117 protein-coding genes and 1 tRNA gene (2 of these 118 cut by a window edge) are annotated in these 110,255 nt (G+C 70.7%); 44 read left to right on the top strand and 74 right to left on the bottom strand.

What is annotated here, in order from left to right:
- The 3 genes from DEJ01_RS05050 to DEJ01_RS05040 all read right to left on the bottom strand — a co-directional run.
- On the bottom strand, positions 1–99 hold the beginning of the coding sequence (locus DEJ01_RS05050; RefSeq protein ID WP_258375647.1) for an SPFH domain-containing protein. Its footprint begins 909 nt before the window's first position; 99 of the gene's 1,008 nt are visible here — the first part of the coding sequence; its start codon is at positions 97–99; its stop codon lies off the left edge, out of view.
- Positions 100–277: 178 nt separating this feature from the next.
- Positions 278–877, bottom strand: coding sequence for a hypothetical protein (locus DEJ01_RS05045; RefSeq protein WP_146247556.1), 600 nt, complete (start codon positions 875–877; stop codon positions 278–280).
- Complete coding sequence (locus tag DEJ01_RS05040; RefSeq protein ID WP_111046555.1) at positions 874–1,740, bottom strand: SMP-30/gluconolactonase/LRE family protein; 867 nt, start codon at positions 1,738–1,740, stop codon at positions 874–876. Before DEJ01_RS05040 ends, DEJ01_RS05045 begins: the two co-directional genes overlap by 4 nt.
- 70 nt (positions 1,741–1,810) lie before the next feature.
- Here DEJ01_RS05040 and DEJ01_RS05035 point away from each other — a divergent pair, with 70 nt between their 5' ends.
- The 3 genes from DEJ01_RS05035 (at position 1,811) to DEJ01_RS05025 (ending at position 3,612) form a co-directional block, all read left to right on the top strand.
- On the top strand, positions 1,811–2,203 hold the full coding sequence (locus DEJ01_RS05035; protein WP_111092365.1) for a VOC family protein: 393 nt from the start codon (positions 1,811–1,813) through the stop codon (positions 2,201–2,203).
- A 63-nt stretch (positions 2,204–2,266) separates the two neighbouring features.
- On the top strand, positions 2,267–3,316 hold the full coding sequence (locus tag DEJ01_RS05030) for an LLM class flavin-dependent oxidoreductase (protein WP_111092364.1): 1,050 nt from the start codon (positions 2,267–2,269) through the stop codon (positions 3,314–3,316).
- Between the two features lie 95 nt (positions 3,317–3,411).
- The gene (locus tag DEJ01_RS05025; protein ID WP_111092363.1) at positions 3,412–3,612 is read left to right on the top strand and encodes a hypothetical protein; all 201 of its coding nucleotides are present in this window, start codon (positions 3,412–3,414) and stop codon (positions 3,610–3,612) included.
- A gap of 406 nt (positions 3,613–4,018) precedes the next feature.
- On the opposite strand, the gene DEJ01_RS05015 is transcribed toward DEJ01_RS05025, so the two are convergent.
- On the bottom strand, positions 4,019–5,233 hold the full coding sequence (locus DEJ01_RS05015; RefSeq protein WP_111092362.1) for a glycosyl transferase: 1,215 nt from the start codon (positions 5,231–5,233) through the stop codon (positions 4,019–4,021).
- Complete coding sequence (locus tag DEJ01_RS05010; protein ID WP_111092410.1) at positions 5,230–6,042, bottom strand: mannosyl-3-phosphoglycerate phosphatase; 813 nt, start codon at positions 6,040–6,042, stop codon at positions 5,230–5,232. The genes DEJ01_RS05015 and DEJ01_RS05010 overlap by 4 nt, the downstream gene beginning before the upstream one ends.
- Positions 6,043–6,360: 318 nt before the next feature.
- Between DEJ01_RS05010 and DEJ01_RS05005 the strand changes: the two genes are divergently transcribed.
- Both DEJ01_RS05005 and DEJ01_RS05000 read left to right on the top strand, forming a co-directional pair.
- The gene (locus DEJ01_RS05005; protein WP_083389453.1) at positions 6,361–6,900 is read left to right on the top strand and encodes an RNA polymerase sigma factor; all 540 of its coding nucleotides are present in this window, start codon (positions 6,361–6,363) and stop codon (positions 6,898–6,900) included.
- A 25-nt stretch (positions 6,901–6,925) separates the two neighbouring features.
- Positions 6,926–7,705 carry a hypothetical protein gene (locus tag DEJ01_RS05000; RefSeq protein WP_111092361.1) on the top strand — a complete coding sequence of 260 codons (780 nt, stop codon included), beginning with the start codon at positions 6,926–6,928 and terminating at the stop codon, positions 7,703–7,705.
- 61 nt (positions 7,706–7,766) lie between these two features.
- Here DEJ01_RS05000 and DEJ01_RS04995 read toward each other — a convergent pair whose 3' ends face one another.
- A complete protein-coding gene (locus DEJ01_RS04995) occupies positions 7,767–8,837 on the bottom strand; it encodes a magnesium and cobalt transport protein CorA (RefSeq protein ID WP_111046560.1) in 1,071 nt (356 codons plus the stop codon).
- Between the two features lie 239 nt (positions 8,838–9,076).
- Positions 9,077–9,640 carry a hypothetical protein gene (locus DEJ01_RS04990; RefSeq protein WP_111092360.1) on the bottom strand — a complete coding sequence of 188 codons (564 nt, stop codon included), beginning with the start codon at positions 9,638–9,640 and terminating at the stop codon, positions 9,077–9,079.
- A 99-nt stretch (positions 9,641–9,739) separates the two neighbouring features.
- Between DEJ01_RS04990 and DEJ01_RS04985 the strand changes: the two genes are divergently transcribed.
- Entirely contained in the window at positions 9,740–10,435 is a 696-nt protein-coding gene (locus DEJ01_RS04985) for a YafY family protein (protein WP_111092409.1), read from the top strand.
- A 112-nt stretch (positions 10,436–10,547) separates the two neighbouring features.
- Positions 10,548–10,925, top strand: coding sequence for a VOC family protein (locus tag DEJ01_RS04980; protein ID WP_111092359.1), 378 nt, complete (start codon positions 10,548–10,550; stop codon positions 10,923–10,925).
- A 10-nt stretch (positions 10,926–10,935) separates the two neighbouring features.
- Here DEJ01_RS04980 and DEJ01_RS04975 read toward each other — a convergent pair whose 3' ends face one another.
- Entirely contained in the window at positions 10,936–11,331 is a 396-nt protein-coding gene (locus DEJ01_RS04975) for a MerR family transcriptional regulator (RefSeq protein WP_111054308.1), read from the bottom strand.
- A gap of 56 nt (positions 11,332–11,387) precedes the next feature.
- On the opposite strand from DEJ01_RS04975, the gene DEJ01_RS04970 reads away from it, so the two are divergent.
- Positions 11,388–12,098 (top strand): SDR family oxidoreductase, encoded by a 711-nt coding sequence (locus DEJ01_RS04970; RefSeq protein WP_111092358.1) that lies wholly within the window; start codon positions 11,388–11,390, stop codon positions 12,096–12,098.
- 9 nt (positions 12,099–12,107) lie between these two features.
- Here DEJ01_RS04970 and DEJ01_RS04965 read toward each other — a convergent pair whose 3' ends face one another.
- Positions 12,108–12,761, bottom strand: coding sequence for an FMN-dependent NADH-azoreductase (locus tag DEJ01_RS04965; protein ID WP_111092357.1), 654 nt, complete (start codon positions 12,759–12,761; stop codon positions 12,108–12,110).
- 124 nt (positions 12,762–12,885) lie between these two features.
- Here DEJ01_RS04965 and DEJ01_RS04960 point away from each other — a divergent pair, with 124 nt between their 5' ends.
- The gene (locus DEJ01_RS04960; RefSeq protein ID WP_309146904.1) at positions 12,886–13,320 is read left to right on the top strand and encodes a helix-turn-helix domain-containing protein; all 435 of its coding nucleotides are present in this window, start codon (positions 12,886–12,888) and stop codon (positions 13,318–13,320) included.
- Positions 13,321–13,550: 230 nt separating this feature from the next.
- On the opposite strand, the gene DEJ01_RS04955 is transcribed toward DEJ01_RS04960, so the two are convergent.
- Positions 13,551–14,033: a MarR family winged helix-turn-helix transcriptional regulator gene (locus tag DEJ01_RS04955; RefSeq protein ID WP_111023238.1), complete on the bottom strand. Its 483-nt coding sequence runs from the start codon at positions 14,031–14,033 to the stop codon at positions 13,551–13,553.
- A gap of 55 nt (positions 14,034–14,088) precedes the next feature.
- On the opposite strand from DEJ01_RS04955, the gene DEJ01_RS04950 reads away from it, so the two are divergent.
- The 5 genes from DEJ01_RS04950 to DEJ01_RS04930 all read left to right on the top strand — a co-directional run bounded on the left by DEJ01_RS04950 (position 14,089) and on the right by DEJ01_RS04930 (position 19,276).
- Positions 14,089–15,279 carry an FAD-dependent monooxygenase gene (locus tag DEJ01_RS04950; protein ID WP_111092356.1) on the top strand — a complete coding sequence of 397 codons (1,191 nt, stop codon included), beginning with the start codon at positions 14,089–14,091 and terminating at the stop codon, positions 15,277–15,279.
- A gap of 55 nt (positions 15,280–15,334) precedes the next feature.
- Positions 15,335–15,673, top strand: coding sequence for an ASCH domain-containing protein (locus DEJ01_RS04945; protein ID WP_111046568.1), 339 nt, complete (start codon positions 15,335–15,337; stop codon positions 15,671–15,673).
- Between the two features lie 85 nt (positions 15,674–15,758).
- On the top strand, positions 15,759–16,322 hold the full coding sequence (locus DEJ01_RS04940) for a redoxin domain-containing protein (protein WP_258375643.1): 564 nt from the start codon (positions 15,759–15,761) through the stop codon (positions 16,320–16,322).
- Between the two features lie 452 nt (positions 16,323–16,774).
- Positions 16,775–17,971, top strand: coding sequence for an MFS transporter (locus tag DEJ01_RS04935; RefSeq protein ID WP_181438360.1), 1,197 nt, complete (start codon positions 16,775–16,777; stop codon positions 17,969–17,971).
- 57 nt (positions 17,972–18,028) lie between these two features.
- On the top strand, positions 18,029–19,276 hold the full coding sequence (locus tag DEJ01_RS04930) for an MFS transporter (RefSeq protein ID WP_111092353.1): 1,248 nt from the start codon (positions 18,029–18,031) through the stop codon (positions 19,274–19,276).
- A 32-nt stretch (positions 19,277–19,308) separates the two neighbouring features.
- Here the strand turns inward: DEJ01_RS04930 and DEJ01_RS04925 are convergent, their stop codons facing one another.
- Together DEJ01_RS04925 and DEJ01_RS04920 are read right to left on the bottom strand one after the other, a co-directional pair.
- Positions 19,309–19,536 carry a hypothetical protein gene (locus DEJ01_RS04925; protein WP_146247555.1) on the bottom strand — a complete coding sequence of 76 codons (228 nt, stop codon included), beginning with the start codon at positions 19,534–19,536 and terminating at the stop codon, positions 19,309–19,311.
- A gap of 421 nt (positions 19,537–19,957) precedes the next feature.
- Positions 19,958–20,380: an ester cyclase gene (locus tag DEJ01_RS04920; protein WP_110864774.1), complete on the bottom strand. Its 423-nt coding sequence runs from the start codon at positions 20,378–20,380 to the stop codon at positions 19,958–19,960.
- 44 nt (positions 20,381–20,424) lie between these two features.
- Here DEJ01_RS04920 and DEJ01_RS04915 point away from each other — a divergent pair, with 44 nt between their 5' ends.
- From DEJ01_RS04915 to DEJ01_RS04890, 6 genes are all read left to right on the top strand, one after another.
- The gene (locus DEJ01_RS04915; protein WP_111046573.1) at positions 20,425–20,919 is read left to right on the top strand and encodes a MarR family transcriptional regulator; all 495 of its coding nucleotides are present in this window, start codon (positions 20,425–20,427) and stop codon (positions 20,917–20,919) included.
- On the top strand, positions 20,916–21,899 hold the full coding sequence (locus DEJ01_RS04910) for a zinc-binding alcohol dehydrogenase family protein (RefSeq protein ID WP_111092352.1): 984 nt from the start codon (positions 20,916–20,918) through the stop codon (positions 21,897–21,899). Before DEJ01_RS04915 ends, DEJ01_RS04910 begins: the two co-directional genes overlap by 4 nt.
- 89 nt (positions 21,900–21,988) lie before the next feature.
- Positions 21,989–22,174 (top strand): hypothetical protein, encoded by a 186-nt coding sequence (locus tag DEJ01_RS04905; protein ID WP_071244971.1) that lies wholly within the window; start codon positions 21,989–21,991, stop codon positions 22,172–22,174.
- Positions 22,175–22,406: 232 nt separating this feature from the next.
- Positions 22,407–24,224 (top strand): histidine-type phosphatase, encoded by a 1,818-nt coding sequence (locus DEJ01_RS04900; protein ID WP_111092351.1) that lies wholly within the window; start codon positions 22,407–22,409, stop codon positions 24,222–24,224.
- 364 nt (positions 24,225–24,588) lie between these two features.
- Complete coding sequence (locus DEJ01_RS04895) at positions 24,589–25,086, top strand: hypothetical protein (protein ID WP_258375642.1); 498 nt, start codon at positions 24,589–24,591, stop codon at positions 25,084–25,086.
- A gap of 67 nt (positions 25,087–25,153) precedes the next feature.
- Positions 25,154–25,810, top strand: coding sequence for an ABC transporter ATP-binding protein (locus DEJ01_RS04890; RefSeq protein WP_181438359.1), 657 nt, complete (start codon positions 25,154–25,156; stop codon positions 25,808–25,810).
- Between the two features lie 70 nt (positions 25,811–25,880).
- Here DEJ01_RS04890 and DEJ01_RS04885 read toward each other — a convergent pair whose 3' ends face one another.
- Positions 25,881–26,234 (bottom strand): hypothetical protein, encoded by a 354-nt coding sequence (locus DEJ01_RS04885; RefSeq protein ID WP_111092349.1) that lies wholly within the window; start codon positions 26,232–26,234, stop codon positions 25,881–25,883.
- A 6-nt stretch (positions 26,235–26,240) separates the two neighbouring features.
- On the opposite strand from DEJ01_RS04885, the gene DEJ01_RS04880 reads away from it, so the two are divergent.
- Both DEJ01_RS04880 and DEJ01_RS04875 read left to right on the top strand, forming a co-directional pair.
- The gene (locus tag DEJ01_RS04880) at positions 26,241–26,546 is read left to right on the top strand and encodes a hypothetical protein (RefSeq protein ID WP_111092348.1); all 306 of its coding nucleotides are present in this window, start codon (positions 26,241–26,243) and stop codon (positions 26,544–26,546) included.
- A gap of 39 nt (positions 26,547–26,585) precedes the next feature.
- On the top strand, positions 26,586–27,161 hold the full coding sequence (locus DEJ01_RS04875; protein ID WP_258375641.1) for a GNAT family N-acetyltransferase: 576 nt from the start codon (positions 26,586–26,588) through the stop codon (positions 27,159–27,161).
- A gap of 21 nt (positions 27,162–27,182) precedes the next feature.
- Here DEJ01_RS04875 and DEJ01_RS04870 read toward each other — a convergent pair whose 3' ends face one another.
- Complete coding sequence (locus DEJ01_RS04870) at positions 27,183–27,848, bottom strand: alpha/beta hydrolase (protein ID WP_181438358.1); 666 nt, start codon at positions 27,846–27,848, stop codon at positions 27,183–27,185.
- Between the two features lie 242 nt (positions 27,849–28,090).
- Between DEJ01_RS04870 and DEJ01_RS04865 the strand changes: the two genes are divergently transcribed.
- On the top strand, positions 28,091–28,567 hold the full coding sequence (locus DEJ01_RS04865; protein ID WP_111092346.1) for a GNAT family N-acetyltransferase: 477 nt from the start codon (positions 28,091–28,093) through the stop codon (positions 28,565–28,567).
- Between the two features lie 386 nt (positions 28,568–28,953).
- Here DEJ01_RS04865 and DEJ01_RS04855 read toward each other — a convergent pair whose 3' ends face one another.
- From DEJ01_RS04855 to DEJ01_RS04825, 8 genes are all read right to left on the bottom strand, one after another.
- Positions 28,954–29,133, bottom strand: a complete 180-nt coding sequence (locus DEJ01_RS04855; protein ID WP_111092345.1) for a hypothetical protein — start codon at positions 29,131–29,133, stop codon at positions 28,954–28,956.
- A gap of 155 nt (positions 29,134–29,288) precedes the next feature.
- Complete coding sequence (locus DEJ01_RS04850) at positions 29,289–29,828, bottom strand: hypothetical protein (RefSeq protein ID WP_111092344.1); 540 nt, start codon at positions 29,826–29,828, stop codon at positions 29,289–29,291.
- A 48-nt stretch (positions 29,829–29,876) separates the two neighbouring features.
- Positions 29,877–30,452: a hypothetical protein gene (locus DEJ01_RS04845; protein WP_146247553.1), complete on the bottom strand. Its 576-nt coding sequence runs from the start codon at positions 30,450–30,452 to the stop codon at positions 29,877–29,879.
- Positions 30,453–31,123: 671 nt separating this feature from the next.
- Positions 31,124–31,726 (bottom strand): hypothetical protein, encoded by a 603-nt coding sequence (locus DEJ01_RS04840; protein WP_111092342.1) that lies wholly within the window; start codon positions 31,724–31,726, stop codon positions 31,124–31,126.
- A gap of 164 nt (positions 31,727–31,890) precedes the next feature.
- Positions 31,891–32,826 carry a hypothetical protein gene (locus tag DEJ01_RS17885; RefSeq protein WP_146247552.1) on the bottom strand — a complete coding sequence of 312 codons (936 nt, stop codon included), beginning with the start codon at positions 32,824–32,826 and terminating at the stop codon, positions 31,891–31,893.
- 373 nt (positions 32,827–33,199) lie between these two features.
- Positions 33,200–33,273 (bottom strand) — tRNA-Pro (locus tag DEJ01_RS04835).
- Between the two features lie 83 nt (positions 33,274–33,356).
- On the bottom strand, positions 33,357–33,959 hold the full coding sequence (locus DEJ01_RS04830) for a hypothetical protein (RefSeq protein WP_146247551.1): 603 nt from the start codon (positions 33,957–33,959) through the stop codon (positions 33,357–33,359).
- Entirely contained in the window at positions 33,956–34,786 is an 831-nt protein-coding gene (locus DEJ01_RS04825) for an endonuclease/exonuclease/phosphatase family protein (protein ID WP_111092340.1), read from the bottom strand. The genes DEJ01_RS04830 and DEJ01_RS04825 overlap by 4 nt, the downstream gene beginning before the upstream one ends.
- Positions 34,787–34,856: 70 nt before the next feature.
- On the opposite strand from DEJ01_RS04825, the gene DEJ01_RS04820 reads away from it, so the two are divergent.
- The gene (locus tag DEJ01_RS04820) at positions 34,857–36,332 is read left to right on the top strand and encodes a hypothetical protein (protein WP_111092339.1); all 1,476 of its coding nucleotides are present in this window, start codon (positions 34,857–34,859) and stop codon (positions 36,330–36,332) included.
- Positions 36,333–36,397: 65 nt separating this feature from the next.
- Positions 36,398–38,527 (top strand): ATP-dependent DNA helicase RecQ, encoded by a 2,130-nt coding sequence (locus DEJ01_RS04815; protein ID WP_181438357.1) that lies wholly within the window; start codon positions 36,398–36,400, stop codon positions 38,525–38,527.
- A gap of 83 nt (positions 38,528–38,610) precedes the next feature.
- Here DEJ01_RS04815 and DEJ01_RS04810 read toward each other — a convergent pair whose 3' ends face one another.
- The 15 genes from DEJ01_RS04810 to DEJ01_RS04740 form a co-directional block, all read right to left on the bottom strand.
- A complete protein-coding gene (locus DEJ01_RS04810) occupies positions 38,611–39,132 on the bottom strand; it encodes a hypothetical protein (RefSeq protein WP_111092338.1) in 522 nt (173 codons plus the stop codon).
- Positions 39,133–39,288: 156 nt separating this feature from the next.
- Positions 39,289–39,915, bottom strand: a complete 627-nt coding sequence (locus tag DEJ01_RS04805; RefSeq protein WP_146247550.1) for a hypothetical protein — start codon at positions 39,913–39,915, stop codon at positions 39,289–39,291.
- 114 nt (positions 39,916–40,029) lie between these two features.
- Positions 40,030–41,550: a ribosome biogenesis GTPase Der gene (gene der, locus DEJ01_RS04800; protein WP_071405612.1), complete on the bottom strand. Its 1,521-nt coding sequence runs from the start codon at positions 41,548–41,550 to the stop codon at positions 40,030–40,032.
- Between the two features lie 109 nt (positions 41,551–41,659).
- Positions 41,660–42,355 (bottom strand): (d)CMP kinase, encoded by a 696-nt coding sequence (gene cmk / locus DEJ01_RS04795; RefSeq protein ID WP_111092406.1) that lies wholly within the window; start codon positions 42,353–42,355, stop codon positions 41,660–41,662.
- A gap of 215 nt (positions 42,356–42,570) precedes the next feature.
- On the bottom strand, positions 42,571–43,683 hold the full coding sequence (locus DEJ01_RS04790; protein WP_111092336.1) for a prephenate dehydrogenase: 1,113 nt from the start codon (positions 43,681–43,683) through the stop codon (positions 42,571–42,573).
- Positions 43,684–43,741: 58 nt separating this feature from the next.
- On the bottom strand, positions 43,742–44,530 hold the full coding sequence (locus DEJ01_RS18370) for a pseudouridine synthase (protein ID WP_228501111.1): 789 nt from the start codon (positions 44,528–44,530) through the stop codon (positions 43,742–43,744).
- Positions 44,531–45,761: 1,231 nt separating this feature from the next.
- Positions 45,762–46,451: an SMC-Scp complex subunit ScpB gene (scpB, locus tag DEJ01_RS04780; protein WP_258375640.1), complete on the bottom strand. Its 690-nt coding sequence runs from the start codon at positions 46,449–46,451 to the stop codon at positions 45,762–45,764.
- Positions 46,441–47,244, bottom strand: coding sequence for a ScpA family protein (locus tag DEJ01_RS04775; RefSeq protein WP_171907825.1), 804 nt, complete (start codon positions 47,242–47,244; stop codon positions 46,441–46,443). Before DEJ01_RS04775 ends, scpB begins: the two co-directional genes overlap by 11 nt.
- A complete protein-coding gene (locus tag DEJ01_RS04770) occupies positions 47,228–48,103 on the bottom strand; it encodes a ParA family protein (protein ID WP_017885900.1) in 876 nt (291 codons plus the stop codon). The genes DEJ01_RS04775 and DEJ01_RS04770 overlap by 17 nt, the downstream gene beginning before the upstream one ends.
- 70 nt (positions 48,104–48,173) lie before the next feature.
- Complete coding sequence (locus DEJ01_RS04765; RefSeq protein ID WP_111092334.1) at positions 48,174–48,989, bottom strand: SseB family protein; 816 nt, start codon at positions 48,987–48,989, stop codon at positions 48,174–48,176.
- A 4-nt stretch (positions 48,990–48,993) separates the two neighbouring features.
- Positions 48,994–49,740 (bottom strand): bifunctional 1-(5-phosphoribosyl)-5-((5-phosphoribosylamino)methylideneamino)imidazole-4-carboxamide isomerase/phosphoribosylanthranilate isomerase PriA, encoded by a 747-nt coding sequence (gene priA, locus DEJ01_RS04760; RefSeq protein WP_017885902.1) that lies wholly within the window; start codon positions 49,738–49,740, stop codon positions 48,994–48,996.
- Positions 49,741–49,837: 97 nt separating this feature from the next.
- Positions 49,838–50,476 (bottom strand): imidazole glycerol phosphate synthase subunit HisH, encoded by a 639-nt coding sequence (hisH, locus tag DEJ01_RS04755; RefSeq protein WP_111092333.1) that lies wholly within the window; start codon positions 50,474–50,476, stop codon positions 49,838–49,840.
- Positions 50,473–51,075: an imidazoleglycerol-phosphate dehydratase HisB gene (gene hisB / locus DEJ01_RS04750; protein WP_027464776.1), complete on the bottom strand. Its 603-nt coding sequence runs from the start codon at positions 51,073–51,075 to the stop codon at positions 50,473–50,475. The genes hisH and hisB overlap by 4 nt, the downstream gene beginning before the upstream one ends.
- Positions 51,072–52,178 carry a histidinol-phosphate transaminase gene (locus DEJ01_RS04745; RefSeq protein WP_111092332.1) on the bottom strand — a complete coding sequence of 369 codons (1,107 nt, stop codon included), beginning with the start codon at positions 52,176–52,178 and terminating at the stop codon, positions 51,072–51,074. Before DEJ01_RS04745 ends, hisB begins: the two co-directional genes overlap by 4 nt.
- A 64-nt stretch (positions 52,179–52,242) precedes the next feature.
- On the bottom strand, positions 52,243–52,620 hold the full coding sequence (locus tag DEJ01_RS04740; protein WP_111092331.1) for a LysM peptidoglycan-binding domain-containing protein: 378 nt from the start codon (positions 52,618–52,620) through the stop codon (positions 52,243–52,245).
- A 236-nt stretch (positions 52,621–52,856) separates the two neighbouring features.
- Here DEJ01_RS04740 and lexA point away from each other — a divergent pair, with 236 nt between their 5' ends.
- Positions 52,857–53,501: a transcriptional repressor LexA gene (gene lexA, locus DEJ01_RS04735; RefSeq protein ID WP_027464773.1), complete on the top strand. Its 645-nt coding sequence runs from the start codon at positions 52,857–52,859 to the stop codon at positions 53,499–53,501.
- Between the two features lie 198 nt (positions 53,502–53,699).
- On the opposite strand, the gene hflX is transcribed toward lexA, so the two are convergent.
- A complete protein-coding gene (hflX, locus tag DEJ01_RS04730) occupies positions 53,700–55,241 on the bottom strand; it encodes a GTPase HflX (RefSeq protein WP_071244993.1) in 1,542 nt (513 codons plus the stop codon).
- A 61-nt stretch (positions 55,242–55,302) separates the two neighbouring features.
- Here hflX and DEJ01_RS04725 point away from each other — a divergent pair, with 61 nt between their 5' ends.
- Positions 55,303–55,914, top strand: a complete 612-nt coding sequence (locus tag DEJ01_RS04725) for a class I SAM-dependent methyltransferase (RefSeq protein WP_111092330.1) — start codon at positions 55,303–55,305, stop codon at positions 55,912–55,914.
- Positions 55,915–56,042: 128 nt separating this feature from the next.
- Here the strand turns inward: DEJ01_RS04725 and dapF are convergent, their stop codons facing one another.
- The 14 genes from dapF to DEJ01_RS04655 all read right to left on the bottom strand — a co-directional run bounded on the left by dapF (position 56,043) and on the right by DEJ01_RS04655 (position 70,829).
- Positions 56,043–56,933, bottom strand: coding sequence for a diaminopimelate epimerase (dapF, locus tag DEJ01_RS04720; RefSeq protein ID WP_027464770.1), 891 nt, complete (start codon positions 56,931–56,933; stop codon positions 56,043–56,045).
- Positions 56,930–57,913 carry a tRNA (adenosine(37)-N6)-dimethylallyltransferase MiaA gene (gene miaA / locus DEJ01_RS04715; RefSeq protein ID WP_375342376.1) on the bottom strand — a complete coding sequence of 328 codons (984 nt, stop codon included), beginning with the start codon at positions 57,911–57,913 and terminating at the stop codon, positions 56,930–56,932. Before miaA ends, dapF begins: the two co-directional genes overlap by 4 nt.
- Complete coding sequence (miaB, locus tag DEJ01_RS04710; protein WP_111092329.1) at positions 57,900–59,396, bottom strand: tRNA (N6-isopentenyl adenosine(37)-C2)-methylthiotransferase MiaB; 1,497 nt, start codon at positions 59,394–59,396, stop codon at positions 57,900–57,902. Before miaB ends, miaA begins: the two co-directional genes overlap by 14 nt.
- A 26-nt stretch (positions 59,397–59,422) precedes the next feature.
- Positions 59,423–60,337, bottom strand: coding sequence for a regulatory protein RecX (locus tag DEJ01_RS04705; RefSeq protein ID WP_111092328.1), 915 nt, complete (start codon positions 60,335–60,337; stop codon positions 59,423–59,425).
- The gene (recA, locus tag DEJ01_RS04700; protein ID WP_027464767.1) at positions 60,334–61,395 is read right to left on the bottom strand and encodes a recombinase RecA; all 1,062 of its coding nucleotides are present in this window, start codon (positions 61,393–61,395) and stop codon (positions 60,334–60,336) included. Before recA ends, DEJ01_RS04705 begins: the two co-directional genes overlap by 4 nt.
- 272 nt (positions 61,396–61,667) lie before the next feature.
- A complete protein-coding gene (locus DEJ01_RS04695; protein WP_071405602.1) occupies positions 61,668–61,892 on the bottom strand; it encodes a DUF3046 domain-containing protein in 225 nt (74 codons plus the stop codon).
- Between the two features lie 86 nt (positions 61,893–61,978).
- Positions 61,979–62,287 (bottom strand): helix-turn-helix domain-containing protein, encoded by a 309-nt coding sequence (locus DEJ01_RS04690; protein ID WP_027464765.1) that lies wholly within the window; start codon positions 62,285–62,287, stop codon positions 61,979–61,981.
- A gap of 154 nt (positions 62,288–62,441) precedes the next feature.
- Positions 62,442–62,969 carry a CinA family protein gene (locus DEJ01_RS04685; RefSeq protein ID WP_110864739.1) on the bottom strand — a complete coding sequence of 176 codons (528 nt, stop codon included), beginning with the start codon at positions 62,967–62,969 and terminating at the stop codon, positions 62,442–62,444.
- Positions 62,966–63,610, bottom strand: a complete 645-nt coding sequence (gene pgsA / locus DEJ01_RS04680; RefSeq protein ID WP_164941245.1) for a CDP-diacylglycerol--glycerol-3-phosphate 3-phosphatidyltransferase — start codon at positions 63,608–63,610, stop codon at positions 62,966–62,968. Before pgsA ends, DEJ01_RS04685 begins: the two co-directional genes overlap by 4 nt.
- A 5-nt stretch (positions 63,611–63,615) precedes the next feature.
- The gene (locus DEJ01_RS04675; RefSeq protein ID WP_111092327.1) at positions 63,616–66,546 is read right to left on the bottom strand and encodes a DNA translocase FtsK; all 2,931 of its coding nucleotides are present in this window, start codon (positions 66,544–66,546) and stop codon (positions 63,616–63,618) included.
- Between the two features lie 123 nt (positions 66,547–66,669).
- Positions 66,670–68,346 (bottom strand): ribonuclease J, encoded by a 1,677-nt coding sequence (locus DEJ01_RS04670; protein WP_027464761.1) that lies wholly within the window; start codon positions 68,344–68,346, stop codon positions 66,670–66,672.
- Between the two features lie 49 nt (positions 68,347–68,395).
- Positions 68,396–69,373, bottom strand: coding sequence for a 4-hydroxy-tetrahydrodipicolinate synthase (dapA, locus tag DEJ01_RS04665; RefSeq protein ID WP_017885921.1), 978 nt, complete (start codon positions 69,371–69,373; stop codon positions 68,396–68,398).
- A gap of 125 nt (positions 69,374–69,498) precedes the next feature.
- Positions 69,499–69,999 carry a dihydrofolate reductase gene (locus DEJ01_RS04660; protein WP_111092326.1) on the bottom strand — a complete coding sequence of 167 codons (501 nt, stop codon included), beginning with the start codon at positions 69,997–69,999 and terminating at the stop codon, positions 69,499–69,501.
- Positions 69,999–70,829 carry a thymidylate synthase gene (locus DEJ01_RS04655; protein ID WP_111033183.1) on the bottom strand — a complete coding sequence of 277 codons (831 nt, stop codon included), beginning with the start codon at positions 70,827–70,829 and terminating at the stop codon, positions 69,999–70,001. The genes DEJ01_RS04660 and DEJ01_RS04655 overlap by 1 nt, the downstream gene beginning before the upstream one ends.
- A 38-nt stretch (positions 70,830–70,867) precedes the next feature.
- Between DEJ01_RS04655 and DEJ01_RS04650 the strand changes: the two genes are divergently transcribed.
- On the top strand, positions 70,868–71,782 hold the full coding sequence (locus DEJ01_RS04650) for a TIGR01777 family oxidoreductase (RefSeq protein WP_111092325.1): 915 nt from the start codon (positions 70,868–70,870) through the stop codon (positions 71,780–71,782).
- A 25-nt stretch (positions 71,783–71,807) separates the two neighbouring features.
- Here DEJ01_RS04650 and DEJ01_RS04645 read toward each other — a convergent pair whose 3' ends face one another.
- Both DEJ01_RS04645 and DEJ01_RS04640 read right to left on the bottom strand, forming a co-directional pair.
- Positions 71,808–72,272, bottom strand: coding sequence for a tetratricopeptide repeat protein (locus tag DEJ01_RS04645; RefSeq protein ID WP_111092324.1), 465 nt, complete (start codon positions 72,270–72,272; stop codon positions 71,808–71,810).
- 14 nt (positions 72,273–72,286) lie between these two features.
- On the bottom strand, positions 72,287–73,033 hold the full coding sequence (locus DEJ01_RS04640; RefSeq protein ID WP_228513608.1) for a 4-hydroxy-tetrahydrodipicolinate reductase: 747 nt from the start codon (positions 73,031–73,033) through the stop codon (positions 72,287–72,289).
- A 23-nt stretch (positions 73,034–73,056) separates the two neighbouring features.
- On the opposite strand from DEJ01_RS04640, the gene DEJ01_RS04635 reads away from it, so the two are divergent.
- Positions 73,057–73,548: a GNAT family N-acetyltransferase gene (locus tag DEJ01_RS04635; protein WP_111092323.1), complete on the top strand. Its 492-nt coding sequence runs from the start codon at positions 73,057–73,059 to the stop codon at positions 73,546–73,548.
- Positions 73,549–73,597: 49 nt separating this feature from the next.
- On the opposite strand, the gene DEJ01_RS04630 is transcribed toward DEJ01_RS04635, so the two are convergent.
- Both DEJ01_RS04630 and DEJ01_RS04625 read right to left on the bottom strand, forming a co-directional pair.
- Positions 73,598–74,200, bottom strand: coding sequence for a histidine phosphatase family protein (locus tag DEJ01_RS04630; protein WP_027464756.1), 603 nt, complete (start codon positions 74,198–74,200; stop codon positions 73,598–73,600).
- Positions 74,201–74,208: 8 nt separating this feature from the next.
- The gene (locus tag DEJ01_RS04625; RefSeq protein ID WP_071405593.1) at positions 74,209–75,543 is read right to left on the bottom strand and encodes a pitrilysin family protein; all 1,335 of its coding nucleotides are present in this window, start codon (positions 75,541–75,543) and stop codon (positions 74,209–74,211) included.
- A 251-nt stretch (positions 75,544–75,794) separates the two neighbouring features.
- On the opposite strand from DEJ01_RS04625, the gene DEJ01_RS04620 reads away from it, so the two are divergent.
- Both DEJ01_RS04620 and DEJ01_RS04615 read left to right on the top strand, forming a co-directional pair.
- Complete coding sequence (locus DEJ01_RS04620) at positions 75,795–76,442, top strand: TetR/AcrR family transcriptional regulator (protein WP_111092322.1); 648 nt, start codon at positions 75,795–75,797, stop codon at positions 76,440–76,442.
- Between the two features lie 260 nt (positions 76,443–76,702).
- Positions 76,703–77,230, top strand: coding sequence for a YbhB/YbcL family Raf kinase inhibitor-like protein (locus tag DEJ01_RS04615; protein WP_111033188.1), 528 nt, complete (start codon positions 76,703–76,705; stop codon positions 77,228–77,230).
- A 187-nt stretch (positions 77,231–77,417) separates the two neighbouring features.
- Here the strand turns inward: DEJ01_RS04615 and DEJ01_RS04610 are convergent, their stop codons facing one another.
- Positions 77,418–79,697 (bottom strand): polyribonucleotide nucleotidyltransferase, encoded by a 2,280-nt coding sequence (locus DEJ01_RS04610; protein ID WP_110864729.1) that lies wholly within the window; start codon positions 79,695–79,697, stop codon positions 77,418–77,420.
- Positions 79,698–79,978: 281 nt separating this feature from the next.
- Between DEJ01_RS04610 and DEJ01_RS04605 the strand changes: the two genes are divergently transcribed.
- A complete protein-coding gene (locus DEJ01_RS04605) occupies positions 79,979–81,196 on the top strand; it encodes a hypothetical protein (RefSeq protein ID WP_111092321.1) in 1,218 nt (405 codons plus the stop codon).
- Positions 81,197–81,230: 34 nt separating this feature from the next.
- On the opposite strand, the gene DEJ01_RS18065 is transcribed toward DEJ01_RS04605, so the two are convergent.
- From DEJ01_RS18065 to DEJ01_RS04565, 8 genes are all read right to left on the bottom strand, one after another.
- Positions 81,231–81,575 carry a ferredoxin gene (locus DEJ01_RS18065; RefSeq protein WP_309147057.1) on the bottom strand — a complete coding sequence of 115 codons (345 nt, stop codon included), beginning with the start codon at positions 81,573–81,575 and terminating at the stop codon, positions 81,231–81,233.
- Positions 81,572–82,849 carry an NADH-ubiquinone oxidoreductase-F iron-sulfur binding region domain-containing protein gene (locus tag DEJ01_RS04595; RefSeq protein ID WP_111092319.1) on the bottom strand — a complete coding sequence of 426 codons (1,278 nt, stop codon included), beginning with the start codon at positions 82,847–82,849 and terminating at the stop codon, positions 81,572–81,574. The genes DEJ01_RS18065 and DEJ01_RS04595 overlap by 4 nt, the downstream gene beginning before the upstream one ends.
- A complete protein-coding gene (locus DEJ01_RS04590; protein WP_071405587.1) occupies positions 82,846–83,403 on the bottom strand; it encodes a ferric reductase-like transmembrane domain-containing protein in 558 nt (185 codons plus the stop codon). The genes DEJ01_RS04595 and DEJ01_RS04590 overlap by 4 nt, the downstream gene beginning before the upstream one ends.
- On the bottom strand, positions 83,403–84,365 hold the full coding sequence (locus tag DEJ01_RS04585; RefSeq protein ID WP_111092318.1) for an FAD:protein FMN transferase: 963 nt from the start codon (positions 84,363–84,365) through the stop codon (positions 83,403–83,405). The genes DEJ01_RS04590 and DEJ01_RS04585 overlap by 1 nt, the downstream gene beginning before the upstream one ends.
- On the bottom strand, positions 84,362–84,715 hold the full coding sequence (locus tag DEJ01_RS04580) for a hypothetical protein (RefSeq protein WP_146247549.1): 354 nt from the start codon (positions 84,713–84,715) through the stop codon (positions 84,362–84,364). Before DEJ01_RS04580 ends, DEJ01_RS04585 begins: the two co-directional genes overlap by 4 nt.
- Positions 84,716–84,849: 134 nt before the next feature.
- A complete protein-coding gene (locus DEJ01_RS04575; protein ID WP_111092316.1) occupies positions 84,850–85,467 on the bottom strand; it encodes a CE1759 family FMN reductase in 618 nt (205 codons plus the stop codon).
- A gap of 335 nt (positions 85,468–85,802) precedes the next feature.
- Positions 85,803–86,072: a 30S ribosomal protein S15 gene (gene rpsO / locus DEJ01_RS04570; protein WP_017885935.1), complete on the bottom strand. Its 270-nt coding sequence runs from the start codon at positions 86,070–86,072 to the stop codon at positions 85,803–85,805.
- A 100-nt stretch (positions 86,073–86,172) separates the two neighbouring features.
- Positions 86,173–86,622, bottom strand: coding sequence for a VanZ family protein (locus DEJ01_RS04565; RefSeq protein WP_084741173.1), 450 nt, complete (start codon positions 86,620–86,622; stop codon positions 86,173–86,175).
- A 182-nt stretch (positions 86,623–86,804) separates the two neighbouring features.
- Here DEJ01_RS04565 and DEJ01_RS04560 point away from each other — a divergent pair, with 182 nt between their 5' ends.
- Genes DEJ01_RS04560 through DEJ01_RS04550 form a run of 3 tightly spaced genes read left to right on the top strand, consistent with a single transcriptional unit; the run spans position 86,805 to position 89,288 of the window.
- Positions 86,805–87,881 carry a glycoside hydrolase family 6 protein gene (locus tag DEJ01_RS04560; RefSeq protein WP_146245002.1) on the top strand — a complete coding sequence of 359 codons (1,077 nt, stop codon included), beginning with the start codon at positions 86,805–86,807 and terminating at the stop codon, positions 87,879–87,881.
- A gap of 58 nt (positions 87,882–87,939) precedes the next feature.
- Positions 87,940–88,989, top strand: coding sequence for a M4 family metallopeptidase (locus DEJ01_RS04555; RefSeq protein ID WP_111092315.1), 1,050 nt, complete (start codon positions 87,940–87,942; stop codon positions 88,987–88,989).
- Between the two features lie 29 nt (positions 88,990–89,018).
- Complete coding sequence (locus DEJ01_RS04550) at positions 89,019–89,288, top strand: protealysin inhibitor emfourin (protein ID WP_071405582.1); 270 nt, start codon at positions 89,019–89,021, stop codon at positions 89,286–89,288.
- Positions 89,289–89,438: 150 nt separating this feature from the next.
- Here DEJ01_RS04550 and DEJ01_RS04545 read toward each other — a convergent pair whose 3' ends face one another.
- From DEJ01_RS04545 to DEJ01_RS04535, 3 genes are all read right to left on the bottom strand, one after another.
- The gene (locus DEJ01_RS04545; RefSeq protein WP_258375639.1) at positions 89,439–91,682 is read right to left on the bottom strand and encodes an ATP-binding domain-containing protein; all 2,244 of its coding nucleotides are present in this window, start codon (positions 91,680–91,682) and stop codon (positions 89,439–89,441) included.
- A gap of 78 nt (positions 91,683–91,760) precedes the next feature.
- A complete protein-coding gene (locus tag DEJ01_RS04540; protein WP_027464743.1) occupies positions 91,761–92,597 on the bottom strand; it encodes an aldo/keto reductase in 837 nt (278 codons plus the stop codon).
- Entirely contained in the window at positions 92,597–92,968 is a 372-nt protein-coding gene (locus DEJ01_RS04535; RefSeq protein ID WP_173035534.1) for an FKBP-type peptidyl-prolyl cis-trans isomerase, read from the bottom strand. Before DEJ01_RS04535 ends, DEJ01_RS04540 begins: the two co-directional genes overlap by 1 nt.
- A 69-nt stretch (positions 92,969–93,037) precedes the next feature.
- Here DEJ01_RS04535 and DEJ01_RS04530 point away from each other — a divergent pair, with 69 nt between their 5' ends.
- Positions 93,038–94,357 carry an MFS transporter gene (locus DEJ01_RS04530; protein ID WP_084741172.1) on the top strand — a complete coding sequence of 440 codons (1,320 nt, stop codon included), beginning with the start codon at positions 93,038–93,040 and terminating at the stop codon, positions 94,355–94,357.
- 181 nt (positions 94,358–94,538) lie between these two features.
- Complete coding sequence (locus DEJ01_RS04525) at positions 94,539–95,624, top strand: YihY/virulence factor BrkB family protein (protein ID WP_111092313.1); 1,086 nt, start codon at positions 94,539–94,541, stop codon at positions 95,622–95,624.
- 23 nt (positions 95,625–95,647) lie between these two features.
- Here the strand turns inward: DEJ01_RS04525 and DEJ01_RS04520 are convergent, their stop codons facing one another.
- The 3 genes from DEJ01_RS04520 to DEJ01_RS04510 all read right to left on the bottom strand — a co-directional run bounded on the left by DEJ01_RS04520 (position 95,648) and on the right by DEJ01_RS04510 (position 99,149).
- Positions 95,648–97,108 carry an aspartate ammonia-lyase gene (locus tag DEJ01_RS04520; RefSeq protein ID WP_258375292.1) on the bottom strand — a complete coding sequence of 487 codons (1,461 nt, stop codon included), beginning with the start codon at positions 97,106–97,108 and terminating at the stop codon, positions 95,648–95,650.
- Between the two features lie 488 nt (positions 97,109–97,596).
- The gene (locus tag DEJ01_RS04515; protein ID WP_027464739.1) at positions 97,597–97,893 is read right to left on the bottom strand and encodes a hypothetical protein; all 297 of its coding nucleotides are present in this window, start codon (positions 97,891–97,893) and stop codon (positions 97,597–97,599) included.
- Positions 97,893–99,149 (bottom strand): inorganic phosphate transporter, encoded by a 1,257-nt coding sequence (locus tag DEJ01_RS04510; protein ID WP_035807670.1) that lies wholly within the window; start codon positions 99,147–99,149, stop codon positions 97,893–97,895. Before DEJ01_RS04510 ends, DEJ01_RS04515 begins: the two co-directional genes overlap by 1 nt.
- A gap of 115 nt (positions 99,150–99,264) precedes the next feature.
- Here DEJ01_RS04510 and DEJ01_RS04505 point away from each other — a divergent pair, with 115 nt between their 5' ends.
- The 3 genes from DEJ01_RS04505 to DEJ01_RS04495 are packed head-to-tail and all read left to right on the top strand — an operon-like array spanning position 99,265 to position 102,788.
- Positions 99,265–100,953 carry a sodium:proton antiporter gene (locus DEJ01_RS04505; RefSeq protein ID WP_111092311.1) on the top strand — a complete coding sequence of 563 codons (1,689 nt, stop codon included), beginning with the start codon at positions 99,265–99,267 and terminating at the stop codon, positions 100,951–100,953.
- Between the two features lie 52 nt (positions 100,954–101,005).
- Positions 101,006–102,484, top strand: a complete 1,479-nt coding sequence (locus DEJ01_RS04500; RefSeq protein WP_111038860.1) for an ABC transporter permease — start codon at positions 101,006–101,008, stop codon at positions 102,482–102,484.
- A 16-nt stretch (positions 102,485–102,500) separates the two neighbouring features.
- Positions 102,501–102,788: a hypothetical protein gene (locus DEJ01_RS04495; protein WP_027464737.1), complete on the top strand. Its 288-nt coding sequence runs from the start codon at positions 102,501–102,503 to the stop codon at positions 102,786–102,788.
- A 17-nt stretch (positions 102,789–102,805) separates the two neighbouring features.
- On the opposite strand, the gene DEJ01_RS04490 is transcribed toward DEJ01_RS04495, so the two are convergent.
- Positions 102,806–103,330, bottom strand: a complete 525-nt coding sequence (locus tag DEJ01_RS04490) for an 8-oxo-dGTP diphosphatase (RefSeq protein WP_181438355.1) — start codon at positions 103,328–103,330, stop codon at positions 102,806–102,808.
- 64 nt (positions 103,331–103,394) lie between these two features.
- Here DEJ01_RS04490 and DEJ01_RS04485 point away from each other — a divergent pair, with 64 nt between their 5' ends.
- Entirely contained in the window at positions 103,395–103,745 is a 351-nt protein-coding gene (locus DEJ01_RS04485) for a tryptophan synthase subunit alpha (protein WP_111038858.1), read from the top strand.
- Between the two features lie 19 nt (positions 103,746–103,764).
- Positions 103,765–104,655, top strand: a complete 891-nt coding sequence (locus DEJ01_RS04480; RefSeq protein ID WP_111092309.1) for an aminodeoxychorismate lyase — start codon at positions 103,765–103,767, stop codon at positions 104,653–104,655.
- Between the two features lie 88 nt (positions 104,656–104,743).
- On the opposite strand, the gene DEJ01_RS04475 is transcribed toward DEJ01_RS04480, so the two are convergent.
- The gene (locus DEJ01_RS04475; RefSeq protein WP_111092308.1) at positions 104,744–105,943 is read right to left on the bottom strand and encodes an amidohydrolase; all 1,200 of its coding nucleotides are present in this window, start codon (positions 105,941–105,943) and stop codon (positions 104,744–104,746) included.
- A gap of 180 nt (positions 105,944–106,123) precedes the next feature.
- Here DEJ01_RS04475 and DEJ01_RS04470 point away from each other — a divergent pair, with 180 nt between their 5' ends.
- Positions 106,124–107,323: a Fic family protein gene (locus DEJ01_RS04470; RefSeq protein WP_111092307.1), complete on the top strand. Its 1,200-nt coding sequence runs from the start codon at positions 106,124–106,126 to the stop codon at positions 107,321–107,323.
- Between the two features lie 29 nt (positions 107,324–107,352).
- On the top strand, positions 107,353–109,524 hold the full coding sequence (locus tag DEJ01_RS04465; protein WP_111092306.1) for a S9 family peptidase: 2,172 nt from the start codon (positions 107,353–107,355) through the stop codon (positions 109,522–109,524).
- An 84-nt stretch (positions 109,525–109,608) separates the two neighbouring features.
- On the opposite strand, the gene DEJ01_RS04460 is transcribed toward DEJ01_RS04465, so the two are convergent.
- On the bottom strand, positions 109,609–110,255 hold the 3' portion of the coding sequence (locus DEJ01_RS04460; protein WP_181438354.1) for a CYTH domain-containing protein. Its footprint extends 883 nt past the window's final position; only the last 647 of its 1,530 coding nucleotides appear in the window; the start codon falls outside the window, past its right edge; it ends in the stop codon at positions 109,609–109,611.

Raw genomic sequence — 110,255 nt, 5'->3', positions numbered from 1 at the left:
ACCGGGCGTGGCCGGTCGTGCGGGGGTGGAGTAGGTGCGTGTTCGGAAGAAGAGCGCGACGAGCGCGATGACGAGGAAGACGATGGCGGCGACGAACATGACGATCACTCCTGGATGCTTGTTCGTTGAGTCTGCCGTACCCGGAGGGGTGCGGGCGACGCGGGTGCGCGTGGTGGCGGGCGGTGTGTGTGTCGCCTGGTGCGAGGTTGTCCGCCTGGTGCGACCCTGCCGCCTCGCACCAGGCGTACAACCTCGCACCGAGTGAGGCCCTGCCGGCTCAGGAGACGGGCGCCCCTACCCGATCGAGCTCGGCCAGGACTCGGCGGCTTCGACGTACGCCGATCACCGTCGCGACCGTGACGAACACCACGACGACGGCGATGAACACCAGGAACGCCCAACCCCAACCGAACGTCGTGGCCGAGGCGCCGCCGAGTCCCAACAGGCTCAGCCCGGTGCCGATCAGGGCCGGGGCCGAGGTCCGGGTGGAGCGTCGCTGCCACGCGAGCATCGCCCGCACCAGCGGCACGGCCTCGGGCGGCACCGGTGCCCGTCCGCTGACCTGTCGGGTCACGGACTTGCGGTCCGCCGGCGTGAGCGCGCCGAGCGGCTGTTGCGGCGTCTCGACGAGGTACGGCAGCAGCCTGCGGTGGCGTCGAGCACGGACCCATGCGGTCACGTTCACGACCGCTCCGGCCAGGGCGAACAGGAACCAGATCACCGAGTCGGTGCGGAGCACGGAGGGAACGCTGATGAACGCCCACAGGATCGACATGCCGGCGAACCCCGCCTGCTGCGACATGACGACCACCGTCGGCCCGTGCTCGACCAGGTACTCGGCACGACGCGTCGCCTCGGCGAGGTCGCTCGGGTTCACCACCCGGGCACCTCGACCCGCACCGAGCTGATCCGACCGGCGCGCGTCGTCGCCGTCACGGCCGGGTCGTAGCTGTCGGCGGTCGCCAGGTAGAGGGTGCGACCGTCCTCGCCACCGAGCGCACAGTCGATCGCGCAGTCCCCGGGTGCGTCGATGCGGTCCGTCACCTCGCCACCCTCGACGACCCGCAGGAACTCCCCCGTGTCGACCGAGCAGACCCAGATCGCGCCGTCACGGTCGACGGTGCTGCCGTCCGGGGTCACGCCGCCGGGCAGGGCTGCCCACTCGCGCCGCCCGGTCAGCGAACCGTCGTCCTCGATGTCGAAGGCGGTGAGCCGGCCGCCCCACGTCTCGCTGACCACCAGGGTCCGGGTGCCGGGCAGGATGTTGGCGCTGTTCGGGAACACCAGGCCCTCGGCGGCGAGGCGGACGGAGCCGTCGGTGCCGATCACGTAGAGCGGGCCGGGGCGCAGTTCCTCGCCCGCGTACAGGTCGTAGCCGAAGGCACCGATGTAGGTCCGCCCGGTCTGGGCGTCGACGACCAGGTCGTTCACGAGCGACGACTCGATCGTGGACAGGTCGGCGAACACCGAGGTGCTGCCGTCCGGGTCGACGGCGACGACCGTGCGGGACTCCATCGAGCTGATGATGAGCCGCCCGTCGGCGAGCCACCCGAGCCCCGACGACTGCCCGTCGACGGTGGCCTCGAGCCGGGGGCCGTCGGTCGAGGACGGGTCGACCGAGAAGACCTGGCCCGTGTGCATGTCCGAGTACCAGAGCCGTCCGTCGTGCCAGCGGTTGCCCTCCGGGAAGCGGATGCCGGAGATGACGATGTCGGTTGCAGAATCCAGGGTGATGTGCACGGATCCACCCTGCCAGCGGCACCGGGACACTGCCCGGACGGATGCCGTGACGGCGGCCTAGGGTCGTCCCATGCCGGGTCGTCACCTCATCCACCACCTGGGCGTCTTCGCCAGCGACTTCGCCGCGAGCGACGCGTTCTACACCGCAGCCCTCGCGCCCCTCGGCATCGGAGCGGGCTACCGCACCGACTCCGTCGCCGAGTTCTGGCAGCACGGGGACGACACCCCGAGCGTCTCGCTCGAGACCGCCCGGACCCCCGAGGCGACGACCCGCGGACTCCACCTGGCGTTCGAGGCGGGATCGCGGAGCGAGGTCGACGCCTTCCACCGCGAAGCCGTCGCCGCCGGCGGGGTGTCACGGCACGAGCCGCGCTACTGGCCGGAGTACGGCGCGTACACCTCGTTCGTGTCCGACCCGGACGGCAACAACGTCGAAGCGCTGATCAAGGAGAGCGGCGACTGACCCGGCGGCTGCACGACGGTCATCGACAGCCGCAACGGACGACGCATCTGGCACGATCGACCCATGCCCCTCGACGGAACTCCCCTGCACCGGCTCGGCTTCCTGACGATCGGGTCGTTCGACCCCGCCCGACCGTCCGAGGGCCACGAGGACACCCTGCGCGTGATCGAGCGCGCCGAGACCCTGGGCTTCGACAGCGCCTGGCTGCGCCACCGGCACCTGCAGCACGGCATCTCCTCCCCCGTCGCGGTGATGGCGGCCGCCTCGCAGCGCACCTCGCGCATCGACCTCGGCACCGCGGTCACCCCGATCGGCGCGGAGAACCCGTTCCGCCTCGCGGAGGACCTCAGCACGGTCGACGTCCTGCTCGGCGGCCGCCTGAACCCCGGGTTCTCCGTCGGCACGCCGATGAACTTCGACCTGTACCGCGACGCGATCTACCCCGACACCCTGGAGCACGAGGACCTCGGCAACGACCGGCTCCTGCGCTTCCGTGACCTGGTGCGCGGTGACCCGGTGACGGCCACCGAGACCGTCGAACGCCGCGGCATCGAGGAGTTCGCGAGCACCGTCCAGCCGCACAGCGCCGGCCTGGCCGACCGGATCTGGTACGGCACGGGCAGCACGAAGTCGGCCGTGTGGGCGGGCAAGAACGGCTTCCACCTGCTCACCTCGAGCGTCACCCGCAGTGAGAACGGCACGGACTTCGCCACGAACCAGCGCGCCCAGATCGACGCCTACCTCGACGTCCACCCCGACCCCGCTGCCGCCCGCGTCTCGCAGGGCCTGGTCGTCATCCCGACCGACACCGCGACGGCCGAGCAAGCGGCCCGCTACCGCGCCTACGTCGACAGCCGCTCGGGTCGCGTCGGCGTGCCGCAGGGCCCTGCCGGGATGCTCTTCGCCGCCGACCTGGTGGGCACGTCCGCCGAGATCGCCGACCGGCTCCGTGCCGACGTTGGCTACCAGGCGGTCACCGAGGTCGCCTTCGCACTCCCGTTCTCGTTCGAGCCCGACGACTACGCGCAGATCATCACGGACATCGCTGAGCGTCTCGGTCCGGAACTCGGTTGGGCGCCGGGATCCGACGGGTGGGACCCGCAGCACGGATGACGAGTCGGCCGATTGCACCGGTGGTGGTCAAGGCACCCGATGTCGGGCAAGATCGACGGGAGGGTCATCAGCACCCGTCGACTCTGGGGGGTCACATGCACGACCAGCGTCCCGAAGAACCGGTCCGACAGCACTCGACCGACTTCCTCCCCGGGGTCAGCGGCAACCCGGTCGCCCCGTTCCAGCGAGACCATGAACCGGGTAGCGCGCCGATCCGGAACGACTGGATCTTCTTCGTTCCCATCGGCGGTGTCGTCGTCCTCGGGGTCGTCGCGTACGTCATCTGGGGCTCATGATGCGGCTCCGGGTGGGGTTCGCAGAGTCAGAGCCCGGCAGCACGCCGACGATCGAACACGATGAACGGCTCGTCCGGACCTTCCGGCACACCGCGAGCCGACTGTTGTTCTGGGGGTGTGTGCTGTGTGCGCTCGGCGGCGCCTCGATCGGCTGGTCGGTAGTCGGTCCGATCCGATTTACGGGGCTGGCTCTGGCGGGCTTCTTCGTCCTCGTGGGCTCGGGCTTCCTCGTCTTGCGGAGCCGCGTGATCCGGCGGGCTCGGCCTGCCGTGGCAGCCGCGCAGGGGCGCATCGACCGTTTCCGATCGTGGCAACGCTCGCAGCCAGGGTGGGTCCCCCTCGACGGCTTGCGCCGGTCTGGTCGCTGACGGCTTCGTCGACGCCGTCACCCGGTCGAGCGAACCGGTCAGTCCTGCTGGTCCGCCTCCACCGCGTCCCGCAGCCGGTCGAGCACGTCCGGCACCGCTGAGCGCACCCGGCTCCAGCTCGGGATGAACGGCTTGTCGTTCGGCCGCGCCGTGAAGGCGCCGCCGGCGTCGAGGATCGCCTTGGTGAAGAGCTCCACGGCGGCTTCCTCGGCGTGCTGGTCGAACGCGAGCCCGCTCATCTCGGCCTCGTGCCGATAGACCTCGACGATGTCGAGCGCGTTCCGGTAGTACGTCGCCTTGAGCACCCGGAACGAGTCGGACGTGAGCGGGACGCCCATGGTCGCGAGCTTCCGGAGCAGCGACTGGACGATGTCGTTGCCCATCCGGGCGAGGCCGCCGGTGCCGTCGGCTTCGGCGAGGGGCTGGTGCTTGTGGTCGTACGCGTCGGCGATCTCCACCTGACACACCTGCCGGGTCGCGTAGTCGCGGTAGACCTCGGAGAGCATGCCGATCTCGAGTCCCCAGTCGGCGGGGATCTTCAGGCCGTTCAGCACGTGGGCACGCATCGCGAACTCGCCGGACAGCGGGTACCGGAAGCTGCTGAGGTACTCCAGGTACTCGGACTCCCCGTAGACCTGACGGAGCGAGCGGAGCAGCGGCCCGACGAGCAGCCGTGCGGCGCGGCCGTTGATCCGACCGTCGGCGACGCGGGCGTAGTAGCCCTTCGAGAACTCGTAGTCGAACGCGGGGTTCGCGACCGGGTAGAACAGCCGCGCGAGCATGCCCCGCTCGTAGGTGGTGATGTCGCAGTCGTGCAGGGCGATGCAGTCCGCCCGCTCCGACGCCAGGGCGTACCCGGTGCAGTACCAGACGTTCCGGCCCTTGCCGGGCTCCCCCGGTGCCAGGCCCGCGCGCTCCAGTTCCGCGTCGAGCTCGCGCAGTCGCGGCCCGTCGTTCCACAGGATCCGGTGCCGCTGCGGCAGCCGCGAGAAGAACTCGCGGGCGTGCTCGAACTGCGAGCGGTCGGCGCGGTCGAGCCCGATCACGATCTCGCTGAGCCAGTCGGCCTCGGCCAGCTCGTCGACGATCCGCGACAGTGCCGGACGCTCGAGCTCGGAGTACAGCGCCGGCAGGATCAGGCTCATCGGGCGCTTCTCGGCGAAGCCCCGCAGGTCCTCCTCGAGGCTCGCGGTGCTGCGGCGACCGAGGTCGTGGAACGTCGTGATGACGCCGTTCTGGTGGAAGTCGCTCATCGGTGGCTCCTGACGGACGGGGTGGTGAACCGGGTGAGGCCCTCGGTCCAGCCCTGCGGGCCGGGGGCGGTCGTGCGGTGGACGCGCTCGGGGCGGTCGTCGGCGAGCGGTCCAGGGGCCGGTCCGTGTCCGCGGACCACGACGGCGAAGTCGACGGCGTCGAGCAGCGCGGTGTCGTTCGGGCCGTCACCGAGTCCGATCGTGCGCGGGACCGTCCCCGTCCGACGCTCGTGGTCGGCGATCAGCGTCCGGACGGCCGCGCCCTTGTCGCGGCCGGCCGGCAGCACGTGCCAGAACCGGCCGCCGCGCACCAGGTCGAGGCCGACCGCGGCGAGCGCCGCGCGGAACGCGTCCGCCCGGTCGTCGTCCTCGGCGTGCCAGAGCAGGACCTCGGACGCCTCGCGCTGCTGCGCTCGTCCGGCCGCCTCGAGGTCGAGGCCGGTCCACGCGGCGACGACCGCGTCGGTCACGCCGCCGAAGGTCTCGAAGCGCAGCTCCAGTGACTGACGGACGCGGACGAGTTCCGCGTGCAGCCGCTCGAGGTCGCCGTCGCGCGGTCCGACCAGCACCTCGCCCGCCGGTCCGACCACGACCGCGCCGTTCTCCGCCACGAACGCGTGTCCGTCGAGCCCGGTGCGTGCCTGCAGCACCGTGATCTCGGCACGCGTCTTGCTGCTGCAGAACACCACGGGGACGTCGTCCGCCCGCAGCTGTTCCAGCATCGGCAGGGCCGCGTCGAACGAGTAGTCGTGGTGGTCGAGGAACGTCCCGTCGAGGTCCGTGACGATCATCAGGTCGGGTGTTGGCATCGTGCTCCGCTGGCGGCTGGCTGGGCTGCGGGCGACGATGCCCCGGACCACCCTGCCACGCGCATGCGTCGGTTGGGTGAACAAGCCGGCGTCGGTCGCGCGACGCGACCAGCGGACGGACGGGAGGCACGGTGCCAGCTGGCACCGCGCCTCCAGTCCGTCACGGCGTGGGGACCGCCGCGCGGTCACCAGGGCAGGGTGCCCTCGCGATCGGTGACGGTGCCGGTCGGAGCGGCGGCCCCGGTCGCGACACGCCCGGTGGCGACCGATCTGTGAGGATGTCCCCTTCGTGCACACTGCGGAGTGAAGGGGGTGGACATGAACCGATCAGCCGAGCCGGACAGCGCGCTCGTGGCGGCAGCCGCGCGCGGCGACCGCAGTGCGGTCACCGCGTTGTTCGACCGTCACGCCGAGACCATGACCCGCTACACGTGGGCACTGGTCACGCGGCGCATGGACGTCGAGGAGATCGTGCAGGACGCGTTCCTGACCCTCTGGCAGAAGGCCGACACCGTGGAGGTCCCCGGGGAGTCACTCCTGCCGTGGCTGCTCGTCGTGTGCCGGAACCACGCCGCGAACCTGCGGCGACAGCAGCGGCGACACGAGGGTGTCGACCTGCCCGACGAGCTCGCCGCGCCCGAGCCGGACGACGACGCCCGCGAACGGCTGCGGTGGGTCCGCGCCGAGATCGATGCGCTCGCACCACTCGATCGCCAGGTGTGCGAGCTCTGCCTCATCGAGGGCCGCTCCTACGCCGAGGCCGCCGACCTGCTCGGCATGAGCGTCGGCGCCGTCACCCAGCGCGTGTGGCGGTCCCGTGCACGGATCAAGAAGGCGGTGACGAACGATGAACGATGAACGACGAACCGACCACGGGTCCCCGATGAGCAACGAGCCGCCCGGTGGCGACGAGATGCAGCGGATGCTCGCCGGCATGCGGCAGCAGGTCGTCAGGGGCATGCACGACAAGCCACGCCCGGCCTCCGCACGCCGTCGCGTCGGCCTCATCGTGGCGTTGATCGGCGTGCTCGGCATCGGCACCGCGAGCGGTTCGGTGGCGCTCGGACTCGTTCCGACGCCCTTCGCCGCAGCACCCGCACCCGCGCCGTCCTCTGCACCGCCGACACCGGCACCGACCGGGTCACCGTCACCGTCCGCGGCCCGCATCACGCCGACCCCGGCGCCGGCCGACACCACGGCGACGATCCCCGGGGCGTGCACCGATGCCGTGCCGGCCGCCGATGCTCCGCGCTTGTTCGGTTCGCTGGAGATCACCCAGTTCCGCCCCCAGGTACCGGGCGGCAGGACCGACTACTACATCGACCCCGAGATCCCGTTCAAGGAGGACGCGGAGCTGGTCTGTTCCTGGACACCGGGCGGTACCTCGGAGGGCGACGAGGGGCTGTTCCTCGAGATGGGCACGGCAGATCGTGACGTCCTGCAGGCCCGCCTCCGCGTCGTCGCCGACACGGACTGGACCTGCACCGACACGCTCGGTGGACGTTCGTGCCAGCACACCGAGACGTCGATGTACTACTCGGACCGGGTGGAGACGACGCACACGTTCTTCGTGCGCGGCGACACCTGGATCTCGATCACGCAGTCGAACGTCCCGACCGACGGCCTTCTGAAAGCGCTCGTCCAGCAGACCTGGACGGACTGACCGACGGACTGGAGGCACGGCGCCAGCTGGCACCGCGCCTCCAGTCCGTCGTCACGCACGCTCAGAGCCAGTGCCGCCGCTTGAACACCGCCCACAGCACGACCGCCAGCAGGACCATCGCGACGATCGCAGCGGGGTACCCCCACACCCACCGCAGCTCGGGCATGTGCTCGAAGTTCATGCCGTAGATCGACGCGACCAACGTGGGCGCGAACAGGATCGCCGCCCACGACGAGATCTTCTTCACCTCTTCGCCCTGCTCCATCGACGCCCGCGCCAGCCGCCGGCTCTCCTCCCCCTGTGCCAGGCTCGCGCTGGTCATCCGGCGCATCGCGTCGTTCTGCTCCTGCGTCACCAGGGTCGAGTGCAGCGTGAGCGCGTTCTCGAGCAGCGTCCGGAACGTGTCCACGCGCTCGGTGACACGGATCGCGTGGTCGAGGACGTTCCGCAGCTGGTTCTGCACCTCGGTGTCCGTGCCGTACTTCTCGGCACCGCGCAGCAACGCGTTGAGCATCCCGGGCAGCGGGCCGATGGCGCGCTGGAACCCGATGACCTCGCTGAGCAGCTGGTAGATCCGCCGCGAGGACGCCGGGTCGACATCCCCGTCGAACAGGTCGTCCTCGATGTCGTCGATGTCGTCCTGCAGCCCGGCGACGACCGGGGCGTAGCTGTCGATGACCTCGTCGAGGACCGCGCAGAGCACCGCCTCGGATCCGCGCCCCAGGGCGTCCGGATCGGCTTCGAGTCGTTTCCGCACGTCGGCGAGGTTCGGCTGCTCCGCATGCCGAACGGTCACGACGAAGTCGCGCCCGGTGAACAGGTGCACCTCACCGAACTCGACGGTCTCCTCGTCCTCGTCGTACCAGGCGGGTCGCAGCACCACGAACAAGGTGTCGCCGTAGCGCTCGAGCTTCGCGCGCTGGTGCCCCTTGTGCGCGTCCTCGACCGCGAGCGGGTGCAGCCCGAACTCGTCCGCGACCGAGGCCAGTTCGGCGGCCGTCGGTCGGAACAGCCCGATCCAGGCCATCGCGCCGCTTCCGGCAGCGTCGAGCGCCTCGTAGGTCAGGCTGAGGTCCTGCGGCGACTCCGTTCGGGTTCCGTTGACGTAGATGCCGTTGTCGATGAGGGCCACCGGTGTCCTCCTGGTTCCGTGGTGCATGCGGGCAACCCGCCGATCATGCCGGACCGCCGACGGCGGGCGCGCTTACCTGACGGAGCCCTCACGCTTTGCGCCGGATTCCTGTCGGAGTCCTGACACGCCCTGGGCGCGACCCCAGGACGGACTGGAGGCACGGTGCCAGCTGGCACCGTGCCTCCAGTCCGTCAGCCGTCGCGTTCAGGACCGCCGGCAGTCCGATCCGCTCGTTGCGTTCAGGGCACGTCCTCGCCGAAGGCGAGCAGCGTCCACGGCTCCAGGTCGTGCATCCCGACGCTGGTCTCCCACTCGGTACCATCCGGCCGGAACTCCCGCCTGACGTAGTCGACGAGATCATCGCCGTAGATGACGACGTCCGTCTGGTGCACCGAGAAGACCGGCGCCCCGCTGCCGAGCGGCGCGGCAGGCAGGTAGCGGTGCGAGTACAACGGCACCAGCTGCGGCCACTGCCGCAGGTGTCGCTCAGCCACCTCGAGACGCTGCGACTCGTCGCCGGGTCGCTCGCCCCACGACCCGGGCCAGAAGGCGTCGTGACGGACGTCGAACAGGGCACCCTCGACCGGCCACCGGATCGCTCGCCGCAGTCGCTCGTCGTTCCGCGCGCGCCAGTCGAACCACCCGTCCCCGCTCGGCAGCGCGAGGGAGAGCAGGGCTCGGTGGTCCGCGCCGAACCGAACGCCGTACCGACGCTCGGCCCGGCCCAGTTCCCGATCGGACAACCCGGGTTCGAGAGCAACACCGAACGTCCGGAGGAGTTCGACGGTCAGGGCTGCGGACACCCCCGCAGCCTAGGCCGACGGACGCGAGCCCCACGAGCACGTGGCAGACGAGACGGCGTGGATCTGACGGAACGTCTGGACGACAGCGAAGATGGCGAGGTGAATCGCACCGATCGGCTCTACGGCATCGTGGAGGAGTTGCGCGCCGGAGCCCCGCAGCCGCGGAGCGCTCGTCGTCTCGCGGAGCGGTTCGAGGTGTCGGTGCGGACCATCGAACGGGACATCTCCGCGTTGCAGCAGGCGGGTGTGCCCATCTGGGCGGAGCCCGGCCGGACCGGCGGGTACGTCATCGATGCGTCCGCGACGCTCGGCCCGGCGGGCTTCACGCCGGACGAGGCCCTCGCGGTGCTGATCGGGCTCGGCTCGCTGGGGCGCAGTCCGTTCCGGCACGCGGCGCAGACCGCGGCCAGGAAAACGCTCGCGGTCATGCCCGCCGGCGACGCCGCACGAGCCAGCGCGCTGGCCTCGCGGGTGCACTTCCTGGAGGACGACGAGGACACGGTGGTCCCGGCAGAGTTCGCGGCGGCCCTGCGCGCGGATCGGGTCGTGCGACTCCGGTACCGGGATGCCGGCGGAGCGGAGTCCGTCCGCGACGTCGAACCGCTGGGGTCGATCGGGAAGGACGGTCAGTGGTACCTGATCGCCTGGTGCCGGGTGCGCGACGGGGTGCGGGCGTTCCGGGGCGACCGGATGCTGTCGGTCGAGGTCACCGACGAGCGGCCGGCGCAGCGCGTCCTGCGGTCCGAGGACCTCGCGATCCAGTACGGACGACTCCGGCCGGTCCTCGACGACTAGCGCGGTCGGTCCCCGGAAACGCGGTCGGTTTCCGGAAACACCGACAGGACGGTGTCGCGGCGGCCGGTGAAGCTGGTCGCTCCGAGTCAGCAGCACCACCGTGAGGAACCCCATGTCGTTCGCATCCGTCCGCATCATCACCGACGACCTCGAAGGCATGGTCGCCTTCTACGAGCGGGTCACCGGCCAGCCGGCCGAGCGCCCTGCACCGGTCTTCGCGCAGTTCACCGGCCCGGGTGGGACCCTCGCGATCGCCAGCACCGCCACGGTCGCCATGCTCAGCGGCGCGCTGACGCCGGCCACGAACCGTTCCGTGCTCATCGAGTTCGAGGTCGCCGACGTCGACGGCGACTTCGCTGGACTGCAGCTCGGCAGCGACGACGTCGTCCTGGAGCCGACCACGATGCCGTGGGGCAACCGCTCCGCACTGGTCCGCGACCCGGACGGCAACGTCGTCAACCTGTTCAGCAGGCCCGCCGCCGCCAACTAGGCGGAGCGGCTCAGGCGGCGGCGGCGTTCGCGGACGAGCGGCACTCCTCCGGTGGTCGCCCAGCAACGGACTCCGCAGCGATGTCACGGAGCCGTGTAAGCCGGTCGTGGGTGGCGCCGAGGGCCTCGATCTGGCGTCGGATGCGATCGCTCTCCTCGTCGAAGTGGTCGAGCATCGTCCGCGTCGCGACCCCGGTGTCGAGGAAGGGCAGGATCTCGACGATCCGACGACTCGGCATGCCCGCCGCGTAGAGCATCTGCATGAAGCGCACCCGCGCGACATCGGGCTCGCGGTACTCCCGGTGTCCGCCCGCGGTCCGCTCCGACTCGAGGAGCCCCTGCTCCTCGTAGTACCGCAGTGACCGGACGCTGACGCCGGCCCGTTCTGCGAGTTCACCGATCCGCATCGTTCTGTCCCTCGGGCTTGATTCTCACGTTGACGTCAGGTTCTACCGTAGCGGGCATGAACCTCTCTGGAGCCACCGCCCTCGTCACCGGCACGAACCGCGGTATCGGACGCCACCTCGCCGCACAGCTGATCGCACGCGGGGCAAAGGTCTACGCCACCGCCCGACGCCCTGAACTGATCGACCTCGAGGGCGTCGAGCGCCTCGCCCTCGACATCACCTCCCCCGCGTCGGTCGCAGCGGCCGCCGCGGTCGCGACCGACGTCGATCTCCTGATCAACAACGCCGGGATCGCGACCACGGCGACCCTGCTGGGCGATCTGGACGCAGCGCACGCCGACATGGACACGAACGTCTGGGGCACCCTGTCCGTGATCCGCGCGTTCGCACCCGTCCTGGCGGCGAACGGCGGTGGGAGCATCGTGAACATCGCCTCGGGTGCCTCGTGGCTCGCCATGCCCGGAGCCTCCGCCTACGCGGTGTCGAAGGCCGCCCTGTGGAACATGGGCAACGCGTTGCGGCACGAACTGGCCGGCCAAGGGACCGCGGTGATGTCCGTGCACCTCGGAGTGGCCGACACCGACATGACCGCGGGGATCTCGATGGCCAAGACCGACCCGGCCGACGTGGCGCGCGCGACCCTGGACGGGGTCGAACGCGACGACTACGAGGTCGTGGTGGACGAGCAGGCCGCGTTGATCAAGCAGATGCTCGCCGGGGACCCCAGGGAGCTGTACGCGGTGGTGGCGCAGATGCTCGCGTCGTAGGAGCCGTCTTCAGGCGGCCTTCGGCACGGCCGCCAACGTGCGCCCATGCTGGGCCGCCTGCTCTTCGGCGCGGACCCGCAGCTCGTCGGCCAGCTCCGTGAACTGGTCGAGGGCGGGGTTCACCCCGACGAGCGTGAACTCGCGCGTCACCATGTCGAGGTCGAGCTGCCAGACGTCCTCGAGGATGCGGCGCATCCAGGCGGTGGCGTGGTCCCAGCCCTCCCGGGGCATGCCGGCGGAGTAGTTGCCACCCTGCACCGTGACGAGGACGGCCGGCTTGCCCGCGGTCGCGGGCACGGCGCCGGGTGCCATGCGTGGGTCGGTCAGCACGAGGTCGACGTAGGACTTGAAGTGCTGCGAGACGCCGAAGTTGTAGAGCGGCACGGCGAACAGCAGGGCGTCGGCACCGGCGAGCTCGTCGGTCAGCTCGGCGGCCAGGGCGACCGCGGCGACCTGGGCCGCCGTGCGCTCGGACTCGGGCGTCGCGGATGCGGCGACGGCGTCGGCCCAGCTGTCGGCGGGCACGGGGTCGGTGCCGACGTGACGGCGGGTCACCTCGGAGCCCGCGTGCACGGCGCTCCACTCGCTCTCGACGATGTCGCCGAGTGCTCGGCTGGTGGAGCCCTCGGTGCGGATGCTGGCGTCCAGGCGGAACAGGGTCATGACACTCCTTCGATCGTTCCCGGGTCGACGACCCGGGCCTCGGTTACGATGAGTAACCCTGCCCGCCGGGTTCCCGTTACCGCAAACGATCCCCTGTTACCCGGCAGTAACCACGGGAGACCCCATGACGGACCAGACCGCGCTGGACCAGTTGCAGGCCCGACTCCACCAGTCGATGCCCACGATGGCCGAGCTGTGCACGAGCGAGGACCCGGAACTCTTCCGGTCGCTGCTGTCCCGGATGGGCGACAAGTGGACGCTGTTGGTGATCGGCGTGCTCGGTGACGAGCGGCGGCGGTTCACCGAGCTCTCCGAGGTCATCCCCGGCATCTCACGCCGGATGCTGACCGTGACGCTGCGCGCACTCGAGCGCGACGGGCTCGTCTCGCGGACGGTCCATGCCGAGGTGCCGCCGCGCGTCGAGTACGAGCTCACCGACCTCGGACGGTCGCTGCAGTACGTGGCGCTCGCCCTCGCCGACTGGGTGCGGGAACACCAGCAGGTGATCGCCGGCAACCGGCAGGTCTTCGACGGAGACGGTGACGCCCCAGATCGATGACGACGACCCTGGCGCCAGCCCCCGGTCGGGTCCTGAGCGGAGAGAACAGCGCTGGCACCCGAGCTCAGGAGGCGAGGGGCTCCGGCTCCCATGCCGGGTCCGCTGACGGGTGCTCCTCGACGGACCGGCGCGCGCGGCGGATCCGGACGATCGTGGGCGGTAGCACCCAGACGAGGACCCCGGCCATGAGTGACCGACCGATCCACGCCGCTCCCCGCAATCGACGGGCGCTACCTGCGGAGCCGGTCCGCGGCGTCCGTCGCGGCACCGACCATGCGGCGGATGAACGCGGCGTGGTGCTCCAGCTCCGCTGCAGGCACCTGTTGCAGGGCGGCAGCGATCTCGGCGGTCGACCTCTCCGTGAACGCCCGCGCACGTTCCCGTGCCGCCGGTGTCGGACGGAGCGTCACCCGGCGCCGGTCGGTGTGCTCGCGGCTGCGAGCGAGCAGTCCGGCCGCCTCCAGGCGGTTCAGCAAGACCGTCACGGATCCGGAGGTCATACCGATCCTCTGCCCGAGTCGTGCGGGCGACAGCGGGTCGCCAGAAGAGTCCGCCCAGAGCACCTGCCCCAGGGCGTTCGCATCGGTCGTCGGCAGGTCGAGCCACGAGGACATCAGCTGGTTGAGTTCCGCGAACGCCACGGCCCATGTCTGTAGCGCTTCCATCACCTCGACCTGGGGTGCGTCCCACTCCGTCTCGAACACGTCGTCCATCAGATTCCTTTACTGTGTAGTATCTTTACTCTAAAGCTCACGACGGAGGAACACCATGGCAAACCGCACCGCTGTCATCTCAGGAGCCAGTATCGCTGGCCTGTCGACCGCATACTGGCTCCGCCGGACCGGATGGGACGTGACCGTCATCGAACGCGCCGCTGCCTTCCGTGACGGCGGACAGAACGTCGATGTTCGAGGCGTCGCGCGCGACGTGCTTCGCAAGATGGGCTTGTTCGACGCCGTGAAGGCACGGAACACCACCGAGACGGGCACCGTCCTCGTCGACGGGCGAGGGGCCGTCACCGCCGAACTGCCCTCCGACGGGGCCGGCGGTGCGACAGCGGAACTCGAGATCCTGCGCGGCGACCTCGCTCGGACGATCCTCGACAACCTGCCGGCCGGCGTCTCCTTCGTCTACGGGGACACCGTGTCGGACGTCGACGACGACGCTGCGGGAGTCACCGTGACGACCGCGAAGGGGCAGCGCCTGAGCGCGGACCTGTTCGTCATCGCCGAGGGTGTGCGGTCCCGGACTCGTGGCATGGTCTTCGATGAGGACGACGTCGACCAGCGCGACCTCGACGTCACCATGGTGTTCGGGACCATCCCGCGGACCGACAGCGATGACGACCGTTGGCGGTGGCACAACGCCGTTCGCGGACGCCAGGTCCACCTGCGACCCGACCCGTACGGCACCACCCGCGCGATCCTCGCCTACTCTCCCGGGGACGACGTCATGTGTCTGACTCGTGAGCAGACACTGGCGGCGGTGCGGCGCAGGTACGACGGAGTCGGGTGGGAGGCGCCACGGGTCCTGGACGCGCTCGACACGTCCCCGGACGTCTACATCGACCAGCTCCAGCAGATCCGGATGCGGACCTGGCACCGCGGCCACGTCGTGATGGCCGGTGACGCCGGATGGTGCGTCACACCGATGGGGGGCGGCGGCGCCTCACTCGCGCTCACCGCCGGGTACGTCCTTGCCGCGGAGCTCGCCGACGTGACGCAGGACCAGGAAGCAGCGCTGACCGCGTACGAGAAGTGGATGCGCCCGCTGGTCGACGATGTGCAGGACCTCCCTCGCGGACTCAAGGCACTGGCGTACCCGCAGTCCCGACTGGCGCTCGCGCTCCGCGGGCTCCTCAACAAGGTGTTGATGTCACGGCCGCTCCGACCAGTCGCCATGAAGCTCACCCAGGTCGCCGAGACTGATCGCGAGTTGCCGGTCCTCCTCGATCGTTGAGTCCTCAGCGTGACAGGGGACGCACTCACTCCGCGACGTCCGGCAAGCTGGGAGCATGGCCGACACAGCCCCAGGTACCGTCCACTTCCATCAGAAGCACCACGAAGCGATCATCCGCGGCGACAAGGTCACCACCGTGCGGTGGAACGAGTCTGTACAGGTCGGCGCGGCGACGTTCGTCTTCGACGATCACCCGACCGCCGAACCGTTGACCGGCGCGATCACCGCCGTGCACCGGTACCGGCTCGACACCCTCACGGCGGAACAGGCGCATCAGCCTCCGGGGACGGACATGCGGCGCTTCGGGGAACAGCTCCGCGAGAACTACTACCCCGAGATGCCGGACGACGCGGTCGTCGAAGTGGCAGAACTCATGACTCGGCCATCTCTGTAGGGCATCTGCTGACGGACGCCAGAGTGGCCGCAAGCGTGCGTACCCTGGCGCAATGAGGCAACGTCGAGTCGGGGGTCCTGCACTGTTGGTCGGCGTCGCCGTCGCGGTCGCCGTGACGCTCACCGGCTGCACGGGAGGCAGCGACGGCCTCGCGAAGCAGTACCGCGACGGCGACACGAAGAACTACATCTCGGGAGACGGCGCTGTCACGGAGTTCGCCGCGAACGATCGTGGTGAACGGGTCACTTTCGAGACCCATGACCTCGACGGCAAGGTCATCCGTGCCGATCAGTACCGTGGCAAGGCGCTCGTCCTCAACTTCTGGTACGCGTCGTGCGCACCCTGCCGCGTCGAGGCGAAGGACCTCCAAGCCGTCAGCGATGATCGGCACGCGCAGGCGTCGTTCCTCGGCGTCGATGTCCGGGACTCTGCAGCGACCGCGCGTGCCTTCGTGAAGGAGCACGACGTCTCGTACAGCAACGCCGTTGACCAGGACGCGGCCGTGCAACTCGCATTCTCCGGGACGAACGCCCCCAACTCGACGCCGGCAACCATCATTCTCGACAAGGAGGGCCGGGTGAGCGCCCGCATCCTCGGTCCGATCAATCGCAGTGTGTTGACGACGTTGATCGACGAAGCCAACAAGTGACGACGTGACGTCGGAGCCCTGAACAACGAGCCTGTCAGTGCGCCGAGCGCGGACGGCGGGGTGCGTCCCGTGGAGGGGGCACCAATTGAGACGGCACGTTGATCTCTCATCTTGAGCGCTGCTAGCGTTCGTTCAACTGGTCCGATGATGGCGAAGGGTGGCAACGATGCCGTTCTGTGCCCCTCGTCGACTGTTCCCCACGAAGCCTGCGCCCGAGTTCGTCGGACCGCGGCCGATCCCTCCCGGAGTTATGGCAACGCAGTACTGAGCTGACCACGACGGTCGGCCCCTCCCCGACGCGAGCGTCTTGCTCGCGTGCTTCTGCTTGCCCGCGCCGTCGTACGACGGCGGCGCGACGACTTCACGGGACCACATCCATGCTCTTCACCCCTGCCCGGTTTCGGGCCTCACTCGCGAGCTTGCGCGAACACCGTTTCGTCACCTTCGCAGTCTTGACCGACACCATCGGCGCCGGCCTCACGCTGCCACTGACGATCGTCTACTTCACCATCACCACCGACGTGCCGCTTGCAGTGCTCGGCGCCGTCTCCACCGTCGCGACACTGATTGCCCTCCCGATCGGACTGGTCGGTGGCGTCCTCACCGATCGATTCGGCGCGAAGGCGTCGATGATCCTCAACAACCTCCTCTCAGCAGCGGGCTTCACGCTCTACCTGTTCGCTCACGATCCGATGATGATCTTCGCGGCGATCTTCCTGGCCAACGGCTCCGAGCGGCTCTACTGGACCTCATGGACCGCGTACGTCCACGACCTCGCTGAAGGCCGCCCGTTCGAGCGGTGGTTCGCGTTCCTCGAAGCGACGAAGGCCGCCGCGCTCGGCGCTGGCGCGATCATCGCCGCGGTCACCCTCGCGAACGGCCACCAAGACGGGTTGCGGTGGCTGGTCCTCGCCAACGTCGTCACCAGCGTTCTGGCGGCCGGCGTGTTCGCGACGCAACCCACCGGGTATCGATCCACGCCGACGTCCGCCCTCGCCGATACGGAAGGGGCGGACACGACCGGGTCGCTTCGTTCCTTCGTCGCCGACCGGTCGATGCGACTCATCACGCTCGGACAGTTCCTCATCGGTCCCGCAATGGTGTTGCCGAACGTCGCGTTCAGTGTTCTGTTCGTCGAGCAGTGGGGCATGTCCCCAGCGGTCGCGCCCGTCCAGTTCGCTGTCGCTACGGGCCTGTGCGCGTTGCTCCAGACCTCCGTGACCCGCTGGGTTGCTGGTCAGCAGCGTGGAACGCTCATCGCGCTCGGTGCAGTCTTGACTGCCGCGACCGCAGCACCGCTCATCGTTCTCCCTCCGCTGCACGGGCCGGCGGCGTGGTCCTTCGTCATCGTGGTCGCGATCCTGCTGGCAGCTGCGGACATGATCTACCTCCCGGCCGCCAACGCGGTCATGGCCGAAGCTCCACACCCTCGAATCCGCGGCCGAGCGATCGGGGTGTTCCAGACCGCGAGCTCGATCGGCATGGCACTGTTCCCGCTCACTCTCGGACTCTTGGACTCGCGCACGCCCTGGCTGCTCTGGCTCATCGCCACGGGTGTGTTCCTCGCCGCCGCCTGGGCTTGGCACAGAGCGGTCCGGGGTTTGCCGGGACGCGTACAAGTCGCGGAGCCGACCGACATCGACGCTTGAACAGTGTCTTGGGCGAACTGTCTTGCTCGCAGCGTCGCGGTCTGCCAGCGTTGGCGCATGGGCGAGGACGCGACCACGCTGCGTGGAGTCCCCGGGTTCCGCCCGTACTGGTCTGCTGCGACCGTCTCGTCGTTCGGATCAGCAGTCAGCGCGGTCGCCGTACCGGTTCTCGTGGTGATAGTGCTGCACGCCAGCCCGTTCGAGGTGGGGCTGGTGAACGCTGCCCAGTTCCTCCCGTACGCGTTGTTCGGGCTGATCGTCGGCGCGTACGTTGATCGATTCCCACGCAAGCCACTCCTGATCTGGGCGAGTGTCGGTCGTGGCGTGTGCCTGGGCACGATCCCGGTGCTCTGGTTCACGGGGCTCTTGAACCTCTGGGTGACGGCGGCGGCGTTGTTCGTGTTCGGCATCCTGTCCGTCATCGGATTCGCTGCAACGCAGTCCCTCCTCCCCCGAATCGTCCCTCGCCCACTCCTCCTGGCGGCGAATGCGCGGGTCGACCAGAGTGATGCGGCAGCGCAGACGGTGGGCCCGGCTTTCGGAGGTGTCCTGGTCAGCATCGTGACCGCGCCGGTCGCGATCGCCCTCGACGCGGTGAGCTACTTCGTCGACGCCGTCCTCATCGCGGGCGTCCGCGTCATCGAGCAGACGCCAGCGCGCACGGCGGGTGCGCGGTTGCGGAGCGACATCGCCGACGGCCTGCGGTGGACGTACGGTCATGCGACGCTCGCACCGCTGGCGCTGTCGACACATCTCTGGTTCCTCGCCAACGCCGCCGGACTGACGGTGTTCGCGACACTCGCGCTCCGCACCTTCGCGCTCTCAGCGGCCGTGTACGGGGGCATCCTCGCAGTCAGCGGTGTCGCGATGCTCCTCGGCGCCACTGCGGCGCTGCGCCTCGGCACCCGCTTCGGCGCCGGCCGGACGATCATCGCCGCTCGAGCCGCGTACCCGATCGCCTGGGCCGCCATCACGCTCACGACGGTTGGCACCGACACCGCAGGAACACCGGCGACCGTCGCCGTGTTCTTCGTCGCCTTCGCCGTGCACGGCGCTGCAGCGGGCTGCGAGAACGCGAACGAGATGAGTCTTCGCCAAACCGTCACACCCGACGCGCTGCTCGGTCGGATGAACGGCACGATGCGCAGCGCGAACAGGACCCTCGCGGCTGGAGGAGCAGTGGGCGGCGGCGCGCTCATGACCGTCGCTGGAGATGGCGTCGCGCTGCTCGCGGTGACCCTCGTGTTCGCCGGCGCCGTCGTCGTGGCGATGTGCTCACCACTCAGGACGATCGCCGTTCGGTAACGGATCGACCGCCGAACGAGCCTGCCAGCGACTCAGGTTCGCTTCGACCGGTCCCGCTCGGATCGGGCGGACCCGTGGAGTGCGAAGCCGATCGCGCCGACGATCGCAGCCAGCAATCCCATCGCCGCGATGACCAGCCCTCCGGCCACGAGCCCGATGTACTGAACGCCCGCACCGAGGAGCGCCATCACGAGCCCCGCGACCAGAGCCCCGAGGCCGAACGCAAGGCCGAACACACGGGGCGGAACGCGAGAAAACATGCGCCCATCTAACTCTCGACTCTCCGCGATCCGCGCGCGCTGGCGAAGTGACGTCCGTGCCGGGGATGTGGCGGCCACACCCAGTCCGCCGCCGGCTGCGCTCCGGACCTCCTCGACGACGACCGCGGGTCACGCCCGATCACTCGACCGCGGTGCAGTCTCGACTGGAGAACTCGGCGAACTCCCCCGCGAACAGCGTCGGTGACGGAGCTCGGGTGGCGATCTGCCAATCGTCCTCGGTCTGCATCCATGCACCTTGCCAACGGACGCCGCTGCCGCCCGAGGCTGCGCGCGCATCACCGTAGCGATCAGCGCATGTCCTCGCCGAACCCGAGCAGCATCCACGGTTCCAGGTCGCTCACTCCCCCGATGCGCATCTGCGACAACGGGTGGGCTCTCGAGGGCGTTCAACGGTGACCGTTCAGCCGAGTGCCGGCGGGAGCGCCCCGATCTGCCCGAGGATGCTGAGCACGTCCGGCTGACCGACCTCGTCGACGATCAGTCCCTCGTCGAAACGGTAGAAGTTGCTCGCGTTCGCGACCACCGTCCTCCCCGTAGCGGGGACACCGAGGAACTCGCCGTCGTGCGTGCCGCGGAGTTCGAAACGTGCTGCGACCGTGTCGCCCTCGACGACGATCCGGTCGATGCTCCACTGGATGTCAGAGAACGCGCCCCGCATGATCGTCAGGATTTGCAGGTACCCCGGCAGCCCGCGCAGCGGCTCGGGCGAGAACGGCGTCAAGAACGCCGCCTCCGGTGCGATGACCGTCTCACCGATGGACGGGTCGGCGCTGTTGATGAAGTCGACGAATCGCAGGAACGAGAGGCGTGTGTCTGTGGTCATGGGCAACTACTTTACATAGCAAGTAGATGCCGTAGAGTCGAAGCATGAGCACGGAACTCGCCCCCCTCCCTGGAATCGACGCCGCGGATGACCGGACCGGGCGAGCGGCGCGTCTGCACGAGTACTTCGCCGCGCTGGTGCGGCACGAGACCGACGTGTGGAACGCGGTCGAGAAGCGGATGCGGGGCGAGGGTGTGCTGAGCCTGGCCCGACTGGAAGTGTTGCGGATCGTCCAGGCGGCCCCATCGGGCGCCCGGGTGCAGGACGTCGCGACCGGCGTCGGGACGTCGATCGCTGCAGCCAGTCGCTTGCTCGACCGGCTCGCCGCCGATGGTTTCCTCGAGCGTTCGACGGACCCGGACGATCGGCGCAGTGTCCGCAGTGTGCTCTCACCCCAGGGGAGAGACGCCTTCGCCCTCGCGGACGAGCGGTTCGACCAAGCGCTGGACGCCGTGCTCTCGGATGCCGATGCCACGGCGATCGCAGACGGCATCGCGGCACTCGAGCGCCTGCAGTCGACGTTGGAGGCAAGGCGATGACGGCCACCATGCGGGCCGTCGTGATCGACGCACCCGGTGGCCCCGACGTGTTGCACCTCCGTGAGCTGCCGATCCCGATCCCAGGCCCGGGCCAGGTGCTGATCCGTGTGGAAGCGTTCGGGCTCAACCGGTCCGAGCTGCACTTCCGCCGCGGCATGGGCCATTTCGGGACCTTCCCACGGGTGCCCGGGATCGAAGCCGTCGGGACCGTGGAGGCAGCCCCAGGTGGAGAGTTCCCCGCCGGTACCCAAGTGGCCGGGCTGATGGGCGGGATGGGTCGCGACTTCGACGGGGGCTACGCCGAGTACACCGTCGTTCCGGCCAGCAGCGTCGTGCCGTTCCGGAGCAGCCTCGACTGGTCCCTGCTCGGCGCCGTCCCCGAGATGCTGCAGACCGCACACGGTTCGCTCACCGTGGGCGTCGGTGCCCGCCGGGGCGACACGATCCTGATCCGCGGTGGCACGTCGTCGATCGGCCTGGCGTGCATCGTGCTGGCGAAGCAGCAGGGCATGACCGTCATTGCCACCACTCGCAACCCGGACCGCACGGAGCGACTGCACACCACTGGTGCGGACCACGTCGTGGTGGACTCGGGCAGGATCGCCGACACGGTCCGTCGAATCGTGCCGGACGGCGTCAACGGAGCGGTCGAGTTGATCGGCACAGACACGCTGCCCGACACGCTCCGGGCGACAGCCGTCCACGGCACCGTGTCGTTCAGCGGGATGCTCTCCGACGTCTGGACCATCCCCGACTTCTACCCGATGGCGGTGATCCCCAACGGGGTGCGCCTCACCGCGTACTCCGGCGAAGCGAGCGACCTGCCGGCATCGGTGCTGCAGACGTACCTTGACACCGTCGCAGCCGGCACCGTGCAGGTCCCGATCGCGAAGGTGTATCCGCTCGAGGAGATCGTGCAGGCCCACCGCGACATGGAGGACGGGACCCGGTCAGGCAAGCTCGTCGTCACCATCCGATGATGGGTACGGGCTCTCCGGAACCCCGCTCTCGGGGTGGAACCCGTTCGTCCTCGACAAGGGCGCCAGCCAGTGCAAGTCAGGAAGGTCTGATGTCTCCTCGCAGCTACAAGATCACCTTGGCCGTCCTCGGCCTGGTCAGTCTCTTGCTCGTGCCGTTCTTGGTGCAGGGCGCCCTGCCGGCGATGTACGGCACGGTCGCACTCGTCGTTGTCGTCGCTTGGCTGCTCTACGGCGTCGTCAGCTCGAAGCTGACCCGGCGGTCCGGGCACAGCTAGGCAGGTCTCGATGGCCGGCAACTGACGGACAGGAGGCCCGGTACCAGCTGGCACCGGGCCTCCAGTCCGTCAGTGGCACGCGTCCAGGGCCTGCGCCTCTGTCGTGGCGTCCCACGCGCGCCGCCGTACCCGGCAGCACCGTCCGGTCACCCCCAGGTCAAGGGCTGTTCACCCGCTGCCGCTACCTCTGCTTGTCGGACCGCTGCCCGAGGGTCCCGATACCGGAGGACCCATGAACACCCGCACCGCACTGTCCTGCGTTGCCGTCGCCGCCCTCGCCTCGCTGGTGTTCGCGGTGCCGGCACACGCCGACGAGGCCAGCTTCACCAGCAGCAAGCAGCCCTACATCGCCCCCAGCCAGTCGGACATCGACGCCTACTCGCCGGCGCCGACGGGCTACGCCCCCGTCGCCACGGAGTCGGTCGCCCGACACGGATCCCGGGGACTCTCCGCCTACAAGTACGACGCACTGCTGCACCGTCTCGCCGCGACCGCGCAGGCCGAGAACGGGTTCCTGACGCCGGAGATCGGGAAGGAGTTCTCCGCGAACCTCGACGCCATCACCGCGGCGAACGTCGCGAACGGCTACGGCATGCTCACCGGTCAGGGCGCCACCCAGCACCGGGGCATCGGAGCACGAGCCGCGCAGCGCAACAAGCAGCTGTTCGCAGCTGCGGCGAAGACGGGCGGGCGTGTCGTCGCCGAGACCTCGGGTGAGTCTCGCGCGACGGAGTCCGGCGAGAACTTCTTGCGGGGCTTCGGTGCCACGGGCGTCAAGCTCGAGCCGCGCCCTGACCTGCTCTACTTCCACGACGTCGAGAACCCGGACGGCACCGAGAAGGCCGAAGGGTCGCCCGAGCGCCAGCGAGCCCAGGCGTACGAGGACTACGTCGCCGCACAGACCGGTGACGGCGGCACGATCGCCGCAGCCTTGCAGTACATCGAGGCGAAGCCGCGATCCGTCGAAGCGGCGAACGACCTGCTCTCCGGCATCTTCACGCCCGGGTTCATCGCCGCGATCGGCACGGACAAGGCACACACCTGGTACAACACCGCCGACGGCTCGAAGGGCGGCGCGGTGGCGTGCGCGCCCGGTGCCGACACCAAGGCCGATCCCGATGCCTGCGGCGATCCGAAGAAGTCGATCAAGAGCACCGTCGATGCGGCGATGTCGCTGTACAACCTGTACATCATCGCGGCCGACATGCAAGAGGAGAACGTCGCTCCGCACCAGTTCGACTTCGCCCAGTACTTCGCTGGCCGGCCGGCGGATGCCGAGTGGTTCGCGTACCTGCTCGACGCCGAGGACTTCTACGAGAAGGGCCCGAGCCTCGCCGGGCACGACGAGACCTACTCGATCGCCGAGCCCCTGCTCGACGACTTCTTCGCCACGATCGACGCCCGCGTCGCCGGCGGCGACGTGGTCGCGACCTTCCGCTTCGCGCACGCCGAGACGATCATCCCGTTCGCTGCGCTGCTGCGTCTGCCGGGATCCACCGTCGCCGCGCCCGACAACGCTGCTCCGGCATCGGACGCCGACGTCTACGACGACGCCACCAACCCGTGGCGAGGCTCCCAGGTGACGCCGATGGCGGCGAACGTGCAGTGGGACGTCGTGTCGCGTGCAGGCATCGACCCCGCTACCGGAGCGGCCTACACGCCGCTCGTGCGCATGCTCTACAACGAGCGGGAGATCGCGTTCGCCTCCGGGTGCCGTGCGGTCGCCGCAGGGTCGCACTGGGTCAAGGAGACCGAGCTCAAGCACTGCCTCACCGGCACGGCGATGACCGAGAACCCGCTGATCGCTGCAGCCGTGCCAGGACCGACCGCGACGCCCACCGCGGAGCCCACGCCGACGCCGACCGTGACACCAGCGGCGCAGGGCGCCGGCGCACCGACGACCCCGGCGACGGCGCCGGCGACGGGCACGCTGGCCGCGACCGGAGCGGAGTCACCTGTCGGACCGGCGTTGCTCGCGACACTGCTCCTCCTGGCCGGTGCCGGGACGCTTGTGCTGGGTCGCCGGCGTCGCCGGCGACCCACCGAGTGACACCGACGCGGATCCGCGGCTTCTCGAGATGACCAGCCTGTCCCGGCGCCCCGCCCCAGCGGGGTGACGGCCGGACTGGAGGCACGGTGCCAGCTGGCACCACGCCTCCAGTCCGTCCGTGGTTTCGCTCCAGGTCCTCACCGAGTTCACCCGCTCCGGGCGATGGGCGCCTCCCCCAGCAGGGCGAAGGTGGTGGTCCGTTCAACGGACCGACGGCCGGGAGCAGAAGGCATGAGCAGTACAGGGCAGTCCGATCGCCGGACACGTTGGCGCTCGAACCGCGAGCTCATCACCGTCCTCATCCTCTCGATCACCGCGGTCCTCACCGCCTGGTGCGGGTTCCAGGCATCGAAGTGGAGGCGAGATGTCGATCGCGTTCAGCCAGGCCTCGAGCGCTCGGGTGCAAGCCGCCGACGCGACCTCTGAAGCGCGCGACGCCCGGCAGTGGGACCTCACCATCCGGGTGCAGTGGGTCCTCGCTGATGCACGCAACGACACGGTGCTCCGGGACTACGTCGAGCAACGGTTCACCCCGGAGCTCCAGACCGCGTTCGAGGCTTGGCAGGCCGACGGGAAAGCAGCGGCCGGACCGTTCGCCGAGCGGTCCTACGTCCCCGAGGGCACCGCCACCGCTACCGCACTCGCCGATCGCGCGGATGGACGCTTCGCCCGGGCGCTCGAGATGAACCAACGGGCGGACAACTACTCCATCCTCACCGTCCTCTTCGCCCTCGTCCTGTTCCTCACGGCCCTGTCCCAACGTGAACTGCGCGAGCGACTGCGAGATGTCCTGTTGATCGCAGCCGTCGTTGGCGCGCTCGCCGGCGTCGCCCTGCTCGCCACGTTCCCCGTCAAGCTCTGACCAGCAGGAGCGAGTGCTGCGACCAGTGCGGTCGATCGGGAGAGCACCTCGCTCGGACGAGGACATCGTGCTGCGCGACGTCTCCAAGACCATCACCGAGCCCGACGGATCGACCCGAGCACTGTTCGACCGACTCGACTTCGACCTTCGCGAAGACGATCGCTCAGTAGCCATCACCGGGCGCAGCGGATCGGGCAAGAGCACGCTGCTCCGGATCCTCGCCGGCCTCGACACCGACTTCGGCGGGACCTATGAGCACGACGGGCACGTGCTCGAGCGCACCGCACGCAGGATGGCGGCGCACCGACTCCGACACATCGGCATCGTCACCCAGGACCACAGGCTCCTCGGCGACCGGAGCGTGCTCGACAACGTCCGGCTCGGCGTTCCTGCTCGCGCTGATTCTGCCGCCCGAGCACATGAGGCTCTCGAGGCGGTCGGCATCAGTCACCTCGCTGGCAAGCGCCCACGACGACTCTCAGGAGGAGAAGCGCAGCGCGTCGCGATCGCCCGAGCCATCGCGAAGCGCCCTGCCGTCGTCCTCGCCGATGAGCCCACCGGCGCACTGGACGAGACGACCGAAGACGACGTGCTCGCCCTCTTCGACCGGCTGCAGCAAGCAGGAACCACGTTCGTGATCGTCACCCACAGTGAGCGGGTTGCACAGCGGTGCAGACGCCAGCTCCACCTCCATCACGAGCAGCTCCTCGCGCGCGGCGCGTGACGGACTGGAGGCACGGTGCCAGCTGGCACCGGGCCTCCCGTCCGTCAGTGGTTGCGCTCCAGATCCCCGATCACGCGTGCGCAGAACGGTCGCGGCTGAAGAACTCGGCGAACATCTCCCGTTTCGCCGCGTGTGAATCGGGCTCGAGCTCGAGTCCCTCCATGTTGAGGTCGGTGCCGAACAGTCGCAGGACCCCAGGACCACTCGGCTCCGCGGTCTCGAGGGACACCGAGAACAGTGTCGGCAACACCTCGCCTGCGGCGATCCGCCGGGCCTCTGCAAACGCCGCACGGTACGTCGCGTCGGTGACGCGAATCACACTGACCGACCAACTCGTGGCGCCCCAGTCGGGCGCGACCATCTCGCCGCTCAGCGCTTGGAAGAAGTGCACGACGAATGTGTCACGCTCGCCCGCCGGTACCATCTCGGCATGGCTGAAGCAGGTCTGCTCGCAGCGAGCATCGCAGTCCTGGTGGGTTCGGTCGCGATCCTCGTGAATCGTGTGCGGACCCCAGCCTGGGTGCGTGACGCGCAGCTCACCTTGAACGCCAGCCCCGTTACCAGCCTGCTGCTGTTCCTGGCCGGTGCGCTCCTGGTCGCCCTCGTCCTCGCCTTCGGGATCTTCTTCCTCGCCACCGGGCACAGCGTCATCGGGTGGGCAATGGTCTGTCTCGCTGCGACCGGCATCGCTCACCTCGGGGTGACCGTGTGGATCCGGCGACAGCCGCTCTCGTGATCAGGTGCGGAGTCAGGCCGTGGTCAGTGTGGATGTTGCATGGGGCACTCCACGCCGTTCGCGATCTGCAAGGCTCAGGACATGTCGTGGCCACAGGCTAATCCCCTGCACTCGGATCGTCTCGCCCTTGAACCGCTTGCCGTCGACCACGCAAGCGAGATGCTGGGCGCCCTGGCTCCACCAGAGCTCTACCGGTTCACTGGCGGCGAGCCACCGACCCCGGACGAACTGGTCGCACGGTACCGCCGCCAATCCCAGGGCCAGTCTGAGGACGGCAGCGCGGGTTGGCTGAACTGGATCGTCCGTCCTGCCTGCGGCGGACCGGCGATCGGATTCGTGCAGGCCACCCTCGAGCGCAAGGAGGACGGCCTCGTGGCGGACCTCGCCTGGCTGGTCACGCCAGAGGAACAGGGTCGCGGGATCGCCGTCGAGGCAGCAACAACCGTCGTGACGTGGTTGCGTTCGATCGACGTCCGACACATCAGGGCTTTCATCCATCCCGATCACACCGCCTCGATGCACGTGGCGCGACGGACCGGGCTTGCACCCACGAGCGCTCTGGTCGACGGCGAGCTCCTTTGGGAAGCCTTCTTGCCTACGGCCGCTGAGCACTGATCCCATCCGATAGCCGATGGGCTACCGGTCTGCGGTCCAACCCAGCACCGCGGCCGCGAAATGCTGAGGCTTCGAGATGTACGGCGAATGGCTCGCGCTGAGCACTTCATGACTGCTGCACCGCTTCGCCATCCGCAGTTGCAGAGTGGGGCTCATGGCGCGGTCGTCCGAGCAGACGATGTAGTGACTGCCCGATCGCTCCCACGGTGCTGCTTCGACAACACCCCTTCCGTGCCCCGACGCCTGCGGCACGAGCAGGTCCACGGCTCGCCTCGCCGCCTGGAGATCACAGTCGGCGTAGAACAGCTCGACCGCCGCCTCAGCGGGGATGAACGTGCCTCCTTCCGGGTGTGGCTGGATTAAAGGATTCACCGGGGCGTCAGGGCCACCGAGCTGCGCGCAGCTCTCCCCGACCCTCGGTGTGAAGGCCGCCATGAACACGAACGAGGCGGCCCCCTCCACCCCGGCGACTACCGCACCGCCGTAACTGTGGGCGACCAGCACGGGCCTGTCCTGACAAGCCTCAACGGCTCCTTGCAAGGCCTTGGTATCGGCCGCGAGCGACCCCCGGCGGAGCCGGGGAACATGGACGGTGGCGCCACGCGCTTCGAGCGCTTCCCGGAGTGGCTGCATGTGCTGCGGCTGGTGGTACAGACCGTGCACGAGGATCACTTCGGGAGACGTCACACACTCAGCCAACCCGCGATTGGTCCCGTCAGCAAGGCGTTGGCGTGAGTCGGGCAAGCGTCCCGATGGCCGATCGGCATGCGAATTCTTCCCCAGCGCCATCCCGCTGGATACCGTGGCCGCATGGACTGCTTCGCGAGCTGGCGCACGCGCTACTGAAGGGACGGCCACAGGCCGTCGCTCTCCCCCACCCCCGTCCACGGGAGTGGAGCCTTCAGACTGCTCACGAAAGAAGCACAACCATGCACATCCGCGACTGCACACCGCTCGACCTGCCCGCGCTGACCGACTTGACTATCGAGGTGTTCCGGCCGCTCCTTGCCGGCTCGCTCGTGCAACTGCGACCCAAAGTGACGGCGCACGACCACGGACGCTGGGAAGACGACTACCGCCACGAGGTCCCGTCACTGCTCGCTCCCGACGAGGGTCGGTTCATCACTCTGGCGGAAGAACACGGCGAGCCCCTCGGATACGTCGGCTGGAACACCACGGGCAACTCATCCGGGCGGCTGGAGATGATCGCTGTCCACCCGAACGCTCGACGTCGAGGAGTCGCGCGAGCCCTCTGCACGGCCGCCCTCACCAGCCTCGAACAGCTCGGAGTGACCGTCGTACATATCGGGACCGGAGGTGACGAGTTCCACGCGCCGGCCCGAGCGCTGTACGAATCCCTCGGCTTCATCCCGTACCCAACAGTCGACTACGCCCGGGCAATGTGAACTAGGCCGGGAGGATCGCGTTCATCGGTCCTTCCGGCCCTTCCGGCCCTTCCGATGACGTCTCGATAGCCGATCGTCTACCGGTCGCTGGAACGACGCTCGGCTCGAGCTCGACGTCGCTCGTCACGCCTCGCCCGCCACTCGGCGTCCTGCTGATCCTGCAGCGGGCTTCGACTCATGCTCCCGCGGGCCGCGAGGAAAATGAGCACGGCGACGACAACCAGGACTACCGGCACGAGCAACTGCAGAATCAACATTGCTACCCCTATCGATCGGTCGTGCCAATCCAGATGTGGGTGGAGCTTAGCGAGCCGTTGGCGACAGAGGTGCCGTCCGGTTGCCGATCGGCTACCGGACGGCCGTGGGCTCGCTGGCCCTTGAGAGCGTCAGAAGTACATGCGCCCCCGCGCGATGTCAGCCTCGGCCTGCCGAAGGGCCTCCGCGACTTCGGGGTCCGTCCCCTCGAACTTCGCCGCCCGAGAGCCAAAGTTCGTGTAGCGGTGCATGACGAACCACAGCACGAGGAGCACCGCCAAGACCAAGCCCGTTCCGATCCACCACCACATTCGGGCAGCGTAAGTGCGACCAACCGCGGGCGCAAGCAAAGCGATGCTCCGTTGAAGGATCGTTCACCGCACGGTCCGCACGAGCCCACTGGACTGTGGGGAGGGACCGGAGGGGACTGAGCGCTCTCGGTGGCGATGGGCAATTGACACGGATCTCAGTCGACGGACACTTCGACGCTCTCGCAGATCTGTTCCGCAGCGAACCTGCGGACGGAGCGCACGAACCCGGTCTGTGGATCGTAAGACACATCTAGCTGCTCGCCGCCCTCGACAAGCGCCAGAGCGCGAGTCAGCGTGGCCATCGTCTCCGGGTCGGCGTAGGTGACATCGGCTACGGGCCCGTCGAAGCGTTGGCGTGCCGCGTCGCCAGCGCGCGCGAGGAGTGGTCGGATGTCGAGATAGGTGAAGACGGCACTGATCTCGTGCCCATCGAGTTCGAGCAGCTCACCCTCGTACTCAGCGACGTATCCGTCTCCGTGAGAGCGGACGGTGGACCAGTCGTCACGGTCGCCGACGCTGGTCGCAGTGACCTTGTCTGGCCCGCCGTCGATGAGGACCGTCCACACGCTCCGTTGCACTCGTTGACCCTTTGAGTCCGCGTCCGAGATCGGATAGGTGATGCCCTTCGAACCACCTATCCGATCCCAGAACGCCGCGTCGCTGAGCGCCTTGTCGCGCCAGAACGACAGTTCCACTCGCGACGGGTTGTGTCCCAGCGGCATGATGCCCCTTCTGATTTACGACTACTTGCAGGTGATCGTGTTGACGTTGCCCGTCACCGTCGGATAGGTGCGGTTCTTCACCTTGATGTTGAAAGCGATCGGACGGAAGTGCGCAGCGCCACGGCACTTCGCGTATGTGTGCGCAACGTGGTAAACACCGGCGGTGTATTCGCCGCCATTCGCGGCGACGTCGTTGCAGTCAAAGTCGTCAGGTCCACCGTCGCGTGTGCAGTACTGGATGGCTATACCAGTGCGCGCCGCGACGCTCTCCGTGCAGCGGAGCTGCGAGCCCCACTGGAACTCGTGCTCAACAGGGACTGCCGTGACGGTCGTAAAGCTGCCCTGGCAGCCTCCAACGGTCGCTTTCGACTGGCCGATCGTGGGGTCGGTGGAGCTTTCAGTGGGGATGGTGAGGCTCCACGTCTCAGCCGCGACCGGGTCCGTGCTGCCCGGGGTCAGCACGACTGACGGTGCGGCGTCGTTCCCGGGTGTCGTGTCGGCCGACGCCGCCACGACGCTTCCGAAAACCAGGCCGAGTGCTGCGGCACAGGATACCGCGAGGACCGCGGTTCCCCGCCGTTTGGAGTACAAGCGCATGTTCATCCCCTTCTGAGTGACGGCTCATGCCGACTCCACGAATGTAAAAGCGCAGGGGAAGTCGTCGAGGTACGACACGTGAACTGCCGGCGTCTGGAGGCTGCAGGCCCACACAGCCCCGTCGGCGGCGGGGGGCGTTCGTGGTGATCACGGGGATGCCCGGGGCGAGGACAATTCTGGCGTGCGCGCCGAGGCCGTCGTCATCCGAGGTGGGGACGTCGACGACGTCGCCTCCCCCGGTGTGCGCGAGGATCGCCGCGTGGCGCGGAACCGCCGATGCAGCTGCGTCGCTGACCAGGGTCGTTGCAGCCCCGTAGCCGAGGTTCTTCATCCCACTCCCAACAGGTGCCCTTGGTCCCTCTCCCACCGCGCACCCCTGTCGGGCGTTAGCAAGCGTTCCCTCCCCTGCGCACCAGGACCGCGGCATCCGGCCACTCGGCCCAATAACCGTCATCGCCGGCCACGAGAGTCAACGCCCCTTGGCCAGCCGCCTGGTGCAGCTGCTCATCGACGGCCTTTCTCCTGCAGCTGGGAAGGATCGCGTCTAGTCACGGCGGCATCCGCCAGGCTCGACTCCGGCCCTTGAGCCCATCGAGCGATCACCCGCGCTCGAACGCCACCGGCGCCGTCTCGATAGCCGATCCGTCACCGGACGGTAATAGCGAGAGGAGTCAGAACGGGGAGCTGTCCGCTTCGCTCAGCTCCTTCTCACTAACGTGCATAGCGCGCTGTTCCGTTCCCAGCGACAGCCGATATGTCGCCTGCCATATCAGGGGGCCCGTCTCGCCCTGGTACGTGATTACGAGGTCGCACTGCCCGTCGTCCCGGTGCGCGAGCTCCGGCACCGACGTCTGCTGGGCATACTCGGGGCTTTGAGCACGGAGAAAACCTCCGTGTGTGCTCGCTGGAAGGTGACCGACGAAGTAGGAGCCTTTCGCTCCGTCGGCGAATGACCAGCGTACGTGGGCCTGACGTAAGGGGTGCAGGGAACGATTTTCCAGCTCGAGCACCCACTCCCCGTTCATTCGCCGCATTGACGGGCTGAGGCTCGGCTTGCCCGCCGTGCTCAGCGCGCGAATGGCGTCCTTCGCGGCACGTTCGCTCGCAGCGGCAGCTTTCGCGCTCTGTTCGGCAGTCGCGAGAGCGATCAGGGCCGCTGCCGCTGTCGCTACGGCAGCAACCACCTGAATGCGCGATGCGTCGATAGGGATGACGTAGACCACGAGGTAGATAGCAAGCAGGAGCGCCAGCGCCCAGAGAATTCGTCCCCGCATGAAAGTAGCGTATTACACACCGCGGGGCACCAGCGCCACATCAAGATCCGTCTGCCTAAAGCCCGTCCCGTTCGGGGATCGACAACCGGACGGTCGGGGGCGCTGTGCCCCGCTCTCGTTGGCGCCGGTAGCGGCGCCTCTCACGCCGGTATGGGTGGCCACTATCAGCCGAAAGCGCCTTGCAGAGCAAGTTCAGTGATCGCGGACACGGCGCTGCTTGTTGCTGCCGTCAAAGCGGCACCACCAAGCTTTTCGGTCAAACTCCGGAGCTTCCCGGTGCGCCGCAAGACTTCACCCGACTCAGCTCCCTCTGTGGTCATCGCGGCCTCGAGGTCTCGCACAGCAGCTTGGACATCAGCTTGCTGTGACTGCTCCAACTGGTTTGCGGCCTTGGCTACCTCCTTGAGCAGGGTTACCGCATCCGCGATGCTCAGACCTGCGTTGGCCGACGACTCCCGCCCGATCGCCGTTGGGCCGCTCGGCTGAAGCACTGTGGTGTTGTAGACATCTCCCACATGCTCTCTCACCGCGGCGTCCACACTTGCTCGCCCAGGCAACTCCGTTAGGGGAGTGCTCGCTGTGAGGTCAGCGATCATATCGACAAGATTCGTGCGCACCTGCGCCAAAATCCCACTCAAGAAAGAGCCAGGGACTACAAACGCAAGCGAAACGACACTTTGATATGGCCCGAGTTCGCTGTTCCATACAGTCTGCGCCATCGCGAGGCCTGCGTGTCCGAAGTTGAGATGCTTTTGCTGCGCAAGCTGCGCCAACTCCTCAACCGGCTGCACGAACGAGATGAACTCCGGGACGTATTCTCGAGCCTTTGCCGGGACTTGAAGGCGGGCTAGATTCTGCCCCTTTGCCCAAGTGTTTCCACTCATCGAATCCATGACCATTGGCACTCCGTGGAGCTTTCGGTAAGCCGGAACGTCGTCACCCTCGGGCGGGTAGCCCTTGAGCTCAGCTCGCGCCCACGTCCTCAAAGACTCCGACCCCGTCTCGGCACCGAGCAGGAGACATTTTCGCAGCAGACCGGCCAATGGCTCAGTCTCGTCGAGCATCACTTCGCGGAGGGAGCGAAGAAGAGGTTCGGTCATGGTCGGATACTATCCGTGACCACGGACATCCATGGCGGCACAATGAAGCGCATCCACGGGGCCACCGCTGCATCGGTGATGCCTCTGCCTCAGTCCTCGCGGCGGCGAGGTCACTGGCCTGCAAAGCGGATAGCGCCAGCGCCAGGAGCGATCCCGGCGTAGCGGGCGTCCGTTAGCCGGTCCTTCCACGGACCACGGTGTCCAAATCGGACTCGAACCGGACGATCCGGATCAGACTCGTGTCGCACATAGGTGGTCCGCTCATCGTCGCAGTGTGGGCACCCTATGCGGACGACCCAACGACAGCCCCACGAACGAAGAAGCCCACCGAGATCCTCGGTGGGCTTCTGCCGTCGTGTCAGACACTTTTCGGTCGGGCTGACAGGATTTGAACCTGCGACCCCTTGACCCCCAGTCAAGTGCGCTACCAAGCTGCGCCACAGCCCGCGAGTTCCGGAGAACTCAGGATCCCGGAGGATCCTCGCCCGCATCCGACCGGAGCGCGAGCGACCGGTCCAGCATAGCGGACGTCAGACCCCATTCGTGCCACGGCGAGTCGGCCGCACCACCTCGCGCCGCGCCGCCAGCCACGGCAACCCGAGCCCGACGAGCAGCCCGCCGGACCCGTCCGCCGCCAGGTCCCCGATCGTGTCGTCGTACCCGACGAAGATCTTCGAGTCGACGAAGTTGTGCCCGAGCCACTCCCCCATCTCCCAGACCGCCCCGACAGCGAGTCCCGCACACAGCGCGAGCACCGCGACGACCACCCGGCGCTCGGCGTGCGGGGCCGGCACAGCGCGCAGGTCGGCACCGATGACGTAGAGCACCGCCGCGAGCAGCCCCGTCAGCACGACGTGCATGAACTTGTCCCACAGGAAGACGGTCGTGTACCACTCGAGCACACTCGACCACCCGGCGAGGAGCACGAGCACGCACACCGCCACGTCGAAGGCCGGCCGCAGCCCGAGCATCCGCGGCACCACGACCCCGAGCAGCGCCAGCGCCATGACCGGGAACGCCGTCCCACCCCACCCGACACTCGCCACGACGACACTCACGAGCGTCAGCGCGCGCACCACGTCGGCCACCAGGAACCGCGGCCGCAGGAACGTCGGTCCGAGCGTGGCGATCACGACGCCCACCGCACGACCGCGTGCACGGCAGCGTGGTCGGACGGCCAGACGCCGCCCGGCCGCCGCACGTCGACCGCGACGCGGTCCACCTCTGCCTCGGAGGTCACGAGCACCCCGTCGATCCGCCGGCCACCAACACGCGGACTCCCGTAGTGCGGGTACGTCCCGTAGGGCTCACCCACCTGCCTGGAGGCCCGCCCCCAGCTGTCCTCGGCCCCCGCCTCCGCCAGGGCTCGCCATGGTGCGGAACCGGCGGGGCTGTTCCAGTCGGCCATGACCACGGCGGGCAGGCCGCGCTGCCGGACGATCCGGCCGAGCAGTTCGGCGGAGCGGACCCGGGCCCACGGCGAGGCGACGTCGAGGTGGGTGGCGATCGCCAGGAACCGCACGCCGGTCGCGCGGTCGTCGACGACGGCTCCGACGGCGTGCCGGGGGAAGGACGTGGCCCAGGACCGCGAGCCGGGGCGGTGGGGCGCGCGGGAGAGCGCCCAGGTGCGGCGCTCGACGACGTCGAGGCGGGAGCGGTCGAGGAACAGGCCGACCTGTTCGCCACCGCCGCGCGCTCCCCGTCCGGCCAGGACGGGCTCCCAACCCGACCCGAGGCCGTCGGTGAGGTCGTCCGCCTGCGTGGGCAGGGCCTCCTGGACGGCGAGGACGGTGGGCGCTTCGGACGTGACGAGCGCGAGCACGGCCTCTCGGCGACGCTCCCAGGCGTCGGGGTGGGTCGGCTGTCGCGGCACGCGGCGACGCACGTTGAGCGTCATGCAGTGCACCTCGGGCGACCGGACCGGTCCGATGAGCGGGCGGTCGTCGGGGTGGTGGGGCATGCCTCCCTTCTACGAGACGACACCCGTCGGATTCCCAGGGACCTCTCCGTCTGGCTCGTATGGTGGCTCGATGCGTTCTCGTTCCACCCCTCGTTTCCTGGTCGCGATCGCGGTCTCCGGCCTGCTGCTCGGAGCCGCCGGGTGCACGTCGAGCGGACCGGACACGAGCCGCCCGACCCTGGCGAAGGCCTCGGCCGACACCGTCACGGTGGCCGATGCCTCGGACGCCGCAGCCCGGTCGGTCCGCGTCAGCAAGGCGCTGTTCGCGAGTGCTCCCGGAGCGGTCGTCGCCCGGGCAGGCGACACCGACGGCATCCGCGATGCGGCGAAGGCTGCGGCGAGCGCCCACGTCCCGGTGCTGCTGACGGCCAAGGACAAGAGCACTGCCGTCGCCCGCGAGCTCGACCGGCTCGGCGCCGACTGGTACCAGGCCGAGGGCGACGTGTCGGTCGACACGGACGTCGAACAGCGGCAGGCGCCGGACGGTGGTGACGCGCCGGAGTCGACCCGGGCCTCCCGGCAGGCGACCGTGGTGGTGGCGGACGCGAGTGCGGACGCTGCTGCCGTGGCGACCGCGAAGGCCGCTGGCGCGCGCGTCGTGACCATGCCGGAGGGCGTGACGGACCCGGCTGCCGCACCCGACGTGGTGACCGCGCTGCACGAGCGGGCGAAGCACCCGACCGTCCTGGTCGGTGCGGCGTTCGAGGCCCTGCCGGACCCGGAGTGGACGGTGCGGGCGGCCGAGGGCGGGTTCCAGCTGCGGAACGGCGGCCAGCGGCCGTTCGACGGGCACCGGTACGTCGCGCTGTACGGGGCTCCGGGGGCGCCGGCGCTGGGCGTGCTCGGTGAGCAGGGGCCGAAGGAGACCGTGCAGCGTGCCGAGCAGGTCGCGAAGCCGTACCGGGCCGAGTCCGACGAGCTCGTGACGCCGGCGATGGAGGTCATCGCGACCGTCGCCGCCGGGGACGCCGGAGCCGACGGCGACTACTCGACGGAGCTGCCGGTGTCGACGCTCGAGCCCTACGTCGAGGCCGCGCACGATGCGGACATGCCGGTCATCATCGACCTGCAGCCGGGTCGGTCGGACTTCCTGTCGCAGGCCAAGAAGTACGAGTCGCTGCTGAAGAAGCCGGGCGTCTGGCTGGCGCTCGACCCGGAGTGGCGGCTGACGAAGGACCAGGTGCCCCTCAAGCAGATCGGGAGTGTCTCGGCGTCCGAGGTGAACGAGGTGTCCTCGTGGCTGGCTGCCCTCGTGAAGGAGGAGGGGCTGCCGCCGAAAGCCCTCGTGCTGCACCAGTTCCGGCTGTCGATGATCCAGGACCGCTCCGCACTGCAGACCCACCCGGAGCTCGACATGCTCGTGCACGTCGACGGGCAGGGGTCGCAGCCGGACAAGCAGGCGACGTGGAAGGCACTGCACCAGGGCGCGCCGGAGGGGTTGCACTGGGGCTGGAAGAACTTCTACGACGAGGACACGCCCATGCTGACGCCCGCGCAGACGATGCGGGACGTGCGGCCGACGCCGTCGTTGGTCACCTACCAGTAGGGAGCTTCTCCACAGCCTGGAGGCACGACCTGCGTTACGTCGGTCGGTGCTGACAGCATGGGGGCATGGAAACCACCGCCCCGCCTTCTGCAGACATCGCCGCCGAGGCGCAGCAGGCGCTCGCTGCGCTCACGGGGCGCCCCGACGCAGTGTTCCACCCCGGCCAGCTCGAGGCGATCTCGGCGCTGGTCGAGCACCGGCAGCGCGCCCTCGTCGTGCAGCGCACCGGGTGGGGCAAGTCCGCGGTGTACTTCCTGGCGACGCTGCTGCTGCGCCGACGCGGGGGCGGCCCGACCGTCCTGGTGTCGCCGCTGCTCGCCCTGATGCGCGACCAGGTCGCCGCTGCCGCGCGGGCCGGTGTCCGTGCGGTGTCGATCAACTCCGCGAACGCCCACGAGTGGGGCGAGACCCAGGCGGCCCTCGCCCGTGACGAGGTCGACGTGCTGCTGGTCTCCCCCGAGCGGCTGAACAACCCGAAGTTCCGCGACGAGCAGATGCCGACCCTGATCGCCCGGATGGGGATGCTCGTGGTCGACGAAGCGCACTGCATCTCGGACTGGGGCCACGACTTCCGGCCGGACTACCGCCGACTGGCCGAGCTCATCCGGTCGCTCCCCCACGGCGTCCCCGTCCTGGCGACCACCGCGACGGCGAACGAGCGCGTGGTCGAGGACGTCGCCGAACAGCTCACCGCCGGTCCGGCCGACCCGGTGTTCACCATCCGCGGGTCCCTCGCCCGCAAGTCCCTCCGCCTCGGCGTGCTGACGCTGCCCGATGCCCGGCAGCGGCTCGGGTGGCTCCTCGCGCACCTCGGCGATCTGCCCGGCAGCGGCATCATCTACACGCTGACCGTCTCGGCGGCCGAGGACATCGCACGGCTGCTGCGCGACAACGGGTACGCCGTCCGTGCCTACACCGGGCGCACCGACACCGACGAGCGCGAACAGCTCGAGCAGCAGCTCAAGGGCAACGAGCTGAAGGCCCTGGTCGCCACGAGTGCGCTCGGCATGGGGTTCGACAAGCCCGACCTCGGGTTCGTCGTGCACGTCGGCGCTCCCTCGTCGCCCGTCGCCTACTACCAGCAGATCGGTCGTGCGGGTCGTGCGACCGACAACGCCGACGTCCTGCTCCTGCCCGGGCGTGAGGACCGCGAGATCTGGCAGTACTTCGCCAGCGCCTCGATGCCGACCGAGGCCCGTGCCGCTGCCGTGCTCGGCGCCCTGTCCACCGACACCGCGATGTCGACCGTGGCGCTCGAGGGCCTGGTCGACATCAAGCGCTCCACCCTCGAACTCCTGCTCAAGGTGCTCGACGTCGACGGAGCCGTCCGACGCGTCACCGGCGGTTGGGTGTCGACCGGGCGGCCGTGGGAGTACGACGCGCCCCGGTACGAGCGGGTCGCAGCGGCCCGTGCTGCGGAGGCCGGGTCGATGCTCGACTACGAGTCCACCTCGGCCTGCCGCATGCAGCTGCTGCAGCAGGACCTCGACGACCCCTCTGCCGAGCCCTGCGGCCGGTGCGACAACTGCGCCGGTGCCTGGTTCCCGACCGCCGTGTCCGACACCGACTCGTCCGGAGCCGCGGCCGCGCTCGACAAGGTCGGCGTCGAGATCGCCCCGCGTGCTCAGTGGCCCTCGGGGATGTCGTCGCTCGGGGTCTCCGTGCGGGGCAAGATCGGCGCGGACGAGCTCGTGCAGCCCGGCCGTGCGGTGGCGCGTCTGACCGACCTCGGCTGGGGCGGTCCCCTCCGCGCACTCTTCTCGACGTCCACCCCCGATGCCCCGATCTCGCGCGAGCTCGTCGACGGCTGTGTCCGGGCGCTCAAGGACTGGCCGTGGGAGACCCGGCCGACCGGCGTCGTGGCGATGTCCTCGCGGTCACGGCCCGAGCTCGTGGGGTCCCTCGCCCAGGCGCTGTCCACCATCGGGCGGCTGCAGTTCCTCGGCACGCTCGGCCGTGCCGGCGGGACCCCGCGCGGCGACGGTGCGACGAACAGCGCCTACCGGTTGTCCGGCGTGTGGGACACCTTCGTGGTCGATCCGTCGCTCGCCGCCGCCCTGCAGTCGCACGAGGGCCCGGTGCTGCTCGTCGACGACCTGGTCGACAGCCGGTGGACGATGACCGTCGCCGGCCGGGAGCTCCGGCGCGCCGGGGCCTCCGCCGTGCTCCCGTTCGCCCTGGCCACGGTCGCGTAGCCGGACCGCACCTGTTTTACGACAGTCCACGTGTCGATCGACGCGTGTTCTGTCGCGGTGCCGGTCCACCGCCCGCCGGAGCCCTACCGCCGCGCGGGCTTCGGGAACGTGGCCCGCATGTGGTCGCTGGTCAGCACGTCGCCGATGCCGACCATGAGCACCGAGAACAGGATCTGCTCGATGACCATCCAGAACGGGTAGAGGCCCGGGATCGCCGCGACGATCAGCGTCACGATCGGGAAGATCCGGCTGAACAACCGCAGCCGCTGGTACGCCCAGTAGTACCCGAGCTGCGCCCGCCAGGCGAACACGTAGAGCGTCAGGGTGATGAGCAGCACCACGGTGGACCGGAACCACACGGCCCACGACAGGGTGTCCCCCGCGCGGGTCAGCAGCACGGCGACCACGATGGCGGTGAGGCCGACGACCGTCTCCGCGACGAGCAGCCACCGGATCCACCGGAACGAGCGGACGGTGTCGGGGTGTTCGAGCATGTCCTCGCGGATCACGTACCCGGCCTGCCGGCCTCCGGCCAACCGGTCGAGGCGCAGACGGCACCACACACGGTCGGCGAGCACACCGAGCCGGTCGTTCTGCTGCGTCACCAGTACATCGTGCCCCATCCCGAGGCCGACAGCAGACGCGGCACAGCCACGAGCACCGATGCGGAACGACACTGTCGACGTCGGACGACCACGACACAGTCGTTCTGCGTCGGCGCAGCGCACCCCAACCCCGCCCAGCCTCAGCCTGCGCCCCGCTCAGTCCGACGGGACGAGTGCCGCACCACCCAGCACGGTCCCGGTGCCGGCGTCGAGCAGGACCAGGGAACGGACCTCGTCGGGCAGTGACCACGGGTCGCTGAGCACGACGGTCAGCCCCTGTTCGACCCCGGCAGCCTGGAACAGGTCGTAGGACTCCCCGGCGGGTGTCCACACCGGCTTCGAGCCACCGCGCACCGTCCCCGCGGACAGCACGACGTCGACCGGGCCGTCCCCGCCGGTCTCCAGGTGGTCGATCTCCACCGCGAGCGTCTCGTCATCCGGGTTCCCGGCGATCCGCACGTGCCCGGAGGCCGCAGCCCCGATGCCGACGAGGTCACCGGAGACCGGCGGGACGCGGCGCCACCACGGGTCGATGGGCGAACCGTCGACCGGACGGACGGGTTCGGGGTCGATCGGTTCCTCGAGGCCGTTGGCCGGCGGCAGTCGGACGTCTGGCGACTGCGCCGGCTCGGAGGGCACGGAGTCGGCACGGGTGACCGAGTCGCCGTCGTCCGGTGCGTGCGAGATCGTCCACAGGGACACCGAACCAACGACGACCACACCGACGAGGACACCCACCAGGGCGAGCCGACGTCGGTCCGCTGCCCACGGCCCGGTACCCACGCCCCCATGATGCCGCACCGGCGTGCCGGACCGGCTGCGGGCCTCCATGCCGAACGCGAACGCAGAACGCGCCCCGACGGATCGAGGCGCGTTCTGTGTGACGGGTGGGAGGGCTCAGCGCTTCCGGCGCTCGCGCACCCGCATGTTGACGTTGATCGGCGTGCCGGAGAAGCCCCAGACCTCGCGGAGCCGACGCGTGATGAAGCGTCGGTACTGCGGGTCGAGGAACGCCGACGTGAAGAGCACGAAGGTCGGCGGCTGGCTCGACGCCTGGGTCCCGAACAGGATGCGGGGCTGCTTGCCGCCGCGGACGGGGTGGGGGTGCTCCTGCACGAGCTCGGCGATGAAGGCGTTGACCTTGCCGGTCGGGATGCGGGTGTCCCACGACTCGAGGGCGGTCTCGAGCGCCGGCACGAGCTTCTCGAGGTGACGGCCGGTGCGGGCCGAGATGTTCACGCGCGGGGCCCAGGCGACGTGCGCCAGGTCCTGCTCGATCTCGCGCTCCAGGTAGCGGCGGCGCTCGTCGTCGAGCAGGTCCCACTTGTTGTAGGCCAGCACGAGGGCACGGCCGGACTCGAGGACGAGGTCGATGATGCGGAGGTCCTGCACGGACACAGGCTCGGTGACGTCGAGGACGACGACGGCGACCTCGGCCTTCTCGAGCGCGGCCGTGGTGCGGAGCGAGGCGTAGAAGTCGGCGCCCTGCTGCATGTGGACGCGCTTCCGGATGCCGGCGGTGTCGACGAAGCGCCACACCTTGCCGCCGAGCTCGATCTGCTCGTCCACCGGGTCACGGGTGGTGCCGGCGATGTCGTTCACGACGACCCGCTCTTCACCGGCGGCCTTGTTGAGCAGCGAGCTCTTGCCGACGTTCGGGCGGCCGAGGATGGCCACGCGGCGGGGGCCGCCGACCTCCTGCTTGGCGACGGCCGAGGTGTCGGGCAGCGTCTTGATGATCAGGTCGAGCAGGTCCGCGACGCCGCGGCCGTGCAGGGCCGACACCGGGTGCGGCTCACCGAGCCCCAGGTTCCAGAGCTCGTAGGCGTCGAGTTCACGGCGCTCGTCGTCGGCCTTGTTCGCGACGACGATGACGGGGCGGTCGGTGCCGCGGAGCATCTTGACGACGTGCTCGTCGGTGGCGGTGATCCCGACCGTGACGTCCACGACGAACAGCACGGCGTCGGCGAGGTCGATCGCGACCTCGGCCTGCGCGGCGACGGAGGCGTTGATGCCCTCGGCGCCGGGCTCCCAGCCGCCGGTGTCGACGAGGGTGAAGCGCTTGTCGTTCCAGTCGGCCTTGTAGCTGACACGGTCGCGGGTGACGCCGGGGACGTCCTGCACGACGGCCTCACGACGACCGAGGATGCGGTTGACGAGCGCGGACTTGCCGACGTTCGGGCGGCCGACGATCGCGAGCACCGGGTAGGCGGGCAGGTAGTGGACGCCGTCCTCGCCGACCTGACCGGCCTCGAGCAGGGCGAGGTCCTCGTCCTCGAGGTCGTACTCCTCGAGTCCGGCGCGGAGCGCGGTCGCGCGCTGCTCGGCCTCGGCCTCGTCGAGTCCGGCGAGCCGCTCGCCGAGGGCGTCGTCGTACCGGGGGAAGTCGTCGTTGTCCGGGTTGTCCAGCTGAGCCATCTTGGGTTCCTCGCGAGCGGCCGGGGCCGCGGTGTCGGTGGCCGTTGCCGGCCGGGGCCGGGGGTCCGGCCGTGGTGTGACCAGGCGGCCGAGGCCGTCCGGTCGTGCGTCAGTGCGTGGCCGCGCGGGCCAGGTCGACGACCGCCTGCACGGTCTGGTCGAAGTCGAGGTCGGTGGAGTCGAGCGTCGTGACGCCGTCGGCGGCGTTCATGAAGTCGACGACCTTCGCGTCCGCCGCGTCGCGCCGAGCGAGTGCTGCGGAGGTCTCGGCGGCCGACTGGGTCGTGACCTCTGCCGAGCGTCGGGCCATTCTAACGGACTCGTCGGCCGTCAGCAGGATCCGGACCTCGGCATCGGGTGCGACGACCGTGGTGATGTCCCGGCCCTCGGTGATGATGCCCGGGGCGTCGGTCTTCCGCATGACGTTGCGGAACAGCTGGACCAGGCGCTTCCGGACGTCCGGGAGCTTGGCGATGTGGGCGACCGCGCCGGTGACGTCGGGGGTGCGGATGGCCTCGGTCACGTCGGTCTCCCCCACCTTGACGTAGTAGTCGTCGGGGTCGGTGCCGATCGCATAGTCGAAGGTGTCCCAGCTCGCCAGGACCGCCGCGGCGTCGTCGAGGTCGACCCGCTGCTGCAGGGCGTGCCACGCGAGCGCACGGTAGGCGGCGCCGGTGTCCTGGTAGCCGTAGCCCAGGGCGCGGGCGGCCGCGCGGGAGACGCTCGACTTGCCGCTGCCGGCGGGGCCGTCGACCGCGATCACGATCTTCGCCACGTAGGCACCGCCGGCCAGGCCGGACGGCATCGGGGCGCTGGTCGAGCCGGGCTCCCCGCCGGGTTCGCCGAGGCCGCCGGCCGGACCGCCGAGCGGACCGCCGTCGCCGCCGGAGCCGTCACCGGGGCCGCCGAGCGGCCCGCCGGCACCACCGGTACCGGGCGTCGGGAGGCCGGAGTCGGGCCCGTCGGTCCCACCGGCCGGAGCGCGTCCACTGATCACGCCGGAGTCGTTCGTGTCGTCGTTCAGGCCCATGCTGCTGCGATCCTCCATCCGCGCCCCTCGAGTTCCTCGACGAGTCGCTGTTCCTGCTCGGGCAGCACCGACACCTCGACGATGCCGATCTGTGCGCCCGGTGAGTGCTCGAGGCGCATGTCCTCGAGGTTGATGCCGATCTCCCCGATGAACGTCAGGAGTGCGGCGATCTGCCCGGGGGTGTCGTCGACCAGGACGACCACCTGGGCGAAGCGCTTGGTGGTGCCGTGCTTGCCGGGGAGCCGTTCGACCCCGCGGTTGCCGTCGGCGATCGTCTCGGCGATGGTGCGCGGCGAACCGGCACCGTCCGGGTCGCCGAGCGCGTCGATCACGCGGGACAGGTCGTCGCGCAGGTCGGTGAGCACCGGCCGGATGTGCCCGGCGTTCGCCCCGATGATCTGCACCCAGAGCCCCGGGTCGCTCGCGGCGATCCGGGTGACGTCGCGCACGCCGCCGCCGGCCAGGCCGAGCGACCCGTCGGGGGCGTCCCGCAGGCGTGAGGCCATGAGGGTCGACACGAGCTGCGGCGCGTGCGAGACGTACGCCACGGCGAGGTCGTGCGACTCGGGGTCCATCGGCACGACGGTGGCGCCGACGTCGAGCGCGAGGTCCTCGACCACCGCGGCACGCTGGAACGTGATGCCGTCGTGCCCCGCGATCACCCACGGGCGGCCGACGAACAGGTCGGCGCGGGCGGCGGTCGGACCGCTGCGCTCGCGTCCGGCCATCGGGTGCGACCCGATGTAGCGGGAGACGTCGGCGCCGGCCGCCACCAGGGCGGCGAGCGGCCCGGACTTCACGCTGGCGACGTCTGTCACGACGGCGTCGGGGTGGGCGGCGAGCTCGCGCTCCACCACCGTCGCGACGACGTCCGGCGGCACCGCGACGACGATCAGCTCCGGCTGGTCGCCGGCAGCTGGTCGACGCCCGGCGCCGTAGTCCACGGCGAGCGCCAGCGCGGCGGGCGAGACGTCGTCGAGGACGACGTCCACGCCCTTGTCACGCAGGGCGAGTCCGATCGAGGCACCGAGCAACCCGGCACCGACGATCCGGACCGGGCCGCGCAGACGGCGGTCGATGTCGGTCGGGGTCACGTCGGTCACCGGGCAAGCCTACCGATCGAGGCTCGGGCATCGGTCGATGCCCGAGCGTCGGGGTCGGTCAGTCCGCCGACTCGTCCTCGTACTCGTCGTCGTCCTGGTCGAGCGCGACGTCGCGGTCGTCACGAGCGGACGGCTTCGCGTCACGGACGGTGCTGAGCAGCTTGCCGACCTCGACGGTGCCGAGCTCGCGCATCTTGCCCGGCGGCAGGCTGCCCAGGTGCAGCGGTCCGAACGACCGGCGGACGAGTTCGAGGACCGGGTGGTCGACGGCCTCGAGCATGCGACGGACGATGCGGTTGCGGCCGGAGTGCAGCGTGATCTCGACGAGCGACTCACCCCGCGAGGACTCGAGCAACCGCACCTTGTCGGCCTTGATCGGACCGTCCTCGAGCTCGACGCCCTCGGTCAGGCGCTGCACCACGGCGGGGTTCACGTTGCCGTGGACCTTCGCGATGTACGTCTTCTGCACGCCGAACGACGGGTGCGCGAGCACGTGTGCCAGGTCGCCGTCGTTCGTCAGGACGAGCAGCCCGGAGGTCTCCGCGTCGAGACGGCCGACGTTGAACAGGCGCTCCTCGTAGCGGTCCACGAACTCGGTCAGGTCGCGGCGACCGCGCTCGTCCTGCAGGCTCGAGACGACACCGGTCGGCTTGTTCAGCACGATGTAGCGCCGCGACGAGTCGATCTGCACGGGCACGCCGTCGACGCTGATCGCGTCCTTCTCGGGGTCGACGCGACGCCCGAGGGCGTCCACGACCTCGCCGTTGACCGTCACGCGGCCCTCGACGATCAGGTTCTCCGCGACCCGGCGGGATGCGACGCCGGCAGCGGCGATCACCTTCTGCAGGCGCTCACCCTCTGCCTGGAGGCTCGGCTCGGCCCCGGCAGGCGCCGTTCCGTCCGCCGCGTCCCAGTCCTCGATGATCGGCCGTTCGGGCGTGCCCTCGGCCGGGTTGCCCCGGTCGTCGCGCTGCCCGCTCGGCTTCGGCGTGGTGCGGTCGCTGTTGCGGACGCTCGTGGTGCCGCCGACGTAGCGGCGGCCGTTGTGCCAGACGCGGCTCTGCTGGCCGTCGGGAGTCCGGCGGTCGTCGCGGCCGCGGTCGTCGCGCCGGTCGTCGCGGGGAGCGGAGCTGCCACGGTCGTCGCGACCCCGGTACCCACCGCGGTCGTCGCGGGGAGCGGAGCTGCCACGGTCGTCGCGGCCGCGGTACCCACCACGGTCGTCGCGCGGGGCGGCGCTGCGGTCGTCACGGCCCCGGTACCCGCCGCGGTCGTCACGCGGAGCCGAGTTGCCGCGGTAGCCACCACGGTCACCGCCACCGGAACGGTCATCGCGACCCCGGTAGCCGCCACGGTCATCACGCGGAGCCGAGTTGCCGCGGTACCCACCACGGTCGTCGCGCGGAGCCGAAGCGCCACGGTCGTCACGACCCCGGTAGCCACCACGGTCGCCGCCACCGGCACGGTCATCGCGACCCCGGTAGCCGCCACGGTCATCACGCGGAGCCGAAGCCCCACGATCGTCACGGCCGCGGTAGCCACCACGGTCGTCACGCGGAGCCGAGTTGCCGCGGTACCCACCACGGTCGCCGCCACCGGAACGGTCATCGCGACCGCGGTACCCACCACGGTCGTCACGCGGAGCGGAGTTGCCACGGTACCCACCACGGTCGCCACCGCGGTCGTCGCGCGGCGCGGAAGCCCCACGGTCGTCGCGGCCGCGGTAGCCACCACGGTCGTCACGCGGAGCGGAGTTACCCCGGTAGCCACCACGGTCACCGCCACCGGCACGGTCGTCACGACCCCGGTAGCCACCACGGTCGTCACGCGGAGCGGAGTTGCCGCGGTACCCACCACGGTCGCCGCCGCGGTCGTCACGCGACGGGTACCCGCCACGACGGTCGTCGTCACGCGGCGGGCGTGCGCCCCCGCGGTCGTCGCGACCGTACCCGCCGGAGCGGCCACCGGCACTGGAGCCGGCCCCACCGCGTCCGCCGGCCGGGCGGCCGGAGCGATCCGGGCCTCCCGAGCGTCCGTTGCGGTCGTCTCGGTCTCGGGGCGCGCCGCGCCCCCGGTCGTCAAACCCTGCCATCGGGGATCCCTTCGTTCTGCTCGAAGCCGTCCGCACCGTCGTCCAGGAGGGGCGAGATGAGCGGCAGCTCGTCGAGCGAGTTGATGCCGAGCTGCTGCAGGAGCAGGTCGGACGTGACGTAGTTGATGGCGCCGGTCTCGGCGTCGGTGAACGACTCCTCGATGAGGCCGCGTGCCACCAGGGTTCGGACGACGCCGTCGACGTTGACGGCGCGGATCGCAGCGATCTGCGAGCGGGTGATCGGCTGCTTGTAGGCGACGACCGCGAGGGTCTCGAGTGCGGCCTGCGACAGGCGCGAGGGGCGCTCGGCCTCGACGAACTGCTCGACCACGGGGTCCAGGTCGGCGCGGACGTAGAAGCGCCAGCCGCCACCGACCTCGCGCAGTTCGAAGCCACGGCGGATCGTGCCGTCGACGCCGTCGAAGTCCGCGACCAGGCGTTCGATCGCCTGGCGGACGGCGGGGACGGGCGAACCGACCGCAGCACCGAGGGCGACGAGCGACTGCGGCTGGTCGGCGATCATCAGGATGGCCTCGAGCTGGCGGTCGATGGGGATGGTGGGGTGGGCCTCGGACGCGGCGCGCTCGTGGATCTCGTGCTCGATCGCGCGGGCGTCGGCCATCTCGTCAGCGCCGCCGGGTTCGGCGCTGGACGTGTCGTGCACGTCATCCGTCATAGTCGGCTCCCAGGTTCGCGAGGCTCTCGTCGGACCAGTCCTCGGCGGTCCACCGCAGTGTCAGCTCCCCGAGCGGCTCGAGCTGCTCGAACGAGATCGACGCGTTCCGGTACAGCTCGAGGATCGCGAGGAAGCGAGCCACCACGATACCCGTCTGGTCGACGCCCGCGACCAGTTCACGGAACGAGACGCCCTCACCATCGCGGGTGCGCAGGATCGACACGACGATCGCGGCCTGCTCGCGGATGCTGATGAGCGGGGCGTGCAGGTGGTCGAGGCCGACGGTCGGGATCTCCCGCGGGGCGAAGGCCAGCGCTGCCAGTGCGGCGAAGTCCTGCACCGACAGGGTCCAGACGAGTTCCGGCGTCCGCGCGCGGAACCGCTCCTCGAGCCGGACGCTGCGGACGTGCCGGCGCGACTCGACGCCCCAGCGCTCCCCGAACCAGTCGGCGGCCTGTTTGAACGCCCGGTACTGCAGCAATCGGGCGAACAGCAGGTCCCGGGCCTCGAGCAGGGCGACGTCCTCGGCGTCCACGAGCTCACCCTGGGGCAGCAGCCCGACGATCTTCAGGTCGAGCAGCGTCGCCGCGACGACCAGGAACTCGCTGGCCTCGTCGAGCTCGTCGGCGGACTCGGCCTGCCGGACGTACTGGATGAACTCCCCCGTCACGGCACCGAGCGACACCTCGGTGATGTCGAGCTCGTGCTTCGTGATGAGCGACAGCAGGAGGTCGAACGGTCCGTCGAAGTTGGCGAGCCGGACCCGGAACCCCGCGTCAGGCGACGGCGCCACGCTGGACGAGCTCTCGTGCGAGCTGCCGGTAGGCGTGGGCGGCAGGGTGGTCCGGCGCGGTCTGCGTGATCGGGCGTGCGGACACCGTGGCGTCCGGGAACTTCACGGTGCGGCCGATGACGGTGTCGAGCACGCGGTCGTCGAAGGTGTCGACGACCCGCTCCATGACCTCGCGCGAGTGCAGCGTGCGCGAGTCGTACATGGTCGCCAGGATGCCGTCGAGCTTGAGCGCCGGGTTGAGGCGGTCGCGCACCTTGTCGATCGTCTCGATGAGCAGCGCGACACCGCGGAGCGCGAAGAACTCGCACTCGAGCGGGATGAGCACGCCGTGTGCCGCGGTCAGGGCGTTCACGGTGAGCAGGCCGAGCGACGGCTGGCAGTCGACCAGGATCACGTCGTAGTCGTTCGCGACCTTGCGCAGCACGCTCGCCAGGATCTGCTCGCGGGCGACCTCGTTGACCAGGTGCACCTCGGCCGCGGACAGGTCGATGTTCGCCGGGATGACGTCGAGGCCGGGGGTGTTCGTCGGCTGGATGACCTGGTTCGGGTCCTTCACGGCACCCATGAGCAGGTCGTACACGGTGTGGATGTCGTGCGTCCGGACGCCGAGACCCGCGGACAGCGCGCCCTGCGGGTCGAAGTCGACGGCCAGGACCTTGCGGCCGTACTCGGCGAGCGCGGCGCCCAGGTTGATGGCCGTCGTGGTCTTGCCGACGCCGCCCTTCTGGTTGCAGAGCGCGATGATGCGGGCGGGTCCGGTGCTGTCGAGCTCCTCGGGCACGGGGAAGTCCCGGACGGGACGCCCCGTCGGACCGTGGGTGGTCGCGCCGGTGGGGTTGGTCGTCGGGTTCGGGCTCACCCCGTCATCGTACCGGCGACCTCGGGCTGGGCCGGGTCGCACCGCCGCGGGACCGCCGCGCTGCTGCTCGTCAGGCAGCGCGCAGGGCGACGCGCATGCTGTCGACCCGCTCCGCGATCACGGGGTCGGTCGACCACCGCTGCTGCAGCCGACCGACGAGCTCGCCGACCCGCTCGCGGTCGAGCCCCGGGTGCAGCGCCAGGCCCACCGTCAGCTCCGGCCCGGCGAACCGGCCGACCGGGTCGCCCGGCGCGAGTTCGACACGGGCGACGCTGACCTCCCCCTCGACCGAGGCCGCGAAGGCCCGGGCCACCTCGGGGTCCTCGAAGCACGGGGTCCACGGCAGGTCCTGCCCGAGCGCCCACACCGCCGGTCGACGCAGCACGAACTCGGTCGGCGACTTCGGGTCGAGCACGACGAGCTGGGTGTCCTCGCTCGCCGCGGCCATCGCCACGCGGCGGGACTCCACCGGCACCGGCCGCGCGTCCGGGTCCCACGCGTGCATGGCGTCCACCGAGGTGAACGCCGGCATCACGCTGCGACCGTCCGGACCGGCGACCGTCACGATCGAGAGTTCCTGGGTCTTGTCGACGAGCTTGCCCTGATCGGTCTCCCCCACGTCACCGGCCTCGGCGATGAGCGGGATGAGCAGCCGGGCGGTCCGGAGCGACTCGACGATCGCCGCCTGGGAGGCACCGTCGGCGATCGCACCGATGGCCGCGACCACCGCGGGGTCGGCGAGTCCGTCGTCGTCCGCGAACGCGGTGTCGTGGTGGTCGAACGTGCGACCTTCCCACGAGAAGCCCGCCGAGTCCGCCGCCCCGCCGGGGGTGTGCGCGTCGTCGGCGTCCGGCCCGGTGCCACGGCCGTTCGAGATGCCCGCCACGGCGTTACTCGGAGGCGATGTCGAGTGCGGCCGGCAGCGTGAACGCCCCGGAGTACAGCGCCTTGCCGATGATCGCGCCCTCGAGCCCGTACGGCACGAGTTCGCGGAGCGCACGGAGGTCGTCGAGCGTCGAGATCCCGCCGGAGGCCACCACGGGCTGGTCGGTCCGGTCGCACACCTGGCGGAGCAGTTCGACGTTGGGGCCCTGCAGCGTGCCGTCCTTCGTGACGTCGGTCACCACGTAGCGGGCGCACCCGGCGGCTTCCAGCCGGTCGAGCACCTCCCACAGGTCACCGGCGTCCTCGGTCCAGCCGCGGCTCGACAGCGTGGTGCCGCGGACGTCCAGCCCGACGGCGATCTGCTCGCCGTACTCACCGATCACCCGCGCGGCCCAGTCGGGGTTCTCGAGCGCCGCGGTGCCGAGGTTCACGCGCGCCGCACCGGTCGCCAGTGCCGCTTCGAGCGAGGCGTCGTCGCGGATCCCGCCGGACAGCTCGACCGAGACACCCTCGACCTCGCGGACGGCGTGCGCGATCACGCGGCGGTTGTCGCCACGACCGAAGGCCGCGTCGAGGTCGACGAGGTGGATCCACTCGGCGCCCTGGTCACGCCAGGTCCGGGCAGCGGCGACGGGGTCGCCGTAGCCGGTCTCGCTCCCCGCCTCGCCCTGGGTGAGTCGCACGGCCTGTCCGTCGACGACGTCGACAGCCGGCAGCAGGACGAGGGGCGGGGTGTCGGTGAGGTCGGTCATGGTCCTGTCGGTTTCGTTGCGGTGGAGAAGGGGCTGCGGACAGCCGGGAGGCCCGGTGCGCGTCCGGCACGGCCGTCGCGCCCGGCACCGGCCGGGTTCAGAGCGAACGCACCCAGTTGGAGAGCAGGCGGATGCCCGGCTCGCCGGACTTCTCGGGGTGGAACTGCGTGGCGGTGAGCGGCCCGTTCTCGACCGCGGCGATGAACGGCTGCCCGTGCTCGGCCCAGGTCAGACGGGGCGCGCGGAACGGCCCGTACGCCTCGAGCGGGAAGTCGGTCACCCCGTAGGAGTGCACGAAGTAGAAGCGCTCGTCGTGCAGCCCTTCGAACAGCACGGAGTCCTCGGGCGCCTGCACGGTGTTCCAGCCCATGTGCGGCAGCACCTCGGCCTGGATCTCCTGCACGGTGCCGGGCCACTGGCCGAGCCCTTCGACGTCGGCACCACGCTCGATGCCCCGCGAGAACAGGACCTGCATGCCGACGCAGATGCCGAGCACGGGTCGCCCGCCGGCCAGACGGTGGTCGACGATCTCGCCGCCCTGCACGCCCTCGAGCTGGTCGATCACGGCGGCGAACGCCCCGACGCCGGGGACGAGCAGGCCGTCGGCCTTGAGTGCCGCCTGTTTGTCCGAGGTCAGGGTGACCTCGGCGCCGGCGCGCTCGAGTGCCTTGGCTGCGGAGTGGACGTTCCCCGACCCGTAGTCGAGGACGACGACGTTCGGCTTGGCGGTTGTCACAGGGCGCCCTTCGTGGAGGGGATGCCGTCGACGCGCGGGTCCAGCTCGACCGCCTTGCGCATGGCTCGGGCGAACGCCTTGAACTCGGCTTCGGCAATGTGGTGGGGGTCGCGGCCCTCGAGCACGCGGACGTGGACGGTGATGCCGGCGTTGAACGTGATCGCCTCGAACACGTGGCGGACCATCGAGCCGGTGAAGTGGCCGCCGATGCGGTGGAACTCGAAGCCCGCGGGCTCGCCGGAGTGCACCAGGAACGGACGCCCAGAGACGTCGACGACGGCCTGGGCCAGCGCTTCGTCCAGCGGGACCAGGGCGTCGCCGTACCGGCCGATGCCGGAGCGGTCGCCGAGGGCCTGCTTGATCGCCTGACCGAGCACGATGCCGGTGTCCTCGACCGTGTGGTGCACGTCGATGTCGGTGTCACCCGTCGAGCGCACCCGCAGGTCGATCAGGGAGTGCTTGCTGAACGCCGTCAGCATGTGGTCGAAGAACGGCACGGAGGTCGAGATCGACGAGGTCCCGGTACCGTCCAGGTCGAGCTCGAGTTCGACACTCGATTCGCTCGTCGAACGGCTGATCGAGGCGGTGCGGGCGGTCATGCCTCAACCCTAACCGGCGGCTGCTCGGCGGCGACCTGCCGCATGGCGTCGAGGAACGCGGTCGTCTCGGCTTCGGTCCCCGCACTCACCCGCAGGTGGTTCGGGATCCCGAGGTCGCGCACGATCACGTCGCGCTCGAGCAGCGCCTCGAACGCGGCGCTCGGGTCGGCGACACCGCCGAACAGGACGAAGTTCGACCAGGTCTCGTAGGTGCGGTACCCCATCGCCCGCAGCTCGGTGACCATGCGGTCGCGCTGCCCCTTGATGTCGTCGACCATCGCCAGCATCTCGGGGGCGTGCCGGAGTGCCGCGATCGCGGCCGCTTGAGTCAGCGCGGACAGGTGGTACGGCAACCGGACCAACCGGACGGCGTCGACGACGGCCGGGTGCGCGGCCATGTAGCCGACCCGGGCACCGGCGAACGCGAACGCCTTGCTCATCGTGCGGGAGACCACCAGGCGCTCACGACCGGGCAGCAGCGTGAGGGCGCTCGGGGCGTCGGACGGCATGAACTCGGCGTACGCCTCGTCCACCATCACGATGCCGTCGGTCGCGTCGTAGGCGGCCGCGATCGTCTCGATGTCGAGCGGGGTGCCCGTCGGGTTGTTCGGCCCGCACAGGAACACGATGTCCGGCTGGTGCTCTCGGATCGCCGCCACGACGGTCTCGGGCGAGATGCGGAACTCGTCGTCCCGCTGGGCCGGAATCCACGTGGTGCCGGTGCCCGACGCGAGGATCGAGTGCATCGAGTAGGTGGGCGGGAACCCGAGCACCGAGCGACCGGGCCCGCCGAACGCCTGGAGGAGCTGCTGCAACACCTCGTTCGATCCGTTGGCCGCCCAGAGCTGCTCGGCGGTCAGGTCGTGTCCGAGGTAGTCGGCGAGCGACTGCCGGAGCTCGGTGAACTCGCGGTCCGGGTAGCGGTTGACCGTCAGCAGGGCCTGCCGGATCGACTCGACGATGTCGGCAGCGACGTCGTCCGGAACGGGATGCGTGTTCTCGTTGACGTTGAGCTGCACGCGGACGTGCTTCTGCGGAGCGCCGTAGGGGCTCTGCCCGCGCAGGTCGTCTCGGATCGGGAGGTCTTCGAGCGTGAATGCCACCGATCCATCGTAGGCCGCTGTCACCGTGCGACGACCAGCCGTCTGGACGGGGCTGCCCGAGTGACTACTCGCCGTCGGTGTACTTGGTGGGGATGGCGATCTCTTCGCCGGCCTGCAGCGCGGAGCCGTCGAGCGCGTTGAGGCTCACGACGTCCTGCACGAAGTCACGCGGGTCCGAGTTCGGCGCCGTCTGCTCGGCGAGCTGCCAGAGCGTCTCGCCCGGCTGGATCGTCACGGTCTCGAACTGGGTGCGTGCGCCGCCGGCGGTGGCGTCTCCGGCGGAGGCCTGCCCGCCGTTCAGCACGCCGAGGGCGACGACGACGAGGAGCGGGAGCGCGGCCAGCGTCGTGAAGACGATGCGGCCGCGCCGCGTCAGACGCAGGCGGGTACGCACGGCGGGCGCCGCAGTGCGCTGGATGTCAGCGATGGCGATGGTGCTCATGTCGTTCTTGCCTTCCCGTTCGGTGGAACCGAAGTCGTGTACCGAACATAGTTTCGAATCAGACGACGCACAAGTCCTGGGAGTGGATTTCTGCGGGGTTTTCTTGCGACACGCTCGAACAGGTGTTTGTCCGGCCCTGGCTGGTCGGATACTGTTTCGATCGACTGGGACAAGCCTGACGGGGACCACCGACATTCCCGCCGCGGCCGGACCGGCACCGACGAAAGCGAGACGACGTGGTGGACGAACTGCGGGGCCAGAAGCCGCTGACGCCGAAGCAGCAGGCGATCTTCGACGCGATCCGTGCGTCGATCGCCTCACGGGGCTACCCGCCGAGCATGCGCGAGATCGGCGACGCCGCCGGGCTCTCCTCGCTCTCCAGCGTCTCCCACCAGCTCGGCCAGCTCGAGCTCGGGGGCTGGATCCGCCGCGACCCGAACCGCCCGCGCGCGCTCGAGGTCCTGGTCGACGAGCCGTCGTCCGACGTCGGCGGCCCGGACATCGATGCCACCACGCTCGTGCCGCTCGTCGGCCGGATCGCCGCCGGTGTCCCGATCACCGCCGAGCAGCACGTCGACGAGATCATCCCGCTCCCCCGACAGCTCGTCGGCACCGGCGAGCTGTTCATGCTCAAGGTCGTCGGTGAGTCGATGATCGACGCCGCGATCTGCGACGGGGACTGGGTCGTCGTCCGGTCGCAGCAGACCGCCGAGAACGGTGACATCGTCGCGGCCATGCTCGACGAAGAGGCGACGGTCAAGGTCTTCCGCCAGCGCGACGGTCACACGTGGCTGCTGCCGCGCAACTCCGCCTTCGAGCCGATCCTCGGCGACGCGGCCTCGGTGCTCGGCAAGGTCGTCGCGGTCCTCCGCTCCCTCTGACCGCGGCCCGCGCTGCACCGGCGCGAGACGCCGTCGTCACCGTACGACGCCCCCTGCACGACGAAACGCCGCCGGATCCGGCGGCGTTTCGTGTGTTCCGGGGCGTCTCGGCGACGTGACGGCGTCCGGCGGACCCGTCACGGGCCTCCAGGCCGCGCGGCAGCGCTCCCCAGCGCCAGCGCGTGTCGGAGGTGACCGTCAGACGGTCGGGACCGGCGTGACCACGTAGGGCTCGAGCTCGGCGACCTGCCGCTGGAAGACGCGCACCCGCAGGCGCGTGCCGTCCTCGACGTAGTCGACGGACTCGACCGAGCCGGTGTCGTGCAGCGACGACACCAGGTCGCCGCGGTCGTACGGCACCACGATCGTCAGGTCGACGTCGGGCTCCGGCAGGCGGTCCTCGATGACGCTGAGGAGCTCCGGGATGCCCTCGCCCGTGCGCGCCGACACGAACACCGCGTCCGGCACGAGTCCGATGAGCACGAGGCGCTGCGCGTCGTCGATCAGGTCGGCCTTGTTGAAGACGACGATCTCCGGGATGTCACCCGCACCGACGTCGCCGATGACCTCGCGCACGGTGGACAGCTGCGCACCGGGGTCGGGGTGCGAGCCGTCGACCACGTGCACGATGACGTCGGCGTCGCCGACCTCTTCGAGGGTGGAGCGGAAGGCCTCGACGAGCTGGTGCGGCAGGTTGCGGACGAAGCCGACCGTGTCGACGAACGTGAACTCCCGGCCCTTGGCGCTCTCGGTCCGACGGACGGTGGCGTCCAACGTCGCGAACAGCTGGTTCTGCACCAGCACGCCCGCGCTCGTCAGCCGGTTGAGCAGCGACGACTTGCCGGCGTTGGTGTAGCCCGCGATCGCGACGCTCGGCACCTCGTTGCGGTTGCGCTCGGCACGCTTGGCCTCACGGGCCGGGGTGAACCCGGCGATCTGCCGGCGGAGCTTCGCCATCCGCGTGTGGATCTTGCGGCGGTCGAGCTCCATCTTCGTCTCACCGGGGCCACGAGAGCCCATGCCAGCACCTCCGGAGACCTGGCCACCGGCCTGCCGGGACATCGAGTCACCCCAACCGCGCAGTCGAGGGAGCAGGTACTGCAGCTGGGCGAGTTCGACCTGCGCCTTCCCCTCGCGGGTCTTCGCGTGCTGGCTGAAGATGTCGAGGATCACGGCCGTGCGGTCGATGACCTTCACCTTCACGACGTCCTCGAGCGCACGACGCTGCGAGGGTGCCAGTTCGGTGTCGGCGATGACCGTGTCGGCGCCGGTGGCCTTGACGACCATCGCGAGCTCCTGGGCTTTGCCCTTTCCCAGGTAGGTGGCCGGGTCCGGGTTCGGCCGACGCTGGAGGAGCCCGTCGAGCACCACGGCGCCCGCGGTCTCGGCGAGTGCCGCGAGCTCGCGGAGGGAGTTCTCGGCGTCCGAGGCGTCGCCCTGGGGGTACACGCCGATCAGGACGACCTGCTCGAGCCGCAGCTGGCGGTACTCGACCTCGGTGACGTCCTCGAGTTCGGTGGAGAGGCCGGCGACACGGCGCAGCGCCGCACGGTCCTCACGGTCGTACTGGTCGCCGTCGCCGGTCCAGCTGCGGTCGTCGACCGACTGCGTCTGGATGGCCTGGGCGGGTGCGAAGATGGACGATGCTGCGCGGTGGTCTGCGTTGCGCAACACCCTCTCGACGACACCGTCTGCGCTGTCGTCGTTGGTCTGGTGGTTCTGCTGATGGGTATCCGTCATCCTGTGCACAGGCTACCTCTGGAGGCCCTCCGACACACTCGGTTGCCGGTACGGTTCATCCATGGCGAACGACCACTACTTCTCGGCCAGCCCCGAGAGCGAACTCCGGCCGCGCCAGGTGCACGTCACGCTCGCCGGTCAGCCCCTCACCCTGTCGACCGCGGCGGGGGTCTTCAGCCCCGACGGCGTCGACCGCGGCACGAAGGTCTTGCTCGGTTCGGTGCCCGCACCCGCTGCCGACGGAGCGCTGCTCGACATCGGCTGCGGCTGGGGCCCGATCGCGATCACGATGGCCCTGCAGTCCCCCGACGCCCACGTGTGGGGCGTAGACGTCAACGAGCGGGTGCTCGGGCTCGCGCGCGCCAACGCTGCTGCTGCGGGGGCGTCGAACGTCACGGTCGCGCTGCCCGACGACGTGCCGGCCGACCTGCGCTTCCGCACGATCTGGTCGAACCCGCCGATTCGTGTCGGCAAGGACGAGCTGCACCAGATCCTGCTGACGTGGCTGCCCCGGCTCGAGGTCGGGGGCGACGCCTGGCTCGTCGTGTCGAAGGACCTCGGGGGCGACTCGTTGCAGAAGTGGCTCGTCGGGGCGCTCGGCTCGGGGTTCGCGGTCACGCGCGAGTCGACGGCGAAGGGGTTCCGCGTGATCCGGGTGCAGCGCAGCGCGTAGGGCGCGTGCGCACTTCGTGTGCGTGCACTTCGTGAGCAGGAATGGTCGGGTCGCCGCTGGGCACCCGACCATTCCTGCTCACGAAACGCCAACGAGGCTCCGCGTCAGACCGTCAGACCGTCAGACCGTCAGACCGTCAGGTCGCCGGAGAACACGAGCTCGGCGGGACCGGACAGCGAGACGTGCTCGCCGTCCTCGGTCGCCGTCATCCGCACCGTCAGCAGCCCGCCCGGCACCCGCACGCGCCAGGTGTCCGGCGCGCCCGCACCGACCCAGTAGCGCGTGGCGAGGGCAGCGGCGACGGCCCCGGTGCCGCACGAGAGCGTCTCACCGCTCCCCCGCTCGTGCACCCGCATCGTGATCTCGCCGACGCCGTCCTTGATGAGGGGGTCGCCGGGCAGCACGAACTCGACGTTCGCACCGTGCTCCGGCGCCGGGTCGAGCACCGGCAGGAAGGTCAGGTCGAGGTCCGCCAGTTCGTCCTCGGTCTCGACGGCGACGACCACGTGCGGGTTGCCCACGTCGATGCCGATGCCGGGCCGCGCGCCGTCGAGGTTCTTGGCCCGGACGAGCACGTCGTCGGAGCCACCGCCCTCGATGCCCAGGCCCCAGCGACCGAGGTCGGCGGCGAACCCGTTCGTGGTGCGCTGGATGTCGACCAGCCCCTTGCGACTGCCGACGGTGAGCGTCTCGCCGGGAGCGAGCTCGACCAGGCCCGACTCGGTCAGGTACCGGGCGAACACGCGGATGCCGTTGCCGCACATCTCCGCGACCGTGCCGTCGGCGTTGTGGTAGTCCATGAACCAGGTCGCCTCGGGCTCGACGGCCACGAGCGCCCGCCCCTCGGGGATCGCCTCGGACCGCACGGCGCGGATCACGCCGTCGCCGCCCACGCCGAAGCGCCGGTCCGCGATGGCGCGGATCCGCTCGGGGGTCAGGTCGACGGTGGCGTCGGGGTCGGCGAACAGGACGAAGTCGTTGCCGGTCCCCTGGCCCTTGGTGAAGTGCAGCTCGGTCACGGCACGATCCTACGGGCCAGTTCCGTCAGGTCGCCGCGGTCCGCGCCCGTGACGTCGAGCGTCTCGGCATCGGCGTACCGGCGGAACCACGACACCTGCCGCCGGGCGTACTTCCGGGTCGCGATGCCGGTCGCCTCGACCGCCTGTTCGCGGGTCGCCGTGCCGGCGAGCACCTCGAGCGCCTGCGAGTACCCGATCGCGCCCCGCGCGGTCTTGCCCTGCTCGAGTCCCTCCTCGCGGAGGGCCGCGACCTCGTCGACGAGTCCGGCCTCGAACATTCGCGCGGCCCGCTCGTGCAGCGCCGACACCAGCTGCTCGCGGTCACGCCGCAGGTGCAGGATCCGGGACGGTCGCCAGGCGCGGGGCGCGGCCGGGAGGCTCGGGGTCACGACCTCGGATCGGCTCGCGATCTCGAGTGCACGGATCAACCGCCGTGGGTTGCGCGCGTCGATCGTCGCGGCGGCTGCCGGGTCGAGGGCCCGGAGTCGCTCGAGCAGGAGGCCCGGGCCGAGCTCTTCGTGCTCGCGCTCGAGCTGCGCACGGAGCGCGGGATCGGTGCCCGGGAACGCCAGGTCGAACAGCACCGCGGAGACGTACAGGCCGCTGCCGCCGACGAGGACGGCCACACCACCGTCGGCCTGGATCCGGTCGACGTCGGCCCGGGCGGCGACCTGGTAGGCGGCGACGCTCGCCTCGTCGGTGACGTCGAGCACGTCGAGCTGGTGGTGCGGGATGCGGTGCCGTTCGGCCGGCGGCAGCTTCGCGGTGCCGATGTCCATGCCCCGGTACAGCTGCATGGCGTCCGCGTTGATGATCTCGGCATTCCGGCCGGCAGCACGCAGCCGTTCCGCGATCGCGATACCGAGGTCGGACTTCCCGGTGCCCGTCGCCCCGACGACTGCGATCAGGTCCGCGGCGTCACCGGGTGCGGGCGACGCGGCGCTCGTCGGCACAGCCCCGGGGAGCTCAGCGCCCGACACGGAGCGTCGGCAGCCCGAGCGAGACCGGACGGGGCCCGTCGCCCGTGGCGGCAGCGGGCGTGGGCACGCCGCAGCTCTCGGCCTGCGCGCGGTCCCAGGCGTCGCCGGCCCGCGTGCGTCGGATGCGCAGCGGAGCGTCGTCGTCGGCGAGCAGGAAGTGTGGCGCCGCACGGGTGATGTCCACAGTCACGACGTCGCCCGGGCGCGGGACCTCGGACCCGGCGGGCACGGTGAAGTGCACGAGCCGGGAGTCCTCGGCGCGACCGGAGAGCCGGCGGGTGGCGTCATCTTTACGCCCTTCGCCCGAGGCGACGAGCACCTCGACGCTCCGACCGACCTGCAGCGCGTTCTCTTCCGCGGTGATGCGTTCCTGCAGGGCGACGAGTCGCTCGTAGCGCTCCTGCACGATGTGCTTCGGCAGCTGGTCGTCCATCGTCGCGGCCGGCGTGCCCGGGCGGATCGAGTACTGGAACGTGAACGCCGAGGCGAACCGTGCCTGCTCGACGACGCGCAGGGTGTCCTCGAAGTCGGCATCGGTCTCGCCGGGGAACCCGACGATGATGTCGGTGGAGATCGCCGCGTGCGGGATCTTCGCGCGGACGCGGTCGAGGATGCCGAGGAACCGCTCGCTCCGGTAGCTCCGGCGCATGGCCTTGAGCACCCGGTCGGAACCCGACTGCAGCGGCATGTGCAGCTGGGGCATCACGTTCGGGGTCTCGGCCATCGCGTCGATGACGTCGTCGGTGAACGCCGCCGGGTGCGGGCTCGTGAAGCGGACGCGCTCGAGGCCCTCGATGGCACCGGTGGCCCGCAGCAGCTTGCCGAACGCCTGTCGGTCGCCGAACTCGACCCCGTAGGAGTTCACGTTCTGCCCGAGCAGCGTGACCTCGATCGCGCCGTCGTCGACGAGCGCCTGGATCTCGGCCAGGACGTCACCGGGACGGCGGTCCTTCTCCTTGCCACGGAGCGAGGGGACGATGCAGAACGTGCAGGTGTTGTTGCAGCCGACGGAGATGGAGACCCAGCCGCTGTGCGTCGAGTCGCGCTTGGTGGGCAGCGTCGACGGGAAGACGTCGAGCGCCTCGAGGATCTCGATCTGCGCCTCGTCGTTGTGCCGCGCCCGCTCGAGCAGGGTCGGCAGCGACCCCATGTTGTGCGTGCCGAAGACGACGTCGACCCAAGGCGCCTTCTCGAGGATGACGTTCTTGTCCTTCTGCGCCAGGCACCCGCCGACGGCGATCTGCATGCCGGGGTGCTCGCGCTTGATGCCCGCGAGCTGCCCGAGGTTGCCGTACAGCCGGTTGTCCGCGTTCTCGCGCACCGCGCAGGTGTTGATGACGACGACGTCGGCCTGCGCACCGTCCGCAGCGGTGTAGCCCGCGGCCTGCAGTGAGCCGCTCAACCGCTCGGAGTCGTGGACGTTCATCTGACACCCGTAGGTGCGGACTTCGTAGGTGCGGGGGCGCGCTTCGACGGTGGCCATGGTCGTCCCAGTGTAGGTCGGAGCGGCTACTCGAACCGGACGGTCCCGCGGCCGGAAGGCGGCCGCTTCCCGCCACCGTCGAGGGCACGTGCCACAGCGATCCGGACGACGCCGGAGCTGTAGCCCTTGCGCATCAGGAAGCCGGACAGCCGGCGTTCCGCGGTCGCCCGGTCGAGCCCGCGCATCTGCGGCGCCCGCTTGTCGGCGAGTTCCTGCGCGCGGAGGAACTCGTCGTCCTCGTCATCGGCGGCTTCGTCGAGTGCGGTGTCGATCGCCACCTGGTCGATCCCCCGGCGACGGAGCTCGGTCACGACACCCTGTCGACCGAGGCCCTTGCGGGCGTGCAGTCGATCCACCAGGTCGGTGGCGAGGGCGACGTCGTCGAGGAGCCCGACACGGGTCAACCGCTCGATCTCGTGCTCGACCACGTCGGGGTCGAGGTCCTGCTGCAGCAGCAGGGTCCGCATCTCGGACTCGCTCACGCCCTTGCGCCCGAGGGCACGCAGGCTGAGCCGTTCGGCGTCCGCGCGCTGTTCGTCGAGCGGACGGGGTGCGTCGGCCGGGTCGATCTCCTCGCCGCCGGCGATGGAGAACACCGACGCCGTGGTGGCGTCAGCCGTCTCGGAGTCGTAGCCGTCCTGCTCCGCACGGGTCGAGCGCCCGCTGCCGTCACCGATGACGGGCGACACCCATGCTGCCGGCCCACGGGCACCGTGCAGGGGCACCGGCGAATCGGCGTCGAACGATGCGGGGAACTCCTCCGCACGACCTTCGTCCGACTCGGGCAGCGCCCAGCCGTCGGTGTCGCGCGGTTCGTCCGGTGACACCGGAGGCTCAGGGATCGCGGGCGTCACCGGGGTGACGGGGGCACGGCGACGCGACCTCGCACCGAACAGGTCGGTGACCGGTGCGAGGCCGTCGTCGTCGTGGTCGGTGCTCACGCGCCCTTGCGCTCCGCGAGCTTCGGAGCGATCGACTCGACCGGGGCATCCTCGGCCTTGGCGCCGCCGACACCGAGCTTGGCGAGGATCTTGCCTTCGATGTCGGCAGCGATCTCGGGGTTCTGGATCAGGAAGGAACGCGAGTTCTCCTTGCCCTGCCCGAGCTGGTCGCCGTCGTAGGTGTACCAGGCGCCCGACTTCTTGACGATGCCGTGGTCGACACCGAAGTCGAGCAGCGAGCCTTCGCGCGAGATGCCGACGCCGTACAGGATGTCGAACTCGGCCTGCTTGAAGGGCGGCGCCATCTTGTTCTTGACGACCTTGACGCGCGTGCGGTTGCCCACCGCGTCGGTGCCGCTCTTGAGCGTCTCGATGCGGCGGATGTCGAGGCGGACGGACGCGTAGAACTTCAGCGCCTTACCGCCCGAGGTGGTCTCGGGCGAACCGAAGAACACGCCGATCTTCTCGCGCAGCTGGTTGATGAAGATCATCGTGGTCTGCGTCTGGTTCAGGCCACCGGCGAGCTTTCGCAGGGCCTGGGACATGAGGCGGGCCTGCAGACCGACGTGCGAGTCACCCATCTCGCCCTCGATCTCGGCACGGGGCACGAGGGCCGCGACGGAGTCGATGACGATGAGGTCGATGGAGCCGGAGCGGACCAGCATGTCCGCGATCTCGAGCGCCTGCTCGGCGGTGTCGGGCTGCGACACGAGCAGGGCGTCGATGTCGACACCGAGCTTCTTGGCGTACTCGGGGTCGAGCGCGTGCTCGGCGTCGATGAAGGCCGCGATGCCACCGGCGCGCTGGGCGTTGGCGATGGCGTGGATGGTGAGGGTCGTCTTACCCGACGACTCCGGGCCGTAGATCTCGACGATGCGGCCGCGGGGCAGGCCACCGATGCCGAGCGCGACGTCCAGCGCCACCGACCCGGTCTGGATGACGTTGACGGGGGCGCGTTCGTCCGAACCGAGGCGCATGATCGCACCCTTGCCGAACTGCCTGTCGATCTGTGCGAGTGCGGTCTCGAGGGCCTTCTCGCGGTCTGCCGGTGATGGCATGGGGTGCTCCTTCGTGCTCGTGTTCGGCCGCCTGTAGGCTGTCGCGTCCACGCCGGCCGATGGTGCAAGGCCGATGGTTCTGCGACAAGGCTTCGGGCTGTTCCCGATGTCCATCAACCTATGGCGAGCCACCGACATCACTGCCGACGGTCACGCGATCTGTGGATGGAACATCCGGGCGACGCCGCTGTGGAGGAAGCTACCACCGATCGAACACGCGTTCGAGCAACACGCCGAACACAGTTTCGGGTGCGCGGCCCCGCCGGACCCGCTCAGTCCTGGGGTTCGGCGAGGCCCTTGCCGTGCCGCCGGTCCATCGGGACGTCCTGCGAGTCACACAGTGCGTCCCACACCCGGCGGGCCTCGATGCCGGCGGCGAGGGCGTCCACGGCGGAGCGACCGCCCAGCCCCTCGAGCACGACGTCACGGGTGACCACGGAACCGTAGGCCTCACCGAACACCTGGTCGACGGCTCGCCAGAACTCACTCACGCGCATCCGACCAGCCTAGGCGCGTGGTCGTGGGCCGGAACGCAGAACGCCCCCGCCGGGAAGGACCGGCGAGGGCGTTCGGTGCGGTGCGCTCAGCGAACCGCGAGGTCGTTGTCGAACTCGGCGACGAGGTCGTCCGGGAGCGTGTCGGGGACGGGGGTCAGCCCCTCGACGATCGCGAGGCGGTCGCCCACTTCGCGCATGATGGTCGAGATGGGCGTGTCCAGAGCATCCGCGACGGACGCGAGGATCTCCGAGCTGGCTTCCTTCTGCCCGCGCTCGACCTCACTGAGGTACCCGAGCGCGACACTGGCCTTGGACGCGACCTGACGGAGGGTCCGGCCCTTCTGCAAGCGGAAGTCCCGGAGCACATCGCCGATTTCCTGACGAACGAGAACCATGAGAACTCCTCCTCTCTGTCGTCTCCGCGCCCGCTCGGTCCGGTGGATCGAGTTCGGGTTCAGCAACAATAGCGTTGCCGGTTGCAGCATGTTAGCCAGGCTGGCTGCCGTACTGCTGGAGATTTCGTGAGATGTAACCCAGTGGAAACGGGACCTATTCCCGGCCCCGGACCTCGGACGACATCCGTGCAAGGAGTTCGGAGACGGTGGCGTGCCGGATTGCTCCCCGGTCACCGTCGAGGTGCAGCTCGAAGGCTTCAGCTCCCGCGGCGGAGGCGATCCCCACGTACACGGTGCCGACGGGCTTGCCGTCCTGCGGGTCCGGGCCGGCGACGCCCGTCGTGCTGATCCCCCACGTCGCGGGTTCCCCGTCGACGGACAGCGCGATCCGGACACCGGCGGCCATCTGCCGGGCGACCTCCGGGTGCACGGCGCCCTCGGCCTCGAGCAGCTCCGCCGAGACCCCGAGCACCGAGTGCTTCACGGGCGTCGCGTACGCCACGACGCCGCCGCGGACGACGGCGCTCGCGCCCGGCACGTCGACGAGCGTCGCGACGACGAGTCCGCCGGTCAGCGACTCCGCCACGGCGAGGGTCTCGCCCCGAGCCGTCAGCTCGGCGATGAGTCCCGGTGCGACCGGGACGGGAGGCGCGGCCTGCGTCGAGCGGTCGGGCCCGGTCATGCGGTGGTGCGGTTGTGCTTCCATGCCTGCCAGAGGTAGTCGATCCCGCTCAGGATCGTTGCCAGGAACGCGGCCGTCATCAGGATGCCGTTGACCCAGTGCGCCCAGTCGCCGACCAGGTTCCACCACGGGAACAGCGCGGCCGTCAGGGCGACGGCCTGCAGCACGGTCTTGATCTTGCCGCCGCGGCTGGCCGGGATCACCCGGTCGGAGAGCACCGCGAACCGGAAGACCGTGATGCCGATCTCGCGCACCATGATCAGCACGGTCACGTACCAGGGCAGCTCGGCCAGGATCGACAGCGCGACGAGCGCACCACCGATGAGCACCTTGTCGGCGATCGGGTCGACGAGCTTGCCGAAGTCCGTGACCAGGTTCTGCCGACGGGCGATGATGCCGTCGGCGCTGTCCGTGACGATGGCCACGACGAAGACGACCGCCGCCCAGATGCGCAGCGGCCCGTCGTTGCCGGCGTCGGTGAGCAGCAGGACGAAGAACAGCGGCGCCATGAGGATGCGCACCACCGTGATGATGTTCGCGACGTTCGCGGTCGACGCCGGGCCAGGGCCCTTGCGCAGCAGCCGCCCGCGCCACGGGAACCGTGCGCCGTGCGTGGTGTTCGTGCTGTCCGAGGCGGTCATCGCCGTCACTCCCTGCCCGTCAGTCCCCACGCGTCCTCATCGGGCTCGTCGTGGACTTCATCGTACCCGCGGGTCATGTCGCCGACGGGGTCTGCTCCGTACCGGTCGCCGTCGCCGGACGGCGTCGGGGCCGGCGCTGCCGGAGCGGCCGCGGCGGGCGGCTCCTCGCCACGGAGCTTCGCGAGCACCGCGGGCAGCTGGTCGGCGGTCACCAGGACGTCGCGGGCCTTCGACCCCTCGGACGGCCCGACGATGTCGCGCGACTCCATCAGGTCCATCAGGCGACCGGCCTTGGCGAAGCCGACGCGGAGCTTGCGCTGCAGCATCGACGTCGAGCCGAACTGGGTCGACACGACCTGCTCGACGGCCGCGAGCAGCAGTTCGAGGTCGTCACCGATGTCGGCGTCGATCTCCTTGCGCTCGACCACGGCCTGGACGTCCTGGCGGTACTCGGGCTGCGCCTGCCGCGTGACGTGCTGGACGACCTCGGCGACCTCGCCCTCCTGCACCCACGCACCCTGCACGCGGAGCGACTTGGACGAGCCCATCGGCAGGAAGAGCGCGTCGCCCTGACCGATGAGCTTGTCGGCGCCCGGCTGGTCGAGGATGACGCGGGAATCCGTGACGCTCGTCACCGCGAAGGCGATGCGCGACGGCACGTTCGCCTTGATCAGGCCGGTGATGACGTCGACCGAGGGGCGCTGCGTCGCGAGCACCAGGTGGATGCCGGCGGCGCGGGCGAGCTGGGTGATGCGGACGATCGACTCCTCGACGTCGCGCGGCGCCACGAGCATGAGGTCGGCGAGCTCGTCGACGACGACGAGCAGGTACGGGTACGGCTTGAGCTTCCGCTCACTGCCCGCCGGCAGGACGATCTCGTTGTTCTCGATCGCCTTGTTGAAGTCGTCGACGTGGCGGAACCCGAACGACGCCAGGTCGTCGTACCGCATGTCCATCTCCTTCACGACCCACTGCAGCGCTTCGGCCGCCTTCTTCGGGTTCGTGATGATGGGCGTGATGAGGTGCGGGACACCGGCGTAGATGGAGAGTTCGACGCGCTTCGGGTCGACCAGGACCATGCGGACCTCGGACGGCTTCGCACGCATCAGCAGCGACGTGATCATCGAGTTGATGAACACCGACTTGCCGGAACCGGTGGAGCCGGCGACGAGCAGGTGCGGCATCTTCGCGAGGTTCGCGACGACGAAGCCGCCCTCGACGTCCTTGCCGACGCCGATCGTCATCGGGTGCTTCGACTTCCGGGCGGCGTTCGAACGCAGCACGTCGCCGAGCGAGACGATCTCACGGTCGGTGTTCGGGATCTCGACGCCGATGGCGCTCTTGCCCGGGATCGGCGACAGGATGCGGACCTCGTTCGAGGCGACCGCGTACGACAGGTTCTTCGACAGGGCCGTGACGCGCTCGACCTTGACGCCGGGGCCGAGCTCGATCTCGTACCGGGTCACCGTCGGCCCGCGGGAGAACCCGGTGACCTTCGCGTCGACCTTGAACTCGGTGAGCACCCCGGTGATCGCGGCGACGATGTCGTCGTTCGCCTGGCTCCGCGCGACCGAGGGCGTTCCGGAACTCAGCGTCGTGGCGGCGGGCAGTCGGTAGGGCTTCGACGGATCGTCGTCGGAACCGGCGGCGGCTGCACTCAGCTCGGCGGCGGCGTCGATGTCCTCTGGCTCGTCGACGATCTCGGGCTCGGACAGCACCTCGGGCACCGCGGGACGGATGTCGGCGGTCGGCTCCGGCCGCGCGGGGACGTCGGTGCCGAACGCGCGGAGCGCCTGCTCGGCGTCCTGCAGGTCCTGCTCGACGGAGTCGTTGAGGTTGACCGACGCGGGCTCGGCCGGCGTGAGGTCGACGAGCCCGGCGGCGGCACCGGCGTTCGGGCTCACGGCGGGCGCAGCGGGCACGACGGGGGCAGCGGGTGCGACGGCAGCGGCAGCCGGGGCGACCCCGGTGGCCGGGGGCAGCACGGGGCTGTCGTACGCCGGGTCCTCTTCGCGCCCGGACTTGTTCCGGCGCCACCACGGCACGTTGTCGCCACCGGCTTCGGCGTCGGCAGCGGCCTGCTCGTCACCGAACCCGAGGTCGTCGAACAGCTGGAAGTCGGTGTCGCCCTTCTTGCCGCGCTTCGACGTGCGGGCGCGGGCGGCGGGCTCCGCCGCGGCGGCGTCGGCCTCGGGTTCTGCTGCGGGGGCCGGGGCGCCGAACAGGTAGGCGTAGAGCTCGTGCAGGCGTCGCCCGAGCTTGTTCGGCGGCGTCTTGGTGATGATGAAGAGCGAGAGCACCAGCAGCACGATCGCCACGGGGACGGCCACCCAGGCGGTCGCGATCGTGACGAGCCAGCCGATGACCACCCAGCCGAGCACCCCACCGGCGGCGGCCAGCGCGGGCATGCCGTCGGCCGCGCTCGGACGGCCGCCGAAGACGTGGCAGAGCGAGGCGATCGACACGATCAGGATGCCCAGGCCGATGCCGATCCGGGTGTTGTCGTGCACCGAGGCCGGGTGCCGGAACAACCACCCGGCGAACACGATCATGATGACGGGCAGGGCGAACGCCAGGCGGCCGAACAGCCCACCGAACGTGTACGCGTCGAGTGCGACGGAGACACTGTTGGTCGGGTTGAGCCACTCGACGACCCCGCCGGCGATGGCCAGCAGGAACAGCAGGAACGGGAACCCGTCGCGCCGCTGGTCCTTCTCGAGGGTCTCCTTGCCGAGCAGCCGGAACATCGCGCCGACGCCGTGCGCCATCGCGAGCCAGAAGGTCACGAGCGGGTTCTGCTCGCGGAACACCGGCGTGGGTGCGGCCTGCGGCAGCTTCTTCGTCGTGGCCTGGGTGCGCGACGAACCGCGCGTCCCGTTGCCACGGGACGACGTGGACGCGCGCGAGCGCGTGGTCGACTTGGTGCCTCCGGCCATGGGCAGAACCCTAACGCCCGCTCAGGACAAACGCAGGAAGGCCCGCCGCAGCGTCCGTGACGGACGCTGGACGGGCCTCCCGGGCCGGACGGACGCGAACGCGCGCCCACCCGCGAACGGGCCCTACGCCTCGATGACCACCGGGACGATCATCGGACGACGGCGGTGCTTCGTGTTCACCCAGCGACCGACCGTGCGACGGACGACCTGCGCGAAGGCGTGCGAGTCGCGCGTGCCGTTGGCCGCGGCCTCGGAGATCGCCTTGGCGATCTGCGGGCGGACGTCGTCGAACACGGAGTCGTCCTCGGCGAAGCCGCGCGACTGGATCTCCGGGCCGATCACGCACTGCCCGGTGGTGAAGTCCACCGCGCAGAAGATGGAGATGAAGCCCTCTTCCGCCAGGACGCGGCGGTCCTTCAGGTCGGCGTCGGTGATCTCACCGACGGTGGAGCCGTCGACGTAGACGTAGCCGATGTCGAGCTGGCCGGCGACCGTCGCGACGCCGTCCTTCAGGTCGACGACGATGCCGTCCTGCCCGAGGATCACGTTGCGCGGCGGGACACCCGTCTGGATCGCCAGGTCGGCGTTCGCGTACAGGTGGCGGTGCTCGCCGTGGACGGGGAGCACGTTGCGCGGCCGCAGGATGTTGTAGCAGTAGAGCAGCTCGCCGGCGGAGGCGTGTCCGGAGACGTGCACCTTGGCGTTGCCCTTGTGCACGACCTTCGCGCCGAGCTTGGTGAGCCCGTCGATCACGCGGTAGACGGCGTTCTCGTTGCCCGGGATGAGCGACGACGCGAGGATGACGGTGTCGCCCTCGCCGATCTCGATCTGGTGCTCGAGGTTCGCCATGCGGGCCAGGACGGCCATCGGCTCACCCTGCGACCCGGTCGACATGTAGACGATCTGGTCGTCGGGGACGTTCTTCGCCTTCTTCGTGTCGATGAGCACGTTCTCCGGCACCCGCAGGTACCCGAGGTCGGCGGCGATCGTCATGTTGCGGATCATCGAGCGCCCCATGAACGCGACCTTGCGGTTCGCGGCCGCGGCGGCGTCGAGGACCTGCTGCACGCGGTGCACGTGCGACGAGAAGCTCGCCACGACGACCTTCTTGCGGGCGCGCATGATGATGTTCTCGAGCACCGGGCCGATGTCGCGCTCCGGAGCGGTGAAGCCCGGCACGTCGGCGTTCGTGGAGTCCGGCAGGAACAGGTCCACACCGGCCTCGCCCAGACGGGCGAACGCACGGAGGTCGGTGATGCGGTCGTCCAGCGGGAGCTGGTCCATCTTGAAGTCACCTGTGTGCAGCACACGACCGGCGGGGGTCGTGATCGCGACGGCGAGGGCGTCCGGGATGGAGTGGTTCACGGCGACGAACTCGAGGTGGAACGGGCCGATCTGCTCGGTCTGGTCCTCGGCCACGACGAGCGTGTACGGCTTGATCCGGTGTTCCTTGAGCTTCGCCTCGACCAGCGCGAGGGTCAGCGTGGAGCCGATCAGCGGGATGTCGTCGCGGAGCTTCAGCAGGTACGGGACGGCGCCGATGTGGTCTTCGTGGCCGTGCGTGAGCACGACCCCGAGGACGTCGTCGAGGCGGTCACGGATCGGCGAGAAGTCCGGCAGGATCAGGTCGACACCGGGCTGGTGCTCCTCGGGGAACAGCACGCCGGCGTCGACGATGAGCAGCTTGCCCTCGTACTCGTAGACGGTCATGTTGCGACCGATCTCGCCGAGGCCCCCGATGGGGACGACGCGGAGGGTGCCGGCTTCGAGCGGCTGCGGTTCGGAGATCTGTGTGGGCATTCGGTCCTACGGATTCGGGCGACGCGCGTGCTGCGCGCCGCGGTGTTCGCTAGCGGGTGGTGCCTGGCACCTTCGGTAGTGCACCGCCGGCCGCCGCGTTGCGGTCGGGGCGGAAGTTCGAGAAGTCGGCGCCGGGCACGTCGCGCACGGCTTCGAGGGAGGTCTCGATGGCGTACGCCTCGGAGTCCTCGGGGCCGACGAGCGGCAGTCGGACGCGCGGGCTGCCGATGCGGCCGAGCCCGTGCAGGATGTACTTCGCGGCCACGGTACCGGGAACGTGCGTCATCACGGCGCGGACGAGCGGCTCGAGTCGCTTGTGCTCGGCCGTCGCGGTGGCCAGGTCGCCCCGGTTCACGGCGTCGACGATGGTGCGGTACGGCGCGCTCGTGATGTTCGCGGTCACGCCGATCAGGCCGGTGGCGCCGATCGACAGGTGCGGGAGCACGTTCGTGTCGTCCCCGGAGAAGTACATGAGGTCGGTGTTGTTCAGCACCCGTGAGACCTCGGCGAAGTCGCCCTTGGCGTCCTTCACCGCGAGGATGTTCGGGTGCTTGGACGCACGCAGGATCGTGTCGTACGTGATCGGGATGCCGGTGCGGCCCGGGATGTCGTACAGGATCACCGGCAGGTCGGTGGCGTCCGCGATCATCCGGAAGTGGGTGAGGACACCCGACTGCGTCGGCTTGTTGTAGTACGGCGTGACGATCATCACGCCGTCCGCGCCGGCCTTCTCGCTCTGCTTGTACAGGTGGATCGCGTGCGCGGTCTCGTTCGAGCCACCGCCCGTGATGATCTTCGCGCGGCCGGCGGCGACGGACTTGCCGACCTCGACCAGACGGAGCTTCTCCGGGTCGGTCAGCGTCGACGTCTCGCCGGTCGTGCCGGTGACGACGATGCCGTCGGCGCCGGCGGTGATGCAGTCGTCGATGTGCTGCTCGACGCCGGGCCAGTCGACCTCGCCGTCGGCCGTGAACGGGGTCACGAGGGCGACGAGGACCTGACCGAAGGGATTCTCACGCGGGGACACGGGCACCAGCGTACCGGGGATGCGCGCGAGGACCGCCGTCCGTGTGGACGGTGGACCGCCTGCGGCGCGGCCGGGAGGCCCGGATCACGTCCGTCCCGCCGGTCACGCCCGGCCCGTGCGGGCGCTCAGGCGCGGCGCTGCCACTCCAGGAACCGGTAGCGGGTGCCGCCGTTCCGGGACTCCTGCCAGGGGCCCTCGTCGGTGAGCATCCAGCCGGCAGCCTCGTCGAGCGTGGGTGCGACGGTGTCGCCGGGCACGTCGACGTCGATCAGGGTCTCGGAGACGTGGTCGGCCGCGTCGAGTGCCGCGGCGTAGACCTGACCGCCGCCGATCACCCACACGGTCTCGTCGGCGCTGTCGGCACGCTCGAGTTCGGCCTGCAGGTCGTGCACGACCTCGGCGCCGTCGGCCGTCCACGTCGTGTCCCGGGTGAGCACGACGTTGCGCCGACCGGGCAGCGGCCGGAAGCGCTCGGGCAGGGACTCCCAGGTGCGCCGGCCCATCAGCACGGTCGCGTCGCCGGTGACCTGCTTGAAGTGCGCCAGGTCCTCGGGCACGTGCCAGGGCATGCCGCCGTCGGCACCGATGACGCCGGTGGTCGAGCGGGCCCAGACCATGCCGATCATCAGACGGCGACCGCGGCCTTGATCGCCGGGTGGTGCTCGTAACCGACGACGGTGAAGTCCTCGTACTCGTAGTCGTCGATCGAGTCGCGCGGTGCGAGTTCGAGCGTCGGCATCGGGTACGCCGTGCGGGACAGCTGCTCCTCGACCTGTTCGACGTGGTTGTCGTAGATGTGGCAGTCGCCGCCGGTCCAGACGAAGTCGCCGACCTCGAGCCCGGTCTGCGCCGCGATCATGTGGGTCAGCAGCGCGTACGAGGCGATGTTGAACGGGACGCCGAGGAACATGTCGGCGCTCCGCTGGTAGAGCTGGCACGAGAGCTTGCCGTCGTTGACGAAGAACTGGAAGAAGGCGTGGCACGGGGCGAGCGCCATGTCCGGCACGTCGGCGACGTTCCACGCCGAGACGATGAGCCGGCGGCTGTCCGGGTTGGTCTTGATCTGCTCGATGACCTGGGCGATCTGGTCGACGTGCTCGCCCGAGGGGGTCGGCCACGAGCGCCACTGCACGCCGTACACCGGGCCGAGGTCGCCGTCGGCGTCCGCCCACTCGTTCCAGATCCGGACACCGTGCTCCTGCAGCCAGGTGGCGTTGCCCTCGCCACGGAGGAACCAGAGGAGCTCGTACGCGACCGACTTGAAGTGCACGCGCTTGGTGCTGACGAGGGGGAAGCCCTTCGACAGGTCGTAGCGGAGCTGTGCGCCGAACAGGCTGCGGGTGCCGGTGCCGGTGCGGTCACCCTTCGGCGAGCCCTCCGTCAGGACCCGGCGGAGCAGGTCTTCGTAGGGCGTCGGGACGGAGGCGTCGGGCTGTACGGTCTCGCTGTCGGTCACACACAGAAGCCTACGTCGGTGTGAGTAGCGTTGCGGGCATGCCCGACACGACGGAACAACCGCTCTCGATCCTGGTGGCCGGCTCGTCCGGGTTCATCGGGACGCCCCTCGTCCGCGCCCTGCGCGAGGCGGGGCACCACGTCACCACGCTCGTCCGCCGCGAAGCGCGCACCGCGACCGAGTTCCGCTGGGCACCGGGGCGGCGTCCGCTCGACCCGGCGATCCTCGACGGCGCCGACGTGGTGATCAACCTGGCCGGGGCGAACATCGGCAAGCTGCCGTGGACGGACGCGTACCGCAAGGAGATCCGCAGCTCGCGCATCGACGCCACCGACACCCTGGTCGAGGCGATGCGGCACGCCGCCACTCCCCCGGCGCTGTTCCTGTCGGGCTCGGCCTCGGGCGTGTACGGCGATCGCCCGGCCGACGTGCTGCAGGACGACGCCGCCGCGGGCACGGGCTTCCTCGCCGACGTCTGCACCGCGTGGGAAGCCGCCGCGAACGCCGCTCCCGCCGGGGTCCGGGTCGTCACGCTCCGCACCGGCATCGTCATCGGCAAGGGCGGCGGTGCGCTCGCGCCGCTCGTCCCGCTGACGAAGCTCGGCGTCGGCAGCCGGCTCGGCACCGGTGGCCAGCACTGGCCCTGGATCGCACTCGAGGACGAGGTCGGCGCCATCGTGCACCTGGCGACCGCGGCACCGGACGTGTCCGGCCCGGTGAACCTGGCGGGCCCCGAGCCCGTCGTGGCCGACCGCATCACGAAGCACGTCGCCGAGGTCCTGCACCGCCCGTACCTCTTCCGGATCCCCGAGTTCGCCCTGCGCCTGGCGCTGCGGGACGCCGCCGACGACATGCTCCTGTCGAGTCAGCGGATGGTCCCCACGAAGCTGCTCGAGTCCGGCTACACGTTCCGGTACACGCGGGCGGCGGACGCGATCGACGCCGTCTTCTGATCCGCCTCCGGCCCCGGCCCCGGGGTCAGCGGTCGGCGGCGCGCGCCAGGGCGGTGCGCATCGCCGACCGTGCGCGCTTGCGGTCACCGGCGGCGTCGTAGACCACACCGAGCCGGTACCAGGCACGCCAGTCGGCCGGGTCCTGCTCGACCGCGTCGCGGTACCGCGGGAACAGCTCGTCGGCGGCGTCGCGGATCGGCCGGCCCGACGGCCGCACCGGGACGACGTCGTCCGGGGTGCCGCCCTCGGCCTCGAGCCGCGCGCCGAGCCGGGTGATGCGGACGCCGAAGCGGAACTCCAGCACGAGCAGGAGCGCCCCGATCGCGGCGACGACGAACAGCGCGACGCCGATGCCGATGCCGATCGGGATCCCGGTCGCGATGAAGGCGACGGCGCGCTGCCCGACGAGCACGATGTACAGGGCGAGCAGCACCGCCATCAGCGCTGCACCCCAGAACGGCGAGCGGATCGTGCGTCCGGCCCGCTCCATCCGACCCACGGCGGTCAGCCGATGCCGAGGACGCTGCCGAGGCCCACGGTGAGGCCCCGCGCCGACACCACGTTCGCCAGCGCCGCACGGATGCCCGCGACGTAGGCGACGTCGTCGTTGGTGTCGTGCCGGATCGTCAGCGTCTCGCCGGGGCCGCTCAGCACGACGTCCTGCACGGCCTTCACCCCGGGGAGCCGGAGCGAGTGGATGGGCACGCTGGCGACCTGCTGGCCGCGGGCGCGCTGGTCGACGTGCGGGGCGTCCACGGGACCGACCTCGCGCCGGGCGTCGGCCATCAGCTCCGCGGTGCGCACCGCGGTGCCCGAGGGCGAGTCAATCTTGCCGGCGTGGTGGGTCTCGACGATCTCGGCGGCGGGGAACCACGGTGCCGCGATCGTCGCCAGGTGCGTGCCGAGCACGGAGCCGATCGAGAAGTTCGGGACCACGAGCACCCCCTGGTCCGGGCGTTCCCGCAGCCCGGTGCGGAGCTTCGCGAGCCGGTCGAGCGACCAGCCGGAGGTGCCGACGAGCACGTTCGCGCCGCTCGACAGCGCGTTCTCCACGATCGCCGGGCTGAGCGACGGCACCGTCACGTCGACCACCAGGGCCGCGCCGCCGAAGACCGACGGCGGCGCCTCGTGCGCGCCGTCCTTCGACGACAGGCGGGCGACGAGCTCGAACTCCGGGAGTTCCTCGACGACGGACGCCACGAGGCCCCCGAGACGACCGGTGGCGCCGACGACGGCGACGGGAGTGACCATGCGGTCCATCCTAGGATCGACGCATGTCAGTCGAGGTCAGGACCGTGCCGGCCGATCTGCCCGAGGTCGACGTGCTGCTCGACGCGTACCTGGACGAGCGCGAGGCGACGTTCCCGAGCGCGCAGGGCACGTACTCGCGGAAGCGCACCCCCGCGGCCGAGTTCACGCCGCCGAACGGGGTGTTCGCGGTGGCGTACGACGACGACGTCGCGGTCGGCTGCGGCGGCCTCCGTCGGATCGCGGGCGGGGTCGACGCGACCGGTGCCGTCGACGTCCGGTTCGAGGTCAAGCACGTCTTCGTGGCACCGGCCGGGCGCGGCACGGGCGTGGCGACGGCCGTGATGGACCTGCTCGAGCGGGCCGCGGCCGACCTCGGTGCGACGAGCATCGTCCTCGACACGAACGACTCGCTCGTGGCAGCCGGTGCGATGTACCGCGGCCGCGGGTACCAGCGGGTCGAGCCGTTCAATGACAACCCCAACGCGACCGCCTGGTACCGCAAGCCGATCGCCTGAGCCGCCACGGGCCTCCCGGCCGCGCCACCGCGGACCGGACGGGCAGCCGCTAGACGGGCTGGTCGACCGGCAGACCCGTGCGCAGCTCCACCGGCAGGTGGGCCAGGTCGTTCAGCGTGACGACCTCGGCGGGCTTCGCCGAACGGATCCGGATGATCGTGAGCGCGGTGTGGGCGACGTTCGTGCCCATCCAGCGCCACTCGGGGGCTTGGAACGCCTCGCGCACGAACCAGCCGATCACGGCGTTGTGGGTGATCAGCAGGTCGTGCCGGTCCTCGCGCGCCGGGGTGAACCACTCCGACACGGCGTCGCCCATCTGGGCCTGCCCGGCGACGATCTCCTCTTCGGTGATGCCGCCGTACCAACCCTGGTAGGCGTGCGGCATGTCCGGGGTCGGGCCCGAGGGGATGCAGTCGAACAGCAGTGTCGAGGGCTCGGGCTGGATCGACGGCAGGCGCTGCGACAGGAACGCGGCGGTCTCGCTCGGGGCCTCGAGCGGCGAGTGGTACACGCCGTCGAAGGGCACGCCGCCGAGACGGTCCGCGATCAGGGTCGCCTGACGCTTGCCGCGTTCGGAGAGCTTGCCGTCCCGCAGGCCGTGTTCGGCGTCCTGGTGTTCGCCGTGCCGGACGAGGTACAGGTAGTGCGACATGTCCGTGCTCAGCTGCCGATCCCGATGGCCGCGGCGAGTTCGTCCTGCTGCACGGCACCGACGACCGAGGTGATCGTCGGCCGGGTGAGCAGGTCGCGCGCGAGTTCGAGCACGCCGTCGGTCGTGACGCCGTCGACACGCTCGAGCGCCGTCGACAGGTCGGTGTACTCGCCGGTGCCGAGCTCGGAGCGGCCGAGGCGGGTCATGCGGGCGTCGGAGTCCTCGAGCGAGAGCGTCAGCGCGCCCTCGATCTGGCCCTTGGCACGTCGGAGCTCGTCGTCGGTGATGCCGTGGTCGACCATCCGGCGGAACTCGGCATCCACGATGTCGATGACGCCGGCGACGTTGTCCGGCGCGCAGCCGGCGTAGACACCGAAGGCACCGTTGTCCAGGTACGCGGGGGCGAACGACGACACCGCGTAGGCCAGACCGCGGCGCTCGCGGACCTCCTGGAACAGGCGCGAGCTCATGCCACCACCGAGCACGGCGTTCAGGACGCTGAGCGAGGGACGGCGGTCGTCGCGCAGGTCGAGGCCCTGCGAGCCGCGGAGCATGCTGACCTGCTCGGTCGGGCGGTGCACCACGGTCAGCTTCGCCTCGACCGGGTCGGCCACGGTCTCGGGGGTGCGGCGCGGCAGCGGCTCGGCGTCCGGGGCGTCGTGGAAGACGCCGGCGACGAGCTCGCAGAACCGGTCGTGGTCGACGGCGCCGGCGGCGGTGACGACGATGCCGTTCGGCGCGTAGTGCTCGCGGTAGTGGGCCAGTACCTCGTCCCGCTGGACCGCACGGATGCTGTCCGGGGTCCCGCCGATCGGACGACCGAGGGGATGTCCGCCGAAGGCCGCGGCGAAGAACGCTTCGCCCGCGACGTCGGCCGGGTCGTCGGCGGCCATCGCGAGCTCTTCGAGGATGACCCCGCGCTCGACGGCGAAGGCATCCGGTTCGAGCACCGAACCGGTGACCATGTCACCGATGACGTTCACGGCCATCGGGACGTCGGTGTCCCGGACCCGTGCGTAGTAGCAGGTGTACTCCTTGGCGGTCGCAGCGTTGTGCTCGCCGCCGACCGAGTCGAACGCGATGGCGATGTCGAGCGCCGACCGGGTCTCGGTGCCCTTGAAGAGCAGGTGTTCGAGGAAGTGCGTCGACCCGAACTGCCCGTCGCGCTCATCACGCGAACCGACGCCGACCCAGAACCCGATGCTCGTCGACGCGGCACCCGGCACCGCCTCGGTCAGCACACGGACGCCCGAGGGCAGCACGGTGCGACGGACGAAGGCCCCGCCGGACGTCAGGAACGACGTGTCCGGGGCCCCGAGCGGCAGTGGCACTGGCTGGTTCATCGCAGACGAGCCTAGTGATCCGGCGATGCCTCCCGCCCAGTTTCCCGGTCTCGGTCGCATGCCACTCGAAGTGGGGTACAGAAAATGTGGACAGACCGACTCGTCTGTCTGTCCTCCTTGTGCTACTGTTGGTCACGCCGGATCGAAAGCCCCCCTAAGTTCCGATCCGGCGGCTCGGGACATCAGTCCTGCGCGACCACCGAGTCCCCCCACTCCGGTCGCGGAGCCGATGAGTCCGAGGAGTACACGCTGTGACGGTCGATTCCCCCCAACCGGCCGTCCAGCGTCTCCCCGGCCCGAGCACGAACCTCGCGTCGCCGGACGGGTCGAGCGTCCCCCCGACTCCCCGCTCCGGCGGCGCGAAGGTCCGTGTCCTCGAGACCGCCACGCGACTCTTCTACGAAGAGGGCATCCACAGCGTCGGCGTCGACCGTCTCATCTCCGAGGCGAGCGTCACGAAGGCGACGTTCTACAAGCACTACGGGTCGAAGGACAACCTGATCCTGGCCTACATCCGCACCCAGCACGAGCGCGTGCAGGAGCGGATGGAGCAGCTCATCACCGACGCCGGCACCCCCGAGCGGGCCGTCCGCGCGTGGGTCGCCGCGCTGGCCGACGACGTCAACGACCCGGCGTTCCGAGGGTGTGCGTTCCTGCACGCCGCCGCCGAGTACCACGACCCGCGCGACCCGGTCCGCCAGGTCGTCGCCGTGCACCGCGACTGGTACACCGAACGGCTGGCGACCCTGCTGCAGGAAGCCGGGCACCCCCTGCCCGGCGACGGTGCCGACGAGCTCATGCTCGCGCGCGACGGTGCGATGGCCGGCGCGTACGCCGGTGACGCGATCGCCGCCACCGCCGCGCTCAACCGCGTGGTCGATCGGGTGCTCGCGGGCTGACGCTCGGCTGTCACCGGATCTGTCGCTTTCGCGAAAGCGACAGATAGCCCCGAACAGTTCGCGGCATCCTGTCGCCTTCGCGGCACGGCCGCGCCCGCGCGACGCACATGTGTCCCTTTCGTGGGGCGGTCGAGGCGACCGCGGCCGGACGGGAGGCCCGTAGCGGGCCCGCACCGCGCCTCCAGGCCGTCACGTGCGAACTCCCACAGCCCCGCGCGCGCACCGAGCGCGGCCCGAGCCGGCGGGTGTTGGCTGGGGGCATGGCCAACGACCCCAACTGGAACCTGCCCGACGTGCCGTCCTTCACCCTGACGAGCCCCGACTTCACCGACGGAGGCGAGCTGCCCACCTCGGCACGCGGCTCCGACGTCGGCGGTGAGGACCGCTCCCCCGCACTCGAGTGGTCGGACGCACCCGAGGGCACGAAGAGCTTCGTCCTGACCGTCTACGACCCCGATGCCCCGACCGGCTCCGGCTTCTGGCACTGGAGCCTGACCGACATCCCGGGCTCGGCGACGTCGCTCCCCGCAGGCGCCGGTACCGATGACGCCCTGCTGCCCGCCGAGGCACTCCGCCGCCGCAACGAGTTCGGCACGGACACGTTCCTCGGGGCCGCTCCGCCCGCGGGCCACGGTGTGCACCGCTACTTCTTCACGCTGAGCGCCCTCGACGTCCCCGTGCTCGAGGTCCCCGCCGACGCGACCCCCGCGGTCGTGGGCTTCATGCTCCGCGGGCACCTGCTCGGGCGCGCGCAGCTCATGGGCACGCAGGAGACCCCCGCGGCCTGACCGGCACGTGGCACGGCGCCGCGATCCTTCGCGCACAGCGACAGTTCACGCGGCGCCGTGCCCGTGAGGTGTCGCTGACCGCGAAAGCACGCGCGGCCAACGCACGCGTGGCACCTGCCCCGCAACGGCGAACGGCCGCCGCCCCGGAAGGGACGGCGGCCGTTCGTGCGTCAGGACGCGGGGAGGATCAGCCCTCGGCCGGGTCCTCGGCGTGGGCGCGGACCGTCTCGGCCGAGGTGGAGTCACCCTCGGTCTCGTCGGCCACGACCGGCGCGAGCGACAGCTTGCCGCGGTCGTCCACCTTGGTGACCTCGACCAGGACCTTCTGGCCGACGCCGAGGACGTCCTCGACGTTCTCCACACGCTTGCCACCGGCGAGCTTGCGCACCTCGGAGACGTGGAGCAGACCGTCACGGCCCGGGAGCAGCGACACGAAGGCGCCGAAGGTGGCGATCTTCACGACGGTGCCGAGGAACTGGTCCCCGATCTCCGGGTTGGTCGGGTTCGCGATCGCGTTGACCTGGGCACGAGCGGCCTCGGCCGACGGACCGTCGACGGCGCCGATGTAGACGGTGCCGTTGTCCTCGATCGAGATGTCGGCACCAGTGGTGTCCTGGATGCCGTTGATCGTCTTGCCCTTCGGGCCGATCAGCTCGCCGATCTTGTCGACGGGGATCTGCACCGAGATGACGCGAGGAGCGGTGTCCGCCATCTCGTCGGGGGCGTCGATGGCCTCGTTCAGCACACCGAGGATGGCCGAGCGGGCCTCCTTGGCCTGCTTGAGCGCCGCGTCGAGCACCGTCGACGGGATGCCGTCGAGCTTGGTGTCGAGCTGGATCGCGGTGACGAACTCCGAGGTACCGGCGACCTTGAAGTCCATGTCGCCGAGGGCGTCTTCCGCACCGAGGATGTCGGTCAGGGCCGCGTAGCGGGTCTGGCCGTCGACGGTGTCGGACACGAGGCCCATCGCGATGCCGGCGACCGGGGCCTTGAGGGGCACACCGGCGTTGAGCAGCGACAGGGTCGAGGCGCAGACGGAACCCATCGAGGTCGAGCCGTTGGAGCTGAGCGCCTCGGAGACCTGACGGATGGCGTAGGGGAACTCGTCACGCGACGGCAGCACCGGCACGAGGGCGCGCTCGGCGAGGAAGCCGTGCCCGATCTCGCGACGCTTCGGCGAACCCACGCGGCCGGTCTCACCGGTCGAGTAGGGCGGGAAGTTGTAGTGGTGCAGGTAGCGCTTCTTCGTGACGGGCGACAGCGAGTCGATCTGCTGCTCCATCTTGAGCATGTTCAGCGTGGTGACGCCGAGGATCTGCGTCTCGCCACGCTGGAAGATCGCCGAACCGTGGACGCGCGGGATCACGGCGACCTCGGCGTCGAGCGGACGGATGTCGGCGAGGCCGCGGCCGTCCATGCGGATCTGCTCGGTCAGGATGCGGCCGCGGACGACCTTCTTCGTGACCGACTTGTACGCGGCGCCGACCTGCGAGTTGGCGACCTCGGGCAGCGAGCCCGCGGTGACCTGCTCGGCGATGGCGGCCTTGACGCGCGACTTGAGTGCGTCGTCGGCGTCCTGACGCTCGGTCTTGGCGGCGATCTTGTAGACGTCACCGAGCTCGGAGAGCGCGAGGGCCTCGACGGCCGAGTAGACCTCGGGCGCGTACGGCGGGAAGACCGGGAAGTCCTGGATCTCCTTGGCCGACTGCGCGGCGAGCTTGGCCTGCGCGTCGACGAGGGACTTGAGGAACGGCTTGGCCGCCTCGAGACCCTGGGCGACGATGGCCTCGTCGGGCTTCGTGGCGCCGCCCTGGATGAGGTCCCAGGCGTGCTCGGTGGCTTCCGCCTCGACCATCATGATCGCGACGTCCTCGTTGCCGGCCTCGTCCGTGACGACACGACCGGCGACGGTCAGGTCGAACACGGCGTCGGCGAGCTGCGAGGCCTTCGGGAACGCGACCCACTGGTCGCCGATGAGCGCGAGGCGCACACCGGCGATCGGGCCGGAGAACGGCAGACCGGAGATCTGCGTCGACGCGGACGCGGCGTTGATCGCCAGCGCGTCGTAGAACTCGTCCGGAGCGATGCTCAGGACGGTGATGACGATCTGCACCTCGTTGCGGAGGCCGTCGACGAACGACGGACGCAGCGGCCGGTCGATGAGACGGCAGACGAGGATGGCCTCGGTCGACGGACGGCCTTCACGACGGAAGAACGAACCGGGGATCTTGCCGGCGGCGTAGGAACGCTCCTCGACGTCGACGGTCAGCGGGAAGAAGTCGAAGCCCTCACGCGGGTGCTTGCCGGCGCTGGTGGCCGAGAGGAGCATCGTTTCCTCGTCCAGGTACGCGGCGACCGCGCCCTGGGCCTGCTGTGCGAGCCGACCGGTCTCGAACCGGACGGTGCGCTTGCCGTACTTGCCGTTGTCGATGACGGCTTCGGCGAACTTGATCTCGGGACCCTCCAAAAGGGCGCCTCCTTGATGTGTTTCCGGCAGGCCATGGCGACGGCACTCGATGGTGCGTGCGCGCCGATCGTTCCGGACGCATGTCTGGCCAGCAGTAGAAGCACTCGGGAAACCGTTCCGGCCCGCGAGCCACCACCGATGACCAGCTCCGTGCCCGGCCTGCGCAGTGTTGTGTGTGACGTCCGGGGAATGAGTCCTCGGACACGATGGACTTTACCAGTCCTCAGGCTGTCGGCGGCGCGGCTCGCTGGACTCCTGGTGAACATCGGTAGCCTGCCGACATGCGCCTCACCCCCTCGCGGGGCGTGCTCGTCGCGGCCGCCGTGGTCGTCGGCGCGCTCGTCGCCCCGGCCCTGACCGCTGCCCCCGCGAACGCCACCGAGTACCCCACCTGGCAGGACGTCCAGCGCGCCAAGGGCAACGAGACCGCCAAGCGCGCCGAGGTGCAGAAGGTGCAGGCCGCATTGCAGTCGGCGCAGGACGAAGCCGCCGCGAAGTCGCAGGCCGCCCTGGTGGCCTCGTCGAAGGCGGACGCGGCCGAGTCGGAGTTGGCGTCGGCCACCCAGGCCGCCACGAGCCTCCAGGCCCAGGCGCAGCACGCGAGCGAGACGGCGGACCGGGCCCAGCAGCGGGCCGGCCAACTGGCCGCGAACCTGTACCGCGACGGCAGCACGAACCAGATGACCACCCGCATCGCGACCGCGAAGAACCCGGACCAGCTGCTCTACCAGCTCGGCGCCCTCGACCAGCTGTCGGAGACCTGGGCCGGCGTCATGGACGACGCGTCCGTCGCGGCCGGCACGGCGTCGTCGCTGCACGAGCAGGCCGAGCGGGCCGAGACGGAACGCGCGACGCGCGCGCAGGCGGCCGAGGAACGCTCGGCCGCGGCGAAGTCGGCGCAACAGGCGGCGGACGCCGCCGTCGAGTCGACGGAGCAGCACAGCGACGAGCTGTACGCGCAGCTCGCGTCGCTCAAGGACAGCACCGCGAAGCAGGAGGCCGGGTACGAACTCGGCCAGCGGGTCGCCGCGCAGAAGGCGGAGCAGCAGCGCAAGCGGGCCGCAGCGGCTGCGGCCGAGGCGGCGGCGAACGCGGCCGCGGCGAACGCCGGCAGCAGCGCTTCCAGCGGCGGCGCGACCAGCGGCGGCACCGGCTCGTCCTACCCGAGCACCGGAGGCGTCGCCGTGGACCCCGCGGCCGCGCAGGCCTACGCACGGAGCGCGCTCGGGTCGTACGGGTGGGGCTCCGACCAGTTCTCGTGCCTGGTGTCGCTCTGGACGCAGGAGTCCGGGTGGCGGGCGAACGCCCTGAACGCCTCGAGCGGCGCCTACGGCATCCCGCAGTCGCTGCCGGCCGAGAAGATGGCGGTCGCCGGAGCCGACTGGCGCACCAACGCGAACACGCAGATCGACTGGGGGCTCGCGTACATCAAGAGCGCCTACGGCTCACCCTGCGGGGCGTGGGGCCACGAGATGAGCGTCAACCCGCACTGGTACTGAGCGCTGGGCCGGCCGGGCGCCGGTCGCCGGCTGCTCACCGCTCCACCAGTCGGAGCGCCTGCAGGGGGCACATCGCGACGGCGTCGGCCGCAGCGGCCCGCTCGTGCGGACGGACCGGGACGTCGCGGGTGCCGGCACCGGGGGTGCCGGGGTCGCCCGGGTTGCCGGCCCGGACACCGGGATCGCCGGGGTCGCCTCCGGCCCGGGCGCCGGGGGCGCCGGGGTCGCCGGGGGCGCCGGCTCGGGCGACCGGGTAGCCCCACTCGTCGCGCTCGAGCCGCTCGGCGAACAGTTCCGTGCACAACCCCCGGCCCCGGCAGCGCGTCCAGTCGACGTGCAGCGAGACGACACCCGCGCCTGCACCCGCGCCCCCGCTCACCACGCACCCCCGCGCCGCAGCAGGCACCGGCCACCGAGGTGCGCCTGCACGTCGTCGTGGAACACGTCGAGCGCGCTCCGCACCATCCGTGCCACACCGTCCGGGTGGTGACACGCACCGCGACCGTCCACCAGCGCGGCCACCCGACGCACCTCGCCCGCCAGGTCCCCCGCTGCTCGCCCCGAGGCCAGGTCCCCGACGACGTCGGCGATCCGCGGCAGCCCGTTCACGCAGGGTCCGCACCGTCCGGCCGACGCTCCGGCGAGCGCCGTCGCCAGCCGCGCCGTCACCGCGATCGGGCAGGTCCGGTCGTCGAGCACGGCGAGCACCCCGGCCCCGGGCGCGGCACCCCACCGAGCCAGTCCCTCGGGGTCGAACGACGCGTCGAGGGCCGCGGCCGGCAGCCACGTCCCGCCCCATCCGCCGACCAGCACGGCGCGCGTGTGCGCCGGATCGGTCACCGGCAGCCGGGAGGCCCGCAGCAGTTCCCCGAGCGGCGCACCCCCGGCGGTCTCCAGCACCACCGCGGTGGTCGGGTCCGTCACGTCGCTCACCGTGACGAGCCGGGTGCCGGGGGCACTCGGGCTGCCGACGCCCCGGGCCCACGCCGCCCCGAAGCGCACGACGAGTGCTGCCTGGGCGAGGGTCTCGACGTTCGACACCAGGGTCGGTCGCCCGCTCGGCCCGCGTTCGGCGAGCCGCACCACGCGGTCCTCGGGCAAACCCCGGCCACCGGCGACGGCCGAGGCGAGGGCGCTGGCCTCCCCGGAGACGAAGGAGGCGTGGGGCAGGACCCGCAGGCTGATCGGCACGGGATCGCCGCCGCGGTCGGCACCACGGTCGGCGCGTTCCGCGAGGGCCCGGCGGACCGGACCGGCGAGTCGGTCGCTCGTGGCGAGCACTGCCTCGGAGGCACCGATCGCGGCGGCCGCGACGACGAGGCCGTCGAGCACCAGGTGCGGTGCGCGCTCGAGCAGGACGGCGTCCTTGCGGCTGGCGGGTTCGCCCTCGGCGGCGTTCGCGACCACGAGGGGCGCACCCCGACCCCGACGGCGGCCGCGGGCGGTCACTGCGGCGAGCTTCCGGGCGAGCGGGAACCCGGCTCCGCCGCGGCCGTCGACGCCGGCGCGGCCGAGTTCGTCGATCACCCACGGGCCGAGCTGCGGGAGCGGGCCGAAGGTGTCCTCGTGGTCGATGCGCGTCGGACCGGGTGCGGCCAGGAGCCGTCGGGTGCCGGTGGGTGGGACGACGGTGCGGGGGTGGGTCAGGGTCATCGGACGACCTCCAGCTTCGCGGAACGGAACTCGGTGACACGGGCGGTGCAGCGCCAGACGACGGCGCCGACGACGGCCGCGGTGCAGACGCCGGCGAGCACGAGGAACCACGCGGAGGTGCCGTCGGTCCCCGTGCCGACCGCGTGGGCCAGGGCGATCGGCCACATGGCGTAGGCCGCCCAGTGCACCGCGCGGAAGGCCCGCGGGCCGATCGCGCGGCGGAGCAGTGCGGTGACGACGAGCACGACGAGCAGGTCGACGGCCAGGGTGCCGAGCCCCAGCCAGAACCACCGGTCGGCGCCGACGAACGGCACGACCGTGTCGAGGAGGCGCAGCTCGGCCTCGGTGTCGAGCAGCAGCGACCCCACGTGCACCGCGACGAACACGGTGGCGGCGAGGGCGACGTCCCGGTGCACGAGCTGCACGGCGAACCGGGGCAGTCCGGGCAGCGGTCGTCCGCCCCTGGTGACGATGCCGAGGAGCACCGTGAGGGTGAGGAGCAGGACTGCGGTGACCCCGAAACCCCGGCCGATCACCCAGAGCGCGGTGTCCATCAGGCGACCGCCGATCGGTCGTCGTCGGCGCGCTGGAGGTCGGTGCCCTGGTCGTCGGGCCAGCCGCCGAGCCGCACGACCGTGCCGTCGGCGGCGACCAGCCGGGCGGCGCGTCCGCTCTGCCGGAGCCACTCGGCGGCGGTGCGACCGCGCACCACGGCGGCGGTCGTCATCGTGTTGGCGGTGGTGCACGACGGGGCGACGACGGTCACCGTGCGCCAGACCGGCTCGGCGGGCAGACCCCACCGGGGGTCGAGGATGTGGTGCCGGGCGGTGCCGTCCTGCTCCCAGCGGCGCTTCTGCGTGCTCGAGGTCGCCACGGACCACCCCGAGGCGATCCGGACGTGGTCGACCGGGTCACCCTCGAGGTCCTCCACCCGCACCTGCCAGCCGCCGGACGGATCCGGGCCGGCGGTCGCGACGTCACCGCCGAGGGACACCAGCGCCCCGATGCCGAGCCGTGCGGTGATGCTCGCCGCGGCCATGTCGGCGGCAGCGGCCTTCGCCGTGGCACCGAGGTCGAGGGTGACGCCCTCGGGGATGCGCAGGAACGTACCCGACAGCAGGATGCGCTGCCACGCCGGACGGTCGTCGAGTGCACGCGACAGGGCCTCGGGCGACGGGACCGGCCGGGCGTCGGCGAAGGCGGCGTCGTACCCGAGGGACACCATGCGGCGCCCGAGGGTGGGGTCGACGTCGCCGTCCGAGAGCCGCGCTGCGTCGAGCGCCTGCTGCACCAGTGCGGCGAGGAGCGGCGACACCTCGGTGCCACGCACCAGGTCGTCGGCGCGTGCGGTGAGTTCGGAGTCGTCGCGGAAGCGGCTGCACGCGGCGTCGACGGCGGAGGTGACCTGCCGGACGCAGGACTCCGCGGCAGCGAGGTGCCGACGGTCCCGGTGGTCGAGGACAAGCCGGGCGGTCGTGGTCCAGAGTTCCCACTCGGTGGCGGCGCGCACGGTCACGACCCCGTCGTCGTGGTGTCGGAGGTCCCGCCGGTGGTGCCCTGCGACACGCCGGTGTCCGAGTCGCTCGTGCCGGAGTCGGTCGTGCCGGACTCGCTCGTCGAGCCGGTCGCGGCGTCGGTCGGCTGGGTCGACGAGTCGGTGTTCGTGCTCGTGTCGGCACTGCTGCTCGACTCGCTGCTGCTGGAGCTGCTCGTGCTCGTGTCACTGCTCGTGCTCGTGCTCGTGCTCGCCTGCTCGTGCCCGAGCCAGAGCCCCGCACCGGTGACCATCGCCACCACGAGCCCGCCCACGCTGACGAGCGCACTCGTGATCCGTGCGGATCGCCTGCCGCTGCCTCTGGTGTCCATCGGTGCTCCTCGTCGTCATGACGAGGTTCCCGAGGGCACCGATGAGCCAGCCGCGCACCCGCCGCGCACCGACCGTACGAACCCTGTGGTCCGTCTAAGAGCACGCGCTCCCGTCGACGGCGGTGGGACGCGGATCAGTGACCGAGGCCGCCGAGCAGGCTCGCGAAGTCCGGGGTCGCGGGGAGCGCATCGGCTTCCTGCGGGGCCCGCCTGGAGGCCCGGATCGCCCAGGCCAGGTCGGCTCCGGCCCGGCGGATGCGACCGTCCAGGGCGGCCGCGTCACCGTCGGTCCCCCAGTCGTCGGTCGCGGCGAAGACCCCGGTGGGCACGATCGCCGCGCGCAGGTACGCAAAGACGGGCCGCAGGGCGTGGTCGATCGCGAGGGAGTGCCGCGAGGTCCCGCCGGTGGCCCCGAGCAGGACGGGCATGTCGGCCAACGAGTCCTTGTCGAGCACGTCCAGGAACGACTTCGCCAGCCCGCTGACGCCCGCGGTGAAGATCGGCGTGACGAACACGACGGCGTCGGCCTCGACCACGGCGGCCATCGCTGCGGAGAATGCCGGGGCCGCGAAGCCGGTGAGCATCGCGTCGGTGATCTCGTGCGCGAGCGGCCGGAGTTCGACGTGCACGACGTGTGCCGGGGTGCCCTCGGCGACGAGTGACGCGACGGCGGCCTCGCCCAGGCGGTCGGCGAGCAGGCGGGTGGAGCTGGGCTCGGAGAGTCCGGCGGAGACGACGGCGATGGTGGTCATGATGCTTCCCGACTTTCGATGCGTTTGCATGAACATAGCATCCAACCGGGTTGCCCTCGCAACCATTCCCGCCATCGAACAGCGTGCCGATCGGTCACGACTCCCCGCGCGCCGGCCGCCGATCGGTCATGAAGTGTCGAGTGGGACCGTGGTGGCCGACGAGTCGTGACCGCCGCACGAGCGCGGGCGAGGTGTCGTGACCGACCTCGCGACCGACCGAGGACGGAGCGCGGTCGGAGCGGGGCCCCGCCGACCGTCGAACGCCCCGCGGACCGAAGAACGCCCCGGTCCTCACGAAGAGGTCCGGGGCGTTCGGTCGAGCGTGTGTCGGTCGACTAGCGACGCAGGCCGAGGCGCTCGATGAGCGTGCGGTAGCGGGCGATGTCGACGTCGGAGAGGTAGCCGAGGAGACGGCGACGCTGACCGACCATGAGGAGCAGGCCACGACGCGAGTGGTGGTCGTGCTTGTGCTCCTTGAGGTGCTCGTTCAGGTCGTTGATACGACGCGTCAGAACGGCGACCTGGACCTCGGGGGATCCGGTGTCGCCCGGGTGGGTCGCGTACTCTTCGATGATCTCCTGCTTGACCTGTGCGTCAAGTGCCATGGTGATCCCCTTCCTGTCCGTTGCGCGGTGCCCGTGCCTGATGCACGAGCGCTCTTTGTCCGCGGCCGTTCGACGGCAACCGCACAAGACTACCAGAGTCCTAGGCTGTCCTGGGGTGCAGACGGCGTCGGCGACGACGCTCCGGCAGCAGGCTGCGGACGAGTCCGACCAGCGTCGCGCCGAGCAGTCCGCCGAGGCCGTTCGACAGCACGTCGCGCGGGTCCGCGACGCGGTACGGCAGGTACGTGGCCTGCGCGAACTCGATGCCCGTGGACAGGGCGACCGCGACGAGCGCGCCGAGGATCCACCAGCGCCGGGGCAACCACAGCGCCGCGAGCATCCCCACGGGCACGAACATCGCGATGTTGGCGAGGAACTCGGTGCGCTCGTACGTGAACCAGGCACCGTGCGGCAGCTGCTGCACCCAGGCGATCGCGTGCAGCACGAGGGAGTTCTGGGCCGAGGTGAAGACCTGCGGGGTCAGCGTCATCCGCCAGATCACCCAGGCGTAGCCCGCGGTCAGGGCGAGGAGGAGGAGTCGACGGAACATCCGCACAGTGTGCTGCACGGTCCTGCGCGGTCGCTGGAGCGCTCCTGTCAGCCGTCGGTGCGACACCTGGGCGATCGCGGATCGGCGCTGGTCAGGACTCCCCCGCTCCTGTCAGCATGGGTCCGGGCGCGATCGGTGCCCGCACCACCGACACCGCACGGTCAGATCAGGAGCACCGCAGCATGCCGGAGCACGAGGCACCCAGCACCCCACGCCGCAACCGCACCGGCGGCCTGCGGCAGTGGGGGTGGATCGCCGCTGCGGCCGTCGTCGTCGCCGCGGTCGTCACGACCCTCGTGGTCGTCGGCCCGTGGAACGGCGGCCAGCCGGACGGTGACCGTACCCCGAGCGGCCGCAGCGTCGCCGAGCGGAAGTCCGCGGCCGAGGCGTTCCCGGGCGGGCTCGCGCGCCAGCCGACCGCCGTGAACCAGGCCGGCCTCCGCGAGCGCCAGGCCCGTGCCGACGGTGACACCCAGACCGCCGAGCAGATCGCGGTGATCGCCGACCAGCCGATCGCGACGTGGCTGACGAACACCTCGCGGGCCGAGACCCGCTCCACGATCCGGTCGGTGGTCAGCACGGCCGAGCAACGCGGTGGCACCCCCGTGTTCGTCCTCTACAACATCCCGGACCGTGACTGCGGCAGCTACTCGAAGGGCGGCACCGAGGACGACGCCTACCTGCCGTGGGTCCGGTCCGCCGTCCGGGCGATGGCCGGTTCGCACGCCGTCGTGCTCGTCGAGCCCGACTCGATCGCCCAGATCCAGAACTGCGAGCGGCTGCGCGACGAACGCCTGCCCCTGCTGCGGAAGGCCGTCGACGCGCTGACCGGCCACGGGCTCACCGTGTACCTGGACGGCGGCAACGAGAACCGTGTGCCGACCGCCACCATGGCGGACTGGCTGCGGCAGGCCGGCGTCGACGAGGTGCAGGGGTTCTTCACGAACGTGTCGAACTTCTACCGGGTCGACCAGGAGCGCGCGTACGCCGACGAGCTCGCCGACGCGATCGGCGGCGACCCGCACTTCGTCATCGACGTCTCCCGCAACGGGCAGGGGTGGCGGGGAACCTGGTGCAACCCCGAGGGCGCCGGCCTCGGCCAGGAGCCGCACGTCACCGGCGGCAGCACCCGGCTCGACGCCCTGCTCTGGGTGAAGACGCCCGGGCTCAGCGACGGCACCTGCAACGGCGGCCCCGCGGCCGGCCAGTGGTGGGAGTCGTACGCGCTGGCCCTCGTCGAGCACCGCAAGCGCGACTGACCCCGCCACGAGACGGCCCGCGCAGGGCCGTGTCGGTGCCCGGTGGTTGCATGTGCGCATGACCGCGACCGACCGCATCCGCTCCGTCGTCCCGCCCTACCTGCTCCGCGCCGTCGCCGGTGCCGATGCGTTCCCCCGGGCGGCCTCGGCGGCCCGCACTGCGCTGGCCTCCCTCGACGCCGTGCAGGCGCCGAAGCACGCGCACCTGGTCGCACCGCGCAGCGTCAGGGGTGCCGTCGACCGCTCGCCGCAGCGGACGATCACCGACGCGCGCGGCACCACTACGCTGCCCGGCACCGTCGTCCGGGGCGAGGGCGACGCCGACTCCGGTGATGCCGCGGTCGACGAGGCGTACGCGGGCCTCGGCGCCACGCACGCCTTCTGGCTCGAGGTGTTCGGCCGGGTGTCGATCGACGGCGCCGGGCTCCCCCTCGACGCGACCGTGCACTACGGCCAGGACTACGACAACGCCTACTGGGACGGCCGCCGGATGGTGTTCGGCGACGGCGACGACGAGGTGTTCCGCCGTTTCACCGTCGCGCTCGAGGTCATCGGCCACGAGCTCGCGCACGGCGTCACGCAGTACACGGCCGACCTGACCTACCAGGGCCAGTCGGGCGCCCTCAACGAGTCGATCAGCGACGTCTTCGGCTCCCTGGTCGCCCAGTACGCGGCGGGGCAGACGGCGGAGCAGGCGAGCTGGCTCATCGGCGAGGGGCTGTTCACCGACGCCGTGCAGGGCGACGCGCTCCGGTCGATGCGGGCCCCCGGCACCGCGTACGACGACCCGGTGCTCGGGAAGGACCCGCAGCCGGCGACCATGGCCGGTTTCGTCGTCACCACGGACGACGCCGGCGGGGTCCACACGAACTCCGGCATCCCGAACCACGCGTTCTTCCTGGCGGCCACGGCCATCGGCGGCCCCGCGTGGCTGGGCGCCGGCGCCGTCTGGTGGGACGCTCTGACGTCGCCCGAGGTGACCGCTTCGATCGACTTCGCGGGCTTCGCCGCCGTCACCGCCGACGCGGCCGGGCGGCGGTTCGGGGACGGTTCCGCCGAGCAGACCGCGGTCCGTCAGGCCTGGCAGCAGGTGGGCGTGCTCGACTGAGCAGGCCACCCGGGCGTACCGTCGGGGCCATGCGCATCGAGGTCCGCCGCTCCGGGGGCTTCGCCGGCACCACACGGCGCTGGCGGGTCGACACCGACACGAGCAGTGACCCCACGGCGTGGTCCGACGTCGTCGACGCGCTGCGGCGCACCCCGGCACCGACGGCCGCGCCCGTCCCCGACGACTTCAGCTGGACGATCACCGTCGAGCGCACCACCGTGACGATCCCGGGTCGCCGCCTCGACGGTCCGTGGGCCGACCTGGTCGCGCGGGTGCGGTCCGAAGGCGACCCGACCTGAGACGGGAGGCCCGTGGCGGGCCCGCACCGGGGCTCCCGTCCGCCCCGCGGGGACGCCACCACCCACCGATCGTGCGCAGGAACGGTCGCGTGGGACCGACGGACCCGACCGTTCCTGCTCACGAAGTGCGCGGGGACACGCGCGCGACCGTCAGTCGACGTCGATGACCGTCAGGCGACGGGTCGGACGCGTCATCGCGACGTACACCGCGGCGGCGGCACGGGCGGCGTCGGCACCCACGCCGTCCGGGTCGACGAGCAGCACACCGTCGAACTCCAGGCCCTTGGCATCCGCCCCCGTCAGCACCGTGAGCGAGCCGGCGTTCGGCGAGGCGAGGCCCCGGACGTCCGCCTCGGTGCGGGCGAGCCGCTGCCGGACCGTGTCGACCTGGGCCTCGGGGACGATGACGCCGATGGTGCCGGAGCCGATCCGGGCACGCTCGGCGTCGGCAACGGCCACGACGGTGTCGAGCAGGTCGGCCCGGGCGACGCGGACGCGCTCGACGGGGTCACCGTCCCGCACGGCCTCGTTGCGGGTGACCGTGAGGCCGGCGCTGTCCGCGAAGGCCCCGGCGGCCTCGACGATGGAGCGCGGGGTGCGGTAGTTCACCGTGAGCTGCTCGATGCGGTGGTCGAGCGGCACCTGCGGCGCACGGCCGCGTCGGCGACGCGCGAGCGCCCCGATGACGTCGTCCCAGGTGCGTGCGGCACCGGGCGAGGAACCCTGCGCCATGTCGCCGACGATCGTGAAGGAGCGCAGCGGGTTGCGGCGGGCGAGCACGCGCCACTGCATCGGCGAGAGCTCCTGCGCCTCGTCGACGACGATGTGCCCGTAGGTCCACTCGCGGTCGTCGGCGGCGCGCTCGGCGGTGGAGCGGGGGTCGCCGCCCTCGGCGAACGAGCCGGCGACCTGCTCGGCGCTGACGATGCCCTCGACGCCCATGTTCTCGATGGCCTGGCGGGCGTTCTCGATGTCACGGTTCCGGCTGGCCTTCGCCGCGCGCTTGGCGGCGCCGCCGGTCGGGTCGAACGGGCCGAGCAGTTCGGCGGCCTCGTCGAGCAGGGGGACGTCCTCGACGGTCCAGGCCGTGCCGCGGGCGCGCTGCAGCAGGGCGCGGCGCTCCGGGGTCCAGTCGGGGGTGAGCGAGGCGAGCCAGTTCGGCCGGGCGTAGAGGTCCTCGAGGAACTTCTCGGGCGGCAGCGGCAACCACGCGGTGTTGAGCAGCACACGGGCGTCGTACGAGCTGCGGATGTCCTCGCGCAGGACCTTCTCGTCGGCCTCGTCCACCGTGGTGCCACGCTCCCGCAGCTGCTCGGCGAGCAGGCGGGTCATCGCGTCGAGGGCGGTCTTGTTGAACGTGACGCGGGCGGCGTTGTGCGGCTTGCCGCGGTCCTGCGCCCGCTTCATGGCGTCGGCGACGAGCTGCGGCGGCACGACGAGCCGCTCGCCCTCGATGTCGAGCGTGACCGATTCGGTCGGCACGACCTGGCGCGAGCGCACGGCCCGGCGGAGGAGTGACGCCATCTGCGCGGCGCCCTTCACGGCGGCGACGTCGCGGGTGTCGTGCGTCGTCGCGTGCACGCCCGGGTAGAGCGAGCCGAGCGACGCCATCACGACACCGGTCTCGCCGAGCGACGGGAGCACCTGCTCGATGTACGTCAGGAACGCCGGGGACGGGCCGACCATGAGCACGCCGGAGCCCCGCAGCCGCTCGCGGTACGAGTAGAGCAGGTAGGCGGCGCGGTGCAGCGCCACGGCGGTCTTGCCGGTGCCGGGGCCGCCCTGCACGATGAGCACGCCCTCGAGCGGGGAGCGGATGATGCGGTCCTGCTCACCCTGGATCGTCGCGACGATGTCGGTCATCCGGCCGGTGCGCTCGGCGGTCACCGCGGCGAGCAGCGCCCCCTCGCCCTGCAGGTGGGTGCGCTCGTCGTCGTAGAGCGAGGCGTCGAACACCTCGTCCTCGACGCCGACCACGCGACGGCCCTGCAGGGACAGGTGCCGGCGGGACCGCATGCCCATCGGGTGCGCGGCGGTGGCCTGGTAGAAGGCGCTGGCACCGGGGACGCGCCAGTCGAGCAGCAGCGGCCGGTGCTCGGAGTCGCGCAGCCCCACACGGCCGATGTACCGGAAGGTGTCGTCGGGGTTGTCGGGCTCGGCGACCTCGAGCCGGCCGAAGACCAGACGGTCCCCCACCCGCTCGAGCGTCGCGACGGTGTCCTCGTAGAGCCTCGCGTACGCGTCGCGCTCGCTGCGGCTCTGGTGGTTCCCGCCGACCGCCTGTCGGCGGGTCTCGGCGAGGCGCTGTTCGGCCTCGGCGGTCAGCTCGTCGAGACGACGGAAGAGGCCGTCGACGTAGCCGCGTTCACGGTCGATCTCGGTCGGTTCGGACACACGCAACCCTTCGGGAAGAGGGGGAACCAGTGTACTGCCCACCGGGAGCCCCGCTGTCCCCGAAGGGTCGCGTCGGAGTCACATCTCTTCGTGCGTGTCCGGGTCGCCGTCCCACAGACGACCGCGCTCGAGCGCGGAGATCGCCTGCACCTCGTCGTCGGTCAGCTCGAAGCCGAAGACGTCGAGGTTCTCCTTCTGGCGGGCGGCGTCACCCGACTTCGGCACCGGCACGGCACCGAGCTGGACGTGCCAGCGCAGCACGACCTGGCCGGGGGCCACCCCGTGCGCCGCGGCGGCGTCGACGATCGGCTGCTCGGTGAGCAGTTCCGACCGCTTCGCGAGCGGGCTCCAGCTCTCGGTCACGATGCCGAGCTCCTGGTGCACCTTCCGCAGTTCCGCCTGGGGGAAGTACGGGTGCAGCTCCACCTGGTTGACGGCCGGGGCGACCCCGGTGGCGTCGACGATCCGGCGCAGGTGCTCGGGCGTGAAGTTCGAGACGCCGATCGAGCGGACCTTGCCGCTGTCACGGAGGTCGACGAACGCCTTCCAGGTGTCGACGAACTTGTCCACCGACGGGTTCGGCCAGTGGATCAGGTACAGGTCGACGTGGTCGAGCCCCAGGTTGCCGAGGGTCTCGTCGATCGAGCGGTGCGCCTCGTCGTAGCCGTGGTGCCGGCCGGGCAGCTTCGACGTGACGACGAGGTCCTCGCGCGCCACCTCGGACTCACGGACGGCCTTGCCGACGGCGTCCTCGTTGCCGTAGTTCAGCGCCGTGTCGAGCAGCCGGTAGCCGCTCGCGATCGCGGTGCCGACCGCCGCAGCGCCCTCGTCGCCGTTCAGGCCGTAGGTGCCGAGGCCGAGCTCCGGGAACCGGTGGCCGTCGTTCAGCTCGATCGTCGGGGCACCGACCTGCATCAGCGGACCCCGAGCAGGTCGATCACGAAGATCAGGGTCTTGCCGGACAGGAAGTGGCCACCACCGGCGGGGCCGTAGGCGAGCTCCGGCGGGACGACGAGCTTGCGGCGACCGCCGACCTTCATGCCGGGGATGCCCTCCTGCCACCCGCGCACCAGGGCCGCGAGCGGGAAGTCGATGGGCTCGCCGCGGTTCCAGGAGCTGTCGAACTCCTCGCCGGTCTCGTACTCGACCCCGGCGTAGTGGACCTTGACGGTCGAGCCGGCGGACGCTTCCTCGCCGGAACCCTCGACGATGTCGGTGATGACGAGCTCGGTGGGGGCGGGGCCCTCGGGGGCGTCGAACTCGGGCTTGCTGTTCAGGTCAGTCATGCGGATCAGTCAACCAGAGCGCGCACCGGGCACGCGCAACGAGCGTCCAGCCCGCAGAATGGTTCCACCGTGACACCATCGACTCCCGCACCGCCGCGCCGCCGCCTGCTCGCCGACCTCACCCCGCTCCGCCGCTCCCCCGCCTTCGCCCGGCTCTGGGCCGGCACGGCGATCGCCGGCATCGGTACCCAGATGACCACTGTCGCCGTCGGGCTCGAGGTCTACGAGATCACCCGCTCGACCTTCGCCGTGGCCCTGGTGGGCGTCATCGCGCTCGTGCCGATGATCGTCGCCGGCCTGTACGGCGGGATGCTCGCGGACGCCTTCGACCGACGCCTCGTCGCGCTCGTGTCGTCGATCATCGCCTGGGTCGCCGTCGCCCTGATCGCCACGCACGCCTGGCTCGACCTGCACAGCGTCGCACTGCTCTACGTGCTCGCGACGGTCAACGCCGTGGCGGCGACCGTCAGCAACGCCTCCCGCTCGGCCATCGTCCCGCGGCTCGTCGGCACCGACCTGCTGCCCGCGGCGAGCGCCCTGGGCGGGATCGCGTCCGGGTTCCAGGTCACCGTGGGTCCGGCGATCGCCGGCGTGCTCATCGCCACCGTCGGGTTCGCGCCGACGTACACGATCGACGTCGTGCTGTTCACGTTCGCGTTCCTCGGGGTGTTCACGCTGCCGCGGATGGCCGCCGACCACGACGCACTGCGGCCGGGGCTCGGCTCGCTCATCGAGGGCGCGAAGTTCCTGCGGCGATCGCGCAACATCACGATGACGTTCGTGCTCGACATCATCGCGATGACCTTCGGGCAGCCGCGTGTGCTGTTCCCCGCGATCGGCGCGCTCGTCATCGGCGGCGGGTCGATCACCGTCGGTACCCTGACCGCCGCGTACGCGATCGGAGCGCTGCTGTCGAGCGTGTTCTCCGGGCCGCTCGGGCACGTCCGACGCCAGGGTGAGGCCGTCGGCTGGGCCATCACGGCGTACGGCGGGGCGATCGCGGCGTTCGGTGTGGTCATCGCGCTGGCGCACGTGCTCGGCGGCCGCTCGGGTGAGGCGTTCGGCGTCGAGATCCTGCCGGCGCTCGGGCTCGCGGCGCTGTTCCTGGCGATGGCCGGCGGTGCGGACAACGTCAGCTCGGTGTTCCGGAACACGATCCTGCAGGCGGCGTCGCCGGACGGCATGCGCGGTCGGCTGCAGGGCATCTTCATCGTCGTGGTCACGGGCGGCCCGCGGCTCGGTGACCTGTACGCCGGCCTGGTCGTCGCGGCCGGCATCGCGTACCCGCCGGTCATCGGCGGCGTGCTGATCATCGGCCTCGTCGCGCTGCTGCTCCGGATGGTCCCGTCGTTCCGCCGCTACGACGCCCTGCACCCCCACGCCAACTGACCGGTCGGTCCTGGTGCGCAAGACACCGGTGCTCGCACGTCGAACACCCGCGTTCCGCGGTGCGGAGCGTGAACACCGGTGTCTTGCAGGAGCTCGCGACGCGACCGAAGGGCGGACGGGAGGCGCGGGGCGGGCCCGCCACGGGCCTCCCGGCCGTCACGTGTCGGGTACCGTACGACACATGCCGGACAGCGCATCGCGCGACCTCCAGCGGACGGGAGTCCGCGCCGTCGTCCGGCGCACCTACCACTCGGTCATCCGGCACCGCGTCGTCGACGCGGCCGCGTCGCTGACGTTCTTCGCGCTCCTGACGGTGTTCCCGACCGCGTTGGCGGTCGTGTCGGCGCTGTCCATCGTCGACCGCAAGGGCGACAGCCTGACCGACATCGTCGAGGTCCTCGGGTTCATCGTCCGGCCGGAGACCGCCCAGCACCTCGAGGGGCCGCTCCGGCAGCTGCTGACCCTGGACAACCCGTGGCTCGGGTTCACGATCGGCGTCGTGCTGACGCTCTGGTCACTGTCCGGCTACGCGACGGCGTTCGGACGGGCGATGAACACCGCCTACGAGGTCGAGGAGGGCCGGCGGATCTGGAAGTTCCGCAGCATGATGCTCCTCGTCACGCTGCTCGTCATGGTCGGCGGCGCCGTCGCCATCGTCATCCTGCTCGGCACACCGACGATCTCCGAGGCCGTCATCCGACAGCTCGGCTGGGCGCCCTGGATCGACGACGTGTGGAACGTGGTGAAGTGGCCCGTGCTGGCCGCCGACCTCGTCGTGATGGTGGCGGTGCTCTACTACGCGACGCCGAACGTGAAGACCCCGCAGCTGCGGTGGGTGTCGGCCGGTGCCGCGTTCGCGATCGTGACCTGGGCCATCGCCACGGTGGGGTTCGCGCTGTACGTGGAGACCCTCGGTGGCGGGAATCGCGCGTACGGGTGGCTCGGTGGCGCGATCCTGCTGCTCGTGTACCTGTACATCTCGAACTTCGTGCTCGTGGTCGGCGGGGAGCTCGACTCCGAGGTGATCCGGATGCGGCAGCTGCTCGCCGGCATCGAGGCGGACGAGTCGATCCGGCTGCCGCTGCGGGACGTCACGCGGAACTTCACGCTCGCGCGCTGGCGGGACCAGGACATCGCGGCCGCGCAGCACGTGCGGGCCGAGGCCGCGCGGGTGGCCGAGGAAGAGGACGCCGAGCTGACCCCGAACGAGGAGCACCTGCGGGCGATGGCGCAGCAGGTGCGGGTGGGCGAGCGGCCGCTGCCCTGACGGGCGTGCGCGGACGCCCCGCGTCAGCGCTTGCGCGCCTCGGCGTCCAGCATCTCCTCGGTGATGATCGGGATCGCGCCCGTCGCCAGCTCGATCCCCGACAGCCGCGCCGGGCTGAGCACCCGCATGACCTGGTCCTCGTCCATCAGCCCAGCGGCCACGACGAGCGTCGAGATCGGCGTCGAGGTGGTCAGCGCCGTGTGCGCGATCGACGCCGCGGCCGCGTACCCGATGTACGGCGTCAGCGCGGTGACGACGCCGACGTTCGTGTCGACCTGGGCTGCGAGCTTCGCCTCGTTCGCCTCGATGCCGACGACGCAGTGCTCGCGCAGGGTCGCGCAGCCGCGGGACATCCACTGCAGCGACTGCAGGATCGAGTGGGCGATGATCGGCTCGAAGGCGTTGAGCTGGAGCTGTCCGCTCTCCGCCGCCATCGTCACGGTGGTGTCCGCCCCGGCGACCGCGTAGGCGATCTGGTTCACGACCTCGGGGATCACCGGGTTGACCTTGCCCGGCATGATCGACGAGCCGGCCTGGCGAGCCGGCAGGGTGATCTCGCCGAGGCCCGCCTGCGGACCGGACGACAGCAGCCGCAGGTCGTTGCAGATCTTCGAGAGCTTCGCGGCGCTCCGCTTCACGGTGCCGGACAGGGTCATGAACGCACCGGCGTCACTCGTCGCCTCGATGAGGTCGGGGGCGGTGACGACGTCGATGCCGCTCGCCTCCTGCAGCTGCCGACGGACCTCGTCGCGGTAGAGCGGGTCCGCGGTGATCCCGGTGCCGATCGCCGTCGCGCCGAGGTTCATCTCGGCGAGCAGCGGCATCACCTTGCGGAGCAGGTCCGCGTCCTCCTGGATCGTGTGCGAGAACCCGGTGAACTCCTGCCCGAGGGTCATCGGCACCGCGTCCTGCAGCTGCGTCCGGCCCACCTTCAGCACGTCGGCGAAGGCGCGGCCCCGCTCGGCGAACGCCGCGGACAGTTCTTCGAGCTGCACGATCAGACGACGGACCCCGAAGATCATCGCGATCTTGATGCTCGTCGGGTACGTGTCGTTCGTGGACTGGCTGCGGTTCACGTGGTCGATCGGGTGCAGGTACGCGTAGTCGCCACGCTCCCGCCCGAGGAGTTCGAGTGCCCGGTTCGCGAGCACCTCGTTCGTGTTCATGTTCGTGCTCGTCCCCGCGCCGCCCTGCACGACGTCGACGACGAACTGCTCGCGGAGTGCTCCGTCGCGGACTTCCTGCGCTGCACGGTCGATCGCGTCGGCGCGCTCTTCGTCGAGGACACCGATCGCCCGGTTCGCCCGCGCCGCCGCCTGCTTCACGGTGACGAGGGCCTCGATGAGGTCCGGGTACACGGCGATCGGCACGGAGGTGATCGGGAAGTTCTCCAGTGCCCGCAACGTGTTGATGCCCCAGTACGCGTCGTTCGGGACCTCCCGTGATCCCAGCGAGTCGCTCTCGGTCCGCGTCGTCGTCGTCACAGGTGCCTCCTCGTTGCCGGTCACACGTCGAGGCTAGTCCCGTCCGTCCGGCCGGTCCGGGAACGCGCCGGGGCTGGGCGGAGCGGGCGGCGTGCCCGCGTCGGGCCTCCCGTCGCTTCGTGAGCAGAAGATGTCGGCTCGCGCTGCGGGACTCGACATCTTCTGCTCACCAAGCGCGCCGCCCGCGTGCGCGGGCGAAATGGCGTGGTCGCCTTCGCGACGCACAGCGGCATTTCGCCCGCTCGCCCGCGACGGCCTGGAGGCCCGGTGCCAGGCCGCCACGGGCCTCCCGTCCGACCCGCGGTCACGCCGACCCGCGGTCACGCCGCGGACGCGAGCGGGCGAAATGGCGGGGTAGGCGCGAGCGCGGACGCGAGCATTTTGCCCGCCCGCGTGCGCGGGCGCGGCGAACCCGCGACGAGTGAGCAGAAGACGCCGGGTCGCGAGGGGCGACCCGGCGTCTTCTGCTCACTCGGTGAGCGTGCCCGTCAGTGGAACTGCGGGACGATGAGGTAGATGCCGTAGAGCACGACGGCGCCGCACACGACGAAGCACGCGATGGCCGCGGCGCGGAGAGCACGTGCGGCCGCCGAGGCTCCGGCCGGGTTCGGGAAGCCGGCGGTGGCCGGGCCGATCGTGCCGTCGTCCTTCACGGTGAACTTGCCTTCGCGGGTGTCGGCGGCGCTCCAGAGACGGAGGCCGACCGAGTACACGGCGACGACGAAGCACGACGAGACGACGGCGACGAGCGCCACGGTGAGGAATGCGAACCAGTCGATGCCCATCAGCGACGGCCTCCCTTGCGGGCCGCCATGCGACGGAGCGTGCGCTCGCGGCTCAGTTCGGCGCGACGCTGGGCGACCGCGTCGGCACGCTTCTTGCGCTGCATGTCACGCAGCTCCTTGCGGGTCAGGACCGCGTTCGCGGCGACGTCGACCTCGATCGCGGAGGCCTGCTCGTGCGGCTTGCGGAGCGACCACAGGTACAGCCCGAGAATGACGACGGCACCGATCACGGCGTCGAGCACGAGCCCGATGACGCCGAGGCGGGCGATGCCCGAGGCGACCGCACCGACCGCGGCGGCCGCGGGCAGGGTGATGAACCAGGCGATGACGATCTTGCCGGCGGTCGACCACTGGATCTTCGAGCCGCGGCGGCCGAGCCCGGCGCCGATGATCGAGCCCGAGGACACCTGCGTGGTCGACAGCGCGAAGCCGAGGTGGCTGGAGGCGAGGATCGTCGCGGCGGTCGAGGCCTCGGCGGCGAAGCCCTGCGTCGCACGGATCTCGGTGATGCCCGAGCCGAGGGTGCGGATGATGCGCCAGCCGCCCGTGTAGGTGCCGAGGGCGATCGCGAGGGCACAGGCGACGACGACCCAGAACTGCACGCCCTGGTTCGACGACTGCGCGCCCGAGGCGATGAGGGTCAGCGTGATGACACCCATCGTCTTCTGCGCGTCGTTGGTGCCGTGCGCCAGGGACACCATCGAGCTGGTGAAGACCTGCCCGATGCGGAACCCGCCGCGCTCGTTCGGGAACACCGGACGCTTCGTGATCCGGTACGCGATGCGCGTCGACAGGAACGACACGAGCGCGGCGATCACGGGCGAGGCGAACGCCGGGATGATCACCACCGTCAGCAGCGCGACGTAGTTGACCGACTGGAACCCGGCGCCGACGATCGCGGCACCGATGAGCCCGCCGAACAGCGCGTGCGACGACGATGACGGCAGCCCGCGGAGCCACGTGATCATGTTCCAGACGACTGCCCCGATCAGGCCCGCGAAGATCATCTCGGGGCTGATGGCGACGCCACCGGGCCCCTCGTTGATCAACCCGTGTGAGATCGACGTCGCCACGGCGGTGCTGAGGAACGCACCGACCAGGTTGAGCACCGCAGCGACGGTGACCGCCACCTTGGGCTTCATGGCGCCGGTCGCGATCGGGGTCGCCATCGCGTTGGCGGTGTCGTGAAAACCGTTTGTGAAGTCGAAGAAGAGGGCCAACGCGATGACCAGGACGACTATGAGTGTGATGTCCACCGCGGGCAAGTGTCCCAGGCGTCGGCCCTTCGAGCAAACCTGATCGGCAACCTGTTGTTCACCGCAGCTTCACACTCGTTCAGCTTCGGAACCATGCCGATGGGAGAATGCGTCCATGGACACCGCTGAGCTCCTCATCCTGCTGATCGGATCGCTCGCGGTGACGGGGTTCGCCCGAGCCAAGGGGCTCCCCGCTCCGCTGCTCGTCACGGCGGTCGCCCTGGCCGCCTCGTTCCTGCCCGGGCTGCCGCCGATGGAGATCGACTCCGAGGTCATCCTCACGGTGATCCTGCCGCCGCTGCTCTACTCGGCGGCCCTCGACGTGTCGTGGCAGAGCTTCCGCGGCTCGATCAAGCAGATCCGACGGCTCGGCATCTTCCTGGTGATCGTCACCGCCCTGGTCGTCGGCGGGGTGGCGTACCTGCTCATCCCGGACATGACGCTGCCTGCGGCGATCCTGCTCGGCGCGATCGTCGCCCCGCCGGACGCGGTGTCCGCCGCCGCGATCGGCCGGAAGCTCGGACTCCCCCGCCGCGTCATGACCGTGCTGTCCGGCGAGAGCCTGATCAACGACGCGGCCTCGCTGACCCTGGTGCGGGTGTTCACGCTCATCATCGCGGGCACGTCGCTGACGATCTGGCAGGACCTCGGCATCTTCGGCCTGGCGATCGGCGTCGGTCTGGTCGTCGGCATCGTGCTCGGCGTCGTCGTGCACTGGATCCGGATGCGCATCAACGACCCCGTGGTCGAGACGATCATGAGCATCCTGCTGCCGTTCGTCGCCTACATCCTCGCCGAGGACCTGTCCGGCTCCGGGGTCATCGCGGTCGTCACTGCGGGCCTGTACATCGGCTACAACTCGCCGAAGGAGGGCTACGCCACCCGCCTGCAGGAGCGCCCGCTCTGGACGAGCATCGACGTCATCCTCGAGGGCTTCGTGTTCGCGCTCATCGGCCTGCAGCTCAACACCGTCGTGCAGGACCTGGTCGAGAGCGAGCGGAGTCTCGGGCAGACCCTCACCGCCGCGGCCGTCGTGCTCGTCGTCGTGATCCTGGTGCGGCCGCTGTTCGTGTTCGAGTCCTACGCGCGCAACCGGTTCAACGGGAAGTGGCTCCGCCCGCTGCGAATCAAGCTGTCCCGCGGGCACCCGTCGCTGCGCTGGATGCGTGGTTCGGCCGAGCCGAAGCTCAACTGGCGGGAGCTCACGGTCATCTCCTGGACGGGCATGCGCGGTGTGGTGACCCTGGCCGCAGCGGTGTCGGTCGTGGCCAGCCCGACACAGATCCCGGCGCAGGACACGATCTTCATCATCGCGTTCTTCGTCACCGTCGGCACCCTGCTGCTGCAGGGACTCACCCTGCCGTTCGTCATCCGCGCGCTCAAGGTGCAGGACCCGGCCGAGGGCGAGGAGGACGTGCGCAGCGAGATGCGGCTCAACCAGCGCACCACCGAGGCCGCGATCGAGCTGCTCGAGAAGCGGCGCCCGGCGTGGGCGAAGCAGTACGGCTCGGAGGCCGTCGACTCGGTGGTGAACCGGCTGAAGGCGCGACTCGAGCGTCAGGCCGAGACGTTCCGTCAGGACGCCGAGGAAGAAGAGGACGAGGGGCGGAACGTCGCACTGCGCCTCCGTGGCTCGCAGATCCAGGACATCCGGCGCGAGCTCCTCGACCGCCGCCGCGAGATCGTGCTCGAGGAGCGGGAGAAGGGGAACCTCGACGAGGAGGTCATGCGCCGCGTGCTCGTGACCCTCGACGCCGAGGAGCTCGCGATGGACTCGGCGCAGGCGTCGCGCAGTCGCTCCTGAGCACCCCGGGCGTATCCTGGCGCTCCGATCGAGAGCAGGAGCAGAGCGCCGAGTGAGCACGCCGCGGAACGACGTCCCCAGGAACGACGACGGACCGGAGCGCCCCGGTGGTTCCCGTCCCACGCCGCCGAAGCCGCGCGGGACCCGGCCCTCCGCACGCGGGACCAAGCCGCGTCGTGGTGGCAAGGTCGCCGGGCACACGCGTTCGGGACCCCGGCGACAGGCTCCGGTACCCGCGCCCCAGCAGCACGGCGCCTACCGCCGGTGGTACTCGACCCTGCACCCGTCGCTGCAGCTGATCGGCCTGCAGCTCTGGATGCCGCTGTTCTTCATCGTCGGGTTCTGCCTGTGCTACGTCTTCGCGTTCCACGCCCCGCACCCGCACGACGTCCCGATCGCCCTGATCGGCAGCGACCCGGCGTTCGTGCAGGCGGTGCAGCAGGCGTTGCCCGGCGAGTTCGTGTTCCACACGTACGACTCGCTCGCGCAGGCGAAGCGCGACGTGGTCGGCGGCTCGATGGCGGTCGCGTACGACCCCGCTGCGAACGAGTTCTTCAAGGCGAGCGCCCACCAGTTCCAGGTCGCGAGCCTCGTCCCGGCCACCCTCACCGCGGTGCTGACCGGCCTGGGCGTCGCGACCCCGAAGGTCACCGAGCTCGCACCCCTGCCCGCGTGGGACGAGTACGGCACCGTCGCGATGTACGTCATGCTCGCGTGGTGCATCGGCGGCTACATGGTCGCGATGTTCATCGGCATCATGGGCGGCCCGCTCCGGCACCGCACCCGGATGACGGTGATCGTGGTCGGCGGCCTCGTCATCTCGCTCATCACGAACACGCTCGCCGGGCCCGTGCTCGGCGCCATCCACGGGCACTGGATCCAGCTCGTGCTCATCGCCTGGGGCTGGATCGTGGCGATCGGCCTGGCGGTGAACGGCCTGAGCTACTTCGTCGGCCGGTTCATCGCCGCACCCGCGATGATCTGCTTCGTCTTCCTGTCCATGCCGTCGTCCGGCGGCGCCTACCCGAAGTGGTTCATGCCCGAGCCCTTCGCCTGGCTGAACAACGTCGTCGTCGGCTCGAGCATGGTCGACATGATCAAGCACCAGGTTTACGGCGTCGGCCCCGGCCCGGCTCGCGGCCTGATCACGATGGCCTGCTACGCCACGGCCGGCCTGGTGCTGATGTACTTCGGCAAGAAGTGGTGGGAGCGCCGACGGATCCGCGCGATCGTCACCGGCCGGACCACGATGTTCCAGGACGCCAACACCGCCAACCGCGAGTTCCTCGGCGGGCAGCGCGACGCCGAGCTCGAGCGCCACGGCCTGACCTCCACCGAGACCGGCACCCTGAGCGTGCTGCGGGACGACGACTGGGAGGACGACCGCACCGGCGGTGACGTCTTCACCGGCGGTCGCGACGGCCTCGAGCCGGATGCGACGCCGACCGGGCGCATCGCCGTGCAGCGCCCCGCGAACCGGAAGGAACCGCGACCAGCGGCGGCTCCGCACGGCAAGCACGCCGACCGCTGACGCGTATCCTGATCGGATGAACCCGCGCATCACCTGGCACCGCGTCCTCATCACCGTCGTCGTCGTGTTCCTCGTGCTGACGGTCGGCTTCTACGCCGCGAGCGTCCTGCTCGCGCCCGCCGACGGCCGCGGCACCGCCGGGCTGTTCGTGGGGTGGGCGATGTTCTCGATGATCGGCGCGATCGTCGTCGGCATCATCGACTTCTTCGTGCGACCCCTGGGCGGCCGGAGCGGCGACGCCGACGTCATGGCCGCCGCCGAGGAAGCGCGCACCGGCAGCACCCGCACCCAGCAGCCGCGCTAGCAGCAAGCAGCAAGCAGCTAGTCCTCCACGCCGACGCCGACGCCCGTCCCGGTGAACCCGGCGACCGTCGCGTCGTCCTCGGCGAACGTGAACCGCGCCCGGACGTTGCCGCCCGCGAGCACCCCCGGCAACCAGTAGCGGGCGTCGTCCCACATCGCGTCGTAGGGCACGGTGTCGACGGGGATCCACCGCGGCTCCAGTTCGTCGGAGCCCGACGGGTCTCCCTGCCAGCGGCGGCAGACGAAGACGTCCGAGACCTGGGACCAGGACGGTCGGTACGGGAACCGGTAGTCCAACGTGCCACGGGCCTCCAGGTCGACCGCGTCGAGCCGCAGGCCGACCTCTTCACGCACCTCGCGCACGGCGGTCTCGACCGCCGACTCGCCGGGCTCGCGCTTGCCGCCGGGGCCGACCAGACGGCCAGTGCCGAGGCCGCGGCGCTTCTCCCCCAGCAGGACCTCGGGGCCTGACTCGCCGTCGCGCAGCAGGTACACGACCACCACCCGGGGATGCTGGGACTTGCTCTCGTCGCGAAGGGTCACGCGTCCAGTGTGACCGATGGAGTGTCGTACGCTTTTCCCATGGCAGGCGTGCTGCGGGGGCACCATGGCTGAGCCCCGCAGGACCGGGCGCAGCCTCGAAGTGCTGCGCGCCGAGGCCGCCGAGGAGATCTCGATGCTCGTCGAGCACCGGAGCCGTCAGGGTGAGGACCCGTGGGAGTTCATGCCGACGCTCCCCACCGTCGACGAGCAGGTCGTGCTGATCCTGCGCGCGGACGCCGTCGACCTGGACGAGGCGATCGGCAAGCGGCACGCACAGTGGTCGAGCCACCCGGCGTCCGGGCAGGGCACCAAGCTGGGCGAGGAGTACCACCGGCTGCGCCGGATCGCGCTGCAGCACCCCGAGCTGACGCCCGCCGTGTGGAAGCTGCTGGGCGCGCTGCCCGAAGCCGGCTGAGCTGCGGTTGGATGGACGCATGACCGAAACCGTGCTCGCCGTCCTCAACCAGCCCTCCCGCGACGCTGCGCCGCACGACCCCGCGGCCGACGCCTTCACCTGGGCGAAGCCGCTCGAGGAGCACTTGCAGGTGCAGGACCTCGGCGTCACGCGCGGCGACGGCGTGTTCGAGACGATCACGGTGATCGACGGTCGGCCCCAGGCCCTCGAGGCGCACCTCGCCCGCTTCGGCCGCTCCGCCGCGATGCTCGACCTGCCCACCCCGGACCCGGAGGCCTGGCGCCAGGCCATCGAGGCCGTTTGCGCCCGCCTCGACCCGGTGCGCGAGGCCTTCGCCAAGACCGTCCTGACCCGCGGCGTCGAGGGCACCGACCGCCCGACCGGGTGGGTCTACGCCGCGCCGTCGGGCGACTCCACGGCCGCACGCACCGAGGGCATCTCCGTCGTCATCCTGGACCGCGGGTACCGGCACGACGTCGAGCGCACCTCGCCGTGGCTGCTGCAGGGCGCGAAGACGCTGTCGTACGGCGTCAACATGGCCGCCCTGCGCGAGGCCGTCCGCCGCGGCGCCGACGACGCCCTGTTCGTCTCGAGCGACGGCTACGTGCTCGAGGGCACGCGCGCCAACCTCATCATGAAGGTCGGCGACCGGCTCGTCACGCCCCGCACCGACATCGGGATCCTGGCCGGCACGACGCAGGCCGATGTGTTCCGCTTCGCTGAGCAGGAGGGCATCGAGACCGCCTACGAACTCGTCACCCTCGCCGACCTGGCGGCGGCGGACGCGCTCTGGCTCGTGTCGAGCGTGCGGCAGGCTGCGCCGATCCGTTCGGTGAACGGCGACGCGCGTCCGATCGACGCCGAGCTCACGACGCGGATCAACGACTTCCTGCTGGCGCGCGAGGTCTGAGCACGCGGCGCCCCCGGCGCAACGGCCTGGAGGCCCGGATCGCGACCCGCAGGCACGTCGCGATCCGGGCCTCCCGGCTCTGCACCCGCTACCAGCGCGGGGTGGTGACGCCGGCTCCGTCGGCCCACGCGAAGACGGGCTTGCCGTCGATCCAGACGCGCGTCGCGCGGCTGGTCGCGTCGAGCGGGTCGCCGTCCCAGAGCACGAGGTCGGCGTCGTAGCCCTCGGCCAGGCGACCGACGCGGTCCCCGAACCCGAGGAACTCGGCCGGGTTGACGGTGAGGGCCTCGAGTGCGGTCTGGGCGGGCAGGCCTTCCTTCACGGCGGCGGTCGCCTGGTCGACGAGCATGTTGATCGGCACGACCGGCGCGTCCGTCGTGATCGCGACCCGGACCCCGGCTGCCGCGATCGTGGCGAGGTTCGGGATGCCGCGGTCGCGGAGCTCGACCTTCGACCGGCTGGTGAAGAGCGGGCCGTAGATGACCGGGATGTCCTTGGCAGCCAGCACGTCGGCGATCTTGTGCGCCTCGGTGCCGTGGTTCACGACGAGGCGGTAGCCGAACTCCTCGGACAGGCGGATCGCGGTGGCGATGTCGTCGTGGCGGTGGGTGTGCTGGTCCCAGACGAGCTCGCCGTCGAGCACCCGGACGAGCGTCTCCTTCGTCAGGTCGCGGGCGAACGGCTCGTCCTTCGCGGCGGCAGCGTCACGGGCGGCCTTGTAGTTCTGCGCCTCCACGAAGGCGTCGCGGATGATCTTCGCGACGCCGAGCCGGGTCGAGGGCGTCTGGCCCTTGCCGCCGTAGACGCGCTTCGGGTTCTCGCCGAGAGCGCTCTTCACGCTCACCGAGTCGGAGATGAGCTGCTCGTCGATCGTCCGGCCTCCCCAGGTCTTGATGGCGACGCTCTGGCCGCCGATCGGGTTGCCGGAGCCGGGCTTGACGACGATGCTCGTGATCCCGCCGGCCAGGGCGTCCCGGAAGCCCTCGTCGTCGATGTCGATCGCGTCGATCGCGCGGACGCCGGCCATGTTCGGGGCGGTCATCTCGTTCGTGTCGTTGCCGGCCTCGCCGTTGGCCTCCTCGTGGATGCCGACGTGGCCGTGCGCCTCGACGAAGCCGGGGACGAGCCACGAACCCGCGGCGTCGATGACCGTCATCCCCTCGGGCGGGGAGACGTCCGGACCGATCGCGGTGATCCGGCCGTCCTCGACGACGACCGCGCCGCCGTCGAAGGCTGGAGCGGAGACGGGGACGACGTGGGCACCGATGATCGCGAAGGAGTTGCTCATGGCACCAACGGTACGCGGGGGCGCGGTGCGCGGGCGGGTGCCGTCGCAGGGGCGCGCGGCGGGGCCGGGGGGTCGGGCGGCGCCGCCGGGCGGGCCCGCGGCGGCAGGCGGCGGCAGGCGGCGAGCGGGCGAAATACCGATTCCTGGCGTCGAGCGTCCGGGTGGCTCTACCGTCGCGGGATGGCACACCGGAGCGACACCTGGCCCACGCACGAACGCAGCGAGCGACCGTGGCGGAGCACCGTCCGCGGGTGCCGTGACGACCGGCTGGTGACCACCGTGCGGGTGTCGCTGCCCCCGTCCATCGCGAGGGCCCGGTGGACGCCCGACGACAACACCGTCGCGCTGCTCGACCGGAGCGCCACGGCCCTGCGCGCCCTCGACGTCCACCACGGCTCCCGGCTCGCGCCGCTCGGGTCCGTGCTCGGCCGGACCGAAGCCGTGGCGTCGTCGCGGATCGAGGACGAGTCCGCGTCGATCGACGACCTGGCACGGGCCCTCGTCGGCATCCGGGCGAACGCCGGTGCCACCGCCGTCGTCCGGGCCGGCGGCGCCGTCGAGCACCTGGTGTCCGGAGCGGACTCGGGCACCGTCACCGAGGCCTCCCTGCTCGAGGCACACCGCCTGCTGATGCGCGACGACCCGGTGGACGGACGGTACGCCGGCCGGTACCGCGACGTGCAGAACTGGATCGGCGGCGGTGCCACACCCCGCGACGCCGTGTACGTGCCACCACCGCCCGAGCTCGTGGCACCGCTGATGGCCGACCTGTTCGCGTTCGTGCACCGCGTGGACCTGCACCCGATCGCCCAGGCCGCGATCGCCCACGCCCAGTTCGAGTCGATCCACCCGTTCACCGACGGCAACGGTCGGATCGGGCGCGCGCTGATCGGTGCCGTGCTGCGGCGACGTGGGGTGACCACGACGGTGACGGCACCGGTGGCCACCGCGCTCGCGGCGGATCGGCGGCGGTACTTCCGGCACCTCGAGCAGTACCGCGACGGCAAGGTCACCGGGTTCGTGGTCGACCTGGCCCTCGCGCTCGGGACGGTCTGTGATGAGGCGACCTTGAGCGCCCTGCTGCTCGCCGAGCACGACGCCGATCGGTCCGTCGGCCCCTGCGCCTCGGGCCCGCACGCCGTCGTCGGCCGTGCGCTCGCCGACGACCCCGTCCTGACCGAAGTGCACCTGGACACCCTGCTCACCGACGACGAGGTCGAGCGCGTCACCCACGACCTGGTGTCGGCGGGAGTGCTCCGTCCGGTCACCGGTCGTCGCCGTGACCGCGCGTGGGTCGCACCGGCCGTGGTCGACGAGCTCGAGGCGTTCGAGCAGCGGGTGCAGGCGGCGGTGGGCGGGCGCGAGCGCACGGCGGCCTGACCGGGGGTGCGGGCGAATAGGGTGGGACGGTGAGCAACGAGCACACCGCATCCACACCGCCCAGCGCCGCCAAGCGGCCCGTGACACGGACCCACCACGGCATCGACTTCGTCGACGACTACGAGTGGCTGCGGGACAAGGAATCCCCCGACACCCTGGCGTACCTCGAAGCCGAGAACGCCCACACCGACGCCGCCACCGCGCACCTCGCGCCGCTGCGGGACCGCATCTTCGCCGAGGTGAAGAGCCGCGTCCAGGAGACCGACCTCTCCGTGCCGGTCCGCATGGGCGACTGGTGGTACTTCACCCGCACCGCCGAGGGCAGCCAGTACGGCGTGCACTGCCGCGTGCCCGTCGCCGGCCCCGACGACTGGACACCGCCCGCCGTCGTCGAGGGTGAGTCGACACTCCCCGGCGAGCAGGTGGTCCTCGACGGCAACGCCCTGGCCGACGGCCACGAGTTCTTCTCCCTCGGCACCTACGACATCAGCGACGACGGCACCCGCCTGGTCTACGGCATCGACGTCGAGGGTGACGAGCGGTACACCCTGCACGTGCGCGACCTGGCCTCGGGGACCGACCTCGGCGAAGCCATCCCGAACACGGGCGCCGGCGCCACGTTCGACCCGGCCGGCCGCTACGTCTTCTACCCCACGGTCGACGAGTCGTGGCGTCCGGACAAGATCTGGCGCCACACGGTCGGCACCGCGGCGTCCGAGGACGTCCTGGTGTTCGAGGAACCCGACGACCGCTACTGGGTCGGCGTCGGTGTCACCCGCTCGTCGCAGTACATCGTCATCGAGCTCGGCTCGAAGATCACGTCCGAGGCGCACGTCCTCGACGCCGCGGACCCGACCGGTGAGTTCCAGGTCGTCTGGCCCCGCCGTGAGGGTGTCGAGTACGAGATCGAGCACGCCATCGTCGGCGGCAGCGACCGGTTCCTGGTGCTGCACAACGACGGCGCCGAGAACTTCGAGCTCGTCGACGTCCCCGCCGACGACCCGACGTCCGAGCGTGACCGCCGCGTCGTCGTGGCGCACCACACCGAACGACGCATCGAGTCGGTCGACGCCTTCGCCGGGCACCTCGCCCTGGAGTACCGGTCCGAGGCGCTCCCCCGCGTCGCGATCATCCCGATCGAGGGCGACGGCTACGGCGACGCGCACGAGGTCCCTTTCGACGAAGCACTGTTCTCGGCGGGGCTCGGCGGCAACCCGGAGTGGGAGCAGCCGACGCTCCGGATCGGGTACACGTCGTTCGTGACCCCTTCCGAGGTCAGCGACCTCGACCTGGCCACCGGCGAGGTCACCGTCCTGAAGCGCCAGCCCGTGCTCGGCGGCTACGACCCGGCCGACTACGTGCAGGAGCGCGACTGGGCGACCGCGTCGGACGGCACCCGCGTGCCGATCTCGCTCGTCTGGCGTCGTGACGCCGTCGAGGACGGCACCCCGGCACCGCTGCACCTCTACGGCTACGGCTCGTACGAACACTCGATCGACCCCGGCTTCAGCGTCATGCGCCTGTCGATGCTCGACCGCGGTGTCGTCTTCGCCGTCGCGCACGTCCGTGGTGGCGGTGAGCTCGGCCGGCACTGGTACGAGAACGGCAAGACCCTGACGAAGAAGAACACCTTCACCGACTTCGTCGCGGTCGCCGAGCACCTGATCGAGTCCGGCCGCACGAGCGCCGACCGCCTCGTGGCCGAGGGTGGCAGCGCGGGCGGGCTCCTGATGGGTGCGGTCGCCAACCTCGCACCAGAGCGGTTCGCCGGCATCCTGGCCGCCGTGCCGTTCGTCGACGCCCTGACGAGCATCCTCGACCCGGACCTGCCCCTCACCGTCATCGAGTGGGACGAGTGGGGCGACCCGCTGCACGACGCCGAGGTCTACCGCTACATGAGCGAGTACACCCCGTACGAGAACGTCCGCGACGACGTGCAGTACCCGCAGATCCTCGCCGTGACCTCGATCAACGACACCCGCGTGCTGTACGTCGAGCCCGCGAAGTGGACCGCGAAGCTCCGCGAGGTCGGCGCGCCGGTGCTGCTGAAGACCGAGATGTCCGCCGGCCACGGTGGTGTCAGCGGTCGCTACGCGTCGTGGAAGGAGCGGGCGTTCGAACTCGCCTGGCTGCTCGACGTGCTCGGGCTCGCCGACGAGACGCCCGCCGCCGCGACCGCCAACCCGATCGCCGCGGGCTGAGCGACGCCTCGCACTTCGTGAGCAGAAGAGGTCGGGTCCGAACGCGGGACCCGACCTCTTCTGCTCACCAAGCGAACGAAGCGCTCACACGCGGTTGAGCGCGTGCACCGCCTCGTCGTAGGACTCCTCGGCCAGGCGCACCCGGTCCCCCGCGAGCACCCCGTACCCGAACGTGCCCTCACCCCCGCGCTCCGCGATCGCCGCGTTCGCCCGCAGGATGTCGAGGGCGTGCAGGGACCGCACCCGTTCGGTCAGCACGTCGGCGGCGGTGCCGATCCGCTTCCACAGCGCGTGCGGGAACGCGTCGTCGCCGAGGACATCCATCGCCATCCGGGCGCGCATCGTCTCCTGCCACGCGGCCTCGGTGGTGGTCCGGTCGGCAGCCTCACGCTCGGCAGCGGTGTCCGAGGTGTCGTCGGCGACGGCGGCCCGGACGAGCTCGCGCACACGCGGCTTCACGTCGGCGCCGACGTCCTGCGCGACCTGCTTCGGTGCGCGGAGCGACCACGCCGTCGGAGCCGGTCGCTCGGCCGCGTCGTCGAGGGCGTCGAGCAGTTCGAGGAACGGCTCGCCGTGCAGGAACGCGACGACGTCCCGCACCGCCTGGTCGCGACGTTCCCGGGTCGAGGCGAGGATGCGCTCACGGGTCATCGCGTCGACCAGGTCGTCCTGCGCCGGCGACGACGCCCGCGGCAGCCGGTCGATCAGGTACTCGGCCAGCGCCGCACGCG

Source organism: Curtobacterium sp. MCLR17_040, assembly GCF_003234735.1.
GTDB lineage: Bacteria > Actinomycetota > Actinomycetes > Actinomycetales > Microbacteriaceae > Curtobacterium > Curtobacterium flaccumfaciens.
This window is presented reverse-complemented; position numbering and strand designations above follow the sequence as displayed.

Excerpts from the sequence above, each read along its gene's own strand:
- DEJ01_RS05035 (WP_111092365.1), top strand. The coding sequence starts at position 1,811 with ATGCCGGGTCGTCACCTCATCCACCACCTGGGCGTCTTCGCCAGCGAC.
- DEJ01_RS05030 (WP_111092364.1), top strand. The coding sequence starts at position 2,267 with ATGCCCCTCGACGGAACTCCCCTGCACCGGCTCGGCTTCCTGACGATC.
- DEJ01_RS05025 (WP_111092363.1), top strand. The coding sequence starts at position 3,412 with ATGCACGACCAGCGTCCCGAAGAACCGGTCCGACAGCACTCGACCGAC.
- DEJ01_RS05015 (WP_111092362.1), bottom strand. The coding sequence starts at position 5,233 with ATGAGCGACTTCCACCAGAACGGCGTCATCACGACGTTCCACGACCTC.
- DEJ01_RS05010 (WP_111092410.1), bottom strand. The coding sequence starts at position 6,042 with ATGCCAACACCCGACCTGATGATCGTCACGGACCTCGACGGGACGTTC.
- DEJ01_RS05005 (WP_083389453.1), top strand. The coding sequence starts at position 6,361 with ATGAACCGATCAGCCGAGCCGGACAGCGCGCTCGTGGCGGCAGCCGCG.
- DEJ01_RS05000 (WP_111092361.1), top strand. The coding sequence starts at position 6,926 with ATGAGCAACGAGCCGCCCGGTGGCGACGAGATGCAGCGGATGCTCGCC.
- DEJ01_RS04980 (WP_111092359.1), top strand. The coding sequence starts at position 10,548 with ATGTCGTTCGCATCCGTCCGCATCATCACCGACGACCTCGAAGGCATG.
- DEJ01_RS04975 (WP_111054308.1), bottom strand. The coding sequence starts at position 11,331 with ATGCGGATCGGTGAACTCGCAGAACGGGCCGGCGTCAGCGTCCGGTCA.
- DEJ01_RS04970 (WP_111092358.1), top strand. The coding sequence starts at position 11,388 with ATGAACCTCTCTGGAGCCACCGCCCTCGTCACCGGCACGAACCGCGGT.
- DEJ01_RS04965 (WP_111092357.1), bottom strand. The coding sequence starts at position 12,761 with ATGACCCTGTTCCGCCTGGACGCCAGCATCCGCACCGAGGGCTCCACC.
- DEJ01_RS04960 (WP_309146904.1), top strand. The coding sequence starts at position 12,886 with ATGACGGACCAGACCGCGCTGGACCAGTTGCAGGCCCGACTCCACCAG.
- DEJ01_RS04955 (WP_111023238.1), bottom strand. The coding sequence starts at position 14,033 with ATGGACGACGTGTTCGAGACGGAGTGGGACGCACCCCAGGTCGAGGTG.
- DEJ01_RS04950 (WP_111092356.1), top strand. The coding sequence starts at position 14,089 with ATGGCAAACCGCACCGCTGTCATCTCAGGAGCCAGTATCGCTGGCCTG.
- DEJ01_RS04945 (WP_111046568.1), top strand. The coding sequence starts at position 15,335 with ATGGCCGACACAGCCCCAGGTACCGTCCACTTCCATCAGAAGCACCAC.
- DEJ01_RS04930 (WP_111092353.1), top strand. The coding sequence starts at position 18,029 with ATGGGCGAGGACGCGACCACGCTGCGTGGAGTCCCCGGGTTCCGCCCG.
- DEJ01_RS04925 (WP_146247555.1), bottom strand. The coding sequence starts at position 19,536 with ATGTTTTCTCGCGTTCCGCCCCGTGTGTTCGGCCTTGCGTTCGGCCTC.
- DEJ01_RS04920 (WP_110864774.1), bottom strand. The coding sequence starts at position 20,380 with ATGACCACAGACACACGCCTCTCGTTCCTGCGATTCGTCGACTTCATC.
- DEJ01_RS04915 (WP_111046573.1), top strand. The coding sequence starts at position 20,425 with ATGAGCACGGAACTCGCCCCCCTCCCTGGAATCGACGCCGCGGATGAC.
- DEJ01_RS04910 (WP_111092352.1), top strand. The coding sequence starts at position 20,916 with ATGACGGCCACCATGCGGGCCGTCGTGATCGACGCACCCGGTGGCCCC.
- DEJ01_RS04905 (WP_071244971.1), top strand. The coding sequence starts at position 21,989 with ATGTCTCCTCGCAGCTACAAGATCACCTTGGCCGTCCTCGGCCTGGTC.
- DEJ01_RS04900 (WP_111092351.1), top strand. The coding sequence starts at position 22,407 with ATGAACACCCGCACCGCACTGTCCTGCGTTGCCGTCGCCGCCCTCGCC.
- DEJ01_RS04895 (WP_258375642.1), top strand. The coding sequence starts at position 24,589 with ATGTCGATCGCGTTCAGCCAGGCCTCGAGCGCTCGGGTGCAAGCCGCC.
- DEJ01_RS04885 (WP_111092349.1), bottom strand. The coding sequence starts at position 26,234 with ATGGTACCGGCGGGCGAGCGTGACACATTCGTCGTGCACTTCTTCCAA.
- DEJ01_RS04880 (WP_111092348.1), top strand. The coding sequence starts at position 26,241 with ATGGCTGAAGCAGGTCTGCTCGCAGCGAGCATCGCAGTCCTGGTGGGT.
- DEJ01_RS04875 (WP_258375641.1), top strand. The coding sequence starts at position 26,586 with ATGGGGCACTCCACGCCGTTCGCGATCTGCAAGGCTCAGGACATGTCG.
- DEJ01_RS04865 (WP_111092346.1), top strand. The coding sequence starts at position 28,091 with ATGCACATCCGCGACTGCACACCGCTCGACCTGCCCGCGCTGACCGAC.
- DEJ01_RS04855 (WP_111092345.1), bottom strand. The coding sequence starts at position 29,133 with ATGTGGTGGTGGATCGGAACGGGCTTGGTCTTGGCGGTGCTCCTCGTG.
- DEJ01_RS04845 (WP_146247553.1), bottom strand. The coding sequence starts at position 30,452 with ATGCGCTTGTACTCCAAACGGCGGGGAACCGCGGTCCTCGCGGTATCC.
- DEJ01_RS04840 (WP_111092342.1), bottom strand. The coding sequence starts at position 31,726 with ATGCGGGGACGAATTCTCTGGGCGCTGGCGCTCCTGCTTGCTATCTAC.
- DEJ01_RS17885 (WP_146247552.1), bottom strand. The coding sequence starts at position 32,826 with ATGACCGAACCTCTTCTTCGCTCCCTCCGCGAAGTGATGCTCGACGAG.
- DEJ01_RS04825 (WP_111092340.1), bottom strand. The coding sequence starts at position 34,786 with ATGCCCCACCACCCCGACGACCGCCCGCTCATCGGACCGGTCCGGTCG.
- DEJ01_RS04820 (WP_111092339.1), top strand. The coding sequence starts at position 34,857 with ATGCGTTCTCGTTCCACCCCTCGTTTCCTGGTCGCGATCGCGGTCTCC.
- DEJ01_RS04815 (WP_181438357.1), top strand. The coding sequence starts at position 36,398 with ATGGAAACCACCGCCCCGCCTTCTGCAGACATCGCCGCCGAGGCGCAG.
- der (WP_071405612.1), bottom strand. The coding sequence starts at position 41,550 with ATGGCTCAGCTGGACAACCCGGACAACGACGACTTCCCCCGGTACGAC.
- cmk (WP_111092406.1), bottom strand. The coding sequence starts at position 42,355 with ATGCCGTCCGGCCTGGCCGGCGGTGCCTACGTGGCGAAGATCGTGATC.
- scpB (WP_258375640.1), bottom strand. The coding sequence starts at position 46,451 with ATGACGGATGACGTGCACGACACGTCCAGCGCCGAACCCGGCGGCGCT.
- priA (WP_017885902.1), bottom strand. The coding sequence starts at position 49,740 with ATGACCGACCTCACCGACACCCCGCCCCTCGTCCTGCTGCCGGCTGTC.
- hisB (WP_027464776.1), bottom strand. The coding sequence starts at position 51,075 with ATGACCGCCCGCACCGCCTCGATCAGCCGTTCGACGAGCGAATCGAGT.
- DEJ01_RS04740 (WP_111092331.1), bottom strand. The coding sequence starts at position 52,620 with ATGAGCACCATCGCCATCGCTGACATCCAGCGCACTGCGGCGCCCGCC.
- hflX (WP_071244993.1), bottom strand. The coding sequence starts at position 55,241 with ATGACGGATACCCATCAGCAGAACCACCAGACCAACGACGACAGCGCA.
- DEJ01_RS04725 (WP_111092330.1), top strand. The coding sequence starts at position 55,303 with ATGGCGAACGACCACTACTTCTCGGCCAGCCCCGAGAGCGAACTCCGG.
- miaB (WP_111092329.1), bottom strand. The coding sequence starts at position 59,396 with ATGGCCACCGTCGAAGCGCGCCCCCGCACCTACGAAGTCCGCACCTAC.
- recA (WP_027464767.1), bottom strand. The coding sequence starts at position 61,395 with ATGCCATCACCGGCAGACCGCGAGAAGGCCCTCGAGACCGCACTCGCA.
- DEJ01_RS04695 (WP_071405602.1), bottom strand. The coding sequence starts at position 61,892 with ATGCGCGTGAGTGAGTTCTGGCGAGCCGTCGACCAGGTGTTCGGTGAG.
- DEJ01_RS04690 (WP_027464765.1), bottom strand. The coding sequence starts at position 62,287 with ATGGTTCTCGTTCGTCAGGAAATCGGCGATGTGCTCCGGGACTTCCGC.
- DEJ01_RS04685 (WP_110864739.1), bottom strand. The coding sequence starts at position 62,969 with ATGACCGGGCCCGACCGCTCGACGCAGGCCGCGCCTCCCGTCCCGGTC.
- pgsA (WP_164941245.1), bottom strand. The coding sequence starts at position 63,610 with ATGACCGCCTCGGACAGCACGAACACCACGCACGGCGCACGGTTCCCG.
- DEJ01_RS04675 (WP_111092327.1), bottom strand. The coding sequence starts at position 66,546 with ATGGCCGGAGGCACCAAGTCGACCACGCGCTCGCGCGCGTCCACGTCG.
- DEJ01_RS04670 (WP_027464761.1), bottom strand. The coding sequence starts at position 68,346 with ATGCCCACACAGATCTCCGAACCGCAGCCGCTCGAAGCCGGCACCCTC.
- DEJ01_RS04660 (WP_111092326.1), bottom strand. The coding sequence starts at position 69,999 with ATGATCGGCATGGTCTGGGCCCGCTCGACCACCGGCGTCATCGGTGCC.
- DEJ01_RS04650 (WP_111092325.1), top strand. The coding sequence starts at position 70,868 with ATGCCCGACACGACGGAACAACCGCTCTCGATCCTGGTGGCCGGCTCG.
- DEJ01_RS04645 (WP_111092324.1), bottom strand. The coding sequence starts at position 72,272 with ATGGAGCGGGCCGGACGCACGATCCGCTCGCCGTTCTGGGGTGCAGCG.
- DEJ01_RS04640 (WP_228513608.1), bottom strand. The coding sequence starts at position 73,033 with ATGGTCACTCCCGTCGCCGTCGTCGGCGCCACCGGTCGTCTCGGGGGC.
- DEJ01_RS04635 (WP_111092323.1), top strand. The coding sequence starts at position 73,057 with ATGTCAGTCGAGGTCAGGACCGTGCCGGCCGATCTGCCCGAGGTCGAC.
- DEJ01_RS04630 (WP_027464756.1), bottom strand. The coding sequence starts at position 74,200 with ATGTCGCACTACCTGTACCTCGTCCGGCACGGCGAACACCAGGACGCC.
- DEJ01_RS04625 (WP_071405593.1), bottom strand. The coding sequence starts at position 75,543 with ATGAACCAGCCAGTGCCACTGCCGCTCGGGGCCCCGGACACGTCGTTC.
- DEJ01_RS04615 (WP_111033188.1), top strand. The coding sequence starts at position 76,703 with ATGGCCAACGACCCCAACTGGAACCTGCCCGACGTGCCGTCCTTCACC.
- DEJ01_RS04605 (WP_111092321.1), top strand. The coding sequence starts at position 79,979 with ATGCGCCTCACCCCCTCGCGGGGCGTGCTCGTCGCGGCCGCCGTGGTC.
- DEJ01_RS04595 (WP_111092319.1), bottom strand. The coding sequence starts at position 82,849 with ATGACCCTGACCCACCCCCGCACCGTCGTCCCACCCACCGGCACCCGA.
- DEJ01_RS04590 (WP_071405587.1), bottom strand. The coding sequence starts at position 83,403 with ATGGACACCGCGCTCTGGGTGATCGGCCGGGGTTTCGGGGTCACCGCA.
- DEJ01_RS04580 (WP_146247549.1), bottom strand. The coding sequence starts at position 84,715 with ATGGACACCAGAGGCAGCGGCAGGCGATCCGCACGGATCACGAGTGCG.
- DEJ01_RS04575 (WP_111092316.1), bottom strand. The coding sequence starts at position 85,467 with ATGACCACCATCGCCGTCGTCTCCGCCGGACTCTCCGAGCCCAGCTCC.
- rpsO (WP_017885935.1), bottom strand. The coding sequence starts at position 86,072 with ATGGCACTTGACGCACAGGTCAAGCAGGAGATCATCGAAGAGTACGCG.
- DEJ01_RS04565 (WP_084741173.1), bottom strand. The coding sequence starts at position 86,622 with ATGTTCCGTCGACTCCTCCTCCTCGCCCTGACCGCGGGCTACGCCTGG.
- DEJ01_RS04560 (WP_146245002.1), top strand. The coding sequence starts at position 86,805 with ATGCCGGAGCACGAGGCACCCAGCACCCCACGCCGCAACCGCACCGGC.
- DEJ01_RS04555 (WP_111092315.1), top strand. The coding sequence starts at position 87,940 with ATGACCGCGACCGACCGCATCCGCTCCGTCGTCCCGCCCTACCTGCTC.
- DEJ01_RS04550 (WP_071405582.1), top strand. The coding sequence starts at position 89,019 with ATGCGCATCGAGGTCCGCCGCTCCGGGGGCTTCGCCGGCACCACACGG.
- DEJ01_RS04540 (WP_027464743.1), bottom strand. The coding sequence starts at position 92,597 with ATGCAGGTCGGTGCCCCGACGATCGAGCTGAACGACGGCCACCGGTTC.
- DEJ01_RS04535 (WP_173035534.1), bottom strand. The coding sequence starts at position 92,968 with ATGACTGACCTGAACAGCAAGCCCGAGTTCGACGCCCCCGAGGGCCCC.
- DEJ01_RS04525 (WP_111092313.1), top strand. The coding sequence starts at position 94,539 with ATGCCGGACAGCGCATCGCGCGACCTCCAGCGGACGGGAGTCCGCGCC.
- DEJ01_RS04515 (WP_027464739.1), bottom strand. The coding sequence starts at position 97,893 with ATGGGCATCGACTGGTTCGCATTCCTCACCGTGGCGCTCGTCGCCGTC.
- DEJ01_RS04505 (WP_111092311.1), top strand. The coding sequence starts at position 99,265 with ATGGACACCGCTGAGCTCCTCATCCTGCTGATCGGATCGCTCGCGGTG.
- DEJ01_RS04495 (WP_027464737.1), top strand. The coding sequence starts at position 102,501 with ATGAACCCGCGCATCACCTGGCACCGCGTCCTCATCACCGTCGTCGTC.
- DEJ01_RS04485 (WP_111038858.1), top strand. The coding sequence starts at position 103,395 with ATGGCTGAGCCCCGCAGGACCGGGCGCAGCCTCGAAGTGCTGCGCGCC.
- DEJ01_RS04480 (WP_111092309.1), top strand. The coding sequence starts at position 103,765 with ATGACCGAAACCGTGCTCGCCGTCCTCAACCAGCCCTCCCGCGACGCT.
- DEJ01_RS04475 (WP_111092308.1), bottom strand. The coding sequence starts at position 105,943 with ATGAGCAACTCCTTCGCGATCATCGGTGCCCACGTCGTCCCCGTCTCC.
- DEJ01_RS04470 (WP_111092307.1), top strand. The coding sequence starts at position 106,124 with ATGGCACACCGGAGCGACACCTGGCCCACGCACGAACGCAGCGAGCGA.